Genomic DNA, 115,343 nt, shown 5'->3' with positions numbered 1-115,343 from the left:
AATTATTTTTTAAGCCAGCTAAACTACGCTTTTTTCCAGTTAATGTAACATCTACTTCAATGAGGGAAACGCGTTTTGAAATTTGTGCATTGGCAGGCAATGCTAAAGTTTTACGTGCATAATTGGCCATCAAGGGGGACAGTTCGACTAATAGAATTTGCGCTTCATGCAATCTAGAGGCGATGGCAAGCCCTGCAGCCCCTGCTCCTGCCCCGAGATCTGCCAAATGGAAAAGTCCTTTTGCATCAACTAAGGATGCTAAAATCATTGCATCCATGCCAGCACGATGTCCGCCTGTTAAGGGTTGTGCTAAATAGAAGTGGCCTTGATGAAAAGCATCTATTGTTTCATTTTCTGTAATATTGTTAAACATGATTTTACTAAAAAATTGTTGAAGACAGTATTTGTTTTTTAAAAATATTTGGCGACTTGATACGAATAGTTATGGCATCATATAACTCTATAAGATATTGGTAATATTCATGATTGTAATTATTAATTGTGAGGATTCCTTTTTATAAAAGAAGGAGATAAGTAGTTTTTCATGAAAATGCTAGAAGCCCTTACTGTCAAGGACATGAACAAAGTAAATTTGCTCATTATGGACAGAATTTGTTCAAATGTTACAATAATTCCAGATGTTGTAAAGTATCTTATTTTTTCTGGAGGGAAAAGACTACGTCCTATGTTAACTGTAGCGACGGCTTTGATGCTTGAATATCGTGGAAATAATCATGTTTTATTAGCATGTGCTATTGAATTTATTCATACGGCAACGCTTTTGCATGATGATGTCGTAGATGATAGCGCACTGAGGAGGGGAAAAGCTGCTGCACGTTTGGTATGGGGAAATCAGGCAAGCGTTCTTGTTGGAGATTTTTTGTTAAGTCAAGCTTTTAGTATGGTGATAGAAACAAAATCGCAGGAAGCATTGAAAGTATTATCGTTAGTTGCTTGTACTCTTTCCGAAGGTGAGTTGCGACAATTATCAATATCCAAAAATCTCAATGTCACAGAAGAAGATTATCTTTATGTTATAAAATCTAAAACAGCTGCATTATTTGTTGCTGCATTGGAAGTATCCTCTTTGATTTCAGGAGCACAGGATTCAGTTCGCGATGCTCTTAAATCATATGGAACAAATCTTGGAATTGCCTTTCAACTTGTTGATGATGCTCTAGATTATAGAGGTGAGGTTAATGAAATGGGTAAAAATATTGGGGATGATTTTCGTAATGGTAAGCCGACTTTGCCAGTGATTCTTGCGTTTCAGCGAGCAACAAATCAAGAAAAGAATTTTTGGAGATCCACTATCGGTGATGGGGAAATTAGCGTAGAAAATCTACAGAAAGCTCTTATTATGATACAGGAGTGCAATGCTCTGGTAGATACAAAATCTCAGGCGTATTATTATGGTCAAAAAGCTAAAGATTCTTTACAAGATTTGCCGAACAACCCTTGGAAAGCGTCTTTGATAGAAGTAGTGGATTTTTGTCTTCAACGTCTCGATTAAAAATCACAATCTGAGAAATAATACAATTTCTTGTGTTACTAAAGATTTTATTTAATGTTTTGTGGATTGGTTTTAAATGATTTTTCCATAGAAATATCGGACAATGTTTTTGCATGTCTCTTATAAACATAAAAGATTATTTTATAGGAGAAAGAGCCATGTCTTTTTGATGTTGTTTTCATATTTTCTTGTTTAGATCATTTGTTGGATGCAGATGATTTTTGATTAAGTTATGAGAGATATATTATGCGTAGAAACATACAAAAAATTCATTTTAGGGCATCTAAGTCCGAAAAAGCACAAGAAGCATATAAGGAGTTTATGAAAATCTATGAGAATAGCAGTTATGAAGAATCAGATGCTATCGTCATATTGGGAGGAGATGGTTTTATGCTTCAAAATCTTTCTCGTTTACATGGAAAGCCTCTTTATGGAATTAATTGTGGTTCTGTTGGTTTTCTGATGAATGACTATTGTACAAAGAATATTTTAGAGCGTCTTTCTGATGCCATAGAATATACTTTTCATCCTTTAAAAATGATAGTTTTTGATGATACGGATTCTATATGTGCAGAGTTTTTTGGCGTAAACGAAGTTTCTATTCTTAGAAAACTAGTTTCTGATCAAGTTGTTCAAGCAGCAAAATTAAAAGTGACAATAAATTCTCAAGTTAGGTTGCCTGAACTTGTTTGTGACGGCTTGATTGTTGCCACTCCCCTTGGTTCAACTGCATATAATTTTTCTGCTCTTGGTCCCATTTTACCTTTTGGATCCCCTCATTTGGTGCTTACTCCAGTGAGTCCTTTTAAACCACGTCGTTGGAGTGGAGCTGTCCTTTCAAATGATGTTATTATAGAAATTCAAGTTTTAGAGCATCAACAGCGCCCTGTGATAGCCACTGCCGATCGTTTGGCTATTGAACCGGTTTCACGGCTTCGTATTACTCATTCTCCTGATACAACCATGCGCATTTTATCTGATCCTAATAGACCTTGGTCAGATCGGATACTTGCAGCACAATTTCCTATTTAATGTGCTTTAAGTTGTTTTTTTAAAGCAAGAGCTGCTTTCATAAAATCATCCAAATCACCATTTAAGACATCTAAAGGGGAGCTTTTTTCTATATTTGTTCGTAAATCTTTGACCATTTGATATGGTTGCAAGACATATGAGCGGATTTGTCTTCCCCAGCCAATTTCTGTTTTAGAGGATTCTCCGATGTTTGCTATTTCCTCGCGTTTTTGTAGTTCAAGATCATAAAGTTTAGCTCGCAACATATTCCAAGCTTGAGCTTTATTTTTGTGTTGGGAGCGTTCTTGTTGGCATTGGACTACCACACCAGTTGGGATATGCGTAATACGTACAGCTGAATCTGTCGTGTTGACATGTTGTCCGCCCGCTCCAGAAGCTCTATAGGTATCAATACGGCAATCACTTTCATTGATTTCTATTTCAATTGATTCGTCTACAACTGGATAAACCCAAACTGAAGAAAAAGAAGTATGCCGACGGGAATTGCTATCATACGGTGATATTCGTACGAGTCTATGGACGCCTTGTTCTTCTTTTAACCATCCATAAGCATTAGGGCCTTTGATCAATAATGTAGCTGATTTGATACCAGCTTCTTCTCCATCATGTACTTCAAGGAGATCTATTTTGAATTTTCTTCTTTCGGACCATCGGATATACATACGGACTAACATATTTGCCCAATCTTGGCTTTCTGTTCCTCCTGCTCCTGCATGGACTTCAAGATAAACATCATTAGAATCGGCTTCGCCAGAAAAGAGGCTTTCAAATTGTTTGTATTCTGTATCTAATTTTAGTTGTTTTAGATTATCCAAGGACTCTTGCAATACAGAAGAATTATTTTCTTCTACAGCAAGATCTAGAAGTGCGATATTGTCATCAAGTCGATCCTGGAGTGCCTTTAAGGAAGAAACTGCATTATCTAGATGTTGGCGTTCGCGCATTAATATTTTGGCTTCTTCCACCTTTTCCCATAAATTTGGATTTTCAGCTTTGTCATTCAGAAAATGCAAGCGTTTTAGCGCATTATCCCAGTCAAAGAGACCTCCTAAGCAGTTCAATCGACTGCTTGATTTCATTGATGATGTTTTGGGTGTCGTTGTTTATCGATACCATTTTTTCATTTCTATTTTGAGTGACAAATTACCAAATCATTGTTCGATTTTAGAAAGTATACTAGCATGTGGTTTAGTATAGACCTCCAGAGCTAGAATTAATTGCTTTGTTAGCTTGAGGAGATCTTCGTAAAATTTCTTCTTGAGAAGAAACATTATTATTATCATCAATGACTGTATAAGTTTTTGCTGGTCCTGTCCCAGGCTTAAAAGTTTCGATGATTGTATCAGGATTCCCTTTTTGAGATAACATCCCTGTCCATTTGTTGATAGGGATAAGGCTCATTCCTGTTGGGACAACAAAACGAGCATAGGGGGTTTCTTTAACGGCTTCTCGCATAAAGGCATTAAAAATAGGTGCAGCAAGAGTGCCTCCAGTTGCGTTGTTTTTTAAAGGAGATGGAATATCATACCCAATATAAACGCCAGTTACGAGTGTAGGTGTGTATCCTATAAACCATGCATCTCTATTATTGCTACTTGTACCAGTTTTCCCAGCAACAGGTCTATTTAATCTGACTTGACCTGCAGCAGTCCCGCGTTTAATAGCTCCTTCTAATATAGAAGTAATTTGATATGCGGTCATGGGATCCAACACTTGTTCTCTTTTGTCAATTATTTCGGGTTCATCTTGTCCACTCCAAGTATCATAATTGCAATAATCGCAAATACGTTGTTCTTGATTGAAGATGGTTTTTCCAAATCGATCTTGTATGCGATCAATAAATGATGGGCGAATTTGTTTTCCTCCATTGGCAAAAACTGCATAAGCCGCAACCATGCGAAGAACTGTCGTTTCTCCTGCCCCTAAGGACATTGCTAAAACGGGAAGCATTTTGTCGTAAACACCAAAGTTTTCAGCGTAATCGGCGACAACGCTCATTCCCATATTATGGGCAAGGCGTACCGTCATGCGATTGCGAGATTTCTCGAGTCCAAAGCGTAAAGTATATGCTCCAGAAGATGTTTTGCTAAAATTTTCAGGTCTCCAAATATTTCCTCTGGAAAAAACTTCAATTGGTTCATCCATAATTATTGACGCAGGAGTATAACCGCTATCTAATGCAGCGGCATATACAATTGGCTTAAAACAAGATCCAGGTTGACGCATTGCTTGGGTAGATCGGTTAAATTCTGACTGTGAATAGGAAAATCCTCCTACAGTTGCGAGAATACGACCAGTTCGAGGATCCATTGCGATCAATCCTCCTTGTAGTTTTGGAATTTGACGTAATCGCCATCCTTCGTCAATATGTTCTACATAAATCACATCTCCGGGGGATAGAATGTTCCGAGGATCTTGTTCGGAATTTTGATTTTTGGATAAGGAATTATAAGCCCATCGGATCGAATCTACTTCAATTACCCCTTTTTTCCGTTCGGTTGTAATTTTTCCATTTGATTCGATGGTTGGACGAAGTCCTATGGTAATATGCGAATTGGAAACCTCTAGAACTACAGCAATATTCCATTCGGGAACGTCATACAAACTAGAGATAGATGCCAGTGCATGCCCCCAATCTTTCTTTAAGTCTATCTTCTTTATAGGTCCGCGAAAACCATCACGTTGGTCGTAATTAACCAATCCATCTTGAAGAGCTTTTCGTGCATGAAATTGTAATTGTGGATTAAGAGATGTACGCACAGATAATCCATCTTCATAAAGCGCTTTTTCACCGTAACGATCAATAATTTGGCGTCTTACTTCTTCAGAGAAATACTCAGTTCCAAATAGGTGGGATCTGCGTTGCCTATTTGTGATTTTAAGCGATTTTGATTTTGCAACTACCGCTTGCTCGTGAGATATATAGCTATTTTCTTCCATACGATCAATGACCCAATTTCGGCGAGCAATTGCCGCTTTGTTTTTTCGGAAAGGGTCATAGTTGCTCGGTCCTTTGGGAAGTGCTGCTAGGTAGGCGGCTTCTTCTATAGTTAGCTCGCTTACTGATTTGTCAAAATAGGTCAGAGCTGCACTTGCAATTCCATAAGAATTGAATCCAAAAAAAATTTCATTCAAATAAAACTCTAGTATTTTTTCTTTATTGTAGGCTTTCTCAAGGCGAAAAGAAAGGAGTATTTCCTTGATTTTTCGATCCATGGTTTGATTGGAGCTCAGAAGAAAATTTTTCGCAACTTGTTGTGTTATAGTAGAAGCCCCTTCTGGACGGCGTCCATAACCAATATTTTTTATATTGTGGAGGGAGGCGCGTATAATACCAAAGATATCAACTCCTGAATGATAGTAGAAATTTTTATCTTCAGCAGAAACAAAGGCATATTTAACGTGAGAAGGAATTGTATGGATAGGCAAAAATAATCGATTTTCCTTTGCATACTCTGCTATTAAAGATCCATTTCCCGCATGAATTCTAGTGGTAATAGAAGGTGAATAGGAATTAAGGATGGCGTAATCAGGGAGGTTTTGAGAAATTTTAGCAATATAGATACTAGCCCCTAGTATGGCACCTAGAATAGAATAAGTGGCAAAGCCAAAAAAATATCCAATAAATCTAACTATACGAGAATACAATACAAATTCCCCGACGTTTGGAGCATAAAATTATCAAGCATTTTATTTTATGCCAAAAGCTACTCATGCAATTTTAATTGAAGGCATCCTTTAGTAATTTTTAGAGCCTAAGATAGGTTTGTATGCGTGATTTTCAAGAAAAAAACAAGCTCTTCCTACATATAGAAGGTATAAGATTTTTTGTAAACTAATCATGCTACTTTTTCTCAGATTTTGTTCTGTTGTATAAATATAACTTGTATAGAATAATTATTGCTAAATGAATTAATTAAACTCTAGAAATACAACTAAACGCTTCTTCCCTCTTGCTATATTAAGATATAAAAATTACTAGTAGATGGTTGCCTTTTTATTTTACGAGTAATGTATTAGTAAAATTGTGTGATTATTTTAAGGATTTAGGATACATAATGGTTGGAAACATTGGTTTTTAAGTCGTATTCTTTTTTCGTAATTTCCCCGATGTAGAAATCGGTTTTTCCTACCTTCTATGTTTTGATGGTTGATAGGAATAGTTTTCGTTGGATTTTCCCATTAGGAAGGTCTTTGGATATAGTTATAAGTTAGTTTGACTCATGTCGCATGAAAGTTTTTGAATTGTGTGGTGCAATTAAGAGAGGGACAGCTCGTATTTTATGCTAAGTGCGCATTTGAGATCCAAAATATCTTTGTCACCAAGTGCTATCAATCGTGTTTTCTGGTTTTATATTAATTCAGATTACTGTCGATTGAATTGCCAAGGAGAAAGAAGTTCATGGCTAATAAGATGCTTATTGATGCTTCGCATGTTGAGGAAACACGCGTTGTTGTCTTACGAGATAATCGCGTTGAAGACCTTGATTTTGAATCTGAACATAAAAAGCAAATCAAAGGAAATATTTATCTAGCGAAGGTTACACGGGTGGAACCTTCCTTACAAGCAGCTTTTGTAGATTATGGGGGAAATCGTCATGGTTTCCTTCCTTTTCTCGAAATCCATCCGGATTATTATCAAATACCATTTTCTGATCGTCAGGCATTATTGAAAGTATCCAATGTGCAAACGGATAGCGGTGTTGTAGATAGTGATGTTGTAATAACGGATAGCGGTGTTGTAGATAGTGATATTGTAATAAATGATGATGTTAATTCTGTTGAATTAGATGATGTTGCCTCTACAACGAACCTATCTCATGAAATATGTTCGAGCAACGATGTTGTTTTTGACAATGAAAATGTTGAGGTTGATTCCTCTGAGAATGTTTCTAAAAAGTTGCGAAGACAATATTGTATCCAAGAGGTGATTAAGAACCGCCAGATTTTATTGGTGCAAGTTGTTAAAGAAGAGCGTGGGAACAAGGGGGCAGCGGTTACAACGTATCTTTCTTTGGCAGGAAGATATTCTGTATTAATGCCCAATACTCCTAAAGGAGAGGCTATTTCTCGCAAAGTAACTAATCCTGTTGATCGTAATAACCTCAAGGAGATTGCTCGTACTCTTGAGGTTCCGCCAGGTATGGGAGTCATTCTGCGTACAGCAGGCGCATCTCGCACGAAGATTGAAATAAAACGTGATTTTGAATATCTTATGCGTCTTTGGGATAATGTGCGCGAATTTGCTTTAAATTCAGTTGCGCCTCATTTGGTTTATGAAGAAGGTAGCTTAATTAAGAGAGCAATTCGGGATCTTTATAGTAAGGATATCACTGAGATTATTGTCTCTGGAGAAAAAGGATATCGTGAAGCAAAGGATTTTATGAAACTTTTGATGCCTAGTTATGCTAAAATAGTTCGGCAATATAATGATGTGCATCCTATTTTCTCTCATTCTGGAATTGAAGCTCAGTTGGACTGTCTCCATCATACAGAGGTCACACTACCATCTCGGGGTTATATTATCATTAATCAGACAGAAGCGCTTGTCGCTATAGATGTAAATTCAGGGCGTTCAACACGAGAACATTCTATAGAAAGTACTGCTTTTCAAACTAATTTAGAGGCTTCTGAAGAAATTGCGCGTCAGCTACGTCTTCGTGATTTAGCTGGCTTGATAGTCGTTGATTTTATTGATATGGAAGAAAAGAGAAATAATCGTGCTGTTGAAAAGAAGCTTAAAGATAGCTTAAAAAAGGATAGAGCACGCGTCCAAGTAGGTTCTATATCTCATTTTGGTCTTTTGGAAATGTCTCGACAACGTATTCGGTCTTCTGTTTTGGAAAGCACTACAAAAATTTGTAGTACTTGTAAGGGATCAGGATATGTTCGTTCTCAATCTTCTATAACGCTAAGTATTTTAAGAAGTATAGAAGAGTATTTACTAGAATACACTACACACAACATTATTGTTCATACTCACCCAGACTTCGTTTTATATTTACTGAATCAAAAGCGTGCTACAATTGTTGAATATGAGAGTAGATTTGGTGTTTCAATTAATGTAGTGATTGGTCTCAGTTTAGCAGATAAGCTTTTTAATATTGAAAAGGGATCTCCTGTTCAGTGTCCGGTAAAAATTGAGCATATAGTTGATTTCTCTCATATTCAAATGGAAGATAATAAAAACGTTGAATGTTCGCAAAAAGATCAGAATGTATTATTGCCGATTTCCAATTTAGAAAAATCAGGAAATACCCAAGATAAAATAGATGATTCTATAGAGCAAAGTATTAATTCAAGGGATACTGAGGGTGCATTGGATGAATCTTCTGGTATTGTTGTGCGTAAGAGAAGAAGGAGACGTAGGCGTAGACGCCCGGTGATAGAACATAGTGATGTTGTGGCATCTGATGTTTTAGGTTCTATTACGCATGTTGTCGATGATTCTTTAGCAATTCAAGACATTGAGTCTGCTCATATTCAAAACCAAAATTTAGCATCGGATGATTCTCCTGAGTTGATAGCGGAATCAGGTTTTATTCCGAATCCTCTTCCAATTACCTCTGAGACAGATAATAATACTTCTGAACCAGTCGTCAGAAAAATAGGGTGGTGGAGGCGTCGTAAGTAGTTAAAAGATATAGATATATATATTGATTAAGCGCATGCCGTAATTTACAAAAGGGAAAGGTTTTTAATTAGTCGAAATTCTTCCAGGGGCTAGAAGATGTCTCAATTTTTTTTGTCGGTTGTATGAGAGATCTTTTTAATATCAAAATGGTTGATTTTTTTTATTTACAACTCTATGATATTTATAGTTTAGACAATATCTTTAAATGTGCAGAGTAAAGATTTACTGATGATGCTCTTGATAGATTTGTCAATTATTAGAAAAAATAATACAAGGGATTGTTTGCATTTTCTTACTATTGATGTATTTTTTTTAGATCTAAGCCAAGCTATTTTAAAGTGTTGTCGGAAGATATTTCTAATGCCCACGCTTTTAAAGTGTACAATGTTTCTAATGCTTTTAAAGGAGTCATTTCATTGGGATCAATTTGATTTATTTTTTCCAAAAACAAATCGTTTTTGGAAATACTTTCCTTTGATTCTTCCGGTGGAAGTTTTGATATTTGACCATATTCTCGTACATCTTTTTGATTTTTATCATATAGTTTTGCGAATTTTTTTAACACTTCATATGCACGAGATATGACAGAAGGGGGCAATCCAGCTAATTTCCCTACTTGTATTCCATAGGAATGATCAGCAATTCCAGGAATGACTTTGTGTAAAAAAACGATCCCTTCAGCGCTTTCAGAAACCTGTAAGGTAGCGTTATGAAATCTTGCTAAACTTTTTGATAAATCTGTTAATTCATGGAAGTGGGTTGCTAATAATCCACGACAGAGATTAATTTCGTGTAGATATTCTATAGTTGCCCACGCTATAGAAAGACCGTCTAATGTGGAAGTCCCTCGCCCAATCTCATCCAGAATAACAAATGATTGATTAGTGGCCTGATTTAAAATGGATGCTGTTTCAATCATTTCTACCATGAAAGTAGAGCGTCCACTTGCTAAATTATCTGCAGAACCGACGCGCGAGAATAATTTATCCACGATACCAATATGGACAGAAGAGGCGGGAACATAAGATCCCATTTGTGCCATGATAACAATAAGAGCGTTTTGACGTAGGAATGTGGATTTTCCTCCCATATTAGGGCCTGTAAGGAGCCAAAGCTTTCCATTTTTCTTGTCGTCGGAACAAGATAAATCACAATCATTTGTTATGAAAGGTTTTGATGATTGGTATTTCAATGTTTTTTCAACGACAGGATGGCGCCCATCTTTTACAATAAATTTTGTTGAATCATCAACAATTGGACGACAATAATTTTGTTCTCTAGCTAATGTTGTTAAAGCAATTGATACATCAATGACATCAATTACTTTTGATGCGTCATTCAGTGATTCTGATTGTTCTATTATAGCCTTAGAGAGTGTTTCAAAGGCTTCTAATTCAATTGACAAGGCTCGATTTGTAGCATTAGTAATACGATTCTCTAGATCAATAAGCTCAAGGGTAGTAAAACGAGTTAAATTGGTCATAGTTTGGCGATGTATGAAGCGATCTTTGGATTCAAAATCTTTTGTTAAAATTTTAGCATTACTGGAAATAACTTCAATAAAATATCCTAAATGATTATTATGTTTTATTTTTATATTTTTTATGTTTGTTTCTTCTGCGTATTTTAATTGTAGAGATGCAATAATACGTTTAGATTGATCGCGGAGCAATCGCGCTTCGTCTAGAGATGGATCAGCTCCATCACGTAAGAACCCTCCATCTTTTTTTAGAGTAGGCAAGTCATCGGAAAGCATTGATGATAGTGTTTTTTCAAGAGATTGAGGCAACTTTTGTAATTTTTTAACAGCATCACGTAGTTCTTCTGGTATGTCTTTTTTTGATATGGCATCTAGCATGTCTATGCCAGAGCGTATGCCATTGCGAACAACGGCGATATCTCGTGGTTCTCCTCGTTCAATTTTGAGACGTGAGAGTGCTCGTGGTATATCAGGAGAAGATTTTAATATTGTTTGTATAGACTTGACCAATTCTGGATTTTTAAGGAAAAAATTGATTGAATCAAGGCGGATATTAATTTTTTGAGGATTGGTTAAAGGTGACGCAATTCTTTCGGCAAAAAGCCTTCCTCCGCCTCCCGTTAAGGTATAATCGATATTTTTCAAGAGAGATCCTTCGCGAGAACCTGAGAGGGTATGGAGGATTTCTAAATTGGAACGAGCGGCGGAATCAATAAACAATATGGATTTTATATCTTCTCGCTCAGGATATCCGATAGTTGGCTTGTCTAAGAGCTGTGTTTTTTTGATATAGGAAATCGCAGCAGCAGCAGCAGTTTTTTCAGCTTGAGAAAAGGATCCAAAGGTATCCGTAGTTGTTATTCCATAGTAGTCAACAATACGCTTTTCAGCAACGGCATTGTCAAAAAACACGCAAGGTTGAGGTATGGATATATTCCCCAATGTTTCAAAGAGTGATTTGTATTCAGAATTTAGTAGCTCTTCTTCAGAAAAGATAACTTCGCGTGGATCAATACGCATGATATCTGAAATCAATCTATTACGATTTGATTTGGATATTTTAAAAACACCAGTAGAGATATCGATCCAAGCAATTGCCCATTCTGTTCGAATACGAGCGACTGCCATGAGATAATTAGAATCTGTTGGTGAAAGCAGCTGATCTTCGGTAATGGTTCCAGGTGTTACAAGACGGACTACATTACGACGAACTAATGACTTTTTGTCTCGTTGTTTTGCTTCGAGAGGGGTTTCAATTTGTTCACATAGAGCAATTCGATGTCCTATTTTAATTAGTTTTTGAATATAATGATTGCTAGTATGTACTGGGACCCCGCACATCGGAATATCTTTTCCTAAGTGTTTCCCTCTTTTGGTTAAGGTTATTCCAAGGCAACGGGAGGCTATAATGGCATCTTCAAAAAATAATTCATAAAAATCTCCCATCCTATAGAATAGTAAGCTATCAGGATTGATGGATTTTATTTCGATATATTGACGCATCATGGGAGTCGAAGACTTTAGATCTTTTTCTATATCAATGTTTTCAAGGCATGATTCTTGTTGAGATGAAAACTCTTTCGTCATGTATTATTAATTTCCTTACATATCTGAAATTAGAGTCAATTAAGAAAGACATTGTTCAGGTTATTTTTCCTGATCAGGCATATACTTTTCATTTAGAAGAATAAAAAAATATGTTTTAATATACTTCTAAGGATTGAATGCTATTTTATTTTAGTTTTTATGACTGATTGTATTCTTTTTGTTAGAGTCAAAAGACTCATTGCATATGAGGATACATGCTCCAAGAGATATTAAAAAGTCTGCTAGATTAAAAATCGCAAAAGACCATACTTGAGTACGTAGCATTACATAATCAATAACATAACCATATAGATAATGGTCAATTATATTGCCTACTGCACCTGCTATAATTAGTATATATCCCATATCAAACGCAAAATTCTTTCTTGCGCTCTTCATCCATATGAAAACAATAAAAGAGGTTATCAATATGCGAATGCTTATAATTATTTTTGGTGATATATTTGATAGCATCGAAAAAGATACACCAGTATTATGAGTCAAATACAAGAATAAAAAAGAAAAAATATGTTTGGGCTCGTGTAAGGTTAAAACAGATTCTAGTTTTATTTTAATTAATTGATCTAAGGTCAAGAAAAAAACAATGAGAGAAAAAAATATCATCTGACGACAAGAAATCATCCACGGAGCCTCTCAAGTAATTGCTTAATGACTATCCAACAATACTAAATCGTGTAACATAATATTTGCGATAAATCCAGATTTGAAAAAAATATTATGTACATCAAGGTCTCCTTAAAAGTGAACAAGACTACATTTTAGTAAATATAAAAAATAACGGAATTTAAGTTTTTTTACAGTATAAAATCCATCTTGTGTTAAAGCAGTCAAGAAGCTGATTTTTTTTTGATTTGATTTCATATGTAAAATAGAAACAAAATCTTTTTTATAAGGATTCCTATTTTTCTGCTTTTATCAGGACATTCCTACCTTTTCAGAATCACGCTCAAGATTCCGGGGGTTAAGACACTCTTTTAGATTTTTTCCTGATCTAAAAAAAGGAACCATTTTTTCTTTAACAGATATAACTTTTTGGGCGAGTGGAGCTCTTGCTAATCTTGCTGAGCGTTTTCTAACAGAAAAAGTTCCAAAGCCGCGTATTTCAACACGCCCGCCATTTGCAAGGGCTTTGGTCATTTCTTCTAATAATAAGTTTACCATTTTTTCGACATCTTGATGGTTTATTTGTGGATTTTTTTTTGCAATTGTATATATCAGAGAAGATTTTATCATCGCTAATTTCCTATCTCAAGAATTTCCCAAAAGGTATTTAAGGGCGCCAAACTGCCAATAATCCTTCAAAATTTGCTTGTCTGATAAACGGGACACTATCTTCCAAGGTGGATTTGACATACTTTTTAAAATTAAAATCAAAGAACCAATAATTTTTAGGAGATTTCCAATCTTTGATAATTTTAACGTCTTTATCGACTCCTAGTGAGTATAGGCTTTTCCAAACTTCATCATTTCCCCCTATAGCGTCAATTAATCCAAGTTTCTTGGCTTTAGTTCCAGACCAAACAAGTCCACTAGATAAGGTTAGGGCTTTATCATATGGGATATGGCGCTCTTCAGAAACGAGCTTAACAAACCAATGATACTCATCGTTTACCAGCTCTTTCAAGTTTTGTATTGTCTGTGGATTTGGCTTTGAATAAGGCGAAGGTTCTCCTTTTAATGGAGATGATTTTATGGTTTCTACTGATATGCCTAATTTGTCTAGGAAAGGTTTGAACTGAGGATAAGAAAGGAATACTCCGATAGATCCAATTATAGAGCTCTGGGATGCTATAATAGCATTGCTCGCACAAGAAATTAAATATCCTCCAGACGCTGCGACACCGCCAACAAGAGTAACTACTGGTTTGCGGAGCTTGACTTTTTTTACTGCTTCAAACAAGGATTCTGATCCATAGACCGTCCCCCCTGGAGATGATATCCAAAGGACCAAGGCTTTTGCCGAATCATCCGTGCCAACTCTGTGAATGCGATCTAATAAGTCTTCGTTATCATCACCTATAGATCCACTTATTGTTATTCTTGCCACATGAGGAGTTCTATCTGGGAAAATTGAATCCCAAGCAAAATACGTGATTCCAAGCGCTATTAACAGATATACTATATGTCGTTTTTTTATATTTTTTGATAAGCTTATCATTGTTGAGTCCATGAAAGGGGATTTATATTTTATGTAACGTAAGTTGAATTATGCATCTACTACATACCAAAAGAGAATAAAAATATCTTAACGTGCTATTCTTAATTATTTAGTGTCCTCAATAAATATCTATAATAAAATTTATTTTTTTGCAACCTAAAATTTTTTGATTATTATAAGTATAATGATTTATGTATATGCTTAAGGTAATGGTGATGGCGATAAAGGTATTTCTTCATGGACGATATGAATGAATTGGATAGAAGAGAAAAGCTATTATTGCAAAGAAAAAAATACAATCAGCATTTCAAGCTTATTAGATTTTTGAAATTTTTTTTGCCGACTTTAAGTGTAGTGCTTTTATCGTGGCTTTTTTTTTCTTCTTGGGTTCGAATTAAGCATTTTTCCAAACCTGCAGCGGATTTTTTGAATTTTGAGTTTATGGTGATAAATAAATTTATTTTATCTGATTATAGTAGAGATAAAAAGAGGTATTCACTGTCTGCAAAACGTGCACAAGATAATGAGGGGTCTAAAAATACTATTTTATTACAAGATCTCGAATTAGTAATGCCTATACCTGGATATGATGAGATGCGTTTATTGGCAAATTATGCAAGTTTTGATTTATATCGTAATATGCTTAATATTCAACATCCTTTCAAAATAATATTTAATAATAATGATACTCAGCTATATTTTAAAACTGCTGTTATGGATATAAAGAAAATAGTTCTGAATAGTTCAGATGCTGTGAAGTTTACAAGTTCAACTTTTACGCTTTCTGCGCAGTCTTGTAGTATAGAAAACGATCAAAAAAGAGCTATATTTTCGGGAGACGTGTCAGTAGTAATTCATCCTAAGATATTGCATAAAAAGGTGTAAAAATAATTTTTTTGAGTTTTAAATGAAGATTTCGGATAAAATATATACGCTGCTATTCGTAGTGGTATTTGTATTGTTGAAGACAGATCTGTCTCGGGCGGAGTCGTCTTATTTTTCAAGTTTTAAAATTGGGAGAGATCAAGAAATTTATATTCATAGTGATACCTTGGATGTTCAAGATGATCTTAAAAAGGCATCTTTTAGAGGGGGAGTAACAGTGACCCAAGGAGATACCAACATGCAAGCCGAGGAAATTATTTTACACTATACTGATTCTAGTGATCAACTTAGTCGTATGGATATGAGAAATAATGTTATTATAAATTCAGATAAGAACAAGGCTATGGCTAAAAATGGTTACTGTGATTTCCAAAAAAAAATTTTGGTCTTATATGGAGATAAAGTGATCTTTCAAGAAGGGATGAATACATTTTTGGGATGTAGATTGACTGTAAAACTAGATGTGGGTACCGCTTATTTGCAAGGATGCGGATCTCAACAAGTGAAATCTATCATTAAGTATAATAAAAATCATGGATATTAAGTAGAAATCACTTGGAGGTTTAAGATGTCAGATAATCAGCATAATATAATTCGACGAGAATGTCTTTTATCCGCTCATTCTTTGACGAAGAAATATAATTCTGCATATGTAGTCAAAGATGTGGATTTAGATGTTTATCCTGGTGAGATTGTGGGATTGCTTGGGCCTAATGGAGCGGGGAAGACTACTTTTTTTTATATGATAACCGGTTTGATTCCTGCTGATAGCGGTTCAATTAAAATCGACGGCAGTGATGTGACAAAAATGCCTATGTACAGACGAGCTCGTCTTGGTATTAGTTATTTGCCTCAAGAAGCATCAATTTTCCGTGGATTGACTGTTGAAGAAAATATTCTTGCGGTTTTAGAAGTGCATGAACAAGATAAAAAGAAGCGACGTGAAAGATTGGAATCACTTCTAAGTGAGTTTAAAATTACAAAATTACGCCACGTATTAGCACCACTATTATCCGGAGGGGAGCGAAGACGTTTGGAAATAGCTCGTTCTCTTGTAAGCTCGCCTTCTTATATATTGCTTGATGAACCATTTGCTGGAGTAGATCCTGTTGCCGTCTCAGATATACAGCTTCTTATTCGCGATTTAGCGGCTCGTGGTATTGGTGTGCTGATAACAGATCATAATGTGCATGAAACATTAAATTTGATTGATCGTGCCTATATAATTCATGCAGGAGGGGTTCTGGCGCATGGCACAGTAAAAGAGATTATTGATAATAAAGATGTACGTCGCTTATATTTAGGAAATAAATTTACGTTCTAAGAAAAATTTATAATACTTTATTTTGTATTATTTAGATTTATTACTCAAAAAACAAGGACACCTGTTAGGATGTCCTTGCGTGCAATAAAAAAATATAAAGATTTATTATAAAAATTGTTTATGAAAATGTATAACATTGATTATTATAAATGGATTATCTGGTTTGTAATCCTAGAAAAATTTAAATAATTAACTTTTGTTCCACAGGTCCTTTGCATAAAATTTCCATTTTAATAAACTTTCTTCTCATCTATAACATTCTTGTATTTCAGAATATTATTTTTTAAAGAAACGAGTAATTCAGTTATTAAGTTTTAAAAAGGTATTTAAAAAATTAATCTAGGGTACTCCTAATTTTTATTATTATAAGAAAAAATAAAAAACATATAAATGAAATATGACAAGATTATACATCGAAAATTTTAGAAAAGAAGTGTTATTAATGGATATCAGTAATGCATAAATTGCATTGCCTTATGAAGATACACAACATCTTGTTTACAAAGTATTTTTCAATGCTTTTTTCAGGGTTATCAAAGTATGCCAAGCGGTTTTTTTAATAAGGGGGTATTGCATTAGTTCTTGGGGATGAACCGTAGATAATGTTGGAATAGTACGATTCTGGACCTGAATTTTATGCCATTTTCCAAGATTTTGATAGTTTGCTTTATCATCATTATTGAAAAAAAAATTTATTGTTTTGTTCCCAAGAAAAAAGAGAATTCTAGGTGATACAAGTTCAATTTGTTTCATTATAAGAGGACGACATATTTCCATTTCTATTTTAGAAAGTTGTCTGTTGCCTGGAGGATGCCATGGAGAAATCATAGATGTATGTGTCTGTATTCGCATAACGCCAATAGATTGGAGCATTTTGTCTAAGATATCTCCAGTTTTTCCAGAAAAAGGATTACCGTTTATATTGTCACTATCGCTAGGTGTATAACCTATAATCATAAGGTCTTTTCCTCCTTCTTGAGTGGCGCAAATAGTGGAAGAAGATGTGTTTTGGAGAGCGCAATCGTGAAAAGAGGAAATTAGTGATTTGAGCTCATGTAATGAACGAGCGTTTTGAGCAATAGAATAAGCTTTTTCTACAAGTGGATTATTTGTTTGATCAATTTCTTTTATTGGCTGTGAAGATAGAGGAGGTTTTTCTTCTCCCCATGATTTATGTGTTTTCCCGTTGGAATGATCAAAAACCCAGTAAACGCCAGAATCTGCATAAAAAAGTGCAGTGTTTAAGATTTTCTCTTGTGATAATGTTCTTTTATAAGTCATTTTTTGCTTTTTAATAGTGTTGTGGTGGCAGAAAGTTGCTTTTATAAAAAAGATACAAGTTTAATGGGGGGAAGAATTTTATAAGTATGCCTTGAAGTTTTGTAGAAAATTCTTTTTAAAGGTTCGTATTTTCGATGTTTTCTTTTTGAGCAAACAAACTTTTTGGTTCTTTATCCCTCAAATTGCAATAAATATTCTTTATTATTTTCGCGGAGCAAGGTGGAAAGTCCTATTTTATGAAGGGTGCTAAGAAATGGTTTTGGAGGAAGCTCTTCGATGTTCACCATTTTTCCAACATCCCAAATTCCTTGCGCTATCAAAATAGCGGCTGCTACAGGAGGTGTTCCGGCAGTATAAGAAATTCCTTGGCTTGCTATTTCTTGATATGCGCTTTGATGGTCACAAAGATTGTACAACAATATCTCTCTTTTCTCCCCATGATATATTCCGTTGATAAGACAGCTGATACAAGTTTTTCCTTTATAATTCGGCGCTAATGAAGAAGGGTCAGGTAATACGGCTTTTACTATTTTGAGAGGGGATACTTCTATGTTTTCAGCAGTTTTTATTGGTTTTTCTGACAAGAGACCAAGATTTTTTAGTACTGTGAATACGTTAATATAATGATCGCTGAATCCCATCCAGAATCGTATATCAGCGCCTTCTATATTTTTAAACAAGGAATGAATTTCGTCATGGCCGCTTAAATAAACTTTATGTTGTCCAATAACAGGAAAGTTATATGTTCTACTTATTTCAAACATTTTATTAACACACCATTGACCTTTTTGCCAACTATAGACCACTCCTGTGAATTCGCGGAAATTTATCTCTGCATCAAAATTTGTTGCAAAATATCTATTATGTTTGCCGGCATTGACGTCTATTATATCAATGTCTGTAATTTGATCGAAGTACTCATCTTTTGCTAAGCGCGCAAAAGCGTTAACGACTCCAGGATCAAATCCCGCCCCTAAAATTGCTGTAATAGATTTAGCATAACATTCGTCAAGCATCTTCCATTCGTAATTATTATACCAAGGAGGGGATTCACATATTTTAAGGGGATCTTCATGAATAGCCGTATCAATGTATGCCACATTTGAGTTAATGCAGGCGCGTAATACTGACATATTAAGGAAAGACGATCCGACATTGATAACGATTTGACATTTCGTTTCTTTGATTAATTTTATTAGTGATTCAATATTTAAGGCATCTATTTGGTGGATTTTAATATTATCACTAACTTTCAGTGATTTTTTTTCGTAGATGCTATCTACTATCTTTGAGCATTTTTGAAGTGTGCGTGAAGCGATATGGATCTTGCCAAGAATATTATTATTTTGTGCGCACTTATGCGCTACTACGTGTGCAACGCCTCCAGCCCCAATAATTAAAACATTTTTTTTCATAATTGCAGGATTTCTCTATTTTTTATGCATTTATCTTATAGATTTATTGTGGAACTACTAGCACAGTTCTTTGTTGTTTTTCAGGAAAGATTTTTATAGTAATCATCGTAAGAAAATTCACGTATGATTTTTAGGGTGCCATCTAAATCTTTCGCTACGATCATAGGCATATTTATTCCATTAAACCAATTTTTTCGATTGAGGTTATAGCCTGCGACGTCTTCAAATGATATTCTGTCTCCTATTTGAGGAGGGGTTTCAAAGTGAAAATCGCCAAATATATCTCCTGCAAGGCAAGATCTTCCGCATACCATGGCAGTATAAGGGCCTTTATTAGGAGATATGATCGCTGATTGTTTGTAAAGTAAGCAATCAGGCAAATGGGCTTCTACAGAAGAATCAACAATCACTAGATTTTTAATATTTTGGGCTATATCAAGCACTGTCGTTTCTAAAGTTGTGGTATTAGTTACAATGGCTTCTCCCGGCTCTAAATAAATTTGAATAGAATATTTTTCTGAAAATTCTTTGAGCCGTCGACAAAAATCTTCTATGGGATAAGTATTATCTGTAAAATGAATCCCTCCACCTAGACTAATCCACTCAACTTGGAAAATAAAATTACCAAATTCTTGTTCAATATGGTTTAGCATTGCATCGAAACAAGGGAACGATTTGTTTTCGCAATTATTATGAAACATCAATCCGTTAATGTTTTTGATTTCATCTGCTATTTTGTTTTTGTCCTTTTCTCCGAGGCGACTAAAAGGGCGATTTGGATCGGCAAGAATAAAATTAGAATAAGATATGGATGGGTTAATGCGTAATCCGATATTTTTTTTTGATTTTTGTGCTTTTTCTTTAAATTTATTCAATTGGGATATGTTATTAAAAATTATTGTGTCACAATGGGCGAGAACGACATCAATTTCACAATCTTTGTATGCCACGTTATAGGCATGAGTTTCTCCACCGAATTTTTTACGTCCTAGCATCACTTCATAGAGGGACGAAGAAGTTGTTCCATCCATGTATTGGCTCAATATGTCAAATACTCCCCACGCAGAAAAGCATTTGAGTGCCAGAAGTAATTTGATTCCAGCATTTTTCTGAATGCGTTGAACTATTTCTAAATTATTCAAAATCTTTTGCTTATCGATTAAATAGTAAGGTGTTTTGATCATGGATTTTTTCAAATTCTTTCTTAAAATAAGGTGGTTTTCAATTTTTCTTCTTCGTTGATTAATATAGTAGGAAAATTATTTTGCCAGTACATATCTTAATGTTTTATGACAGCAAATCCATTTCTTATAATTTTTTATTGTTGGTAACTTTGATTGTATTCAAAAAAAATAAGCCCACAATATCTTGATGTTGTATACAACAGCGTTTTTGACTTTTCCAGTCCCTTGTATTTTGATAATAGATATGTCTATCGAGATAGGTTATGCTATATGATAATAGATAGGGATATATAAATAACTATACTTAATCATTGGCAATGATGGCTAAAATCATTTGATATTTTTGCAAGTGTATGTGTGAATTGGTGATATTAATGAAAATTGGTAATGCAATATATAAAAATAATGAAGACCTTCCATGTTTAATGCCTATTTTTCCTCTTTTGGGCATGTTATTGTTGCCAGGAAGTCGCTTTTCTTTTAGCGTTTTTGAACGGCGGTATGTTGCGATGTTTGATTCTGTCCTAGCTAGTGATCGGTTGATAGGTTTGGTGCAGCCAGCGTTGAGTGGGTTTTCTACAAATAGTGATAAATGTTTATCTCAAATTGGTTGTATTGGTCGTATAACCTCTTTTGTGGAAACAGATGATGGTCATTATATTATAACTGTAACGGGAGTTTGCCGATTTCGATTGTTAGAAGAGTCTTATCAATTAAATTCTTGGCGTTGTTTTTATATTGCTCCATTTGTCTCGGATCTTGTTAGTAATGACAATGATGGCATTGATAGGATAGCCTTGTTGGAGGTTTTCCGCAATTATTTGAGAGCTAATAATTTAGATGCCGATTGGGAAAATATTGAGGGGGCAAGTAATGAGGTGTTAGTTAATTCACTAGCGCTACTTTCTCCTTTCAGCGAAGAGGAAAAACAAGCGTTATTAGAAGCTCCTGATTTTAAAGCGCGTACGCAGACTTTGATTGCAATTATGAAAATTGTACTTGCTGCAGATTATTCGCATTATAAAAATCGTCTGCAATAGGGTGGTTGTTAATATGAAAGAAAATGTTCCCAATATAGATCCAAAGCTACTAGAAATTCTGGTTTGCCCTTTAACAAAAGGTAATCTTATTCTTATTTCAGAAGGTAAAGAGCTATTATCAAAAAAAGCATCCCTCGTATATCCTATAAGATCAGGCGTTCCTATCATGCTTGTAGCAGAGGCTCGTAAAATGGATACGAAAGATTAAATCAGTATAATCTCAATTTTTTCTTCAATCAACCTTTTATATCATTTTTTATGATTATCTAAGTGGACATCTCTCTAAAAAGGTTTCTTTTATAGATTCTCACTGTTAGGAAGGCATCTTGGTGTACAGGATAAAAATGATAGTTTTTCAGGAGTATAAACTCGCACTGTATCATGTTCATTCGGGAATGAAAGTATATCTGTTTCAAGAAGAACTTTGTTGCCTGCTCCTAAAACGATGATATTAGTTAATCCGCTTTTTTTGCCAGTTATAACGATGCTTTTTTCTTTCTCTAAGGCTAAAACATCTGTTATTTGATCATTTCCGATGATCACTTCTGAAGGAAGGCTATCAAATTTTAATACGATCGATTGTCCTATTGCTATGCGAATACGTTTTTCATCGTTTGTGGTTGGTTGAGGAGAAGGGGTATTCGTTGTACGAGGTTTAGTTGCATTCTTTTGAATTTCAGTTCTTCTTTTTTCTGGGCGCGCATGTTTCAAAGGTGGGGTAGGCTTTGCCCCTTTTTTTTCATGTTGTAAAGGCTTTAGGATAGGTTTTTTTTCTTCTTTTGCGTGTTTTAAGGGCAATATAGGTCGTTGTCTGTTTGCTGAAGGATCATTTTTATTGGTTTCATCATTTGAGAATGCAGGGTAGCTGTAAGCTATCATGATGGTAGACAAAACTAATGCGATTTGGATACGTGCCATAAAATTCAACCTATAATATTATTTTATAAAAATAAATTTCCATTTTTAGTAAACGAAGCGTAAAGCTTCTTTGTTAAATAGTAGTAAAAATTCTTGACAAAAAAGTTCTGTGGCTTTTCGTCAATATTGTGCATTCATACTTATACATTATATTATTAAATAAGTATTTTTTTTTGATAATATTAAGAAGATTACGGGAGTTTTAAAAAATTGAATGTAAAAGGGCTATTTAAGGGTACTCTCAAGTTCATTTTTTTCTCCTTAGTCATACAATAGATTAAATAAAAAATTGATGTCTTTTGGTGATAAAATATTCATTTACAGTATTCCTTAAAAGTTACGGGAAGAATACTGTGTTTATTTTTACTATAGTTATATTAAGTATATTTTTTAAATTTATATTAAACATAATCTTCTCATAAGACAACTTATACTTACAATACGTATTTAATAAAGTAGTTTTGTTTAATAATTTAACGTATTTTAAATAATTTGTATGCAACATTAATTTAAAATTAGAAATAATTACTTCTGCAAAACAAAACAAGGGATAATCAAAAACAGAAAAATGGGAAATGGAGTTTCTTTGAATTCTTGTTTTGATTATCTATCTATCTTTGTTCATGAAAGCGCTGAAGTATATTTTTATCGTAGTAATATCTTATAGCATCGTCATTAATCGACAGCCTATGCATTTGTCAAGAGCAAGGTTCTAGATTTCTGATTTTTGCGTATCTTTAAGAGGAGTGATTTTTAATGGTCAATTGTTTCAAAAAAATGTTGAAGGATGAATCGGGTACGGCATTTCTTGAATATGGTTTGCTTGCTGCGCTCGTTGCTATAGTAGCCATTGGTGCTATTACAAACCTTGGGACTAAGTTAACGGGAACGTTTACCACTGTTAGCGATAAGCTTAAAGCTTAAAGCTTAAAGCTTCTTGCTGATTAGTTATAACTTAAATTATTGACATCAAATATTCTAAATATCAGATAACCGCCGTGAAATTTATTCATCATGGTGGTTATTTGGTTATTCATAATCGGATTGAGTACAAATTATTTTTATTACAATTTAAGTCAAGCCCTATATAATATATAGCATATATACTATATATTATATATGATTTTCTTTTGCAATACGTTGTTATTCAATCTGTCACATAAGGAGGATTCTTCATGAAAGTTAATATTATAAGAAAATTTTTACAAGATGAATCAGGTGCGACAGCTATTGAATATGGTTTGCTTGCTGCGCTCATTATCTTCTGTATACCCTTAGGATAAAACGATCAAGTTGTTGGAAGCCTTCCTGCAAGCCCTGCTAAGGATTTTATCCCTAACAAAACTTAAGGGCGACATAAATCAATTTCAATATTTATAATTATTCTTTAAGATATATTTTGTTACTACCTCGAATAGCCGTCATGATATTTTATTTTCATGGCGGTTATTTTTATTGCTTTAGCAATATATTTCTGTATAACACTATTGTTATAATACATTGCTATTAAATTTTTAACTTAAGGATTATTTTAATGAAAATTAATATTATAAGAAATTTCTTACAAGATGAATCAGGTGCGACAGCTATTGAATATGGTTTGCTTGCTGCGCTCGTTTCTGTGGTGATTATTGGTGCCGTTACAACTCTTGGAACAAAATTGTCAGCGACTTTCGCTAAAGTTGGTGAATCCTTTCTTCCTGGTCCTACCGCCCCCGGCAGATCCTAAGGGTGCTATGAGTCAATTTCAATATTGATATTTAGATTGTAAATATATTTTTTACTACTTTGAGCGGTCCCAATGATGATTAAGAGTTACTTGGGACCACTCAAAGTATTTTATTAAATACTAAATTAATTCTCAAATTTTTATTTTAAAGAAATTCTACTTTTAACAGATATGGTCTGAGCTATTCTCAATATATTTTTTCATATTGGGAGGAGATATTTTTCATCCATTTTTAATTTAAGGATTATTTTAATGAGAATTAATATTATAAGAAAATTTTTACAAGATGAATCAGGTGCGACAGCTATTGAATATGGTTTGCTTGCTGCGCTCGTTGCTGTGGCGATCATTGCTTCCGTTACAACCCTTGGAACAAAATTGTCAGCGACTTTCAAGAGAGTTGGTGACTCCCTTTCTGATGTCAAACCTGTTTAAGGATGCTAGAAATCAATTCTAATATTGATGTTTAGATTGTAAAATATATTTTTACTATCTCGAGTAGCCGTCATGATATTTAATTTTCATGGCGGTTATGTTGTTTTTTTGCCATATTGGTTCTAATTTTTTTGGAAAAGATTTCATCCAAAGCATATTATTTTTATTTCCTTAAAAGTATATTTATGTATACTCATATTGTTAGAATACCTTTTTATCCAATCTTTTACATAAGAAGTATTCTTCATGAAATTTGATATTATAAGAAATTTTTTGCAAGATAAATCAAGTGCGACAGTTAGATATGGTTTGTTTGTTGCGCTCATTGCTGTAGCATGCCCCTGGGATAAAACAATCAAGTTGCTGGAAGCCTTCCTGTAAGCCCTGTTAACGGTTTTATCCCCAACAAAACTGAAAGACGATATAAATCAATTTCAATATTGATGCTTAGATTGTAAAATATATTTTGTTATTACTTCGAGTAGTCTCAATGACGATTAAGAGTTATTTTTATCAATTTTTAATTTAGGAATCATTTTTAATGAATGATAAATTATAAGAAAATTTTTACAACCTGAATCAGGGGTGACAGCTATTGGATATGGCTTGATTGCTGTTCTCATTTCTGTGGTGGGATTGTTGGAACTAATATTAAGAATGTTTTGCAAAAGTTTCAGATGAATTGGGCAGAGCTGTTTCTTCCTCTTCCCTGTCTCTATCTCGAAGCAACTTCAACAATAATTTTTGATATCTAAAAAAGTCCAATAAAATTTTCTAAGAATGTCCGTAAAAAGCTAGAAATAACCCATTTTCTTTCATTTGATGGATAAGTGAAATTAATAAACAAATAAATATTGTGTAATAATGCTGTTATTAAAACATATAATGTTTACGGGATAAATAGGATATAGTGTTTTTGAATATAGTGAATGTGAATTTTATATCCATAACAATGAAGTATAGTTGTTGCGATTTTGAACAAGATGCGGATAGTTGATAATAGTAATAATAATTAACTATTTTAGGTAATAGTTAGCAGGGTCTTTAGATATTTATTGTTGTCAGAGATTGAGGATTCTACGTTGATAAAAATAATTATATAATTCTTTCTTAGGGATTACGGTGCTTTTTTGTATTTTATTATACATCGTGTCCAAGAGTAGGATATGATTTAGATAGATGTTTTAATCCTATGAAAGAGGATAAAATGGTTTTTTCGGTTATATTTCTTGTTTTACCTTTTTGCTTGATTTCTGCTGGGTTATCCGACCTTTTTTCTACGATGATACCTAACCGAATATCGGTAGTATTGCTTGGTTCGTTCTTATTAATCGCCCCTTTCGTTGGGTTGGGCTATGAGGAAATAGCGCTACACGTACTAGTTGGCTTGTTTGTTTTCATTGCTTGTTTTTTTTTCTTTTCTGTTAATATTATGGGAGGAGGAGACGCAAAGCTTTTAACGACAGCGTCTTTATGGTTTGGTTGGAATATTTCTTTGCTATATTTTTTATTTTATGTTGCTATTTTTGGTGGGATATTAGCATTAGTAGTTTTGCTAATAAGAGAAATTACTCGTTATATCCCTTTGTTAGATAAATTTGTTCCACGTAGTTTCCATATGAAAAATAAAATTCCTTATGGCGTTGCTATCTCTATAGGAGGATTAGTTAGTTATCCAGATTCGCATTTATTTAAAATTGCTTTAGAAGGTATTTCTACATCATTTTAATTATTTTTAACCATATTTATATTATCTTATATAATACTTTTATTAGTATTTAAGTTATTTCTATTACCTTTATTTTTTAGTCTTTATTTTGTAGGAACAAGAATGAAATTCACTCGACTAATGGGACTGGTAGTTTCCGGTCTCTTTGCTCTGTTGGCGGGTATTATTGCTATGCGTCTAGTATCTCACCATCATCTCCAGAAAGAGGAGATTGTAGCTCAACCTTCTATAAGGCTTTCTAATGTTTTGATGGCTAAGAGTAATTTAAAGGTGGGGATGGTTATTACTCCTGATGTCTTAGAATGGGTTGCTTTCCCAGCAGAAAATGTTGTTGTTGGTTTTGTAGATGATGTCAGTCGTCCCAATGCTATAGAAGAATTAAAGGGATCCATAGTACGTATACCTATTTTGAAAGGTGATCCAATTCGTTTTGAAAAATTAGTAGATCATGGACAACATGGTGTTTCTTCTCTTCTTTCAAAAGGAAAGCGCGCTGTTGCTTTGGATATTTCGGTTTCTAATGCTGTTGGAGGGCTGGTTAAACCCAATGATCATGTTGATGTTTTAATGGTTCGTTTGATTGGTGAGAGGAAGACAAAGACGGATGTAGTTCTCAGCAATGTACGTGTTCTTGCAATAGATCAAACTTTAGATGCTGAGGGAGAGCCAAATGGGTTGATTGGGAATACTGCTACGTTGGAGTTAACTCCTATGCAGGCAAAGACGCTACTTGCGGCGCAACAGATAGCATCAAAATTGACTCTCGTTTTGCGATCTATTTCAGATTTTCATTCTACCGATCTAGAAATCGCTGATTTTAATTTGGGGGAAGATGGAGGAAGAGGAATCCAGGTTATTAAATCAGGTATTATTTCGAATAAAGATGGAGAGGAAATGTCAAGATGAAGAATTTTCAAAAAACACTCTTTATGTTATTTGTAATTTTTATTTCTAGTTCGAATTTTTTATTAGCGCAATCAAAATTAGTTGATGCTAAAAACGCTTCTACTATTCATATCGGTGATTCGGCAATAGGTACAAGTAAAAAGATCAACATTGGTTTAGGTAAGGTAGTTATTTTGCATTTACCATCTAGGGTTCAGGATGTTCTTGTTTCTGATCCAACTAAAGCAGATGTTGTGGTACATTCTTCGAAAACTGTATATATTTTTGGAAAAAGTGTAGGTCAGGCGAATGTTATTCTTATCGGACATGACGAAAAGCAACTATTGAACATTGATATTTTTATTGAGCGGGATATTAGAAATCTCGAAATGACTTTCCGACGTTTTCTATCTGGTTCAAATATTCATGTTGAGATGCTATCTGATAATCTTGTATTACATGGAGAGGTACGGACTATTCAGGATTCTCAACATGCTGTTGAACTCTCAAATATGTTTCTCTCAAATGAGAGGAATAATCTGTATAAGACTGCAAGTGGTAGCAAGGTTATTAATCTATTAAATATTGGGGCTGAAGATCAGGTAACCCTTAAAGTGACTATTGCAGAAGTAAGGCGTGATGTATTAAAGCAGATAGGATTTCAGCACACTATCAGTAGTGGTGGCCCTTCAAAGGGAAAGCGAATAGATTTTGACGGTAGTTTGGGCGGTCAGGGTGCTGACTTTGCGATGACAACGATTCTTGATCGATTTACTTTTAAGAGTGTTTTGAATGCACTGGAACGAGCAACCGCTATCCGTACTCTCGCAGAGCCAACTTTAACGGCTATTTCGGGTCAAAACGCTACTTTTAGATCAGGTGGAACGCGTTTATATCGTAGCGTAGGCGCTAATGGTACAAGCACTATCACCCCTCATGATTATGGTGTCGTGCTGACTTTTACTCCAACGGTACTATCTCCAGGCCGTATTGGATTGCGTATTGAGACAGAGGTTTCTGAACCAGTGTTGGGTGTTAGTACAACGGGAGAGCCAGAATATCGTATGCGTAAAGCAGATACTACTGTTGAATTGCCTTCTGGGGGGACAATAGTCTTAGCAGGATTGTTAAAAGATGATATACAGCAAAAGAGAGGGGGAGTTCCTTTATTGTCGAAAATTCCAATTTTAGGGGCTTTGTTTAGGAGTAATAGCTTTAGTAGGGAAGAAACGGAAATTTTTATTTCGGCTACTCCTTTTCTTGTGAAGCCTGTTGCAATGAATGAGTTGAGTCGTCCAGATGATAATTATGATATTGAAAATGATGCAAAGGCGTTTTTGTTTAATCGGGTGAATAAAATTTATGGACCCAAGGAAGCGGCACAAGGAAATGGGCAGAATTATAAAGGCGCAATTGGATTTATTTACAAATGATGAGGGATATAATGATAAAAGAAATATTCGGAGGTATGTGTTTTAAAAGATTGGTAAGTTTTTTTCTAATGCAAATATCTTTTCTCTTATTGTTTTGTGGAAATAATGTGTTGGCTAACCAAAATGACTATCGTGATAGATATCCAATTGTGATGAAAAAGGTAGAGAAAAGCCTAGATATACCATTACTGTCTGGAAGAGGGAAATTACCATCTGATATGTATGATACGATAAAAGGATTTATAGATAGATATAAGCAAAATAGTACAAGTGTTATTTTTATTCTCATTCCAACTCCGACAATTTCTTCTCATGCTATTCAAGATGCTTTAAAAAATATCCGTCGGTTCATCATTTCCAATGGAATTCCATCTTCATCTCTCTCGGAGAGAAGTTATGATGCCGATTATGAATTGGATATTGATACTATTCGACTGAGTTATTTTGCAAGTAGGCCTTCTGCTGGGAAATGTGGTTTTTGGCCGGAAGATATTCTGGGATCTTCCTTAGAAAATAGTAATTGGAGTAATTATGGATGTTCATATCAGAATAATTTGGCAGCACAAATAGTAAATCCTATGGATTTATTCGCTCCACGTTCAATGACTCCTCCCGATGCGGTTCATCGTGATCGATCTATTCATCGGTATCAAGAGGGGGGTAAGAAGTAGGTTAATAAATAAGGCCTAACAGGGGGAAATAATGAGTATTGAGTATAAAGGTAGTGGCTCAGATGTTCTTAATAAGCATGGTGATGGTTCTTTGCCAAGCATATCTGCGCATGCTTTTTGTGTGACTGATTCCCTGTATTCTGTAATAGAAAAATCTAAGATTGATCGTCGGATGAATCGTGTTAATATGCGAATTACTAAAGGATCAATTACAGAGGCTATTGATGTATTTGCTGATTCTGCTACTCCTAACCTTCTTATTATTCAAACTACAGTTGATTCTAGAAAAATCCTTTCTTCTTTAGAGCCTTTGGCTGAAGTTTGTGATTCTACTACAAAGGTTATTGTGATAGGAGAGACCAATGATGTATTGCTTTATCGAGAGTTAATTGCTAGCGGCATATCTGAATACTTGATTGAACCTTTGTCTGTTTCTGATATCATTAAAGCGATTAGTAATATTTTTGTTGAGAAAAACAAAGAGGATTCGTTTGGTAGTTCTATAGCTTTTATAGGATCTAGAGGAGGGGTCGGATCTTCAACTATAGCGCATAATTGTGCGTTTAGCATTGCTTCTGTTTTGGCAACAGATACCATTTTAGCAGATTTAGATCTTCCGTATGGAACAGCTAATATTAATTTTGACCAAGATCCAATATATGGTATTTTAGATCTTATTTCCTCTTCAGGTAAAATTGATGAGGGATTAGTTGATAAGATTATGGTGCGTTATGTCGAGAATCTATCAATTTTGACGGCTCCGGCAATTTTGGATTGTACTTATGATTTTGATGAAAAAGATATTCTTCCAGTAATTGAGTTGTTGAAACGGATAGCTCCCTTAACGATTCTTGATTTACCCCATATTTGGAATAGATGGAATCGTCAGATTCTTACTTTAAGTGATAAAGTTGTCATCACTACTTCTCTTGATCTTGTCAGTTTGCGTAATACTAAAAATTTAATCGATTTTTTAACAAAAAATAGACCAAATGATAAACCTCCTTATTTGGTTATTAATCAGGTTGGAATGCCTAAAAAACCTGAAATTTCTATTGATGATTTTTGTGCTCCATTAGGGATAGATCCTTCTGTTATCATTCCTTTTGATGCTTTTGTTTTTGGTATATCTGCAAATTCTGGTAAGATGATTCGTGAGATGAATCCTCAATCTTCTGTTTCAAATTTATTAGTAGATTTTTCGAATATTCTTCTTGATCGTATAACTATAGTGAAACCTAAAAATGCTATATATGACAAGATCAAGACATTTTTAAAAATAAAGTGATTTAATTATAATTTAGGATGTGCACATGTTTGGAAAACGTGAAAAGGGACCTATAGGATCAGCAAATAGGGAAAACTTTAAGTTGCGGCAAGAGAAAGCCCAACAAGGAAAAGAGATTGAGGATTCCGGGAGTGATGGCACAAACCAATCTTCCTTTTTGGATCAATCTTCTGAATTAGGATTGCCTAATATTTTAAAGCATCGCAGTTCTCATTATTATGATATAAAGGCAACTGTTTTTGGAACTTTGATTGAAATGATTGATATAACAAAGCTTTCTCAATACGATGGGGAATTGGCAAAGAAAGAAATAGCAGAGCTCATGGATGAGATTATTTCTATCAAAGATATAGTCATGCCGTTTGAGGAAAAAGAAGATCTTTTAGAAGATCTTTCTAATGATATTTTGGGGTATGGTCCTCTTCAGCCTCTTATTGCACGAGATGATATTGCAGATATTATGGTGAATGGTCCAGATAAAGTATTCATTGAAGTTAATGGGAAAACCATTGAAACAGGCATTAGCTTTCGCAACAATGAACAGCTTCTTTCGGTATGTCAGCGTATAGTTAATCAAGTCGGTCGTCGTGTAGATGAAGCGAGCCCTATTTGTGATGCACGCTTGTTAGATGGTTCTCGTGTGAACGTGATCATTCCTCCTCTTGCTCTTGATGGAGCTACTTTAACTATTCGTAAATTTAAAAAAGATAAGCTTACTTTAGATCATCTTGTCCGCTTTGGAGCAATAACAGAAGCAGGATCTCAGCTATTGCAAATCATAGGACGTGTTAGATGTAATATCTTGATTTCTGGTGGAACAGGTTCTGGAAAAACAACGTTATTGAATTGTTTGACTCGTTATATAGATAAAGATGAACGTATCGTTACTTGTGAAGATACAGCAGAGCTTCAACTTCAGCAACCTCATGTGGTTCGATTAGAAACTCGTCCTCCAAATATTGAGGGTGAAGGTGAGATTACTATGCGTGATTTGGTGAAGAACTGTTTGCGTATGCGTCCTGAACGTATTATTTTAGGGGAGGTTCGTGGCCCAGAGGTATTAGATCTATTGCAGGCAATGAATACGGGTCATGATGGATCTATGGGAACTATTCACGCCAATAATCCTCGGGAAAGTTTTGGTAGAATGGAAGCAATGATTGCTATGGGAGGATTTACTCTTCCATCTCAAATGGTGAGAGAAATTATTACATCTTCTTTAGATGTAATTGTTCAGACACAACGTTTACGAGATGGCTCTAGGAGGATTACGAATATTTGTGAAGTTGTCGGGATGGAAGGAAATGTTATTATTACGCAAGATCTTATTAAATATGATGTAATAGGACAGGATGAATCAGGAAAATTGATAGGGCATCATGTTGGTTCTGGTGTTTCTCGCCCACGATTTTGGAATAGGGCAGCTCAATATGGTGAAGAAAAGAATTTAGCAGAAGTTCTTGAATCTGTAGAAAAACAACCTCGTATATAGGTGGATCTCATGGACCTTGATATAAATAGCTTTCTTTTGGTGGGATTGATCTCCATTTCAGTTTTTTTTCTTTTGTATTTTCTTTTATTTAAAACTACAGGATTGGAAAGTTCTTCTGAATCCCGTGATCCTAAAAAAGTTATAAAAGATAAGAAAAACGATACTATTCCTTCAGCAGCCGTAAAGCGTCGTAAGGTATTACGAGATGCGATGGATAAAATAGAACTGAGTCACAAGGAAAAATTCGGGAATACGAAAAGTTTATCATCTCTCATATCTTATTCAGGGATTCCTTTTTCAAAAGAGCATTTTTACATTTTCAGTTGTGTTATGGGATTGGTATTTGGTATAATATCTTTAGCTTTATTTTCTAGTTTTTTTGTTTCTTTGTGTGTCTGTTTATCATCTGCCTTGGTTGTTCCGCGTGTATTGTTGCAATATTTGATAAAAAAAAGAACAGCTAAGTTTTTGAATGAATTTCCGAATGCTCTAGATATTATCGTTCGTTCGGTACGTTCTGGATTGCCTGTTTCGGATGCGATTTCTATTATCGTTGGCCAGTCTTCGGATCCTGTTCGATCAGAATTTCGTCGTGTTGTTGAAGCTCAGCATTTAGGTTTAAGTGTTTCAGAGAGTGTTGCTCGTATGGTTCGCTATATGCCGCTACAAGAAGTATCTTTTTTTTCAACGGTTATTAGTATTCAGGCTCAATCAGGCGGGAATCTTTCGGAAGCGTTGTCTAATTTATCGGGAATTTTGCGTGAGAGGAAGAAAATGAAAGGAAAGGTACAAGCCCTTGCTATGGAAGCAAAATCTTCAGCATGGATCATTGGATCCTTGCCTTTTTTCGTTTCTTCGCTCGTCCACTTTACGTCTCCAGGGTATATAGATATTCTTTTCCTAGATTCTAGAGGACACATTATTCTTGGAATTGCGGCTTTTTTGATGGTTCTTGGTGCAGTAATTATGCGGACTATGATTAACTTTGATATGTAATTTGTAGAGTATGAGATTATGTTTGATAGTGTAACTATAGCAGTTGTTGTAGCAACTTCGATTTCAGTTTTCTCCTTGATTTATGCGGTGATTATTCCCTCTTTGGGTAGTGATGAGTTGGAAAAGCGTATTAAGTCTGTTTCTATTGAGAGGGAAGAATTACGCAAACAGCAACTTGCACGTTTAGGTAAACCTTCTTCTGGATTGCGTACTCACGATAATATGTCGTTACGAAAATTTGTTGAAAAGTTTAATTTAAAGGCAATTCTAGTTGATAAACCAATGGTTGATAAATTGCGTGCTGCTGGTTTTCGATCAGAGTATGCATTGAATATATTGTTGATAATCCGTTTGGTTTTACCGATTATTACTCTTGTTATAGGAATAATATGGATATTTGGTTTTGATAAATTAGAGCAGTATTCTTTCTTTAATCGCCTATTTGTTGTGATTTTAATCGGGTATGCTGGATTTTATGCTCCTAGCATGTTTATTTCTAATCTTGTTACAAAAAGACAGGATTCCATAAGGCGTGCTTGGCCTGATGCTCTTGATTTATTATTGATATGCATTGAATCAGGGATTGCAGTAGATCAGGCCTTGCGTCGTGTTGCGGAAGAAGTAGGAGGGCAATCAGTTGCGCTTTCCGAAGAATTATTGTTAACAACTGCTGAGTTGTCATTTTTGCTTAATAGGCAGGTTGCATTTGAAAACTTTTACAATCGTACTCAAATGGATTGTATAAGAAATGTTATGCAGGCTTTTATACAGTCTGATCGTTATGGAACTTCAATAGGTGATTCTTTGCGTGTTTTAGTGGCGGAAACAAGGTCGGAGCGTTTGATGGAGGCAGAAAAAAAGGCTGCTGCATTATCACCTAAACTAACTGTTCCTATGATTCTATTTTTCTTGCCTGTTTTAATGCTTGTTATTATTGGCCCAGCAATATTAAACATTATGGATACTATGAAAGGTTGATGATAATTAGCAAAACAGTTGGATTTAGTCAAAAAATACTTGTAAAACTACTGAGGACTTAAAAAATATTTTTTTTTGACTGAGGGTAATATTTTAAATTTTACATAGCATAAAATGGGATTTTTCCCACAGTTGTTTTTTAGTGGTATAAAATCCCATGTTATTCATTTAAGAGATAAAAATAACTCAACCCTATAGAGGACTTCATCCATCTCATCTATATTAGATAGAATTAACTTTCGCTTGCTATTTTTGCCATTTCTTGGTCAAAAAGATAGAGTGAATGAGGACCAGATCCTATCAGCTTTATTTTGTCTAATATTCGGCGACAAAGAGCCATTTCTTCATCTTGTTCACTTGCAAACCACTGTAAAAAACAGAAGATTTGATTATCTTTCTCTTCTAGTATATTTGCGATAGCTTTATCGTAGGCTTTTGTTACTTCGACTTCATGTTCGTATACCAACGAAAAAATGCCTTCGACATCATTAGCGTTAATATCAGATTTTAGCAAATCAGAGAATGTTGCTTTCTCTCCAAGATCAACTAAATATTGGAAAATTTTCATTACGTGGGAGTATTCTTCTTTTGCATGCTTCAAGAAAAAATTACAACATCCATCAAGATTACGCGATGCTGCCCAAGCAGCTGCTTGTATATAATAATAATGAGCTTGAAATTCGATATTCATAAGCTCATTAAGGATATTATACCTTTTTTTATTAGCCATATATACTTTCCCCTTATAAATAAAAATATCTTTCTTTTTTAAAAATCAAATATTTTTACTTATTATAGTCAATAAGATAATGGAATGCAAATATTTATAAGGGTATAAAAAACTCTTGAATATTCTTGTTATTTTTTAAGAGCTCGGAGAAAGCTCAGTATAAAAAATATTAAAGATGTTATAATGATTGATGGGCCTGAAGGGGTGTCAAAAATCAATGATCCGTAGAGACCAAGTATTACTCCTAAAATGCCAATTACTGTTGTTAAGATGACCATGTTCTCAGGAGATGTTGCAAAACGTCTTGCTGTGACTGTAGGTAATATTAAAAGGGATGTTATAAGTGTGATACCGATGAATTTGATGGAAATAGAAATCATAAGAGCTGTGATCATGGTAAAGATTAATTTTACTTTTTCCGGTTGCATGCCTTCGGCTTTTGCAAGCTCATAGTTTACAGTGGTAGCTAGAAGTGATTTCCATATTTTTATTAATATAACAATATTTAGAATCCCAACACTCCAAATAATTATGATATCGTTCGTATTGATTGCTAAGATATCACCAAATAAAAAACTTGTTAGATCGGTATTTACCCATGTCATAAAAGACAGCATAATAAGACTAATTGATATTGTTGAATGGGTGATAACTCCGAGAATAGCATCAGAAGCTATAAATTCACTTTTTTGAATTTGAAGTAATATAATCGATGTCAGGGCAGCTACCATGAATATACAGAGGGGTAGTGGTAAGTTTAACATGAGTGAGAAAGCTACCCCTAAAAGCGCTGAATGCGCTATAGTATCTCCAAAATAAGTCATGCGTTGCCAAACAATAAAGCATCCAAGCGGCCCAGTAGAGAGAATTATGCCAATCCCAGCAAACAAGGCACGAATAAAAAATTCGTTATAAATCATCTTGTTCCATCTATTTATTGATACTTAATCCTAAGAAACGATTGACGATATAAACAATTACAGTTTAGTGAACGTGTTTATGGTTATGAATAGCCAATATTTCTGTTGCGCGTGATCCAAAAAGATGAATATATTCTGGGTTATCTTTGATGGTTTGAGGGGGGCCTTGATAACAAATATGATTATTCAAACATATCACTGTATCCGTAGACGCCATAACCATATGTAAATTGTGAGATATCAATAATATGCCACAACCAGTAGATTGACGCACCGATGAGATTAGCTCATATAAAGTTAATTCTCCTGGAAAATCAATGCCTTGTAGTGGTTCGTCTAAAACCAACAAATTGGGCTTGCGTAACAAAGCTTTCGCAAGAAGGGCGCGTTGGAATTCACCTCCTGAAAGATCTCTTATATTCCTATTTTGTTTCCCGTTCAAATTAACTTTTTTTAGTATTTCTATAATATCCTCCTGTGAAGAGGACGTCGTTAGAGTTATAAATCGCATTAAACTAAGAGGCAGTGTATTTTCTATGATGACTTTTTGAGGTACGTATCCTATAATCAATTTAGGATTGTGAATTATATTGCCTGTGCTAGGCTTGATTATACCTGTAATCAATTTGGCAATTGTTGATTTTCCAGATCCATTAGGACCTATCAATGTAACTATTTCCCCTGATTTTATGGTAAAATTAATATCATGCAAAATCTGGATCCCATTTTTATGAACGCTAGTATTAGCCAAGCTGATTAAGGGAAGAGATGGGCAGATACGCATAATTATTTATAGTCCATTTGATATCATTTTTATGAACGCTAGTATTAGCCAAGCTGATTAAAGGAAGAGATGGGCAGATACGCATAATTATTTATAGTCCATCATATTTTTTTTGTATAGGGGGGTCTATCTGTAGACATAATAATAAACTTGTTAAACAGGATTGCGCATTATGAAAAACACCTTGATATCATTTATATTTTTTTTCCCTCTTTTGTGTGCTACATCTAGAGCTAGTTCCTTGCAAGTTGTTGCTTCTATAAAGCCTATTCATTCAATAGTAGCGTCTATAATGAACGGAGTAGGAAAGCCCAGCTTGCTTGTTAAGGGTAATAGTTCGCCCCATGAATATAGTTTGCGCCCGTCAGATACGATGATGTTAAAAAATGCTGATATTATTTTTTGGCTTGGTTCAGAAATGGAATTTTTCCTAGTTAAGCCATTGGGTTATGTAGATAAACAATCCAATATAATTACTCTTTCAAATTCCCCGAATTTGCATAAAATTACATTGCCTCAAAAACAACAAGATCACCATCATGGAGGGGCTGTTGTATATGACATGCATTTATGGTTAGCCCCTATCAATGCTAAACATATGGCTCATGTTATTGCTCAGGAGCTTATTAAGAATGATCCAAAGAATAAGGAAATTTATACAAAAAACGAAGAAGATTTTGGGACTAAGTTAGACAAATTGGATAAAGAATTGCATGATATTTTACTGCCAGTTCAAGGGAAAAAGATCATTGTCTCTCATGGAGCATATCGCTATTTTGAGAAACATTATAATCTTCAAATCATTGATTCGATTATGCCCAATACAATTCTTCTGGGAGCAAAATCTTTGCAGAAAATTAAGGATAGAATTGTTTCAGAAAAGGTTTCTTGTCTATTCTATGAGCCAGAATTCGATTCTAAAATAATACAATCCATTGCCAATAATACTGGGATTATAGTAGGAATGCTTGATCCAGAAGGGTTGTTACTTCCAGAAGGTCCTGATCTTTATTTCCAACTATTGAGAAATCTTTCTAAATCCATAGCCCAAAACTGCATATCTTAGGATATTATCTAATATTGTTTTGCCAAGGACCGTGGTTTTTTAGGATTCCATCTTTTCTATCAAAGCCATGAGATCCAAAAAAATCACGCTGTGCTTGAATTAAATGAGCGGTTCCATTGCCGTGTGTATAAGCATCAAAATAAGAAAGAGCCGCTGATAATGCGGGCACGGGATAGCCCTGTTTTGTGCAGTCTATTACGACACGTCTTAACGAGGATATTGTGCTTTTTACTTTTTGGGAAATACTGGGAATCATAAGAAGATTAGCATCATTGGGATTTTCTATTAAAGATTCTACGATGTCATTAAGTAGTTGTGAGCGTATTATACATCCTGCACGCCAGATACGTGCTATTTTTGACAGTTGTAAATTCCAATTATATTTTTTTGATGATTTGTGTATTAGTAAAAATCCTTGTGTAAAAGAGAGGATTTTAGATACATAGAGAGCGTTTTCTAAGTCTTTGATTAAGGTGTCAGAATATTTTAAACAAAAGCTGGAAGGATTTTTAAAAACTAACTGCATTTTCTTGCATTCATCGTTATGTAAAGAAAGATTACGAGCGAAAATTGCAATTTCAGTAATTGTCAAGGATGAAAATAATTTATGTCCTTCGATAATAGATCTTATTCCTGTTCCTTTTTGAGAGGCTGTATCACATATGACATCGATCATAGAGAGTCCAGTAATAGGGTCAATGGAAGATAGTATTTCAGCAGTAATTTTTGTTAAATATGAATTCAGTTTTCCTGTATTCCATTTTGAGAAAAGGTGACTTGTTTCTACAGATGTTTTATTGAGTCCATCCCGTAAAATTCCGTAAATATCTGCAATTAATTGCATGTTTGCATATTCAATTCCGTTATGGATTGTTTTCACAAAATGCCCTGTACCGTCGGGTCCAAGTAGGGCACAGCAAGGATTATTTTGATAATTTGCAGATATAGATAAGAGAATATGTTCAATGCTGTGATACGCTTTTTCATTTCCTCCCACCATAAGCGATGGTCCGTATCTTGCTCCGTTTGTGCCGCCTGATACTCCTATGCCAATAAAATAGATTCCTTTTTGATTAAGTCCTAAAGAACGTGTCTGTGTGTCAGCAAAATGAGAATTTCCTCCATCTAATAGAATATCTTCAGAAGACAATAATGGTTTCAATTTTTCTATTAATTGGTCAACAGGATTCCCGTCTGTTATCATCATTAGTATTTTGCGAGGTTGGCTAATTGCTTCTACCATCTGCTGCAGATTTTTGGTTGCGATAAATTTTTGAGATAATCCGTGTGCTTTTTTGACAAAAACTTCGGTTAATTCAATCTCTTGATTATAAACTGCTAATCGAAAGCCTTTTTCGAGCATATTTAGAGCAAGATTTGATCCCATAGCGCCGAGACCAATTATTCCAATTTCTGCTTTTTGCATGTAGATCCTTTGTTTTTTTCTGAAAGGCGTGTTGCGATTAAAAAGCTTGTTATTCGTTTTTCTGGCGCTGAATAAATTAAATTTTACTGCAAAAAAACAATCATAAGAAATATCTTAAAATCTGAAATTTTGGGGAAAATTTTTGAAATGTAAAATTAATATTTATCAGATCTGGAAAATATTCCATATATGAAATATGAATATCAGAACTCAAATACAACTCTATACCTATACAAAAAATACTCCATAGAGATAATCTAGAATATAATTAGATATTTATCTTTTGGGAGCCATAGATTTACGCGCTTTTTCATTGAGAGCTTTTGCGCGTTTTCCAGTATTTTCTGTAATACGTGCTGCTTTTCCACGAAGATCTTGTAAATAATATAACTTAGAACGACGAACTTTTCCGCGCCGTATTACCGTAATATCTTGTATCATCGGCGAATAAAGAGGGAATAAACGATTGATACCCTCACCATAACTAATTTTTCTAACAGTAAAGTTCTTATTAATTCCACGCCCTGAACGTGCTATGCATATTCCTTCATAAGATTGAATTCGGCTTTTTTCGCCTTCTGTAATAATTGTTTTGACCGCTATTGTGTCCCCAGGAGAGAATTCCGGCAACATCCTCATGGATTCAATTCTGGCCATTTCTTCATGGTCTAGTTCATCAATTATATTCATCAATTTCCTCCATTATTATGAACTGTATTTATTATAAAGATTAATTTAGTTAAGATATTTGATATCTACAAATATATTTTCTCATATGAAGAGCGGTATCTGTATTTGGATAACGATTTAGTTCTCAACGTCATGAATTTAGTTATAATGACGATGATAGAAAAAAATAGGTCTAATTATTGCGCATTGGACACACCTTTTTTGAAAGAAGATCGGGCCTGTGTTTTTTTGTTAATGCCAAGGATTGTTCTTCACGCCACTGCCTTATTTTTTCATGATTACCAGAATTAAGCACAGAAGGTATTCTCAATCCTTCCCATATTTGTGGTTTAGTATATTGAGGGAATTCCAACAACCCATTTTCAAAGCTTTCGTGTATTGTGGATTGTTTGTTTCCTAAAACTCCTGGGAGAAGGCGTACTATAGCATCAAGCAAGACAAGAGCAGCTGGTTCTCCGCCTGATAGGATATAATCTCCCACGGAAATTTCTTCAAGATCGCGTGCCTTAACAATACGTTCATCAACACCTTCAAAATGCCCACATATGATAATAGCGCCAGATTTATTTGAAATTTGGCGCACTCGCTCTTGTTTTAAAGGTTGACCGCGAGGACTCATGAGTATCCGAGGGATGTCTTTTTGTGTATACTTAGATATAGCATGATCAATTGCTTTACCCAAGACATCTGCTTTAAGTATCATACCTGCTCCACCACCTGCAGGAGTATCATCTACACTATTATTTCGATCTGTGGCAAAATGACGTATTTGTACAGTATCGATTGACCATACATTGCATGCAAGCGCTTTCCCTGCCATGGACTTTCCTAGATGTCCAGGGAATATTTCTGGATATAGTGTAAGGACAGTAGCGTGAAAAGTCATGGTATATCCCCAGGAGAACTAGATTGGCATTCATGATTTTTATCTTTTTTTGTCATACAATCTAATCCTGCAGAAACAGAATCAATCAATATCTTGTTTTCCTTTAGATTGACACTTAATACCGTGGACTTGGTAAAGGGTATCAAAAATTTTTTCTCCTTAGAATCTTTAAATTCTAGCACAGCTCCTGCTCCAAAATCATAAATCCCACATATTTTTCCCCAGTATTTCCCCTGAAGGTCAAATGTTTCTAACTCTTCTAAGTCAGCATTAAAGAATTCGTCTTCTTCAAGTTCTTCATCTTTGAAATCTTGACGTCTGGCATATAATTTCAAATGACGGAGTTTCTCTGCGGAATGGATGTCATAAATTCCATCAAATGTAGCGATTAATCTTTTGTTATTTTGATATATATCAAGTATCTTGAATTCTTTAGCATCATCTGAATACAAAATATAACGGCTTAGATCCATGGGATTACTTGCATACGAATTGACATATACCTCTCCCTTCAACCCATGGGTTGTACCAATGGTAGCGATAAGAACAAGCTTTTCAGATTTGACCATGATACATACCTCAAACGTGTATCAAGTTAAATCGTAGGCTTAAATATTTTAAAAATTTAAGCATTTGTCTGCATTACAACGTTAGAATACTGTGCATACTTTTGCAGCGTTTCCCTCTTAATTATTTTTGGACTCAAGACGTTTAAGTGCTTTATCCTTAGGCATGGCTTTCTTAGGATTATTGCGCGATGGACGCTTGATTAACCCAGCTTTATCCATGAAGAAAAGAATACGATCCGTTGGTTGCGCCCCCTTGCTGATCCAATGTTGGATACGTTCAAAATCCATCGTAAATCTCATAGGACTTTCTTTGGGCAGAGTAGGATTCCAAGTTCCTATTTTTTCGATGAATCTTCCATCACGCGGGCTACGAGAATTGGCAACCACAATACGATAATGATGGCGCTTTTTAGATCCTCCACAGGCAAGACGAATTTTCAATGTCATTAATAATTCTCCTTATAAAAATGAATCTTAAGTTGATGATAGGCTTGATTACCTTAATTTTATACATCGCTTCCCTAAATTTACAATTATCTCGAAATTATAAAGATAACAATACATTATAGAGCGCTCTATATGGGAAGGATAGGCTATAACTATATATATAAGATATAAACTTATATCTTATATATTTTCATGAAAACAATAAATTTCTTTTTTTTTGTTAAAAGTAGTCCTTTCTTCGCAAATGTTTGATGAGATCTATGTTTCATTTCCTTTGTTAAATTCCTTCGGATATTTTTTGATAAGTATTATATACATATCGTTTTATTATCTATCAGGAGTAATTTCTCGAATCTGGAAAACGGGTTTGATGGTCAATAGCTTAGATTCCTGGAAATCCTCCATTTTTACCAAATCCTATCTTATTTTTAAGTGTTTGCATCATTTGTTGAGTTGATGTATCTCCACCATGGCCTTTAGTAGAATTCATCATATCTGCTATTTGGCGATATAATTTTAAGAGCTTATTTATCCTTACAGCATCAGTACCCGATCCTGCTGCTATACGCTTTTTGCGAGAATGTTTTATAATACTTGGATTGGCGCGCTCTTCCTTAGTCATGGAAGAGATGATGGCAATATGATGATTAATAGTTTTATCATTAAAGTTTGAGGGCATAATATTTGGTTTAAAAGAACCCATTCCAGGCAACATGCTTAAAAGGGAACTAATTCCCCCTATTTTTTGTGTTTGACGAAATTGTTCTTCTAAGTCTTCGAGGTCAAACTTTCCTTTGGCAATTTTTTTGGCTGTTGCTGTTGCTTTTTCTTCATCTAGGTTTCGGGCGGCTTTTTCAACTAAAGATACGATATCTCCCATGCCAAGGATTCTATTAACAACTCTATCAGGGAAAAAGTTTTCTAAATCATCTATTTTTTCTCCTGTGCCGATAGCTTTAATGGGTTTCCCCGTGACGAAACGCATTGACAAGGCTGCTCCGCCACGACCATCACCATCCATGCGGGTGAGAATGATACCTGTAAGCCCGATTTTTTCGTCAAAATTGCGAGCGAGATGAACGGCGTCTTGTCCCGTTAAAGCATCTGCTACAAGTAAAATCTCGTGAGGATTGGTTAGAGATTTAACTTCGCTTATTTCTTGCATAAGAGATTCGTTGATATGGTTACGTCCTGCCGTATCTAAGATTACAACATCATAGCCACGATCACGTGCATTCTGTATGGCACGTGTAGCTATTTCTGCGGGCAATTGTTTGGGGACAACCTCTAGGGTATCAACTTGGATTTTTTCTCCAAGATATCGTAATTGTTCCTGTGCTGCTGGGCGATGTATATCAAGGGACGCCATCAACATTTTTTTCTTTTTTAAGGTTTTTAGATGATAGGCAATTTTGGCTGTTGTGGTTGTTTTCCCAGAGCCTTGAAGACCAACTAGCATGATCACTAGAGGGGATGGAGCGTTAAGGTCCAATCCTACGTTTTCTGTTCCTAGTACCTCAATCAATTCGTCATGGACAATTTTAACGACCATTTGTCCAGGTTGAATGCTTTTGAGAATCTTTGCCCCTTTGGCTTTCTCCTGGATTCGCTCATTTAAAGCCTGAACCACTTCAAGCGATACATCTGCTTCTAAAAAAGTACGGCGTATTTCTCGCAGAGTTTTGGAGATATCTGTTTCTGATAAATTGCCCCTTCCGGTAATTTTTTGAAAAACAGATCCAAGGCGCTCTTGTAAATTTTCAAACACTATTTTTTTACCTTCTGAGTATAATTTACCTAGATCGAATCATGATAACTTGATAAATTTAACATCCAAAACAACAATTTAAGACCATAGATTTTATTGAGAATGAAACATTCGGTTGTTTTAAATTGATTTTATGCGCATAATTCGTACATAATTCGATATCGTTAAGGAGGAACTAAACCATTGAAAATTTTTTGAGTCAAGTTCTGAATGTATGTTCTTTAATGCTCATATTCACGTTTGTAACAGTATAGTTTAAATATGACCAAGAGGATAAAATGCAGGAATCTATGGTAGGCTTTGCAAAGATGGAGGGCATAGGTAATAAAATCCTTGTCGTTGATATGCGGGATCGTAGCGATAATATAACGTTGGAAGCAATCAATTTTTTGTCCACGAATGACAACTTTCCCTTTGACCAAATTATGGCTATTCATAACTCCCAGAATAAGCTTGCAGATGCTTTTATTCGCATCATAAACCGCGATGGATCCGAGGCGCAATCTTGTGGAAATGGAATGCGTTGTGTTGTAAGGTTTCTTTCTTCGAAGACAAAGAAAAAAACTTTTATTTTTGAGACTATACGGGGAATTCTTCAGGCCAAGGAAAATGATGACGGCTCTATCTCTGTTGATATGGGTGAACCGATCTTGGATTGGCAACATATTCCTTTGGCAAAACCATTTGATGATACTGATAGCGCTCAATTCTACATAGGTCCCATCAATAATAGTTTTTTGCGTTCTCCCTCTATTGTTTCTATGGGAAACCCGCATGCGATTTTTTTTGTTGAAGATGACATATATCGTTATGATTTAAGTGGTTTTGGAAAGCTTTTGGAAAATAATTTTATGTTTCCAGAGGGGGTTAATCTTTCAATAGCGCGGGTTACTTCTATTTCATCTCTTGATTTGCGCACTTGGGAGCGTGGTGCAGGATTGACGGCCGCTTGCGGCTCGGCTGCTTGTGCTTCTGTGGTTGCGTCAGCGCGTTCTGGAAATACAGATCGTATAGTATCAGTTAATATGCTTGGGGGCGAACTTTTGATTGAATGGCATCATAATAACCATGTTTTTATGAGCGGAGGAGCGGATAAGCAATGGGATGGAAATCTTGATATTAAAACGGGAAAATGGACGAAAGTATAACGATAGAAGAATTATAACTATATTGGCAATATGAAAACAATTATTTTTTAGATTTCTGCTTTGTCCCTTATCTTTCACAAGGGTCATTTGTTGTGTTAGATGCGGGATTGTGCTTTTGATATGAAATATTTCTGTTTAATAATAGTTTTGTTGTTTATTTTTAGGATAGAGATGGTGGATAATCTTGCTCGGAGGAGGAATTGGGTAATAAACAAGTAGTGTCAAAATCTTTTTCTTGGATACAAAAAAAAGCTAAAGGATTTGCATCTACTTCTTTGAAATTAAAAGAAGGGATTGCAGCTGTTATATCAAGCAAAAGACTTGATGATAGTGTTCGAGATGAATTAGAAGACCTTTTAATTCGTGCCGATATAGGGTTAGAAGCTGCGCAGGAAATAGTAGGAGATTTGGTTGCAAAACGTTATAATAAAGATGTTTCCATTCAGTGTGTATTGCAGGATGTATCCGAGAAAATTTATAAGATATTAATGCCAATATCCAAATCTTTCGATTTAGACTTTTCTCATAGACCGCATGTTATCCTAGTTGTTGGAGTAAATGGTGCGGGGAAGACAACCGCTATTGGAAAGTTGTCAAAAAAAATGTCAGATTCTGGCTTAAAAATAATGCTTGCAGCGGGGGATACTTTTCGTTCTGCAGCTGTTGATCAGCTGAAGATTTGGGCAGATCGTACTTCTTCTGATTTCGTGGGATCTGAAATTGGATCTGATGCTGCAGCGCTTGCATATGAAGCTTTTAGACAGGCGCAAGCGAAGAATGTAGATGTCCTTATCATTGATACAGCGGGTCGTCTTCATAATAATTCGGCATTGATGGCAGGAATTGGTAAGATGATACGTGTGTTAAAACGTTTGGATCCTGATGCTCCGCATAGTGTATTACAGGTTTTGGATGCTACGGTCGGGCAAAATGCTTTGCGTCAAGTAGAACTGTTTCAGTCTGTTGCAGGGACGACAGGGCTTATTATGACAAAGCTAGATGGTACAGCGCGGGGAGGAATTCTTGTTTCTATCGCTATAAAACATAAAATTCCTGTTTATTTTCTAGGGACTGGAGAGGGGATAAATGATCTTGAGCCTTTTGTGGCAAAAGATTTTTCTACGGCTATTACTGGGTATTTTGATTATAATGAGAAAAAGATATGAGCGCATCGCAGTCACAACATAAACTCATTCGCTTTTTATTAGAGTTTGCTCCTGGGATTATTTTTTGGTTGTGTAACCTTTATGGAAACCAATTGATTCTTCGTTATCCTGTATTGTCGCAGTTCGGGGGAGTTATTTTTTTCTCAACTGTGTTATTGATGGTGTTGACAGGCATATCATTAGGAGTTTTTTGGGTTTTATTTCATGAAATTAGGATCATGCCAATCGTTTCTGGGGTATTTGTATTGGTGCTAGGGGGGCTGACTGTTTGGTTTCGTGATGAAGCGTTTATAAAAATGAAGCCAACATTATTTTATTTTATTTTTTCTATTACCCTGTTTATTGGCTATTTATTTAAAAAAAGTTTTGTCAAGCTTTTGCTTTCTCAAGTTATGTCTTTAGACTCGATTGGTTGGCGCAAGTTAACCCTTCGATGGGCGTTTTTTTCTTTATTTTTATCATTCTTAAATGAAATTGTATGGCGTAATTTTTCCACAGAAACATGGGTGTTTTTTAAAACGGTAGGCACCTTTCCTATTCTGTTGATATTTAGTATAGCTCAAATAAACATTATCAATAAACATTCTATATCTTGTGAAGAAGAGCGTGAATAGGATTTTTTGGCTTGGATTTTTTTGATTGGTGCCACTTACGCGAATCGAACACGTGACCTCATCATTACGAATGATGCGCTCTACCCAACTGAGCTAAAGTGGCCTAATTATTTACTTATAAGCACAAGGGATAAATCAATAATTTCATCAATTGTCTAGATATGTTATTCTAAAATTATAGAAAAATCTATGATTTATGAGTTATTTTTAGGCTATTTTTTAAAAATTAATGATTAGTAATAGTAGGATTTATCTTATAAAGAATAATGATGTTTAATATACCGTTGCTATTGAGGACTCTATCCTTACAATAGAGTATATAAAACATTGTTCTTTTTTTTATAAACTTCAAGTTTTGCAAAGATTTGATATAATATTTTTTATTATTAAAAAATATGTTTTTTGAGGATAACAAAGTATGTTGTATCAACATATGTATAAGCCTTTTCCCCAGCAATCTTGCTGGTATATAGAGGAATCGTAGCATGGGTTAATTTTATTTTTTGCCATTAATGTAAGGATAAATTCGTAAATTAAGATGCGTATATAAACTGAAGTATGGTGGGTTTAAGGGTGGTGTTGTACGTGAAGCATTATCGTCAAGAGCTAAGTGATAGATATGTCATCGGTAAGTTTTTATAGTGGTGCGTAGTAGCGTAGGGCTTTGATCTGTAGGGATTGCTATGAGATTTTTCTTTGTAGTCATTACGTGTTTTGTTTTTTGGACAACATATTGTGGTACGGAAATTTTTGCGCGTAATCGTATTAGAATAGCCGGATCTTCAACATTTTTCCCTTATTCAAAGATTATTGCTGAAAATTTTAGTGAATATTTCCCTGAATTCAAAACGCCTTTTGTAGAATCAGGCGGTTCTAGTGCTGGCTTGAAGGAATTTTGCAAAGGTATCGGTGAGGATACTATTGATATTGTCAATTCTTCTCGCAAGATTACTCAATCTGAATTAGATGAATGTAAGAAGAAAGGTGTGTCCGAAATTCAAGAAGTGACGATTGGATATGACGGTATAGTGCTAGTAAGTGATAAAAACATGGTGAATGTTTCTTTAACTATTGAAGATCTTTACAAGGCATTAGCTTCTAAGTTAATTGTCAATGGTCTTCTTGTGTCGAATCCTTTTAAAAAATGGTCAGATATAAGGTCTGATTTGCCTAAAATTCGTATTTCCATCTATGTCCCTAGTGAAAAACATGGGACTCGAGAGATTATCGAACAAAAAGTCTTACGAGAAGGATGTGTGAGGTCTGGAAATTTTTCGAAAATGCGTGATATTTTCAAACATAATGCTTCTCAGGTGGATATGGCGTGTACATTCGTTCGAAAAGATGGTGTTGCTATTGAAGTGGATGGGGATTATACGGAAACTTTGGCACGTATAGAGGTGAATAAGGATATTTTTGGTTTCTTAGGGTTATCCTTCTATAAAAATAATGCTGATATTCTAAATCTTGTTTCAATTGATGGAGTTATTCCATCTGTGGATACAATTTTGTCAGGAGTATATCCAATTTCTCGTCCGCTTTTATTTTATGTAAAAAAGAGTCATTTTATAAATGTTTTAGGGCTAAGGGAATACGTTTCCTTTAGCCTTTCAGATGAAATGATGGATTCAGGTTCTCAACTTATTCAATATGGTTTAATTCCTATTCCTAACAAAGATCGAAAGATTGTGCAGGATTCTATTGCAATTGAGAAAAATGATTATAAAAATTGTTTTAAAAAACTTATTTAGTGGTGATCTGAGTGATTTTCCTCCAAAAAAAGGATGACTTCCCTTGTTATTTGGTTTGTATATGATCTTTTTAGGTCTTGTTTCTTACTTTTTCGGCTGTATGCGTGCGAGATTTTTATCCAATAGGGATAAAGCACGTCTTTATTCTAAAGAAAGTTATTATGGCATTTATGTGGCGTTTTATGCGGTTATTCCATGTGCGTTTGTTTTTTTAATTTGGTTTTTATTTTCCTCATATTTTATTGATCTCCAAGTTCGTGAAACTTTTTCTCCTCAAATAAACAGTTTAGTAGAGGGTGATAGAGATTTTTCTTACAATATGGTGCAGAAAATCGCAGAGTCTTTGCCTTCACTTGATCTTGATATGAGAGAAAAAATACAAAGGGGTGAAGGGAATATTTTAGATTTGTTGAGATCGCAGGGTATAATTTTAGCACGTTCCCCTAGTCCTTGGATTATTAAGGCGGCATTTTATCGGCTAAGCCTCTCCTTTAAAAGTCGTATCATAATGAACTTATGCATGTTATTGTTGGCTGTTTTGGGGTTTTCTTATGCTTTTTTTCGTATTAAACCGCATCTTTGTGCGCGGAGTAAAGTTGAGCAGTATTTGGTTTTTTTATTGAAGGTATGTTCTCTTCTTTCTATTATCATCTCACTTGGTATAATAATTTCCCTTTTTTCTAGTTCGCTTAAGTTTTTTTACATCATTTCGCCCAAAGACTTTTTCTTTGGTACTGTTTGGGACCCTCGCTTTCCACCGCCTGGCTCTAGTAACGTTGTGGGTCAATTTGGTATTATCCCTTTGTTAGTAGGAACATTTTACATTGGGTTGGTAGCGATGCTGTTTTCTGTGCCGATTGGTTTATTAATTGCTATGTATATGGCAGAATATGCCTCTAAAAGGTTGCGTTCTATTATTAAGCCTATTACTGAGATATTGGTGGGGATTCCAACAATTGTTTATGGTTTTTTTGCTTTATCTTTGATAGGTCCGTTTTTGCGAGATATTTCAGTATATATGAATGGTTTAATTACAGGTCATTATAAAAGTTTTATTGAAGCCCAGAGTGTTCTCACGGCTGGTTTGGTAATGGGCATTATGCTTATCCCATACGTTTCCTCTTTATCGGAAGATGTTATTTCAGCAGTTCCTCGTGCTTTAAGAGATGGTTCTCTTGGATTGGGAGCTACTCGTTCAGAAACTATGAAATATGTTGTTTTCCCAGCTGCATTTCCTGGCATTGTTGGTGCTATTTTGATGACTGCATCACGTACTATTGGGGAAACGATGATTGTAGTATTAGCGGCAGGTGTTGCTGCTCGTCTTCAATTTAGTCCTTTTGAATCTATGACAACTATAACTGTTAAAATCATGAACCAATTAACGGGTGATCTTGATTTTTCTTCCCCACAGATGCTAGTAGCTTTTGCATTGGGGTTGACTTTGTTTTGTATCACATTTTTTCTTAATATCTGTGCCATGTATATCATGAAAAAATATCAGAGAAAGTACGAATGAAATCGTTTTCTGTTAATAAAAAGAAATTAAAATCTCGTTATATTTCTGAATTTTTATTCCGTTTTTCTTGCGTAATAGCTGTTTTGATTGTTTTGGCTTTTTTAATTATCTTTTTATATTCAATTGTTTCAAAGGGCATTGGTACGTTATGGCAAACGCATATTTCTTTGCCAATAGAATTTTCGGAAACAATTATTGATCCAAATAAAAATCGTTTTAAGGATCCTTCTATATTGCAAAAGGCTAATTACAACCTATTGGTTCAAATGGCTTTAGCACGAAAACTAGGTATTTCTGATTCAGAGCATTCAATGCTGGCGCAAGTATCTGAAATGATTTCCAGTACGGTTCGTTACCGGCTTCGCAATACTTTACTTGCGGATCCATCTTTAATAGGGAAGACAGTGGAGATGCCATTATTAGCAAGTGCTAATATTGATTCTGCTTTGAAAGGGTATATAGATTTTTCCCTACCTGCGACTGTTCGTAAGATATCTGATGATCAATTGAAGTGGTTTAGACAATTAGTTGCAGATGGATCTATATCCTTTCATTTTAATTATGGTTTTTTTGTAAATGGTGCTTCTAGTCGACCAGAATCAGCGGGGATTGGCGTGGCGATCGTCGGTTCTTTGTATATGATATTGATCGTGATAGCATTGTCTTTCCCTGTAGGTATTGCCTCTGCTATATACTTGGAAGAATTTGCTCCAAAAAATTTTTTTTCTAGTTTTATCCAGGCTAATATCAACAATTTGGCTTCTGTCCCTTCTGTTGTATATGGGATTCTTGGCTCAGCAATGCTTGTTAATTTTTTCCAGATGCCGCGCTCAACATCACTTGTAGGTGGTTTAATTTTAGCTATTATGACATTGCCTAGTATTATTATTGCTGCAGGTGTGGCTTTGAGGACAGTTCCATCTTCTATTCGCTCTGCTGCGTTGGGTTTAGGAGCCTCAAAAGTTCAGACTGTTTTTCATCATGTTTTGCCACTAGCTGTACCTGCTATTTTGACAGGATCTACTGTTAGTTTAGCGCGTGCATTAGGCGAAACGGCGCCGCTTTTATTTGTGGGAATGGTTGCTTTTGTAACAGATTATCCGGAGGGAATCACAGATATCGCCACAGCCTTTCCAGTGCAAGTTTATTTATGGACGTCTGATGCAGAAAGATTGTTTGTTGAAAAAACATTTGGTTCTATATTACTCCTTTTGGTTTTTCTGGCAGTTATTAATACAGTTATGTTATGGTTGAGAAATAGATTTAGAAAACATTGGTAGTGGAGATCTTTGATATATTGTAATGAGTCAGATTTATAAAATGATAAGTAAAAAGGTTTCTGTATACTACGGTGAAAAACGTGCCTTATTTGATATAGACCTAAAAATTCCTAAGAATTCAGTTATGGCATTAATAGGCCCTTCAGGGTGTGGAAAATCAACTTTTTTGCGCTGTTTGAATCGGATGAATGAAACGATTGATAATTGTTTTTTCACGGGTGAGATTATGCTAGATGGAGAGAATATTTATGCATCATCTATTGATTCGGTAAGATTGCGTGCTCAAGTTGGAATGGTCTTTCAGAGAGCTAATCCATTTCCAAAGTCTATATATGATAATGTCGCGTATGGGCCACGTATACATGGATTGGGCAATAATAAATCAGATATAGATCAAATTGTAGAAATGAGTTTGAAAAAAGCTGGTTTGTTTAATGAGGTTAAGGATAGACTTTTTCACAATGCACTTCTTCTTTCTGGAGGACAACAGCAGCGTGTTTGTATTGCGCGTGCTCTAGCGGTTAATCCTGAGGTTATTTTAATGGATGAGCCTTGTTCTGCTCTTGATCCGATTGCCACAGCCTCTATAGAGGAATTAATTCATGAATTGCGTGAAAGTATAACTATTGTTATTGTGACGCATTCCATGCAACAAGCTGCTCGCGTATCGCAACGTGCCGCTATGTTTCATATGGGACATTTAGTAGAAGAAGATAATACTGACAAGATGTTCACAGCTCCGACTGATCAGCGAACTCAGGATTATATCATGGGGCGCTTTGGTTGAAGGTTAAAGCGGGAATAAATTATTTAGTATCTTTTTGAAATTGGAGTAGAGTTATGTCGTGTCATATACTTTCGGCGTATGATGAAGAATTAGATTTCCTTTCTCATCGTATTGTTGAAATGGGAGTTATTTCTAGGAGGATGGTGGATTCTTCGGTTCGAGCTTTTATAGAAGGAGATGCTGTTCTTGCGCATAAAGTCATTGATAATGACATTGTTTTAGATCAGCTAAAGAGGGATATAGGGGATAAAGCTATTATAACAATAGCTAAACGCCAGCCTATGGCATCTGATTTGCGTGAAATTGTAGGTTCAATTAGAATTGCTGCTGATTTAGAACGCATTGGAGACTTGGCTAAGAATACTGCAAAACGCGTCTTGGCTTTGCAGATGTTTGGGGTTCCTAGAAAGTTAGTTTTGGCTATTGAGCCTTTAGCGGATTTGTCATTAGAACAGATCTCTGAGATCCTAGAGGTTTATGGCAATAGATCAATAGAAAAAACGCAATTGATTTGTAGTCGTGACGGTGAATTAGATGCTATGCATACTTCCTTGTTTCGAAAATTATTAACATACATGATGGAAGATCCACGTAATATTATACTATGTACGCATCTTCTTTTCTGTTCTAAAAATATTGAACGTATTGGAGATCATGTTACTAATATTGCAGAAACTATACACTATATGACTACGGGCATACAGCCACATATAGAGGGTTTACGGAAAGAGGATTGTGAATAGATTCTTACAAAAATTCAGGAAACAATTTTTCTGTTATTGTGGAGTATTTTTTAAAATTTCATCTTAATGTCCATTCCTTTCCTCATTATGAGGGAAGAAATGGACACCGTTAGAAGCAATATAAAGATAAAAAATATTTATAAGAATTAGCCTTTTGTTTGTGTCTCGTTGTTTTCTTCTTTGTTTATAGTAGAAGATTTTTCTTTATTTTCGTTTTCTTGAGAAGGGATTTGTTCTACTGGATTCTTATTTTTTCCTTTAGAAATACCAACTAAAGCGGGGCGAAGGATGCGTTCGCCTATGGCATATCCATCTTGCACTACTTTTATTACAGTATTAGAAGGAATCGTTTCATTTGATTCTTCGAACATGGCTTGATGAATATTGGGATTAAACTTTTGATTTTTAGCGTCAATTTTTTTAACGCCGTATTTTTCTAACGTTGACATCATCTCACGTCTGGTCATTTCGATGCCATCAATAAGGGATTTGATTTCACTGTCACTATTTTGCGTTTTATCTATGGGAACAGAATTGAGTGCGCGAGAAAGATTATCAGATACGGATAACATATCGCGAGCGAATGCTGCTATTGAATAAGATTGAGCATCTTGTATTTCTCTATCAGTTCGACGGCGTATATTTTCCATATCTGCGAGAACGCGTAGATATTTTTCTCTAAATTCTTCAGCTTTAGCCTGTGCTTCTTCAAGGGGATTATTGTTAATTTTTTCCTCTACAGAATCTTCATTTGTATTGGAATGGTTATTTTCTTTTTCACTCATGAAAGTCTCCATTATTTGTTTTCTTGATCTTGTTATGGGAAATATATCTTTGAGAAAAGAATATCCCATTATGATTTAAAGAGGTTTCACTCAAAAACATTGTAGAACTATACTCGGGAAGTCATCGTCTATCAATGGTTAAAATAATTGTATAGGATTCACGTGTTCCTAAATGAATTTTAATTTTTCTTGCGATAGGTAGAATAAAATAGAAATAATCAAGATGTTTTATGCGAATCAGTAGTTTTGAAATGTGGCGAGATAGAAAATCCTACGCAATTTCCAGTTCTTTCATAAAAAGATTATCGAGTGTTCGTTGAAAAATACAAAAGCTTCAATAGTTTGATTGGAATGATAAGTTCTTACATTAATTCTATTTTAAAACATCTATATATATAGTTGGGCTATTCCAATAATTTTTATGTAACATAAATACCCTGCAATAGTTTATGTCCAAGAGCAATAGAATATAGTGCGTATATCAAATAAATTCCAGCAAAAGACTACTTGTCGCCTTATATCTTCTATTGGAGATAACATGAGTATCGATCGTCCTCCTAAAACTGGCTTTGATAGAGAAATTATAAATTTACATGTCGAGTCATTATTTCGTGTTTCTCCAATTCTACCACTTTTCATATTGCTCGTAGCTAATATAGGGACTTGGTTTACTCAGAACCCTATGCTTCCTATATGGTCTCTCATAACATTGGCAGTATATGCTGCCAATCTTTCATTGGGGCAAAAGGTTATAAATAGCGATATTAAGACGGAGAGAGTATATATATGGCGTGTATGGCTTCTTATAGGTCAGATTGCTATTGGATTGTGTTGGACGCTTTTGACATTAGTTGAACCAGGAACATGGACACCAGAATATTTGACAATTTATAAAAGTGCGACTCTTCTCATCGCTTTGTCAATTAGTGCATTGTCCAATTTTATGCTTCCATATGCTGTTTTCCTATCATTTTTTCCGGTTTTAGTAGCGCTTAGTACACAAGCGATTATTAGTATGCATGTTTTGGATGTTAGTCTTGCTGGAATGCTTGCGACGGCGTTGTCTTTTTTCACCTATATTACGTATCATTTGTTTAAATCGAATGTCAAAATCCTTTCTTTCCAATCGGAGAAAGATGATCTTATTGCCGAATTAGAGGTGGCAAAATCCCTTTCAGATAAGACAAGGCAACGTGCAGAAGAAGCGAATCTCGCTAAATCTCGTTTCCTTGCTTCAATGTCGCATGAACTGAGAACTCCGCTTAATGCTATTTTAGGATTTTCGGAAGTGATAGGATTAGAGACAATGGGTCCTTTGAACAATGAAACTTATAAAGAATATATTGGTGATATCCATCGTTCAGGTCAGCATCTTTTAAATCTTATCAATGAAATATTAGATCTCTCTCGAATTGAGGCGGGACGATATGAGCTGAGCGAATCTGCTATCTCTCTTATTGATATTATGCATGAGTGTATGATTATGTTGCAATTGAGAGCTCAAGAAAAATATATAGAAATATTCCAACAAATTGATCCGACTCTTTCTTCCGTATGGGCTGATGAAAAAGGTATGCGACAAGTGATTCTTAATCTTCTTTCTAATGCTGTGAAGTTTACCTCTATTGGCGGGAAAGTGCGTGTAAAAGTTGGTTGGACTGCTGGAGGAGGGCAATATATTTCGATAAAAGATAATGGCCCTGGAATTTCTGAAGGAGAAATGCCGACTGTATTATCTTCCTTTGGGCAGGGATCTATAGCAATTAAAAGTGCTGAGCAAGGAGTTGGACTTGGTCTCCCTATAGTGCAGTCTATTATGGCTAACCATGGCGGTCAATTTCGCATTAAGTCAAAATTACAAGAAGGAGTAGAAGTAATAGCGATATTGCCAAGTACGCGAGTTCTAAATAATGTATCTGAAGATGCGAGCAATAAACAAAATCCATCTCAATATAAACGTTATGCGTAATAGATATGATTTTTTTTAAATTATTTTTTTAGTTGATTGATAATCACTATGTAACTTTAATGATTATTGATTTTTCATTGTGCTTTATTTCTTCGTTTCTTTTGGTATCTGAATTTGACAAAGACAATTATTGTAGATAAATTTTGACCAAATATTATTTTTTGTATAAATACTTTACAGCGATTGAGTAGAGTGTTTTTTTATTAAGAAAAAATTTTTAAGATCGTGATGTTAGAGGTAAATTATCTTATTCATATCGGTTCCTTCTTCTACGAGTTAAGTGTATTGATAATATGGTTTTTAGGGCAATTTATAATGGTATTATTATTACAGTTTAAAACCGTATTTTTGATTTGATTTACGTCATCTGTGATAATGTGGATATTATTTTTTATAATTTTTTGGCAATCTAGGAGTAGAGTTTTTCAATATGTTTAAATCGCATATTTTATCCATTAGGAATATTTCCATAACAGTGCTGATGTATATCTTTTTTGCTAGTACTTGTTTTGTTGCAGAAGCCAGAATCCCGCCATCTACAGATCTTGTTCCTATTGTTGAACGTGTTTCTCGTTCTGTGGTGTCAATTCTTGTAGAGCCAAAGAAGGAGGTTTTGGAAAAAGAGTTTTTAAAATTATATGGTTTTGATACTCTTCCTGATTCTAATCCTTTAAAAAATTATTTACACAACTTCTTCTCTAATGAAGGGAATGAGAGCGCCGGAATAACAGAAAAATTAGCTTCTGGATCCGGTTTTTTTGTTACTGAGAACGGCTATGTTCTTACGAGCAACCATGTTGTTGAGCGTGGGGTTAGTTTTAGTGTTGTTCTATCGGATAATACAGAGTTTCCAGCAAAGGTTATTGGAACAGATCCGATGTCTGATTTGGCTGTTTTAAAGGTTCAAAGCAATCAGAAATTTGTCCCTGTAAAGCTTGAGGATAGTGGTAATGTCCATGTCGGAGAAACGGTATTTACCATCGGTGATCCTTTAGGGTTCCGTGGTAGTGTCAATGCTGGAATTGTATCGGCACGTGATCGTGTTTTAGCTGATAAATCAGGATCTTATATACAGATTGATGCTCCTATAAATCAGGGGAATTCTGGTGGTCCTTGCTTTAATACTTCGGGGAATGTGATAGGGGTGAGTGATATCATTATTACAAATAATGAATCTGCTTCGAATGTAGGCATTGGATTAATAGTCCCAGTATCTGTTATTAAAAAGGTTTTACCTTCTTTAATTGAAAAAGGATTTGTAGATCGTGGATGGATGGGAGTCGTTGTTCAGAATTTAACACAGGAACTGGCTCGTCCTCTTGGTTTAAAAGGGGGAAATGGTTTGCTAGTTAGTTCTACTGTAAAAGATTCTCCATCAGATAGGGCAGGGATTAAACCTGGTGACGTTATTTGTGCAATTGATGGACAAATTATAAAAAACACACACGATTTTGTAGGCCGTATCTTATCTCATTCCTCTAAAGACAAGGTAGAGATTCGTCTATGTAAAGAAGGGGGAGATCGTTCTGTCCCTGTATACTTAGAATCTTATCCTCTTGTTAAAGAAGGGGATGCAAAACAATTGCTAGCAACTAAAAAAATATTGGGACTAAGGTTACAAGATTTTAATTATGGCACAAAAAAGATTGTGCGTATTGTTGATATGGATCTAGGTGCAGAAGCAGTTCGTAAAGGAATTCAAAAGGGAATGAATATTGTTTCTGTTAATACTAATCAGGTTTCTTGTATAAAGGATATTGAATCTCTTATAGAACAAGCAAGAGAAAAAAATCGAGATACTATTCTTTTACAGCTTAGTGTCGATAATGATGCGAAATTCAATAGCAATTTTTATAAGAACAATGTTTTTTTTGTTTCTTTGAAAATTAAAAATATAAGTTGACCTTGCTATAATTTTTGATGATCAACTACTATTTACGGTACGAAAGTATACCATCTTTGCTTTTATAGAGATGGTTATTTGGTTTTTTATATTACTTCAGATTTTGCCTTATATTTTTCTCTATATTCCCGAGAGAGATATATATAGGAACTTTTTTCCCCCGTGAAGAAATATGAATATTTAAATATGCTCTTGCTTGACTTGATCTCCAAGCACGTGAGTTATAGGTCATCCAGTATTCTATAAATTCTTTTGTTATTGATTTTATGTTTTTTGTTCGATTCGCTAATATAGCGTGGAGTGCTATACCTTGGAGAGCCTGAGAAAGTGATTTATTGAGGTTCTCTTTTCTGCTTTTCTTTAGAATATTCTCTAAAAATTGGTTATCGAATGCCATTGATAGCCTTGTATACTTTATAAAATCGGGATAATTTTCTCTAAGATATACAAAGACTGTGAATATAGAGTAAAAAATTATTGAATATTAAAACTGTAATTTTACTAAATTATAGGTTATCGGATACATTTTTTAAATGTAAACGCATATTTTATATGTCATAAAATATAAGCATGGTATTTATTAGACGACGTTTTTTTTAAATTCAATTGTTCAAGGGTATTCTATCTATTATTGGTTTTGGAATTGATGATCATCTGGTTTTTGAAATAACATTACTGTTCTTAATAGGATACGATTTTGTGTTGAGTTGAGTTCTTTTTTGAACAGGATATTTCTTTGGAAGTTGTTGGTTAGAATCTTTTATTTTTTCTGTGATCAAAGCTTTCATGGTAGGTGAAAACGTGAGATTACCACTTTTCCATATTGGTTTATGTTTTGTTTTTTTTGTATTCAAAAATGAATTAATGAGTTCTAAGGCTTTTTGATCTCGTTTTTGACAAGTTGGCATCCCCATTACGACAGCAATTATTGAGTTGTTTTCATTTTGTAAAGAGGCAACGATGTTGAATCCTGAATCTCGAGTATATCCGGTTTTAATGCCGTCGATTCCATGAATTTTATTTATTAATTTATTGTGATTTAGAATAATTTTATTTCTATATTGGAATTTGCGGATTGAAAAATATTTATAGTATTGTGGAAAATTCTTCCGAATTGTAATTCCAAGAATTGCTTGGTCGCGTGCCGTTGTCTTTTGGTTTTTGTCATGTAGTCCACTAGCATTTTTATAAGTAGTATGATTCATGCCAAGGGATTTAGCTTTATTAGACATGAGAATTGCAAATTTTTTTTCTGAACCGCTAATAAATTCTCCAAAAGCTGTAGAAACATCATTAGCAGAACGCGTAATAAGCGCTAGAATTCCTTGTTCTACAGTAAAAAAAGTATTTTCCTTTAAATAGAGTTTAGAAGGAGGTTGTATGGTGGCTGTTTTAGAGACTGGAATTTTTGTATTCAAATGCATTTTTTTTGATTGTAGATGTTCGAAAATAATATAAAGAGTCATCATTTTCGTAAGAGATGCTGGATATCGTAGTTTGTCTTGTTTGAATCCATTCGTGCGCTTGTCGTTTAGAAGATCAATGACGATACTAGAATATTCTAGTTTTGCATGTGATTTTAATGCCATGCTAGTTAGTATTATACAGAGCAAAAGTATTTTCCATAATGATCTAAGGCTTTCTTGTATTATGAAAGACCTATATACGGAAACGTATTCTAAAAATTGTTTTTTCTCTAAATATTTTGTGTTTTGCTGCAACATGTAAAAATTCTGTTTTTAAAAATAACACGTATAATTCATGTGTAATCCAAGTTCAGGAATTAATCCTATCAATTATGCTACGAGATTATTATCACAAATATCGATTTTTTTTTATTTTTTACTAAAATAACACAGTATTATTATCAAATATAATGATATTTTATAAAAAATTAAGAATAACTAGTATTTTTTTCTCTACTACTATTTTAAAATAGTATTTATTTTAAACATGATAATTGATATATTCCTTTTTTCTAGAGCATTATTAGATGTACAGTGGATATTATTTGCGATAAATCACTGTACATTATTTTATGTATTAAAAGTAACTGATATTTTTTTTTAAATGATATAATACGTATGGAGTTTTTTTTGGAAGAGTTTTATAATGAATGAAATTTTAATATTTCAGATACATAATTATAGTAATTTTTCATAGCAATGGGAAGCATGTTGAGGATTGTATTTAATTGAATATTAAGTGCAATTCTGCATTCGAATTAATGAGGATGAGCAATGTTCAAAAATATTCTTATGGTCAGTGAATTTAAAAAATTTATTGCTCGAGGCAATGTTATAGACCTTTCGGTAGGGGTTATCATTGGAGGATCTTTTAATCGTGTAGTTCAGTCTCTTGTTGAAGATATTATGATGCCATTGGTAGGTTGTATTATGGGAGGAGGCACTGATTTTTCGCATTATTTTTTCCCTCTGAGTTCGGCTATTAAATCTCCTCTTATAGCGGAAGCGCGTAAGCAAGGAGCTGTATTTGCTTATGGAAGTTTTATCAGTGTAGTTGTCAATTTTCTTATTTTAGCAGTAGTAGTTTTTGTTCTCATACAGTTTTTTAATAAGTTAGTTAGGCAAGAAGGAAGCACTAAATCTCTTACTGAAGTAAAACTTTTGACTGAAATCCGTGATTTATTGAAAAAGACTTAAAATTATTTAACAAAATGAGACAAGTATTATCATTCTATTGAAAAAGAACTTTTCGTATTAGAGAGTGTATTAGGTTTAAGGAAGGCGCATCATTATTTTACGTCCATATGTTATTTTCAATTGTATTTTATGTGATATTGTGCTGAGTAAAATGCTATTTATTGAGCCATTGTACTTTTTCTTCAACAGCATCCCAGAAGAGTGAGGCTATGTTATTACCTCCATGCTTGTATATTTCACGTATGCAAGTTGGTGATGTAACGTTAATTTCGGTTATATAATTGCCAATGACATCAATTCCAGTAAAAAAAAGACCTCTTTCCTGCAAGCTTGGTCCAATACGGTGGCATATATCTTTTTCTCTATTGGTTAGCTCTGTCAGTTCGGCTTTTCCTCCAGCATGAATATTAGAGCGGTTATCTTTTTCAGAAGGTATTCGATTAATAGCGCCTACGGGCTTGCCATCTAACAAGAGAATACGCTTGTCTCCATTTCTTACTTGAGGCAAATAAGACTGTATAATAAGGGGTTCTGGATATTTGTCGAATAGTATTTCAATTAAAGAAGAGAAATTGCGATCTTCCGGAGTAATGCGAAATACACCATTTCCTCCATTGCCGTATAAAGGTTTGATAATGATATCCTTCATTTCTAAGTAAAATTTAGTAATTTGAGGAATATCTCGAGAAATTAGAGTAGGGGGCATTAATTCAGAGAATTCGGTGACAAAAATTTTTTCAGGAGAATTGCGTATCCAGAAAGGATTATTCAGTATCAATGTTTTAGAATTTATTTTTTCTAGAAGATAGGTATTGGTAATATAATGCATATTAAATGGCGGATTTTGACGTATGAGAATAACATCCATTTGGGAAAGATTAACAAGTTGTTTTTCCCTGAGAGAATAATAGTTCTCTTGATTGTCATATAAGAAAAGTGGCTCTACGTACGCGTAAATCTTATTTTCACGTATAAAAAGTTGATCTGGTGTATAGTGAAATATTTGAGATCCGCGTATTTGCGCTTCTAGTGCTATTGCAAAGGTTGAATCTTCCTTTGGGTTGATGGTTGAGATATGATCCATCTGAATTGCAATATTACTAATTTTTATCATGTGTAAAACTTACAATTGATTTGTTTAAACGAATAACACGGAAGAAAAACTATCTAAGAAGTGTTCATTATAGTGATTAATTCGTATTATGACAATAATATATTTGAAGGATTCCATTGGCATAACGCTTAATATGGATTCATGTATAAAGTTTTCATACTTTTATAGCTATCTAAAATGGATGCTTTGTTTTTTGATATCATATTTTTATTTATATGGAAAAATATATTGATATTCCCCTGAAGATATAAAGGGAATTTTATATCCAGTTATGAGATGAAAAAGCTTTGTCTTTTAAGTATGGTTGTACTTTGCTAAGGAAAGCGGGTATTCTTTAAGATAAAACTTCTCACATAAAGTATAACTTTCGCACAAGCTTATATTAGTAGACCATCACTGTAAGTGTTTACCATTGTATCCAGTGGAAAAAAAAGTGGCTATTATAGATCAATTATTACAGTTTTTTAAAAGTGCGATGTCTTTAGGGCGGATGCGTCTTTTCATTGTTGGTGCGGTAATGTTTGCCTCCATCGCATTACTTTTGGCAGCAAGTTTTTTTATGAGCAGCCCAATATATGATAGTCTTTATGTAAAATTAGAGGCCTCAGATGTCAATAAGATATCTGTGGCTTTATCAGAAGCTAGTATAGATTTTCGCATTGCTGGCAATGGATCTAGTATTTTAGTGCCATCTCATTTGCTTAGTAAAGCGCGCCTTCGTCTTGCTGAGCAAGGATTGCCTAATAGCTCTAATAATTCTGGTTATGAACTGTTTGATAAAGTAAATTCTTTTGGTCTTACTTCATTTATGCAAGAGATAACACGAGTGCGTGCTCTTGAGGGGGAAATTTCTCGTACTATTCAAGATATTTCTGGGATTGTTGCTGCGCGAGTACATATTGTGATGCCTGATATGGGAAGTTTTCGACGAATTGGTGCCAAACCGACGGCTTCAGTGATGGTTCGAGTTGTTAATCCTTCTGTTTATAAATCAGCTGAAGCGATTAGGCATCTTGTTGCTGCTGCAGTTCCAGGGCTTGATATTAGTGATGTAACTGTTCTTGATTCTACAGGAAAATTATTAGTGGCGAATGAAATAGAAAGAAATATATTCGGAAAATCTCTAGGGATAGTACAGGCTGTTCAGCATGAAATTGAAATGAATATCAATAAAGCTCTAGCGCCTTTTTTAGGAATAGATAATTTTCGATCTGCGGTGATTGCTGAGTTGAATACAGATATACAACAAATAAAAGAAATAGTTTATGATCCTGATTCTAGGGTAGAACGCTCTGTTCGTCTCTCCAAAGATGTTCAAAGATCAGAAAGTCATCAACAAGAGTCTGCCGTCACCGTTGAACAGAATATGCCACATGTTTCTGAAAAGAACGCTACATCACCTCGTGCTTTAGAGAATACTGATAAAAAAGAAGAGCAAAGTAATTATGAAATTAACACCAAGAGTATTTCGACAACTCACAATAATTATAAGTTGGAACGTTTGTCTATTGCAGTTGTAGTTAATAAAGGTCGTCTGATGGAAATGTTGGGACCCTCAATGGAACAAAGTAAGGTTGATTCTTATTTAGCTGAAATCAATAGAATAGTTTCTGCTGCAACTGGCATTAATTCTATACGTGGTGATAATATTACAATTACATCTATGGATTTTTTGGACGATCAATTGTTAAATTCCAGTACTGTACAGGTGAGTTTTATGGACATTTTATCGCGTAATTTTTCAATTATTATCAACGCACTATTTTTTCTAACATTAGTATTACTAATGGCTTTATTTGGAGTGCATGTATTACGTGGATTCAATAATATTGATTTGATTAAAAGAAAAGAAATGGAGGCAAAGTCCGCTTTGAGCACACCATCAATTGCCTCTACTGCTGAAACGACTTTAATGTCAAGTGATGATATGGCTTCAGATTCTTTTAGACAGGATATTTTATCGCGTAATAATAATTTTCAATCCGATATTAATAATTACGTTGCTGAACAGTCTGACCGTCGTCTTTTGCGTATGATTGAGATCAATGAAGAGCGTTTTTCTAAAATTATTCGCAAATGGGTTAGATCTGAAATAGAAAGTCGATATACGCAATAGCATCGTTATACTTTATTGATTTATAGTATTAATATATATGGTAAAAATTTAGTATTTATTGTATCATTTTGTAACAAAGTTATTTTTCTACTCTTTAATATCTCTCTGAGAAAACTTATTATGTTGATCAGGTAATTTTTTTTGATTTGTTTGTTTATTTTTTGGATAGGTTATACAGGTTATTTTTTATATTTGAAAAAATTCTATTTTTATGTGATTTAATTTATTCCTAATTTTTAGGCTTTTTTTATTAGAGCAATACGTTAAAAATTTTTCATATAAGATAGAAAAATATTCATTTTAGTCATGTGAAACATGTCGTCAAAAAACGTGATTTTGATTGATACTAAAAGGCATACTTTGAAGGTGATTTTCATCATGAATTTCGAAATGCAGCAAGTGAATATTGTTTTAAACAGAGAAGATGAACAACGAACATCTATTGTATCGCATCTTCCAACACGTAGTGATTTGTTAGCGCGTATGATTCCTTTGGATCGGACAGTGTCTTCGAAAATGAGAATGTATGCGCTTACTGAATATGTCGGGGCAAGTCATTTTTTATTAGTTCGATGGGATCTTTTCCAAGAACAAAAATTAGATTCTGTGGTGAGTTCTGATTGGCCATTTGATTTAGTCCGATGTATGACATTGAGTGAAAAAGATAAGTACTATAATGTTCTACAGCGACCAGCGGAACTATTTTGTCCTGTTTTTCATATCCTTCCAGAAAACATAGATCTTCCTTCTGGTATGGATAATCGTTATTGCGCTCTTACATTTGATGTAGGTCGTATACGTATTGGATTGATGTTATTGTTTCCCAAAGGACGCATTGTTTCGCAAGATCGCTTATGGGAAATTGGTTTGTTAGCGGCTTATCAGGCGAATATGTTCAAGAATTATAATGTACATTTGGGCAAAGATTTTGAATTAACAGGACGCGAAATTGAATGTTTAACTTGGATTTCAGAGGGAAAGACTAGTGACGAGATAGCGGTTATACTTGGTATATCTAGGAATACGATTAATAATTATATTGCGAGCATCATGCGTAAAACAGCTACCAAAACACGATCTGGAGCAATAGCTTATGCTGTACGCAATAATATAGTTTAAGTGAAATTATGCGAAACAATCAAATCATTTTAAGGTAATAAATTTGTCTGAAAATACACTTTTGGAAAAAAAATCGTTTAGTCTGCTAGAACTTTCTTCTAAATTAAAGATCATACAGAAAAGAATAAAAGCAAGAAATTTTGCTTTATATACGATTAATTGCGCGCTGGATTCTCCAAGGCGACAACAGCTTGTTTGTGAATTGAATAATTATGACCCAGAGAGTGGTGAAATTCCAAATATCTTGATTAAAACATATGGTGATGAGTTTTTATTTCACTTTAACTCAGGGCTTTTGCCTATAATTTGGAATAATATGCAAGAAGAAACTATTATTGAATCATCGGGGCAATTTTTTATAAGATTAGATAAGGGGATTTTGCCATTTGCTGGGATTGCTTTTCCCCTCCGCCTTGGCTTTCATAAGAATGGATATGTTGTGTTTACTGCAGAATGTCTTATGCTTGCTAATGAAGTTATTATTGAGGCACATGGAGCGTGCTATCAAGTTATCATGGGTTTTTTAGCTCTTTTTAAAAAACGTTCTTCTGCTGCTAGAAATTTAACAGAACGAGAGACTTCATGTCTACAGCTAGCAGGAGATGGTTATACTAGTGAAGAAATTGCTAAAAAATTAGGTTTATCAGTTCATACTGTTAATGCATATCTTGGATCGGCAACAGTTAAATTAGATGCAGTAAATCGCATTCAAGCAATCGCAAAAGCAATTCGTTTTGGATATATTTGTTGATATATTATTATAATCTTAGGAAAATATTTTTTAGCCATTTTTAGAGTATATTTTATGTATTAGTTGTGCAATTGCCTTATAAAAAACTGGTGGTATGCTACTGTTGATAGGCACTTGTCTGAATAAAGATCGTGCTAGTAAAGGATCTTCAAAAATAGGAATATTTTTTTCAGAGGCGATTTTTCGAATTTTGCTGGCAATTAAATTTTGGCCTTTAGCTATCATGATTGGAACATCATTTTCTGTTGGTACGTATCGTAATGCTAAGGCATAATGTGTTGGATTGGTTATAACGAGTGTTGCACGTGAGGTGGCTTCTATCATTTTATGTCTTATTCTAGAGCGTGCAATAGATTTTTGGCGACTTTTAATCATAGGATTGCCATATGATTGTTTTATCTCATCTTTGACTTCCTGTTTAGACATTTTTAGTTTTGAATACCATTGATAGTAAGTCCATCCTATGTCTATGATTGTTAATATAGCTATGAATAGCAGTATGATAATTAGTATCTTGCGTATTGTAAAAAAAATGTGATGTAAAATTATTTGAGGATTTGAGGTTATAGATTCCAGCATTGTGAGATGATTATCTTTTAAAGAGATTGCAATGAGAGTTCCTACAATCACTATTTTAAAGGATGATTTTGTAAAGTTGACCAAATTGTTGGTACTGTAAATTCTTTTGATCCCTTCACGTAAAGATATCCGTTTTAAAGATGGTCTTATATTGTTGAGATTAAAGGAGGGGATTCTTTGTATGAGATATGATCCAACACCGAATATCATAAAGAGCAATAATCCGGGTATTAATAACTTACTAGTACTAAACCCTAGGGTAACTAAAAGAAATACTAGATGAGATACAGAGTCTAATTTCCATTGTGTAACGCTTGCAAGAAACATACGAAAATCATATGTCAAATCATGGATTCCTGGGGAAACAAAAAATAATAAATAAATTAGGCAGGCTAGTGTTGACGAGAATAAATATACTTCGCGTGAAACAGGTGCATTGCCTTTGCTGAGTGCGTCCTCAATTTTTTTCGACGAAGGACTTTCTGTTTTATTTTCAGGATTATCGTTTTCAGACACATCAGTTCCTTATAAGATCTGATTTTATTTTTTCAGCCAGTTATAACAATTTATTTTTTATTACTCGTAATCGGTTCTTCCAGTTCTATTTTATTTGTTTTTAAAAGGGAAATCGCTTCTTGTACTATGGAGCGACGAGCAAAAGCAACTTCTCGTGGAGCAAGAGGAGAATCGTTAAGAGAAATATTTTCCTCTATTATTTTTCGTTGTCGTACACTAAGGCAATTAAGTATTTGATTTCGAATTTCCATAGAAGTGCCGTAGAGAGCTTTTCCTAGTATTTCCAGTGATATGGTATTGAAAATAATAGATAAATCACGAGAGGATAAAGTAATCAGATCTTCAAAGAGGAATACTTTAGGGCGTACTTTATCAAATGCTTCTTTGCTTATTTCTTCTAAAGAAGTGAGAAGTTTATCAACTTGAGGTTTTTCAAGTTCATTAATCAGATTAGCTACTTTTTCAGGTCCAGATGTACTAGTCGTTAATTTTAGTTGAGAAAGCATTTCTACAATGCATTTTTCGATAGTTTCTTGCATGTAAGGGTTTATTTTTTGCAGATTTACGGTACGTTTCATAATATCAGCATGTATTTTATTAGGGAATCGTAATAGAACACTTGCTCCAATTGATGGTGGAATCATAGATAATATATAGGCTGTGGTTTGAGGGTGTTCTTTCAACAAAAAATCTGCAATAGCCGTAGGATCGACTTCTTTGAAATTTTCCCATACAGAATTATCATATTCTTGCAGAGCATTTGATCTATTGAGTAATTGATCTAGCGTATTTTGCCCCAAACCTTCTTCTAAAAGACTTTCTATATTTTTAGAATTTTCAGTAAGTCCAATTCCTGCAATGAATTGAGATTCAAATTCATCGATGATATCTTCTAGTTCTTCCGGCGATATTTCTGGCAATAACTGTGCTGAAGAGACGATTTCCCTCAATTCAGCATGTGTAAAATATTTCAAAAGTTTTCCAGAAACTTTTTTTTCCATTGCTAAAAGGATAGCAGTTGCTTTGTCTTTTTGTGTTAGAGGCATGTGTGAAATTTCTTTGTAGAAATTTCCAAAAGACACTGTATCTTCTTTTTTGCTCAAGGCTAATACACCTCTCTTATTATGTAATGATTATATTCTATATGCTTGACTATGAATTGTGAAAAACATTGTGCTGGAAGAAAACTTCTTTATTTTGAGTTTAGGAGTTCTATTACTCGCACTCCAAAGTGCGTATCATCATCTTCCATAATTGTTATTTCTCCCTTTGCGATTTTCTGATTATTTATGGTAATATCAACGGCTTCTCCTACTCGCTTATCGAGGGTGATAACGTCTCCCTTAGATAAATTCACGAGATTAGAAATCTGCATGCAACAAGATCCCAGTATAATTTGAATGTTTACAGGGATATTCATGATTAAATCGATATTATCACTTGATTTTTCAAATATATTATTTGAATTGGACGATATTTTTTCAGATGAATCATCAAGATCATTTTGAGGATTTTCAGTGGTATTTTGAAATATATGGGAATTGTTTTTTAGAGTGCATTCTTCACTTTGATCATGATCTTGTAAAGGACTATCGATGTGCATTGATTTACCTTCTGATTTAAATTTATGAAAATTAAGTTTTATTCTTTATGTAAAAAATTTCTGAGACTCTCTTGATCAAAATTTATTCTATCTTGTATGCGGACTGTGTAATTTTTCCCAATACGGCCTAATTCACAGGAATAAATTTCTTTGCCATTTGCATTTAAAATGGCGTAAACCTTTTCTTTATCTAAAAAAGGCATAACCTGTCCTATTTTTAAGTTTAAAACATCTTTCAGTGTTATTTTTTGGAGATTGATACGGGATTCAATCTTTACATGTATTTTATATGTATTGCCATTTAATTGATCCGGACAATCTTCTAATGGAATTGCTGATTTACCTTGTTCTGATAGAGAAATTAATGTGATTTTGAGTAATGTTTCTTGAGGGATAATAAGGGTAAAAAGTGATGCGATATTGTCTATTGTCACTACCATAGTGATTGCTGTAACAAATTCATTGGATAATAAATTTGTATTTTGTTTTAAAAAATCAAGTTCATAATTTTCATCTAGAGTAACACGATTATTTTGAGCAGTTGATATACATTGATCAAGGACAGTGGCTATTTTAGTGACAATTAAATGTGCCAGTTTTTTTTCAATGGTTGACAAAGAGCGATTATGAGATTTTTGTGTTGTTTCGCAACTTGCTCTGAGTAGGGTTTCAAGTAATACAATAACAAGATTATTGCTACAGCCAATGAATAAATTAGATGACCGTCCATTTAAAGAGGTTTTGTAAAAAACAAAGCGTTCTTTAAAGGAGTGAAGAATATGAGAAAATTTTCCTGACTGATAGTTACCATAGGAGACATTGAGATCTACATCTAGTTCTTCTTTGAATGATTTCGGTAGAAGTTTAGTATATAATTGTCCTAAATTATAGGATATTCTTTCAATAGTTTTTTTATCCCCTAATTTGCCTGTTAAACGGGCAAGTAAGACAGGATGTAATGGAGATATATCTTTGCTTGTACGTTTTTCACGCATGTCTTAAGATTCTTTCTTATGATTGCTGTATCGTAGTACTTCTTGCTCAACAATTTCTATGGAAGGTCTTTCAAAAAGCGGTAAAACTTTGCGTCCATATTCAATAGCGACTTGGGGAATAGCGCCGTTCATATAAGCAATGAGTGTCTTTTTTACTATAATGTACAAGCGATGTTGTCTTAATCTTATGGAGTGTATTTGTGAAGTAAGAGGATTGCATATGCAATATGATAGTAAAATCCCAAGCATAGTCCCAGTTAACGATGCTCCAATGGCTACTCCTAATATTTTAGGTGACTGTGATAGATTCCCCATAGCTTTGATAATGCCTAATATAGCGCCGACTATTCCAATGGCAGGAAAGGATTCTCCCATGTTAGAAATTGCATGATAAGGTTTTAATTTTTCATACAATATTATCTCAATTTCCTCATCCATTAGGGTTTCAATTTCGTGGCTTTGAGCATTCCCGATGATTACCATTCTGAAGTAATCACAAATGAAAGTTGTTAATTCATTATTTGATAGAATCGTCGGTATGGAAGTGAATATCGATGAATTATGTGGATCGTCTATATGATTTTCCAGTTCAGTTCTAGAAATTTTTTTTAAACTGTACATCAGGACATACATTATTTTGAGGATATCGCAGTAGATTTCTTTCTCAATAGACTTATATCCAAATATTTCTAATATAGCTACTCCGGAATCCTTAATTACTTTTAGGGAATTAGCCATGATAAATCCCCCAAGTCCAGCACCACTAACAATGATTATTTCAAATGGTTGGATGAGAATAGATAGATTTCCTCCCATGGCATAAAATCCACCTATAATACACAAAAATGTTATCAATAATCCTATAATTGTATTCATGTAATTATAACTCAGATGTTTTTATATTTTTCATATAATAGTGAAAAGTATGGAATGAGACTTGTGTGAAGCTATTATAGATAAATGTATTTTCCCTGCGATTACAGGTTTACGCAAGTTGTTTAAGTATATTGTTTATCGTAGGATTATAGTGATCAGGAGTAGAAAATGCAGTCATCTTTTAATATTGGACTTTCTGCACAAATAGCATTGGAAAAGAGGCTTTCTACTGTAGCTGATAATATTTCTAACAGTAATACTTCGGGTTTTCGTGCGATTAAGGTCAAATTTTCCGAGGTTATAAATTCTATTAAAAATGATATTGATCAAAAAATTTCTTTTGTCGCTCAAGGAAATGAATATCTTTCTAAACAAAATGGATCTTTGACAAATACTGGAGGAGAACTAGATTTTGCTTTAGAGGGAGATGCTTGGTTTTCTTTGCAAACCCCTAGAGGGATTATCTTAACTCGAGATGGTCGTTTTAAGATTAGAGAGGATGGAACATTGATTTCATCAAGTGGAAGATATCCTGTTCTTGATATGGAGGGTGCGCCAATTCACATACCTCATAAAGATGAAGCATTTGAGGTGGGAGAGGAAGGAGAAATTTCCCAAAAAGGCAAAAAGATTGCGGCAATGGGTTTTTATTCTGCTGATTTATCTAAGGGTTTTGTTCGGCGTGAAAATAGTGGAATATTTCCTAATATTCCTCCTGTCCCTGTATTAGATCCTTCTGATATCACGGTTAAACGAGGTTATATAGAAGATTCTAACGCTAACTCCATGTATGAAATGGGGCAAATGATTCATTTAACACAAAAATTTAATTCCATTACTGAACTTATTGATGATAGTGATAAATCCTTTCTAGAGGCGATAAAGAATCTCGTATCATAATGATAATGTTTCTATTTCATCAGCTCAATAACAGATAATAAAAATATGCAGAACAAGCTGGCAAGGTTAGCGCAACTAGCTGAGAATTATTCTAAAAGTATTGTGGTTCAAGGTGGTTATATAAATAGCATCATGCCTGTATATTATACTGTTACAGGTTTGTCTAAATATGTTTGTTTAGGGGATTTCGTTGTTCATCGAGGCAAATACTCTGATAATTTAGGTCAGGTAATACGTATTGATCATGATGTTTTATATGTTTGTCCCGTAGGAATAGATAAAACAATAACTTTAGGAGATTTGGTCTTTCGTCAGGGCCCTTTTCGTATTTCGCCCAGTGAATGTTGGTGCGGACGTGTTTTAAACGCACTAGGAAAGCCTATTGATGGAGATTTTTCGTTAAAAACAGGTCATTTTTCTATGGATATTATAGGAAAAATTCCGTCTGTTATGAATCGTCAACGAGTTGAAAAAGGATTTAAAACAGGAATACGTGTTATTGACATATTTACTCCTCTTTGTTACGGGCAGCGTATAGGGATTTTTGCTGGTTCTGGAATAGGCAAATCAACATTATTGTCAATGTTTGCAAAATCTGATTGTTTTGATAAAGTCGTGATATCTTTGGTAGGGGAACGTGGTCGTGAAGTACGTGAGTTTATAGAAGATTATCTTGGAGATAATTTAAAAAAATCAGTTGTAGTAGTGGCAACAAGTGATGAAAGCCCCATTCTTCGTAAAATGGCGCCGCTAACAGCTTTTACTATTGCAGAGTATTTTTGTTCCAAAGGAGACAATGTACTATTAATCTTAGATAGTATTACAAGATTTGCGCATGCTATCCGTGAGATTTCGATGAATTCAGGGGAATTGCCTGTTACACGAGGGTATCCTGCTTCAGTATTTTCTGAGCTACCGCGTCTTTTAGAACGTGCTGGTCCCAGAGAAAAAGAAAAAGGTAGTATTACCGCAATAATTTCAGTCCTCGTTGATGGGGATAATCATAATGATCCGATAGCAGATTCGGTGCGTAGCATTCTAGATGGACATGTTGTGTTGAAGCGTTCTTTAGCTGAAGAAGGGAGATATCCCCCTGTAGATCCTCTAGCATCGGTTTCTCGACTTGCTTATAAAGCGTGGAGTTCTGATGAGGAAAAATTAGTAGCTTCTTTAAAAAATCTTATCCATCAATTTGAGGAAACACGAGATATTCGACTTATAGGTGGATATCGTCCTGGCGTTGACATCAATCTTGATAAGGCTGTTCGTCAAGTTCCTATTATTTATGATTTTTTAAAACAATCACCTTCTGATCTTCTATTGAAAGATGTTTTCTTGGAAATAACAAAAAAATTACAGTTACAGCAGGATTGTCCAAGCGAAGAAAATAAGTAATATAGAAACATATGTCTAATTCTATTTAAAATTATTGATATATCCATGTATATATACACGTTGGATTTTTTTATTGTTTAGAATTAGTGTTTTGTCTCTCTATTATTATTATTTTGATGTGCTACGTGATAAAGCATAGATTACTTTTATTTCTATTAGCACAACGTAATTATACTGTTTGTCACATGAAAGAAAAAACGGACTGCAAACGCTAGTGAAATTATTTTGTGAGTAAGGATTTCTTTTTCTATTTTATAGTTATTTCCGACACTTCTAATCCCACCAAGGCGTGAAATAAGCCAAATCCATTTTTTCTAAATCTTTTAGCAACAGTCTATTCATGTTGCTAACCAGTAATTCATCCAGATCCGACGGACGGTGCTTGACTTTATTTTCCTCTCTGCTGCATATCGCGCACACTCAAACAATAAGAAGCTTTGTAATTTATGAAAGGAATCTTGATATTTTTAGAATCATTTTTGCAAATTTTTAGAACAGTTTTTTTTTATTATCTTCTTTTATGGCTTAATCAAGATATTTTTTTGTCAGTTCCACACAAGATTATTGGCATAGAATCACTGGAAGAAGTATGGAGAATTATAGTCATGCAGCCGATTACATTTTTTGAAATTGCATCACAACATGCAAATTGGTTATCTGAACGTCAAAAAGTCGTATCCGAGAACATTGCTAATGCGAGTACCCCAGGTTATCGCTCTAAAGATATCAGTGCTTTTGAAACGGTTCTTAATGACAATATTGCTATGGCTCGAACTCATGAAGCGCATTTAAAGGCGATGGATTTTGATGGTTTTTATCGGCATGTGCGTACTATTCAAGCTCCATTATATCAGCCAATAGGGGTTCAAGTATCAGGTAATACGGTAGGAATAACGAATGAATTATACAAAGCTGGAAATATTAAGCATTTATACGAACTAAATACTAGATTGGTGAAAAAGTTGAATTACATGATGATGCATGTGGTTAAAGGATAAAATTATGGATTACTTAGTTGCATCATCTCAAATTGCAAATTCAGGATTAACGGTTCAGTCATCACGAATGCACGTTATATCTGAAAACATTGCTAATGCTCGTACTACTGGCAATACTGCGGGTTCTGATCCATATCGGCGTAAGACTATTTCTTTTGAAGAAGTTATGCACGAAGGTGGTGGTGTGCGTGTTAAGAAGGTGAGTGTAGATAAATCTCCTTTTGTTGAGGAATTTGATCCAAGTCATCCTGTCGCAAATGCGAGTGGCATTGTGAAATATCCTAATGTCAATGTGCTCGTTGAGACCGCAGATATGCGAGAAACAAATCGATTATATATGGCTAACCTTCAGATAATAAAGCAATCACGTGATATGATTGCTACGACATTAGATCTTTTGAGAGATTAATCATGATTGAACAAATTCAAAGAACAGAAGGCTTTATTCCTCACACTTCGACTGTTGAGATGCAGGCTGATTCGGTACAAAGCGCAAAAGAAGTAAGTGATGCTTCTTCAGTCGATTTTTCTTCTTTGTTACAAGATATGGTTCAAGAAGCGATTGGAAAAATAAAGAAAGCAGAGGATTTTTCTCTTACAGCTCTGCAAGGTAAAACGTCTATGAGAGAAGCGATTGATTGTATTATGCAAGCTGAACGAACTTTACAGGTATCTATTGCTTTGCGGGATAAAATCGTTTCATCGGCTTTGGAAATTTCTAAAATGCAAATATAGCTAACAAGGGATTATAAGAATGAAAGCATTTACAATAGCTGCAGCGGGTATGTCTGCGCAGCAGACTAATCTTGAAATAATTGCAAACAATATCGCTAATATTAATACTACGGGCTATAAAAGAGCGCGTGCAGAGTTTGCTGATTTTCTTTATCAAGCAGAAAAAGCAGCCGGTTCTCCTAGTCAATCTGCAGATCAATCAGTGGTGCCAGAGGGCATTAATATAGGCAGTGGTGTACAGATTTCATCTGTACGTAATGTCTATACTCAAGGAGAGTTGGTGCATACTGGAAATAGTTTAGATTTAGCATTGGTTGGGCGTGGTTGGTTTCAAGTTGAAACTCCAGATAAGACTGTGATGTATACGCGAGCTGGTTCTTTTAATATAGATTCAAAAGGACAATTGGTCACCTCTGATGGCAATACTTTACTGCCTGGGATCACAATACCTGAAGAAGCTAGAGAATTAACAGTTTCTAGATCTGGTCAAATTATGGCTGTAACAGGAAAAAATTCTGACTTTCAACCTTTGGGGCAGTTACTTATTGCTAATTTTGTTAACGAGGCAGGACTTCGTAATATTGGTGATAATCTTGTTACCAGAACGTCTGTATCAGGAGAAGCAATTATATCCTCGCCTGATGATGCTGGTTTTGCACATATCAAGCAGGGTTATTTAGAAGCATCTAATGTTGATGCTGTTAAGGAAATTTCTGAGATGATATCTGCCCAACGTGCTTATGAGATGAATTCCAAAGTTATTCAGGCGGCTGATGAAATGTCTTCTTTGGTTAGTAAAATGAGATAATCAGTTGGAGGTTGGTTATTAAATGAGATTATTTCAGGTTTGTCTTTTCTATGTTTTTTGTTTGAATGCTGTACTAGCAAATGGATTAGGTCGTGCTGTTGTCCCTTCTGTGGTCATTAATGCAGGAGAAGTATTAAGTGAATTGAAACTCAAGGAACTAGATGTTACAAATTCAAATCTTCGAGGGAATTATGCGCGTTATATTAAGGATGTTAAGGGACTTGTCACACGACGTACTTTATTGCCAGATCGTATAATATTACTTTCAGCATTGCATCGTCCCTATGTTATTTCTCGTGGGGATAAAGTTCGGATCATTCTTAATCAAGGGAATATGACAATATCTGCTGCTGGTGTTGCCCTTTCTGATGCAAGTGTTGGAGATGCGATTTCTGTAAAAAACATTGATACAGGCGTGATAGTTTCTGGAAGTGCGCTAGATGCTGGCACAGTGCGTATTATAATAAAATGATTTTTCGTATCGCTCTTTTTGTTTTTTCTTGCATTATATTGAATAGTACATTGGCACAGGTTGTATCTCGTATAAAGGATGTAGTTTCCTTGCAATCAGGTAGAGACAATCAACTCATTGGATATGGTTTAGTTGTTGGTCTTCAGGGGACAGGTGATAGTTTGCGTTCATCGCCTTTTACAGAGCAGTCAATGCGTTCTTTGTTACAAAATCTTGGTATATCGACGCAAGGCGGTAAGTTAGGATCTAAAAATATAGCTGCGGTTATGGTCACTGCTAATTTACCTCCTTTTGCTAGTCCTGGAAGTCGTATTGACGTATCAATTAATTCATTAGGAGATGCTTCTTCTTTACGTGGTGGAATATTAGTAATGACGTCTCTTGTGGGAGCTGATGGCAATATTTATGCAGTAGCGCAGGGATCAGTGGTCGTTTCGGGATTTTTTATTAAAGGAGAATTATCTTCCATTATGGAAGGCATAGCTACGGGTGGTAAAATTGTTAACGGAGCAATTGTTGAGAGAGAATTACCTAAAAAGTTCAGGGATGCTATAGATCTTATTCTGCAGTTACGAAATCCAGATTTTTCTACTTCAATACGGATAGCTGATCAAATTAATACGTATTCTTTAGGTCGTTTTGGGAAACCAATTGCAGAAGCTCATGATTCACGAACGGTAAAAGTTTCAAAACCTACGAATATTGATCTGACTAGGTTAATGTCTGAGATTGAAATGCTGACGGTGGAAACAGATACGCCAGCTAGGATCATTATCAATGAACGTACTGGTACGATTGTTATAGGAGATAATGTCAGAATTTCTAAAGTTGTCGTGAGTTATGGAAGTTTAACGGTGCAGATTACTGAAAATAGGCAAGTTGTTCAGCCAAATGTGCTATCATCAGGTGGAAAAACTCTAGTTCAGCAGAGCACAGATCTGCAAACATTCAATAATAAAAGCCCTTTTTCTTTGATTGATGCTCCTGATTTGAATAGTCTCATATCAGGTATGAATAGCATGGGACTGAAGACAGATGGAATTATTTCTATTCTTCAAGGTATTAAAGCGGCAGGAGCTCTTCAGTCAGAGATTATAATTCAATGATATCTTTATTTATTGTTTATTGTTACAAAAAACGAAATATACTTTCGAAATATTTGTTTTTACTATTCGTTTTCTTACAAGGATTTATTCATCAGAGCCGTGGAGATTCTCCTCTTTTAGATAAAGAGATTCAAAAATACTGTACTAATGTCATTGATTTAGTCAGAGAACGCGATTATTTATTGCAAAAAAAAGTATTAGAAGATCTGCAGAAAGATATAGAGAAACGTATAATAGTATTAGAAAACTATAAAAATGAATATGATTTATGGTTTAAGAAGTATGAGCAATTTATTTCTTCATACAACAAGAATATCTTAGATATTTATAAAAAAATGGATGCTGATTCTGCTGCTCTTCAGTTAGAGAAAATAGATCCGAGCATATCTTCTCATATTCTTATGCGTCTTTCTCCGCGTCAATCCAGTTTAATTATGTCTAAAATGAATCCTCAGTCAGCAACTGTGATTACTAATATTGTCGCCAATATGTTCAAATTCAAAAAATAAAAAAGATCTCTATGATGTATCGTTATTCTGTTATTATTTTATGCAATATTTTGTTATTAGCTGGTTGTCATCTAGGGCGATTTTCTGAAATTACTGGATCTCCTCAGATGAGTCCGATAGGTTCATCATTAAATCAACATCGCCGAATTCTTCTTTCTGGAATTGATTTTAAAAATCCTCGAGCAACAAAAAAAAGTTATTCCTTATGGAGAGATTCTAATTCTACTCTTTTTAAAGATTCTCGCGCTCTCAATGTAGGTGATATTTTAACAGTTGATATAAAGATCGATGATCAAGCTGTTTTTGATAATAAAACGGGGCGTAGTCGGGATAATTCTTTGCATAAAAAATTATCGGGTGGCTTTTCTATTTTCGGGAAAAATTCGCCTGGCATGAGTGCTGATGCTAATTATGATGGCAAAAGTACTTCTGTAGGAAAGGGATCTATTAGTCGAGCAGAAAAATTAAATATTTTAATAGCGGCTATTGTCACAGAAATATTAGAAAATGGAAATCTTATTATTAGTGGTTCACAGGAAGTATGTGTCAATGATGAAATGCGTAGTCTCAATGTGGCTGGAATAGTACGCCCTCAAGATGTGGATGCTAATAATATTGTGTCTTATGACAAGATTGCCGAAGCAAGGATTTCTTATGGAGGGAAAGGAACTACGACAGAATTGTTAAAAACTCCTATTGGACAGCGGTTAATTGATTCATTTTCGCCGCTTTAAATCTGAGAAATAGTAGGATTATGAACATGTCATATAATGATAAAAATATTCGTGGCAATCAATCTTATGAGCGTTTTATTATGCAGTTTATAGTTTGTACTGCTATTGGAATATTTTGTGGTTGGCTAGGTGGAATTGTAATTTCGTCTTTTGTTCTTGCAGAGAAAAAAGAGAACTCTATAGAATCAATTTTTAAAAATGTTTATAATAACAGAACACGTTCTATCTATGCAAATGACGCAGTTTATCCAAAGGATCCTCAGATATTTGCTCTTCACCCGATTATCACAAATTTCGATTCTTCTCCGGAAAATTGGTTAAGATTGGATGTCGCATTGATTTGTGACAAAACTCCAAACAAAGTTTTTCTAGAAATTCTGCATCAAGATATCATGGCTTACGTACGCACTGTTTCTATGAAACACATAACAGGTTCTCAAGGTTTTCGATATTTTAAAGAGGATGTTGAAGAGCGTGTGAAATTACGTGCACAAGGTTCTGTGTCAAATGTTATATTCAGGACATTTATAATTGCATGATTAGATACTTGTTTTTTGGATTTTTTTTTGTAGTGCCAGAATCAGTTTTTGCACAATCTTCTTTGCATGATATTATGGAAATCCCTCCAAATTTATCGGTTTCTACCTGGATTGTGAGAACTTTTGGGCTTTTTACTATTTTATCAATAGTTCCGATTCTTCTCATTATGGTTACTTGTTTTCCAAGATTTATCATTGTTTTTTCAATACTGCGAACAGGAATGGGAATGGGATCTATTCCGCCTAATCTTGTTATAATAAGTCTTGCTCTGTTTATGACATTTTATGTAATGTCTCCCACTCTAGATCGTTCGATAGAAATGGGTGTACAGCCTTTAATCAGTAATAAAATTACTGAAACGGTAGCTATTAAACGTATTGCTGAACCATTTTGGATATTTATGAAAAATAATACTCGAGAAAAAGATTTGTTCCTTTTTATGGAAATGGCTAAGAGCACTCATAAAAACACAGATATTAAAAAAGATGATCATATTGAATATAGAATCTTGATTCCATCTTTTATGATTTCAGAACTTCGGCGTAGTTTTGAAATTGGTTTTCTTATTATTTTGCCATTTTTGATTATTGATATGATTGTAGCTACTATCGTTATGGCCATGGGAATGATGATGTTGCCTCCAACTTCGATATCATTGCCATTTAAAATTATTTTCTTTGTTTTAATTGATGGTTGGGGTCTTTTAGTAGAAAATTTGGTGCGATCTTTTGTTTGATTGAGATAATCCAAGTTGAGTACTTTCTCATCTCACGGGCTACGATGGAGTTTAAAGAATAAATTGCTAACGTTAGGAAAAGCTTAAGCGGATCGCTAACTCTAGAACAGAACTTAAAGATGCAATTAACGCTCAAATCCAATGGTTTTTAGATTTATAATAACAATCATAACCAGCGTCTATAATAGGAAAACTCTTTAAGTTTCTTAATCATTAGGGATACAAGGCATTTTTTATCTCTGGTAGAGTGTGGATCCAGCTTAAATATCATGAATTTATCACCAAAATATCGGTATTATCAAAGCCTTAAAATTTCAACTTCAATTCGATGAGATTGCAGAGGGATCTAGTAATGTTGTGGATTGTAAGGAGTAGGGTGAATAGTGCTATAGAATCAATACCGATAAAAAATATTAGGAGAATGGAGATGGGTAATACGATACTAAAATGGTTAAAAACCCTTCAGCTTGAACTTCTATCCCCCAATGTCTTAATGTAAAATCAAGAGTAAATAAGGTAAAGTCCCACATAATTTCATAGAATATTTTTCCCTATTTTTATGGGACTAACTAGGTTTTTTCTCAGCAAAGAAAATACCAATAAATATGAAATGCATGAGCATTTCTTCAATATTTATAGGAATTATTTAGAAAATTATTTTGGTTTTAAAAGGTTATTGCATCGGCTATTTTAGCCATTCTGGGGTAGAATCCATCTCTATTAATTTCTGAAAACTCATACGAGGGCGAATGATATGGAATTGAGAATCTTTTACCATTACTTCAGGAATCAATCGTCTTGAATTATAGGTTCCAGATTGAACTGCCCCATAGGCACCAGCTTTTTCGATGTACAGGATATCCCCAGCCTGAGGAAGAGGGATTGTGCGATTCAAAGCTATAAAATCACCTGTTTCGCATATAGGCCCTACTATATCAGCTTGGACATGTAAGCGACCTTCTTCTGGAGAAGAAATATATTTGATTTCATGATAAGCATCATAAAGAGTAGGGCGCATAAAGTCATTCATAGCAACATCTAGGATGATAAAAATTTTATCTGTACTTTTTTTTACAGAGATTACCTTGGATACTAATATCCCTGCATCAGCGACTAAAAATCTTCCTGGCTCTAGAATAATTTTGCATTGTAAATCTCCAAAATATTTGTGGATAAGGGATGCATAATCAGAGGGAGAAGGAGGGGGAGGATTACTATGACAGTAAGTGATACCTAGCCCACCTCCAACATCTATATGTTGGATATTATGCCCATCGGAGCGGAGTTTTAGGGTGGTTTCTCGTAATAGTTTAAACGCTTGGCAAAAAGATTCTATTTGGTTTATTTGGCTTCCTATATGCATATCAATACCAGATATTTTTATCCCTGGTAGGTCCTTTGCATAATCATAAAGGGAATGTATTTGGTGGATAGGAATGCCAAATTTATCTTCCTTTTTCCCAGTGGATATTTTTTTATGAGTATTCGCATTTACATCAGGATTTACACGAAAAGAAATAGGAGCTATTTTTCCTAGAGATATGGCACGTTGATTCAGAGTAATTAATTCAGATTCTGATTCAATATTAAAACAATATATTCCGGTTTGAAGTGCTAAATCCATTTCAGAAATTGTTTTTCCAACTCCTGAAAAAACAATTTTCTCTGCTGGGACTTGAGCAGATAAAGCACGATGTAATTCGCCTTCAGATACTATATCTAATCCAGATCCTAAGCGCGCAAGTGTTTGGATGACCGCTTGATTAGAATTTGCTTTTACAGCATAACAAATCATTGTATTCATGCCATCAAGAGCACGGGAGAATGTGAGATAGTTTTGTTCTATAGCAGCCGTAGCATAACAATAAAAAGGTGTTTGAACAGTTTGAGAAATTTTTTCAAGAGAGACATCCTCTGCATGTAAAGATCCTCTATAGTATTTGAAAGCATTCATGTGTGCATAGTCTCAGAAGAATAATTTTGTACTTTAGGGACAATGGGATCATTTTTTCGTCCACAGCTGCTATATGTGCTGCTTAAAAGGATATAAGTAAAAAAGATACTTACCCGTAAGATTGAGTTCATTATAGGCCATCCGTAATAATAAGGTAGGATACGTGGATTGTATGTTTCAAGTCTTTATATGCAGGTTTTTAATTCGATTTCTCCAATAAACAACTTGTTTTAGGACTTCTTCAGGAGAGGTTCCTCCAAAGCTTTTGCGACTTAATATAGATGATTTTACTTTAAGGATATCATAAACAGAAGATGTAATAATAGGACTTATTTTTGTTAGCATTTCTAGGGGAAGTTCTGCAAGTTCACAATTGTTTTTTTCCGCCAAAGAGACGGCACGTCCTGTTATGTAATGGGCTTCCCGAAAAGGGAGGCCTGCGCATCTTACTAGCCAATCTGCTAGATCTGTAGCAGTAGAATTGCTTGAAGAAGCCGCTTCCTGCAAGCGATCTTTGTGTACTGTAAGATCTTTGATCATTGCGCTCATGGCTAAAATCATTACTTGCAAGGTTTCTAGAGCGTCAAAGACGGGCTCTTTATCTTCTTGCATATCCTTAGAATAAGCTAAGGGCAAGCCTTTCATAATAGTTAATAAAGAGAGGAGAGATCCGTTAATGCGTCCTGTTTTAGCGCGAACTAATTCTGCCCCATCAGGATTTCTTTTTTGTGGCATAATTGATGAACCAGTCGAAAAAGCATCTGATAATCTAACAAAATTGAATTGTGGTGTTGACCAAAGTATTATTTCTTCAGCTAACCGTGACATGTGCATAGCACAGATGGCTGCATGTGAAAGACATTCTATTATAAAATCACGATCTGAGACACTATCAATAGAGTTTCTCGTGGGTTCTCTAAAACCAAGTTCTTGTGCCGTAAAGTGACGATCTATGGGAAAGCTAGTACCGGCTAGAGCCGCTACGCCCAAAGGACATTCGTCTAGGCGTTGAATAGAATCACAAAATCTTGTAATATCACGTCCAAACATTTCCACGTATGCCATACAATGATGCCCAAAAGTAACTGGTTGTGCTGTTTGCAAATGAGTGAATCCAGGCATAATAGTATCGTGATGCTCTTTTGCTTTGTTCAAAAGAATAGTGAGAAACGCTACTAAATCGTTTGTGATTTCTATAGTTTTTTCTTTAATCCATAATCTTAAATCTAAAGCTACTTGATCATTTCGTGATCGTGCAGTATGCATCTTTCCCGCAACAGGTCCAATTAATGCGGTTAGTCTTGCCTCAATATTCATATGAATATCTTCAAGATCGCGTGAAAAAACAAATGAACCATCCGTAATTTCAGAACGAATTATTTTTAGTCCGTCTATAATTTTCTGACAGTCATTTGGAGTGATTATTCCTTGTTTTGCCAGCATATTTGTATGCACTTCAGAGCCACGGATATCTTGGTCGAATAGTTTCTTGTCGAAATCAATGGAAACATTTATTTTTTCCATGATCCAGCTAGGGCTAGAAGAAAATCGACCTCCCCACATTTTATTGACTTCAGTAGATTTTGTTTTTTTCCTCAATGATTATCTCTCCAGACTTTCTTAAAAAGTGTAGCACATTTTTTTTTGCACATATAGTAGTAGTTGGTCAATAATTCTTATTAATTTGTATGTTGTTGGAAGAGATTAAGTCCCCGGATAATATCAAATTCAAGTTTGTGTTATTTGCACATAATTTATGAGAAAAGAAAGTGTTTTTGTGGGGAATATATGAAATTTTATTTATGAGGATATGAGATGATTACGCAAAGAAGATATCAAATCTATTGAAGATATTCTGAGGATAATTAGCAATTTATTTGTAGCGTAAGGGGGAGATCTTTGCTCTTATTTTAAAATTTTAATTTTTTGAATATTGTAATTCAATGTGTTCTACGAATCTTTTAAAAGAACAAACTACAGATTTTTTTTTATTTCTGGTAAAATTTCAAAAATATCTCCAACAATAAAATAATCGGAAATTTTGAGGATAGGAGCATTTTCATCTTTGTTTATCGATACAATCACCTTAGATTTATTCATTCCAGAGATATGTTGGATAGCGCCTGATATTCCCGCGGCGATATAAAGATCTGGAGATACCGTGACTCCTGTTTGTCCAACCTGCCAATCATTAGGTGCAAAGCCAGCATCTACTGCATCGCGAGTAGCGCCAACAGCTGCGCCAAGTTTCTGTGCCAAAGGAAGGATGAGTTTGTGGAAATTTTCCATAGACCCTAAGGCTTTTCCACCTGACACAACAATTTTGGCAGAAGATAGGTCTATTTGCCCAGGTATGGTTGTCCCTTTTTTTATAAAACGTGAGGTAGGAATAATTTTTTCTAGATCTTCTGAAGCAACTTTTTGGATATAGGCAGTTGTTTTTCCTAATGGAGCAGGAGGAAAAGCCGCGGTACGGATTGTTATAACTTGATAAGGATCGGTTGTTTCAATGGTTTGTATAATGTTTCCTGCATGCATTGGTCTTTTAAAGGTTTTAGGGGAGAGAATTTCAATAACTTCAGAAACTTGCATGACATCTAATATTGCGGCAACGCGTGGTAATACATCTTTGCCGATTGCATTGGTTGCAGCCATTATTGTCCCGTAATCTTTTGCAATAGACACAATAAAATCGCTTAAAGGGCTGGTAAGTTGATGGCAAAAAACAGCACTTTGTGCAACGATAACCTTGGTAACACCGTGGATTTTAGCTGCTTGTCGCGCAACATTTTCAATGTTATCTCCTATGACCAAAACATGAATATCACGACCAATCTTTTGTGCGGCCGTTATAATTCTTGGAGTTTGTGGAGATAAAGTTTCTTGATTATAGTCTGCCAAGACAAGGACTGGCATGTTACAATAAGCCATGTTTACTCTTTAACGTTTCAATGAGTTCTGTTGCAGAATACAGTCTTGAACTTGTTCTTTCTGCCCGATTTTCTTCGAATTTAAGCACTTTTAGACGAGGTGTCAAATTAATCGCAAAATCAGAAGCCATTTTCTTTTCAAGTTGTTTTTTACGTGCTTTCAGGATGTTTGGGAGAGAGATATAACGAGGTTCGTTGAGGTTTAGGTCAACTGTGATAACGGCCGGTAGAGGAATTTCTATTGTCATAGTACCATGGCCCATTTCACGGACGGTGATAGCATGATCGCCAGACATTTCTATTTTAGAGACGAATGTTGCTTGAGGCCATCCTAGCAATGCAGCTAGCATTTGCCCTGTTTGATTTGATTCATTATCAGTGGTTTGTTTTCCAGCAATGACGGCTATTGGTTTTTCTTGTTTTACTATTTCGCAGAGAATTTTTGCTATTGATAATGATTCAAGTATTTCGTTGCTTTCAATAAAAATACCTCTATCGGCTCCCATGGCCAAAGCATTTTTGAGTACTGCTTCAACTTTATAAGTCCCTATCGAAACGACTATAACCTCAGTTGCTATTCCTTTTTCTTTTAATCGCAATGATTCTTCAAGTGCAATCTCATCAAAAGGATTGATAGACATTTTCATATTATCTTGCTCAATGCCAGAGCCATCAATTTTTATACGTACCTTTGCGTTGTAATCTATAACCCCTTTGATGGGGACGAGTATCTTCATGTGCAAGGTTCCACGGTGATTAATTGGCAAGACTTTTTAAAAGATATGCCATCCCTCTATAAAATTATACATCTTGAAAGCGAAATATCGATCGTCATGATAAGTAAGATGTACGCAATATATCTACATCTACTTTTTTAGTCTAGTTAAAATATACGTTTAGGTAAAGGGAGGGAGAGGAGATAAGTTGTTTTAGCGGGATTATAGAATATTTCTTTTATTTTAGGCATGGTATTTAAAAACACATGTTATAGTATAGAGGCGTGCATTAGGAAATATTATACCTCGTTTTTTAACTTTAGATCATTCTGTAATGCGAAGATTAGATTTGGTAAGATAAATTTTTCTTGGTAGGCTTTATGTAATGATCAATTATTACGTAGGAAAAGTTCGTTTTATTTCCGTTTTGATGAATTTTTGGCAGGTTGATATTATCAATTAAGGTCGTGATTATAACTAAAGTTTAGAAATTCATAAGCTGAATTGAGTATATGGCAAGGATGTTCTTTTTGGGAAACGAAGAGGATACAATTTTGTTGTAGGTATTTTATGATTTCATGCCAATTAATGGGGTTGTTGGATGCAAAAATACTTTGGTATCATTTTTAATATTGTTTATGATGCTGTAGAGCATTTTGTAGAAGAGGATGGCTGGGCTATGGCTAGCCATATTTCGCTTGCGGCATTGTTGTCTGTATTCCCATTTATAGTTTTCTGTGCTAACTTAGCTGGTTTTTTAGGAGCGCATGAATTTGTTCCAACAGTTATTAGTGTTTTTTTTGGCGCTTGGCCTGATGTGATTGCAAAACCTATTACAGATGAGATTTTTCAAGTATTGGCAGTTCCTAGAAAAGGATTGTTTACAATTTCGGCACTAGCAGCAGTATATTTTTCTTCTAATGGTATTGAAGCATTGCGCGTTTCTCTTAATCGAGCATATCGTGTTGTTGAAATGAGATCTTGGTATATAACGCGTTTGATAAGCCTAGGATATGTTTTGCTTGCTTCTATTACATTGGTGATAATGAGTTTTATTTTTGTGGTTGTCCCGTTGGCATTGGCATATGTAAAAACCCTTTTCCCTTCTTTAGGAAATATGGTAGAAATAGTTTGGAATGGTAGGCTATATGGTGCGGTTTTAGCTCTGTTTATTGGGTTGATTTTTGTTCATCTTTTTTTACCTGCAGGAAAGCGTAAGGTCTGGATTGTTTTGCCTGGAATCATTTTTACATCGATCAGTTGGTTGATAGGTGCAGTGTTATTTACACACTATATTGTGACTTTTTCGACGTATTCTGCAATGTATGCAGGGCTAGCGTCGATCACGATATGTCTAGTATTTCTTTATATGTTGGGAGTAATTTTTATTATTGGTGCTGAAATAAATGCTTCCACGATCATACATTATTGGGAAAAAAGAAGTGATTCACTATAATTATGATATACTTATATTGTCTGTTCTTTATTGCAATTAAGCTATTCTAGCTCCATGAGAAAAACTTTTAGGACTCGCTCATAAGAGGGATTGTTAAAACCATAAATCTTGCATGAAATCTAGAATGAATATTTATTTTCATTAAATGTGACGTTTCAGCCTGCAGAAGAAAAATCCATCTGTATTTGTTAAAAAAGGCGTTAGAATACAGCATCCATTCTCAATAAAAAGTGATGGGGGGTTTTTGAGATCATATAATTCGTTCCAATTATCAACTATAGAGTCGATTCTGAAGTGGGGGTGATTGTCTAAAAAATTATTGATTTGTTGAATATTTTCTTCGGGAAGAATGGAGCATGTAATATAGACAAGATAACCACCAAGTCGTACGAATTTTGCCGCTTCCTGCATGATTTTTTTCTGTTCTTCAATTCTTTCCATGAGGTTTTTGGGCGATAACCGCCATTTTATGTCAGGGCGCCTTCTCCATGTTCCTGTTCCAGAACAAGGTGCGTCAACCAATACTGTCGTAAAGTGTTCCTGTAGATTGCGCAAAGATTCTAGATTACTGTGTAATTGTACGTTGTGGATACCAGCGCGTTTAATACGGGCTACAATAGGAGCGATTCGACTTTTGTTTTTATCCCACGCATGAATTTGACCTTTATTATTTAATAGCATAGATAATGCTAGCGTTTTTCCTCCTCCTCCAGCACAAAAATCCAGGATTTGTGAACTTTGCTTAGTTGCCGTTAGATCTGAAACAATTTGTGATCCTTCATCTTGCACTTCAAACCATCCGCGTTGAAAGGAAATTTCATTTGTGACATTAGGCAAACGTGATTGTGCTTTTGTGGCGGCTATGCGAAGTCCAAATCGAGATATGGAAGAGTAACGTACGCCATGATGTTGAAGATTCTTGAATAATTTTTGACGATTAACTTTCAGTGTATTGGTGCGTAAATCTAATGGAGGGCGTGTAGACAACGACTTTGTTTCTTCTAGCCAGTTATCTTTAAAATATGATTGGATGGATGATTGTAACCATTGCGGAATATTTCCTTGAATATGTAAAGGGGCGTTTTCTAATTGACGAGAATGAAGAGATTTAATAATTGATTCTTTTGGAAAAAGAGGGGCAAAACGATCTTCTCTCAGTATGGTAGAAATATCTTCAAGGGAGATATTCCACTCTTTAATTATCACTGCGTATACTAAATAATCTGGATTATCATCATCCATAATATAGGCGTTTGAGAGATATTTTCTCAAGACATCGTAAACGATATTGCTAATGGAAACACGATCGCTAGATCCAGCAAAACGATGAGAGGCGCCCCAATCTTTTAATGCATTTGTTGCTGGCTTTTTGTAAAAGATGATATCTTTGAGAATTTCGATAGCGGCTGCCATTTGTCCACCTAAACGCATATAAGATATCCTTTTTATAGATTAAATTTGAATTATAGATCATATAAAATGCAATTTTTCACAATATTAGATATAAAGATTATTGAAAAATACATCTTATACGCAATAGTGCGATAGCAGAAATATAAAATTTTAAAAAATATTTTTGGTTGGTAGCAGATGTTTTAAATGAGGAGCTATTATTCAGGTGGTGAATCCTTTGGTTAGATTTGCAGATAATTTCCCATCTTTAGATGTTGGTGATCATAAAGATTGGATAGTGGTATTACCATTAGGGGCATATGAGCAACATGGTCCCCATTTGCCAATGGATACTGATACTATTATTGCAAAGGGATTGGTGGAGCGTGTGATTGGTATTCTTCCTTCTACACTTCCTGTTACATTCATGCCAGTAGAATCTATTGGTTATTCGATTGAACACATGTATGCCCATGGGACGAAGACTCTATCTTATGCCGAAGCTATAGAACGTTGGTTATCTATTATAAATGAAATACAAAAGCTTGGAATACGCAAGGTTGTAATTTTGAATGCACATGGTGGTAATTCACCGCTTGTATCCATTGTCTCTACAGAAGCGCGGGTGCGTTTTTCTGTATTGGCAGTATCTACTAGTTGGTCTAGATTTGGTTTCCCTCATGATATCGTTCTGTCTTCGGAAAGAGGAATTGATATACACGGAGGAGAAATAGAAACGAGTATGATGTTAGTGCTTGCCCCTCATTTAGTAAAAATGGATTTATCGAAGAACTTTTCCTCGCGGCAGTCGGAATTCCTACAAAATTTTACATATCTACGTGCATATGGACCGCATAGTTTTGGTTGGACTATGGAGGATTTAAATCCTGAAGGAGTTGTGGGAAATGCCATGATCGCTACTTTTGAAAAAGGAGAGAGTTTGTTGTCTCATTATGCGAATTGCTTTGTTCAACTTTTAGAGGATATAAATGTTTTTGATGTGAGCTTATTCGATAAAAATTCCATAGAATAGTTCCGATAGGCGCTGTTTTTTTTAAAATATTTAGAACACAGGAGAGATTTTTTGTACCGAAAAAAAGCAAGATTACGTCTATTTCATCACGAAATAGGGGGATAGGAACAGTGCGAAAGATTACTAAAGTTTTTTATAGTGGTTTTTAATTCTTTCCTGAGAAATATGTTAAAAAAAAATGAGGATATTAAGGATAATGGTTATGCGCTTATTGGGTCGGAAAGAAAATCAAATGCGGGAGATATCATTTACAAGGGGGATTTCTAAGCATGCTGAAGGATCTTGTTTGGTAAAGTTTGGTGAAACGCATTTGCTAACAACTGCTACTCTTGAAGAAAAAGTGCCAATTTGGCTTCGCAATACAAAGAACGGATGGATAACAGCAGAATATGGAATGTTACCACGTTCGACAGGAAGTCGCATTAAACGCGAAGCCGTTAGTGGAAGGCAAGGAGGGCGCACGCAAGAGATACAGCGTCTTATAGGGCGTTCACTGCGTTCAATCGTCGATCTTTCGGCTTTAGGCCCCCGGCAGATTATTATAGACTGTGATGTTATTCAAGCTGATGGAGGAACACGTACTGCTGCCATCACTGGGGCATGGATTGCTTTACATGATTGCTTGCAACATATGGAAGATCGTAATAGTAAATTTCAATTATCACAAGTTCTTAAAGGTCATGTAGCGGCGATATCTTGTGGGATTTTATCTGGGAATCCTATCGTAGATCTTAATTATGAGGAAGATTCTAGCATCGATGCTGATGCCAATTTTGTAATGACCGATGCTGGTAATATAGTGGAAATACAAGTTTCTGCAGAAAAGGCAACTTTTTCTCAGGATCAGTTTTTCTCCATGCTTAATTTAGCAAAAGATAGAATTTCTGATCTGATAAGGTTGCAGAAAGATGTAATATCTGGTGGAGATCACATTAGATGCGTAAGCTAGTTGAGAAAAGCATTGTCATTGCAAGTCACAATTATGACAAAATACATGAGATACGTAATCTTGTTGCGCCATTAGGTATTGTGACAAAGTCTGCTCTTGAATTAGATTTGGTCGTGCCGGAAGAAACAGGAGATACTTTTGAAGAGAATGCTATCATTAAAGCATTAAGTGCTGCTCAATGTGCGGGTATACCAGCCCTTGCTGATGATTCTGGTCTTGTAGTCGATGCGCTTGATGGGAAACCAGGGATTTATAGTGCTAGATGGGCTGAGACTAGTACTGGTGAGCGTGACTTTTATATGGCAATGCAAAAAATTGAAGAACATCTTATTTCGCAAGGTGCCAATGCTCCTTCTTTGCGTTTTGCGCATTTTATTTCGGCTTTATGTCTTGCTTGGCCAGATGGTCATGTGGAGAAATTTTGCGGAAGAGTAGATGGAATAATTGTATGGCCTCCACGAGGTCAATTAGGTTTTGGATATGATCCTATTTTTCAGCCAAATGGCTATGATCGTACTTTTGGTGAGATGACAGAAAAAGAAAAAAATGGAGAGATAACAAGAGAAATTCTTTCTCGATCAAGGGATGATTTGGTTTCTCATAGAGCGCGTGCATTCAAGTGTTTGTTTGATAGTTGTTTGTGTGTAGATGAGAAATGAAATACTCTCAATCATATGGAGATGATGTAGTTCATCCGGATTCTAATACGTTAGGAATTTATGTACATTGGCCTTTCTGTACTAAAAAATGTCCTTATTGTGATTTTAACAGTCATGTGCGGCGTCGTGCTATTGATCAGGGACACTTTATTCGATCTCTTCTGGTGGAAATGGAGTGGATGAGGCAATTGAGTGGGCCTAGATTGATTTCCAGTGTTTTTTTTGGAGGGGGCACGCCTTCTCTAATAGATCCACAAAACATTTCTATTCTCCTTGACAATATTGCAAAGAATTGGACTTTGCCATCAAATGTTGAAATTACTATTGAAGCTAATCCATCTAGTACAGAAGCAGGTCATTTTTTAGGGTATAGGAAGGCTGGTGTTAATCGTGTTTCTCTAGGCGTCCAGTCGTTAGAAGAGAGAGCATTAAGGTTTTTAGGTCGTAATCATAATGTTTCCGAAGCTGTAACAGCTATACATTTGGCACGTGATATTTTCCCACGCATGTCTTTTGATTTGATATATGCCCTTCCTGGGCAAAGTATAAAACAATGGGAAATGGAATTACAGAAAGCTTTGTCTTATGCGGTGGATCATCTTTCTCTTTATCAGCTAACAATTGAAAAAGGGACATTGTTCTATAAACTGCATAAAGATGGAGATCTTGTTCTTCCTGATGAAAGTCTTTCAGCAGATCTTTATAATTTGACTCAAATTATAACAAGGGAATATGGGCTTTATTCATATGAAATATCGAATCATGCCCGCTTGGGATCCGAAAGTTTGCATAATCTTACTTACTGGCGATATGGTGATTATGTTGGGATCGGTCCAGGGGCACATAGTCGTGTTAAGGTCGATTCTCAGAGAATAGCCATGTCTATAGAAAAGCATCCTGAAAATTGGGTAAAAATGGTAGAAAAAAATGGACATGCTATTGTTGAGAAAGAATTTCTGAGTTCTGAACAACAAGCCGATGAATTTTTAATGATGGGTATGAGGTTAAGAGAAGGAATAGAGGTTAAGGACTGGGAAAGGTTAGCAGGGCGCAGTCTCGATATCGAATGTGAACGAAGACTTCAAGAACAAGGATTTATTGAGCGCATCAACTCTTCAAGATTAAGATGCACTCAATTGGGAATGGTGATGCTTGATGCAATAGTTGCTGATCTTTCTGCATAATATTATATAAGAAAACATTTCTGCTATAGATAGGATAGTTAGTACAATCTTTATAATATGACCAATATAGCCATTTCAATGTGAATATTCCGTCATTTTTAGCAATAATTTCTATAGATATACAATGAAAGAGAATATCTTCGCTTACAGTGTATGTAAACGAAAGATCTTCTCGTATTATGTATTATCAAGTAATAGCTTTCCTTTTGAGTATTCTTCTCTTGTTTTGATCAGAAGATAAAATTCAAGTGTATAATAGTACTATAATGTCAATAATTTTCGCTCAATTAGATGCGTTAAACAAAACACATTACCATTGGGTAATTTTTGTTGATATAACAGCAAGATACAGAATATATTTTATACAATAATGCTTATTCTGAGATTAGTCTTTTGAGTAATTCTACTTCTTTTTTGAGGGTAATATCGGTTTCCAACAATTTACCTACTTTTCGAACAGCATGGAGAACAGTTGTATGATCTCTATCTCCAAAACGACGACCAATTTCTGGGAAGGAACGCGGCGTCATAATTTTTGAAAGATACATTGCAATTTGACGAGGTCGTACAACAGTGCGTATGCGACGGTTAGATAAGAGATCATTACGTGATATATTGTAATGTTTCGCTACCATACGCTGGATGTCTTCAATCCTCATTTTTTTAGTTTCACCGGTACTAACGAGATGCGACAACAATTCTTCGACGATCTCCACCGTTAAAATAGGTTCAAAGGAATGCCGGAAAACAAGTTGGTTAAATGCTCCATCTAATTCGCGCCCACTTGTTGTGATGGTGCGTGCAACATGTGTGAGGACTTCCTCATTTATATTAAGTGTGGGATTCTCTTTTTGGGATATTGCAAGACGATTTTTGAGAATAGAAAGACGCATATCATAATCATGTGATCCTAATGGTACCGCAACACCTCCTTGGAGACGAGAGCGTATGCGTGGATCAAGAGATTCTAACTCAGAAGGAGGACGATCGGCTGCCGCAACAACTTGTTTAGCGCTATCCAAAAGAGAGTTTAATAAGTGGCAAAATTCATGTTGAATGAGTTTTCCTTGTAAAAACTGCATATCGTCAATCAAAAGCAAATCTATATTACGCAGACTATCCTTAAGATTGAGAGCGTGGTTGTCACGTATAGCACTAGCAAACCTCCACATGAAATACTCGGCTGTCAAATAGACTACTCGAAGATTAGGTTGTCTCTTGATGGCGGCATTAGCAATAGATTGTAAAAGGTGTGTCTTTCCAAGGCCGACAGAAGCATGAATAAAGAGAGGATTTAATCTAACTGTAGTACAGCCATGGGAATCGACTTCAGCAATATTCTGAGCGGCTGTAAGTGCCACACGATTAGAAGGTCCGTCTATAAATGTAGAGAATACAAATCGACTGTCAAGAGGTGATCCCAACACTGGATTAATAGTCTGTTTCCCTGTGATAGCAATGGTTTTCCCCGTATTTGTACTTATTGTAGATGATTTTGTTGTAGAAGAAGTAGCGGGAAATATAGATTTTTCAGAAGGAACGGGGACTAAGGCAGCGGATCTGACAAGAATCTCTACACCTTGAACGCGACTGCTTTCTTCCTGAAATAGTTTAGTGATTGTTTCAAGGTAACGATTTTTAATCCAAGCCTTTAAAAAATTAGTTGGAACAGATAAGTGTACCACATTATGAGAAACGGAATGAAATTTGAGTCTTTGAAACCAACTAGCATATACATCAGGTCCAACGTTAGCTTTCAGACGTGATGATACGATTTTAAAAATAGATTCACATTTTATTTCTAAACACCCTGCTGTGTCGGCACTCATATTCGAGGTTTTTACGGGCACTTCATCGTCATTTTTTTGAATACAAACAGATATCCCTCTTGGCTGCATTTTTTATGCCTTCCATCACAATTCATTCAAACAAAAAAATTAAAATTTGTTTTTTACAGATACAAGATCTTAACTTTCGATTTTTATCGTAACCCTATTTAGCCAGGAACGATCGATAAGATCAATGACGATATTTGCAGGCAATAAGATTTTCGGGGATTGACTTTTAAGGAGACATTTTGCGGGTTTGGATATGAAAGAAAGAATCTCTTTTGAATCAATGAGATTCGAAAATTTGATTCTTTAGAGTTTTATAAAATAAAATTTATATTTATTGAAAGAAAAACTTTAGCATTTAATGTGCGCAAACTGTTTTCATGTTTTTTTTAAATAATCTGATTGTCAAGTAATATATTCGAAAAAATTATGCGAATCAGTTATAAAGATGATAAATGTATTTGTCTTTATCCTCTTGTGAAAACTAGAGAATGGTATTCTTAAAAATGAAATGAATGAATTTTTTTGTTATAATGAAGAGAGGAGATCAACAATCAGTTTATTGATGATCTCTGCTGATAATTGATGATTTGGAAGAGAATCAAGAGCGATATATCAGGTGGGTATATCCATATTCTTCAAGCGTTTTGATAAGCGAAAAACTATGGGAGAAGGCGATCATCAATAAGTTTGTTGATGATCCCTTCTGATAATTTATGATTTGGAAGAGGATTAAGAGCGATATATCAGGTGGGTATATCCATATTCTTCAAGCGTTTTGATAAGCGAGAAACTGTGCGAGAAGCGGTATTTCTATGAAAAACTCCCTTGCTTTTAGCCTTTTGCACAAGAGACTCTGCTTTCTTGCAGGCTTCTGTTGCTTCTTCAACCTTTCCAACAGCAATTGCCTCATTTGCACGACGTATAAAAGTACGCACAAAAGAGCGTCGACTTTTATTAAGCAGCGTGCGACGAGCAATTTTGCGAACCATTTTTTTTGCAGATTGCGTATTAGCCATTAAGCACCTTTCGTCCAAAACACTATACCCAAGGGAAAATAGATAGGAAAATACAATCCTGTCTTTAACTTCACTTGAGAGTATTGCGAGTAATGATAAATCAAAACAAGTAAAATATTTTCCTCACAATAACCATAGAATACACTATCGTCAATATTAAAACCTCGTGATTGCAAGGATATGCTCGATTTCATTCTTGGCAATAGGTACAGTAGAAGGTGGACCTTCCCGATTGGACGATGCGACGGATCATTTGTCCGCAATTTGATGGACAGGATTTTCCTGTTTTTCCGTAAACAGCGAATGAATTTTGGAAAGAACCTATTGAGCCATCAGTGTGCACATAATCACGCAATGAGGATCCGCCCGCATTGATAGCGTCAGTAATAACTTTTTGAATTTCTTGGATTAGTCTAGAGATCTTTTCATTAGGTGTTTTGTTATCTTGTACGAGACTTTTTGCTGTTCGTACGGGTGAGATTCTAGCGCGCCATAATGCTTCACACACATAAATATTTCCAAGTCCAGCTACTATTCTTTGATTCAAGAGAGCGTTTTTTAGATTGCTATTCCTCTTATAAAATTGATGGGTTAAATAGGTTGCATTAAATGCACTATCTGTTGGTTCTGGACCTATTTTTATTAAAGAGGGATATTGATCTCGTAAACTAGTTTTTACTAAGTCCATGAATCCAAAACGACGAGGATCATTATAGATAACGCGATATTTTTGTGTTTTATCCTCATTTGAAAGAGAAATGGTGACATGATTATGGCGAGGGTCTTTGATTTTTTTTTGAGAATTTGTCGATGAAGTATCCTCAATAATGAAGGATCCGGACATTCCTAGGTGCGCAATAATTGATAGATTATCTTCAAGTTCAATGAGTAAATATTTAGCGCGTCGGACAACGTTAGTGATTTTTTTACCTCGAACGTTCAAGGCAAAATTAGGGGGAAAATCAAAACGTAAATTTTTGCGATGCAACCATATATCTGTTAAAATCATATTTTTCATAACCGGTATAAGGTTGCGTCGAATTATTTCTACTTCTGGCAATTCGGGCATTGGGCACATCTTGATATGTTGATCTATATAGGGATCGAGTATAGCTTTTTCTTAAATAAAATAAAATACTTGGGGTTCATCATAGTGGTCATTTGTGATAATTGGTATGATTGCAAGTACAGTGTTGTTGTGATTCCTTTTTTTTGGATAGTGTTTAGTAGGATTCAATAGATATGACAAAAGACCGTTTTGATTCTGATGAAAAGATGAAAACTTCTTATGGATTCCGTGAGGTGTTAGAAGAAGAAAAACAGAATATGGTCAATCATGTTTTTTCAAGAGTCTCGCATCGCTATGATATCATGAATGATCTCATGTCTCTTGGATTGCATAGGTTTTGGAAGGAAGCAATGGTAACAGCTCTTAATCCTCAGAAATCTGTTCATTATCGTGTTTTAGATATCGCAGGTGGTACAGGTGATGTTGCTTTTCGTATTGCAGAGGCTTCAGATAAAAAATCTCAGATTGTGGTAGCGGACATTAATAGTGCAATGTTATCTGTTGGAAGAGATCGTTCTTTTAAAGAGAATCTACAGGATAACATCACTTTTGTTGAGGCGGATGCTGAACGCCTTCCCTTTAAATCGAATAGTTTTGATTCATGTACATTGGCTTTTGGTATTCGTAATATGCCACATATAAAATTAGTTCTTCAGGAGATTTATCGTATCCTTAAATATGGAGGTCGATTGCTTATATTGGAATTCTCTGAGGTGCAAGAGCCACTTTTGAGAAAGATTTATAATCTTTGGTCTTTTAGTGTTATTCCGCAAATAGGCAAATTAGTAGCAGGAGATGACGAACCGTACCAATATTTAGTTGAGTCTATTCGGAGATTTCCGAATCAACAGGATTTTGCGGAAATCATTTCTTCTGCTAATTTTTCCAGTGTCTCATTTACAAACTATACTAATGGTATTGTGGCACTTCACTCCGGATGGAAATTTTGAGGATACGAGGGCTTTTTGAGAAAATATTATGAACTTTTCCGTATAGGTTGGATATTAATGCGAGAGGGGGTTACTGCATATTTCCCTTCCGATCAATTGCCTCCTATTGTTTCTTTGTGCAACAGAGTAGTATCTTTTGTTTTGCGTCGCAGAATCATAAAATATCATCGGAGTGATCGTTTGGCACGTGCTATGGCTCGCCTTGGTCCTTCGTACGTTAAAATGGGACAATTTTTAGCTACACGCCCTGATATCGTCGGGAAAAAATTGTCTGAAGATCTTGCTCTCTTACAAGATAAGATGGATTTTTTCCCGACAAGGACGGCAAAATTTTTTGTATCTGCTGCTTTAAAAAGTCCAATTGAGGAATTATACCATGAATTTAATGATCCTATCGCAGCCGCCTCTATTGCGCAGGTTCATCCAGCAATTGTTGATGATATAAATGGATGTCGAAAGGTGGCTGTAAAGATTATACGTCCTGGTATACGACAACGTTTTTTTCGCGACATTCAAACTATGTATTTGGTCGCGCGTATACAGGAAAGATTAATTCCTTCCATGAAAAGATTGCGACTTTCGGCAATAGTAGCTACTTTAGAACAAGTGACAAAAATGGAGATGGATTTGCGACTTGAAGCTGCAGCCTTCTCAGAAATGGCTGAAAATATTGCTCAAGATCATGGATTTCGTGTTCCAAAAGTTGATTGGAATCGGACAGGGCGTGATGTTATTACGATGGAGTGGATTGATGGAATAAAAATATCAGATACGGAAAAGTTGCGTGCTGCTGGGCATGATTTAGAACGCTTATCCGTTACGCTTATGCAATCTTTTTTATTGCATACATTGCGAGATGGTTTTTTCCATGCTGACTTGCATCCTGGGAATTTATTCGTTGATTCGAAGGGATGTATTGTGGCGGTGGACATGGGGCTTACAGGAAGGCTAGGGAAAAGAGAGCGGCGTTTTCTTGCTGAGATATTATATGGTTTTATCTCCCGAGATTATCAGCGTGTTGCAGATGTTCATTTTGAAGCAGGTTATGTCCCGTCTCATCATAATCCAGCTTCTTTTGCACAGGCAATACGGGCTATAGGCGAGCCAATTCATGGGCAATCATCTGATATTATTTCCATGGGAAAATTATTGACTATGCTTTTTGAGATAACCGAACTATTCGATATGATGACGCGTTCGGAATTGTTAATGCTTCAAAAAACCATGGTTGTTGTAGAAGGTGTGGCGCGTATGTTAAATCCCGAATTTAACATGTGGGTATCATCTGAGCCTATTGTTAAAGAGTGGATTCGGGATCATATTGGTCCAAAGAGCCATATAGTTGATTTTCAAGATGGAATCAAGAATGCTGTCCGGCTTGTTCAGGGTGTTCCGCATCTTTCTGCTCCGATAGAAAAAATTTTTAAAGCACTGATAGAGGCTTCAGAAAAAGATAATTTTCTTAATTTTTCGAAAACAGAATCACCACGTAGTATATACGAATATGTGGGGAAATTGGCTTTATTGAGTGTTATTATAATTTTATTTTATATTATTTCTGTCATGCAATAGGCTTGATTATGGATATTTTGGGAAAACGCATACTTTTGATCATGTGTGGGAGTGTAGCTGTCTACAAAAGCTTGGATCTTATTCGTCGGATGCGGGAAAGAGGAGCTGTTGTTATTCCTGTTATTACGGATTCAGCACAAAAGTTTGTAACTCCATTGCTCGTAGGGGCTATATCTAATAGCCAGGTATATACTAGTTTATTTCCGCATGAAGAGAGACATGATAGCAATCATATTCAATTGGCAAGTGATTGTGATCTATTTTTAGTAGCGCCTGCAACTGCTCATTTTATTGCTTGTATAGCGCATGGGATGGCAGATGATTTAGCATCTGCTGTTTTGTTGGCAAAAAGAGATCAGCCTGTTCTTCTGGCTCCTGCTATGAATTTTATGATGTGGTCTAATTCAGCTACGCAACGTAATGTCGAAATTTTACAGAAAGATGGATATTATTTTGTTGGTCCTGAAAATGGTGCAATGGCTGAAAATAATGGTTGCGGCGTGGGGCGGATGTCTGAGTCTTGTGACATTATAAAACATGTGGCAGGGTTGTTGTGCAGAGAAAAAAAATTACCTTTAAAGGGAAGGCGTGCCGTGGTCACTTCAGGGCCAACATATGAGCCGTTAGATCCTATGCGGTATATTGCCAATCGTTCTTCAGGGCGACAGGGACATGCAATTGCCGAATGTCTAGCGTGTTTGGGAGCAGAGGTGACGTTGATATCAGGCCCTGTCTCACTTGCTGATCCACCAAATGTTACGACTATTCACGTTGAGAGAGCAGAGGAAATGTTGCAAGAGGTTTTAAAATCCTTGCCAGCGGATATAGCAGTGATGGTATCTGCGGTTTCGGATTGGAAATTTTCTGAGATAGCAAAGACAAAAATAAAACGGAAAGATATAGGTAATTTTATGCGAGTAGATCTCGCAGAGAATCCTGATATTCTTAGAATTATAGGGCATCATCAATATCGTCCGTCTGTTGTAGTAGGATTTGCTGCTGAGACGCAGTGTATTGAGCAGAATGCTCGGGAAAAATTATTATATAAAGGTGCGGATTTTATTGTATCCAATTGTGTCTTGCCAGAAGTAGGATTCGTAGGGAAAGAGAGTAATAAAGTGAGTATTGTCTTTCCAGGGGATATAATAGAAGAGTGGCCTGAATTATTGAAGACAGAAGTGGCGAATAGATTGTGCGTTTTGATTGTGAAATATCTCAATAAATAGGTAAAACTACTATATAAGCTAATGATCAAAATTTTTTTTTTATAGGGCAAGACATTTTTTTAGACGTTTTTTACTGTATGATCATGCGATTTGATGGCTTTTACTGTTTTATGGTTTATTAGATTGAGGTGATATCTTTCGGGTATGCGGGTTTATTTTATTCCGTTCAATTGATTTGATATCTTGAAAATTTTGAATCTACTACTATATTAGTGTTGTAGGGCGCCTTGTAGGGCCTGAATATTTTACCCTTGGGAATTAAGATGGGTAAATTTATTTTTAATAAGATAGTCGCTTCATAAGGAGGACGTTATGCGTATAGATGTTTCTCGTATTTATAATTCTGCCGTTGGATATGACACGGTTCTTTCGATGCTAGATGGTTTAGGGGCTCCTAGCCAGTCTTCTGCTTATCCTCCCTACGATATAGAGCGTACAGGTGAGAATGCATATAAAATAACAGTGGCTGTTGCTGGTTTTTCTTCTTCTGAACTCGCTATAGAGGTTGATTCTGGAATTTTAATAGTTAGAGGAGAGAAGAAATCAGAGGAACAAGAGACAGTAGAGTACTTACATCGTGGTATAGCAAAACGTGCTTTTGAACGTCGTTTTCAGCTTGCAGATTTCGTAGAGGTTGTATCTGCATCGTTGGAAAATGGACTTCTATATCTAGAACTATTCCGTGCTGTTCCAGAAAAGATGAAGCCACGTCGTATTGAGATTTCAAACTCACCAAAAGAATCTGCAAAGATGATTGAGTCAAAAGAACGCGCTGTTGCCGCATAATTATCTCGGGATAAGCATACGACGGATATCATATAACGAAGAAAGGATGAGTAAAATCATTCTTTCTTCGTATTCGTTTGCACAAATGTATAATTTTTGTCACTTTCAGAAGACAGTAATAACTCTGGATTGAGTTTTTTGCTTGATTGTGAGCTTGTATTAATAGGAGTGGAAGAAATGCATCTGACAAAGCGCACTGATTATGGTATACGTGTTTTAATGTATTGTGCTCTCAATCAGGACTGTCCTAATCGCATTGCGCAGATTGCTGAAGCTTGTTGTATATCAGAGTTTTTTTTATTTAAAATTTTACAGCCTCTTGGAAAGGCTGGTATCATCGAAACTGTGCGAGGAAGGAATGGAGGAGTTCGTCTTTGTCGTCCAGCTGATCAAATCACCGTTTTAGATGTGGTAAAAGCGACAGAAGAATCTTTTTATATGGCGGAGTGTTTTGGGAAGCATAAAATTAGTTGTCCATTGGTAGGAAATTGTAATTTGAGTTCCGTATTTCAGAAGGCTCTTAATGCTTTTTTTGATGTGTTGAAGCGTTATTCTATTGAGTGTTTAGTGCAAGATCGTTCTCTTTATAAAAAACTTCTTAAGGCGAGTTGAGAATATTGCTTGCGGCAATAGATTCTTGTTTTTTTTTGAATTTACTTCTGATAGTTTGCTATGATTATAAGCTATCTTCCAATGATTTGTAATTTTATAGAATCGTAATCTGTTATCCAAAAGCTATTTTAGTTTTATTGAATTTGTATGCCTCAAATCTTACAATCCTATTGTAATATTATTATTGAAAAATTGGTTTGAGAGTTTTTTTCTATTTGGATAATCAATTTTATTTTCCATATGTAAGGCCATTTGATTCAAATATTAAATTATCATTTTAATGTTTTGTTGAAAAGCAAGCTAAGATATGTTGGTGGGAGATAACTGTGGTTTCATCAGTAACCTCTTCAGAGGCAGAGGTTTGTTCTAGTGTTGTTGTATTGCTTTTACAAGCAGTTTCTTCTCCATATACTTATTCGGTTCCTTCCGACATGAGGGTAGGATTAGGGTCTATTGTACGTGTCCCCCTAAGATCACGTACTGTTCTTGGAGTAGTTTGGTATGACTCAGTATATACAGGGGATAATTTGAAATTACGCCCTATTGAATATGTTTTTGATTGCCCTCCATTGTCGCAGGAGATGTGTGAATTTATAAAATGGGTTGCGAATTACACATTTTCTTCTATGGGATTAGTTGCGCGTATGGTTGTTTCTGCTCTTTCAGAAACAGAAAAAATGGAAGAAAAAATTCAATTTACTGGAATTCTTCCTCGGATTAATACGGCGGCGCGTCTTCGTGTGCTGAATGAAATTAAAGATGGCAAAATATGGGGAAAAAGAAATCTGATGCTTGCTTCTCAGGTATCTTCTCATGTGATTGATGGATTGAAAGAACAGGGAGTTGTCAAGAAAATTTTTGAAGTGGCGAGTCCTGTTGTAGAATCACCTAACCCAAATTTTTTTTTACCGACATTGGATCAAAATCAAAAAGATGTTGTTGAACAGATTATGCCTTTATGTTCCACGGGATTTTCTGTTTCTCTTATAAGTGGTGTAACGGGCTCTGGAAAAACCGAGGTTTATTTAGAGATTATTTCTTCTGTTTTACGTTTGGGAAAACAGGTATTGATTTTGTTGCCAGAGATTTCTTTGGCATCGGCTATTTTAGATCGTTTTCAAAAGCGTTTTGGCGTAAAACCTGCCGAATGGCATTCTTCTCTTTCTGCAGGTATGCGTGAAAAAATTTGGAGACAGATAGCACAGGGGACTATATCTGTAGTTGTTGGGGTGAGATCTGCTCTATTCCTTCCTTTTAAAAAATTAGGTATCATTGTCATAGATGAAGAACATGATATTTCGTATAAGCAGGAAGATGGAATTTTATATAATGCTCGCGATATGTCGATTGTGCGTGGGAAAATTGAATCTTTCCCTGTGATTCTTGTTTCGGCTACTCCATCCATAGAGAGTCGAGTAAATGGGTTATCAGGGCGGTATCATTTTTTTCATTTATCTACAAGATATCATAACAGTGCTTTGCCTCATTTACGGGTAATTGATATGAGGGACCAAGCGGTAGAGCGTGGGAAATTTCTTTCATTAGAAATGCTTAATAGTATAAGAAATACTTTGGAAAGAGATGAGCAAGCGCTACTTTTCTTGAATCGGAGAGGATATGCGCCATTGACTTTATGCCAAGTATGTGGTCATAGGATTAAATGTCCTTATTGTTCCTGCTGGTTGGTAGAGCATCGTTTTAGAAAAAAATTACACTGTCATCAATGTGGTTATGTTGAAGCATATCCGCAATCTTGTGCTGCGTGTGGCACATCTGGGAAAATGATTGCTTGCGGTCCTGGAGTAGAGCGTATTGCTGAGGAAGTTCGTGATTATTTTCCATTGGCGAGAATTTCTATTTTATCTTCGGATTTAGATGGGGGTATTAAAAAGTTGCGATTGCAATTAGAAGCGATTGCTAAGGGAGAATTTGATATTGTTATTGGTACGCAATTAGTTGCAAAAGGGCACAATTTTCCTCGTATGTCTTTGGTTGGGGTTATTGACGGTGATCTCGGTCTTGCTAATGCAGATTTACGATCTTCCGAAAGAACTTTTCAGTTATTATCACAAGTAACAGGTCGCGCAGGACGATTTGGTCTCAAAAGTATTGGTTTGATTCAAGCTTATCAACCAATTCATCCGGTGATGCAAGCGTTGATTTCAGGAGACGCTGATTCTTTCTACGAATCTGAAATTCGTGCAAGAAAAGAAGTTGGATTACCTCCGTTTGGGCGTTTAGCCGCAGTAATTGTTTCAGGGAAAAAATGTCAAGAAGTTAAAAAATATGCATGTAATTTAAAAGAAAAGGCTCCTATGTCGTCTGATATTGTGGTTTTTGGGCCAGCAGAAGCACCTTTGTTTATGGTGCGTGGATTTTATCGTTTTCGCCTTTTAATCCATGGAAAGCGTAATTCTAATTTGCAAAAATTTTTTGCTTATATGTATGATAATACTCCCAAAAAATCAAATTCGTTGCGTGTGCAATTTGATATGGATCCGCAAAGTTTTCTATAAAGATATCGAATTACGTGTAAGCATATGATTTATCTGTACTATTATATTATTTCCCCTTACCTAATTTATTAGGTTTGGGATTAGTAAGGGAATCCGCCATACGCCTAGATGTCTTGATACCTAGTTGTATTCGGTCTGCTCCTTTAGTATATGTCTCTGCCTGTGTTATACTCTTCCAGCCATATGTAGCCATTAAGTCATGTGAGGTCGCTCCCGATTCAAAAGATATCGTAATGCTATCAATGATTGATTGCAAAAAATGAGGATTTGGTTTTAATCTGACGGTTGTATAAAGCATCATCCCCGGTATTGTTTGGTGCCCTAAAAAATAAATTTTTTTAGTGTAGCTTTATATCTTTTATGTGCTATAGATTATTTTCTGGAATGTATTTTATGTGCTATAGATTATTTTCTGGAATGTCTTTAACAATTGTCGTAAGATTTTGGTCCACGTGCGACAATAGTTTGAGGGTTATGTTTGAATATTTAGTATAATGATGGTTTAGAATTGTATATTTATAATATTTTTCCTACTTTATAGTAGGGTAATATATAGTTTGTATTTATTTTGTGATATACGTGTAAATATTGGTAAGCGTGTTTTATTGTTTATTAAAAATCGTTAGTTTTTGTCGGAAATAAGTTCTTTATTTTAAAGGTATTTTATTAATTTATCAATTATTTATTCCTGTTTTTGTTGATTAAAGGATTAGTGTTGGTGTCTCATTCAATTGATCTTTTTGCTGATGTTTTTGGTCGATATTCCCATTCCTTATTTAGTGTGTCTAATGCAGAAGGTGTTTTAGACATTGTATCAGATGATATATCTCGTTTAGAAGCCTTACTCGTGGAATCTTTGGATTTAAGGTCTTTTGTTCAAAATCCTATTTTTTCTATGGAAGAGCGACGGTTAGTCGTAGATGATTTGATCAATAAGGCTAATTTTTGTGTTATAATGGGGAATTTTCTACAACTTTTGGTGGCTAATAAAAGATTGTCAATTTTACCTGCAATAATTAAATCGTTTCGTATGGTTTGCTTGTTCTATCGTAATGAAGTTATTGCTCATGTTAGAACATTTAGCAATTTATCGTTGAATCAGCAAAATAAGCTTAGAGATTGTTTAGAAAAGATGGTTTGTAAGCGTGTTATACTGGATATAGTGGAAGATTCAGCGCTTATCGGTGGTTTTGTTGTGGAGATTGATTCTTATCAGATTGACGCATCTCTGCGTACGAAGTTGTTTAAGCTTGGTTTTATATTGAAAGAGGTTGATTAATGGATATCCATGCTGCAGAAGTTTCTGATATTCTCAGAAAAAGAATTAAGAATTTTAGTAATGATTCTGATTTTTCTGAGATAGGGTATGTCCTGTCTGTTGGGGACGGTATTGCGCGTGTTTATGGTCTGAATAAGATTAAAGCGGAAGAAATGGTACTGTTTGCCTGTGGAGTTTATGGGATGGCTTTTAGTTTAGAAGCCGACAATGTTGGTGTGATTATTTTGGGTTCTGACAAAGATATTTCTGAGGGAGATATTGTAAAACGTACAGGTCGTATTGTTGATGTGCCAGTTGGACCAGAATTGCTAGGCCGTGTCGTGGATGCGCTTGGTAATCCTATTGATGGTAAAGGTCCCATTGAATGTAAGAAAAAGTCTTGTATCGAAGCGAATGCGCCTGGTATTATACAACGTCAGTCTGTATGTGAACCGCTATCAACTGGTATTAAAGCTATAGATGCCCTTATTCCTATTGGACTTGGTCAGCGTGAACTCATAATTGGCGATAGGAAAACAGGAAAAACGTCAATAATTTTAGATGCTTTCTTGAATCAAAAAACTTCTCATGAAAAAAATGTGGAGCGGGATAAAGTTTATTGTATTTATGTTGCGATTGGTCAGAAGCGTTCTTCAGTAGCTCGTTTTGTTAAGGCTTTGGAAGATCGAGGTGCGCTCAGTTACTCCATTGTAGTTGCGGCAACGGCCTCAGATCCTGTTTCAATGCAAGTTTTAGCGCCTTTTACAGGTTGTTCTATAGGGGAGTATTTTCGCGATAATGGATATCATGCTTTAATTGCATATGATGACTTGTATAAACATGCGGTAGCGTATCGTCAGATATCCCTTCTCTTACGTCGGTCACCTGGTAGAGAAGCTTATCCGGGAGATATATTTTATCTGCATTCGCGTTTATTGGAAAGGGCAGCAAAGATGTCGGATGCATTGGGTGGGGGCTCTTTGACAGCGTTGCCTGTGATAGAAACGCAGGTTAATGATGTTTCTGCTTATATCCCGACCAATGTTATATCTATTACAGATGGGCAAATTTTCTTGGAAACAGAATTGTTCTATCAAGGTATTCGTCCAGCTGTGAATATTGGGTTATCAGTTTCGCGTGTTGGTTCTGCCGCTCAAGTTAAGGCTATGAAACAAGTTTCAGGAGCTGTAAAAGGAGATTTAGCTCAATATCGTGAAATGCTTTCTTTTGCGAAGTTTGGTTCTGACCTTGATGTTTCTACTCAGAGCTTTTTGAGTAGAGGAGAGAGGCTTACTGAACTTTTAAAACAGCCTCAATTTTCTCCATTAAAGATGGAAGAACAGGTAGTTATGATATTTTCTGGAGTAAATGGATATCTTGATAAAATTGAAGTTTCTCAGATAGGGAGATTCGAGTCGGGTCTTTTGTCTTATATGCGATCTTCATCCAAAGGTGTTTTAGAGGATATCAGAGAACAAAAAGTTTTAACTGATGATATTAAAAATAAATTGAAGGGTGAAATCGAAGTTTTTTTAAAAGATTTTAATTGAGATTCGGAAGATTATTAGATAATGGCTTCGTTAAAAGAATTAAAAAATCGCATACACTCTGTAAAGGAAACTCAGAAAATAACTGAGGCTATGCAATTGGTTTCAGTAACCAAGTTACGTAGAGCGAAAGAAGCTATTCAAAATGCTTCTTTGTACCAGTCTCATATAAGAGATTTTTTTATCAAATGTGCGGTTGATGAATTTTCTCTAGAAGATCTCTCTCCTCTTATAAGGGGGACAGGTAGAAGTGAAGTGTATCTTTTTATTGTTTGCACGGCAGAAAAAGGATTGTGCGGTGGCTTTAATTCCCAAATAATTCGTTTTGCTCGAGAGCGCATTAGGCAGGTTATTGCGGATAATAAGCAGGTTAAGATTTTGATCATAGGAAGAAAAGGTCATGAGGGATTGTATAAAGAATTTTCTTCTATGATTATTGATAGTGTAGAATTACCTTCTAAAAAAGAAATAGACTTTGCTCAAGCGCATAATATTGCTCAAAAGGTAGTATCTCTTTTTACAAGTAATGTATTTGATGTTTGTTTTTGTATACATTCAGAATTTAAATCAATTATACAACAGATTCCTATTATATCAAAGATAATTCCAGTAGATTTTGTCCGGAATTATAAGGACAAAAAAGAAGAGAATTTATCGATTTATCACTATGAACCCACGGTATATTCAGTATTAGAAAAGATTTTATTTCAGAGTATTTCGGCTCAGATATTTTGGGCTCTTTTGGAAAATAAGGCAAGTGAAATAGGGGCAAGGATTACGGCTATGGATAATGCTACCCGTAATGCAGGTCGGATGGTTGAGCATTTGATTTTATCATATAATCGTCAGCGTCAAATGCGGATTACTACTGATCTTATTGAAATAATTGCAGGTGCAGAGGCAGTATAAGAAATAGATAAAAGGAGAGAGGGTGTCTTATTATGACTAAATCAGAAGCCCAAAATATTGGAAAAATACAACAGATTGTGGGGGCTGTTGTTGATGTTGTTTTTACAGATTCCTTGCCACCAATTTTAGGATCTCTTGAAACAGATAATAAAGATTCTCGTATTGTGCTTGAAGTTGTTCAGCATTTAGGAGAAAAAACAGTGCGATGTATTGCTATGGGTAAAACCGATGGTTTGAGCAGGGGTGATTCTATCATTGATACTGGAAAGCAGATCACTGTTCCTGTAGGAGAAGCTACTTTGGGACGTATCATGAATGTCATTGGAGAGCCTGTGGACGATCATGGGGCTATTCTAACCTCGGAAAGGCGTGCAATTCATCAATTAGCTCCTTCTTATACAGAGCAATCTACAGGATCTAGTATTCTTACAACGGGGATTAAAGTTATAGATCTTATTTCGCCTTACCAAAAAGGAGGGAAAATAGGGCTTTTTGGTGGTGCGGGAGTTGGGAAAACAGTATTAATCATGGAGTTAATCAATAATGTTGCGAAAGCACATGGTGGTTATTCAGTTTTTGCCGGTGTGGGTGAACGTACTCGCGAAGGTAATGATTTATATCGTGAGATGATTGGGTCAAAGGTTAATGTTGATCCAAGCACCAATAATGGTTCTGCGGTGGGTTCGAAGTGTTCTTTAGTTTATGGACAAATGAACGAGTCTCCAGGTGCTCGCGCTCGAGTTGCTTTGACGGGTTTGACGGTTGCGGAGCATTTTCGAGATCAAGGGCAAGACGTTTTATTTTTTATAGATAATATTTTTCGATTCACTCAAGCAAATTCGGAAATTTCGGCTTTGTTAGGGCGTATACCATCCGCTGTGGGCTATCAATCCACTCTTGCTTCAGAAATGGGAGAATTGCAGGAGCGTATCACGACGACTTTAAAAGGTTCAATTACTTCTGTTCAGGCTATTTATGTCCCCGCAGATGATTTGACAGACCCTGCTCCTGCTACGTCTTTTACGCATCTTGATGCTACTACTGTTTTATCGCGTAAAATATCAGAAAAAGGAATTTATCCAGCCGTTGATCCACTTGATTCGAATTCGAATATTTTAGAGGTAGATACCGTCGGGAAGGAGCATTATGATGTTGCACGCAGGGTGCAAGAAATTTTGCAACGGTATAAATCTCTACAAGATATTATTGCAATTCTTGGAATGGATGAGCTTTCAGAGGAAGATAAATTAGTTGTTGCGCGTGCACGTAAGATAGAGCGCTTTATGTCACAGCCGTTTCATGTTGCTGAATCTTTCACAGGGTCGCCAGGTAAATTTGTTTCTTTAGAAGAGACAATCAAAGGATTTAAAGGATTAGTACAAGGTGATTATGATCATTTGCCAGAACTTGCATTTTATATGGTAGGGTCAATAGATGAGGCTGTACAAAAGGCTACAAGATTATCTTCCGATTAATGTGATTGGTTTTTTAGATTTAGAAATTATGGGATATTATGTCTTTAATAAACAGTTTTCATTTTGAATTAGTTTCCCCTAAAAGATGTATTTTTTCTGGAGAGGTTAAGTCTGTTATACTGCCTTCTGAATCTGGTGATATGACAGCTCTCGTTGGGCACTCTGCTGTTTTAGCTACAATGAAACCAGGGATTATTACGGTTTCTCTTTCTTGTGGAGATGCTCATCGTTATGTGGTTATTGGGGGTGTTTGTGATATTATGCCCTCGCGTTGTACGGTTTTGACTGAGACTGTTTTCTCAATAGATCAGGTATGTCTTAAAACATTAGAGAATCGTATGGATGAAACTCGCGATGTTCTTGGTAGTATTTATGATTCTGATCAAAGATCTCAATTGGAACAGTTTTTGGTAGATTTATCTTATTTGTATAGTAGAGTCCGAGACAAAAGTTCTTTGTGATAGCTTGAGATTAAGTTCTATCTTTATTCGATAATGCTCTTATACTCATTTTACTCCTTCAAATTTCGGGATTGACTACAGAGCAAACGTTGGGAAATCAGGAATAAATATATAGGGATGATCGTTTTAAGACATTGATTCTTTTGTATTTTAAGTAATCTACTCAATATTGTGATAGCACAAAATACATCGGGATGCACAGATTTTTAAGTATATAATTTTTTATTTTTGGCAACTCTATTGAGTGTAAAAAGAAAGTTTGAGGATGATAACCGTATCTCATGCTTTGGATGATGGTGGTGCTGACTAAAATCTTGGTGTCTAAATTTAATATGCACTTTATCCCAGATACCCATAATTCTAATTTTATAATAACTAAAAATTGAATTTATTTTACATTCTAATGGTACGGATGGTCGGAATCGAACCGACACTTTGTTACCAAAAACGGATTTTGAATCCGTCGCGTCTACCAGTTCCGCCACACCCGCATATAATTGTTTTACGCACTCATTATATATCAAAAAAACCTTTTTAAGATAGCATTAATGTCATATATTTATTTGTCTAGCAATACTTTTTTATTGTAGATAATTTTTGCAATATTTACAATCGTTTGTATATTTTGATTAAATTCATTGTATCTGGAGTTTGGGATTAGTATTCTCTCAGGATAATGAATGGATGTTTTAAGGGATATGCATTTTGATAAGATCGTATCTTGCGTATGCGTTTTATCATAATTTCTACCTGATTAAAGAGATGGTGTCATAGAAATTATCCATTGGGACTTGTTTTTTGGATCAGATAATAGAGGAAAGAGATTCTTAATGACAAATGTAGTTGTGGTCGGCTTACAATGGGGCGATGAGGGAAAAGGAAAGATCGTTGATTGGCTTTCAGAAAATTCTGATGTGATTGTAAGATTCCAAGGGGGAAATAATGCCGGTCATACTTTAAAAATTAATGATGTTGTTTATAAATTATCTCTTCTTCCTTCTGGTGTAGTTCGTCCTGATAAGATGTCTGTTATAGGAAGCGGTGTAGTAATAGATCCTCATTCTCTTGTTTCTGAACTCGAAAATTTGAAAAGCCAAGGAATTAGTGTTACGCCTGATAATTTGCGTATTGCTAATAATGCATCGTTGATATTATCTATTCATCGAGATCTTGATATGTTGCGAGAAGGCGCTCTTTCCTCTTCTGGTGTCCCGATTGGAACGACGCAAAGGGGTATTGGCCCAGCTTATGAAGATAAAGTTGGCCGACGTGCTATTCGCGTGATAGATTTAACTGATATGGAGCATATTCCAGAAAAGATTGAACAATTATTATTGCACCATAATGCATTGAGATGTTCTTTTGGGAAGAAAGAAGTTTTATGTACAACGATATTAGAAGAATTGATGTACGCAAGAGAAAAAATTCTTCCTTTTATGGATGTTGTATGGTCTCTTCTTGAGCGTGAAACTCGCAAAGGAGCGCGTATTCTTTTTGAAGGAGCTCAAGGTTTTTTATTGGATAACGATCATGGAACCTATCCTTTTGTGACATCTTCAAATACAATATCTGCACAAGCAGCTATTGGATCTGGGGTTAGCCCTAGTTCGTTAGGATATGTTCTTGGGGTGGTGAAAGCTTATACAACGCGTGTCGGAGAGGGGCCTTTCCCTACTGAATTAAAAAATGAAATTGGTGATTTTTTAAAAGAAGTTGGAAAAGAATTTGGTACGGTTACTAATCGACAACGTCGTTGTGGTTGGTTGGATTTAGTATCAATACGTCGTTCTATTATTATTAACGGAGTTAAAGGGATAGCTTTAACAAAACTGGATGTGCTTGATGGGCTTGATGAATTAAAAATTTGTATAGGATATCGGATTGATGGTCGTGAAGTAGATTTTTTACCTGATGATTCTATATATCATACTCGTTTTGAGCCTGTTTATATGGTATTAGAAGGATGGAGTCAGTCTACCTATGGTATACGTAGATGGTCTGATCTCCCTGAAAAAGCTGTTAATTACATCCGAAAAATAGAAGAAATACTGGGCATTCCAGTAGCCTTGCTATCCATTGGTCCGGAAAGACACAATACCCTTATTATGTCTAACCCATTTGAAAATTAGAGTTTTTTTTTCGTATCAATTTTTTCAATTGATATATTGAAAATAGTAGAAATGTGATAAATGGTGGATTTTGTATTAGTAATTCAACGTGCTGTGGATAATTTGTCTGAGAATACTCCTGAAATGCGTTCTCATATATATGAACGTGCTCGGGTTGCTGTTTCTCGTCAATTAGAATCTATGAATCCACGTACTCCCAGAGATATTTTAGAGCGTCAATTGAGTAAACTGGAGAAGGCTATTCTGCAGGTAGAGAGAAAGAATAAAAAATTTCCGCGCGCCTTAGATAAAGATAGAGTATTACTCGCTCCTAAGAGTCATGTTAATTCTAAGAAAAATGTTTTTCTTACATCTCGTTTAACATCTATTTCGTCTATTTTGCGTAATCGTAAGCGTAAAAGGACAGTAGATATCGTTTCTACTAAAGGAAACAAAAAAACAACAACTCATCGTCCCTATCAATTGAGGGATATTTTGCATTTGTCAAGTAACGTGCAGCAGGGATCTAATGCACAGATTCTCTCAATGGAATCTATCGAATATAATAAAAATCGTTTGAGAAGGGATAAGTTGTTAAGGAAATTTTCTGTTTCATCTAGTCGTTCAATATTTTTTTTACTACAGAGCTATTTTTCCAATAAAATACGTGTATTTATATCTTTTTACACGGCATTATTGGAATATCATTTTTTCAAACAGTCTGTTTTTTTGGTTGTTTTCTTAGGAATGATGATGGGATTATCTTATTCGTTTTGGCAAAATAAAGTAAGTTTCTCGCATATTTTAGAGAACAAAATATTAAATAGAGATAGTGACAATAAGAAAGTATTGCATGCCTTAGGCAGTCGTCCAAAAATAACTCGTAGATTGTTAGCAAATGGATCTGAAGTTGATATGGGAACAGCGATTTCTTCGCCTATTAATTCGTCGAATACTAGTAATGTTTTCTTTAAAAACCATATAGATAGTAACGATCAAGCTGTTTCTCATATCTTAGAAAGAAAAAAATCAGGGACAGAAAATCCTATTGATGAGGATGGTAGGGTTTTTATTAATCAAGGTTCTGGAAGATCTTCTATCTTCGCGGGAAATATATTTTGGTCACTACAAAAAGAAAAGACTCAAGGATTAAAGGGTTTAGTGATCAAGGGGGATATCCCAACTATCAATAATGCATTTTCAGCATCGATTACCTTAAAATGTAATGCTGATATAGCTTTATCAGTGACGCACTTGATGGAAATAACCTTTTCTTTCCCTAAAGAAAGTCAGAATAGTATTGTAGATCTACGACAAATATCTATGAGAAAAACGGAGAATAGTCCAAGTATTTTAATTGATTCTAATATTTTTAGAATTTCTAAGAATTCTTATTTAATTTCTTTGAAGGGGGATGCAGAAGATTTCTTAAGAAATTCGAAGATTTTAGAAGAATATCGGTGGATAGATATTCCGATTACATATCATAGTGGTCAAAAGATAACTTTGACTATAGATAAAGGAAAAGTAGGTTCAGATGTTTTTAAATCTGCTGTCATGGACTGGAAAGATCATTCTAAATAATAAACTACTCTTTGATAGGGATTGTCATCTTCATAATTTTTTTATGTATTAGCTTCTAATTTTTGCAATGTGTTTATTGGGAATTAGGGGAGAGGGCGGAAGAAGATGACTCTGTTTGTTTTTGTACTGATGCTTGTACCTTTTCAAAGGCACGTGCTTCTATTTGTCGTATGCGTTCACGACTGACTGCGAATTCAGAAGATAAGTTCTCAAGTGTCGAAGGATTTTCATTCAGGCGTCGCGCCTCAAAGATTCTTCTTTCACGGGGATTTAATGTAGACATGGAACGTGTTAACATGTTGCGACGATTTTTTCGTTCTTCTTTGTCGATAAGAGTTTGTTCTTGGCTATCGTGATTATATACAAGTAAATCTTGCCATTGGCTAGAATCTTTGTCTGAAGAATTCATCAACACATTGAGAGACTCATCTCCAGATAAACGACAATTCATGGAGATTACTTCTGCTTCTGAAACATTGAGTTTAGTGGCGATTTCGACAACTTGTTCGGGCTTTAAATTGGTGTCGTTTACGGCTTGAAGACGTCCTTTTAGACGACGCAAATTAAAGAAAAGACGTTTTTGATTAGCTGTCGTACCTATTTTAACTAATGACCATGAACGCAGAATATATTCTTGTATTGCCGCTTTAATCCACCAGATTCCATATGTAGCAAGACGAAAACCACGTTCCGGATCAAATTTTTTAACAGCTTGCATCAATCCTATATTCCCTTCAGATATGACTTCGCTGATAGGTAATCCATAACCACGATAACCCATTGCAATTTTCACAACAAGCCTTAGGTGGCTTGTCACTAATTTGTGAACAGCGTTTAAATCATGGTGTTCATGGTATCTTTTTGCCAGCATATATTCCTCTTGCTTTTCTAGCATAGGAATTTTTTTTATTTCGTGAATATAGCGCCTTAGCCCAATTTCACCATCTATCATTATTGACATGTTTCTGCGGCTCATGAGACTATTTTATTCCTTATTGCATCCAAGTGGTTTTTTTTACTATCATGGTTTACATATGCATTATATTTTATTGGGGAAATATTAAACATTAATTTTATAATCAAAACTTAACAAGTTTTATAAATGGTTCAATTTTCTTTTAGTTCTTTTATTACGTTTGACATATCTTCAGGAATAGGTGTTTTAAAGTTCATATCTTTGTTTTTACAGGGATGAGTAAAAGACAAAGAATACGCGTGTAATGCCTGTCGTGCAAGAGATAAAATGGCACTTTTTGTACTATGATTAACGATATTTTCTTTAGTTTTAAAACCTTTGCCATACAGAGGATCGCCAATGATCGGATATCCCTTATGCGCCATATGCACGCGAATTTGATGAGTTCTGCCCGTTTCTAAATCACATCTCAATAAGGATGCTGCGAAATTAGAGTTTTTATTATATATTTCTACTGTTTGATAACGAGTTACTGCTCTATCTCCTGTTTTATCTTCTATTCTTTTTACAGCTCGTCGTAGTCGATTCGATTTGCATCGTCCTAATGGAGCATTAATTGTGCCGGAATCTGGAGATGGTACTCCCCATACCATTGCATAATAAGAACGTTTTAGTCCCATATGAAGCCCGTGATCAGCAAATTGTTCAGATAATCTTTGATGCGCGATATCATTCTTTGCTACTACCATCGTTCCTGTTGTGTCTTTATCTAACCTGTGTACGATTCCAGGGCGCTTGATGCCATTGATGCCAGAGAGATTATTATTGCAGTGATGTAGAAGTGCATTGACGAGGGTTCCTGTCCAATTTCCGGGAGCAGGATGTACTACAAGTCCCGCTTGTTTATTGATAACGATTATATCGTCATCTTCATATAGGATATCAAGAGGGATGTTTTCTGCGGCAATATTTAATTGTTGTAATTGAGGAACATCAATAAAAAAACTCTCTCCAGGGACAACCTTTCGGCTTGGATTTATTGAAACTACGCCATTGATGCTGATAGCACCGTTGAGGATGAGTGTTTTAACATATGATCGCGAAAATTTTTCTTTTAAATTAATAGCTAACCATCTATCTATTCTTCCCTCTGCCTCATTATTGGCTAATAATGAAATTTTCATAGGAAGACAATTGTCTGATGCTGTTTGCATGATTTTCCGTTTAGCTTAATGTACTACAAAATCAGTTAATGGGTATTTTAAGAGTCTGATAAAATGGTATTACGTAAATTCATATGGTTCTAATTTATCAAGAAAATCCAGTTGATTCAATGACTTTAAAATCCTTTATAACAATAGGTTGATCAATTAATAAATTTCTGTATTGACATATATTGCTATCAGTTTTCTTAAGTTTGAAATATCCAATACATATTTCATACTTTCACATTTTTTGAACCACCTGAGAAACACATCGTCATAAGGAAAGAGTCTCATTAAAAATATTAGAACAGTTTTTTTGAACACCATTAGAATCAGAAAGAGTATATCTTTTGCCTCTTAGTGTCCAACAATCATGTTTCTTTTCGATATAAAAAAGGTTATAAGACGCATTTTTTTTGTGACAAGCTGCTGCGATTCCTACGACAGGTATCAATTTTTTCGCACCGTCTATCCAATGGAGACTATTACGATGTGTATGCCCGTGCAGCATTAATTCTGCCCCTTCACGCAAAATCATATCTTTAAATCTTTTTATTCCAAACATACGATTGTATATAGTACTTGTATCTAAAAAAGGTGGATGATGCATCATAACCACACGGAAAAGCCCCTCTTTTTTTGCTTTTCGTAACAATTTAGAGGTGTCATGATCTTGTTCTTGCCCGAAATATCCATTAGCGCTAAAGGGTGGAGTCGCTATTGCAGTTGAACATCCAATTAAAGCAATATTGTTACGTACACGTAAGTAAGGAAACTGTTTTTTTTCTATAGGTGGAGTGTCTCCAGCAATATAGTCGCTCCATGCGCGTAAGGATTTTTTCTTTGAGCTATTCGTATAGGCGTCATGATTCCCTAGAACAATTGATATATCGTGAGGATTTACGATATTTTTAAGCCAATGTATAGCTTCGGATATTTCCTGATTAGTTGTCATATTGACAATATCGCCTGTAATAGCAAGATGGTTAATATTATGTGACAAAATATCATTGACTAATAAATCAACCATTGTATGAGAAAAATATTTTTTTCGACCGAAATGCCAGTTTGCTAATCCGATAATCCTTTTCAAAGATAATTCAGAAAAAGATAGGGGACAGCTAATATGAATATCCGATATATGTGCCAATACAAACATACCGACAGTATACCTTTTTGTGATCTTTGGTAAACAATTATAATGAAAAATTTATAGCATTAAATTATTAGTGGTTTATGAGATGTTTTTTATTCTTCTTTCCCACCATTCAAAATGAGATAATAGGTGGCTATGTATATGAAAAATAGTATGCATAAGCAATATTGACTCTGAGTGAACAGACATATGTAAAATAAATCTAATTGACTAAACCTATCATGTTCTAATTACAATTGATTTTAATATGTATGATAAGTTTAATTTTTTTAATTGAAATAAATAGAATGGTTTAGTCCATTGGAATTAGGTAATGCTTTTTATGACATGTGTTAAGCATATAATAATTGAAAATGATGTGGAAAATATGCGGTTTGATCGTTGGTTTAAGCTTCATTATCCGCATATTAATTTTGGAAATCTTCAAAAACTTTTACGATCTGGTCAAATAAGGTTAGATAAAAGGCGTGTTAAATCTAATGATCGGGTACAATCTGGGCAAGTAGTACGAATTCCACCTATTATTGATGTTTTAGATCATG

Annotated in this window: 106 protein-coding genes, 2 tRNA genes and 2 pseudogenes (2 of these 110 cut by a window edge); 67 read left to right on the top strand and 43 right to left on the bottom strand. The window is 35.1% G+C overall.

Annotation, left to right across the window (positions count from 1 at the left end):
- Nucleotides 1–373, bottom strand: partial view of a tRNA1(Val) (adenine(37)-N6)-methyltransferase gene (locus CKC_RS00815; protein ID WP_013461576.1) — the 5' portion only. The gene continues 416 nt to the left of window position 1, outside the view; 373 of the gene's 789 nt are visible here — the first part of the coding sequence; the start codon lies at nt 371–373; its stop codon lies beyond the left edge, outside the window.
- 171 nt (nt 374–544) lie between these two features.
- Between CKC_RS00815 and CKC_RS00810 the strand changes: the two genes are divergently transcribed.
- A complete protein-coding gene (locus CKC_RS00810; RefSeq protein WP_013461575.1) occupies nt 545–1,513 on the top strand; it encodes a polyprenyl synthetase family protein in 969 nt (322 codons plus the stop codon).
- 246 nt (nt 1,514–1,759) lie between these two features.
- Nucleotides 1,760–2,545 (top strand): NAD kinase, encoded by a 786-nt coding sequence (locus tag CKC_RS00805; RefSeq protein ID WP_013461574.1) that lies wholly within the window; start codon nt 1,760–1,762, stop codon nt 2,543–2,545.
- Here CKC_RS00805 and prfB read toward each other — a convergent pair.
- Nucleotides 2,542–3,652 (bottom strand): peptide chain release factor 2 gene (gene prfB / locus CKC_RS00800; protein ID WP_143827792.1). Its coding sequence is split into 2 segments (ribosomal slippage): nt 2,542–3,582 and nt 3,584–3,652, totalling 1,110 coding nucleotides; the frame shifts between segments, so codons are not numbered across the junction. The two genes, CKC_RS00805 and prfB, sit on opposite strands and share 4 nt — an antisense overlap.
- Nucleotides 3,653–3,733: 81 nt before the next feature.
- A complete protein-coding gene (locus tag CKC_RS00795) occupies nt 3,734–6,181 on the bottom strand; it encodes a penicillin-binding protein 1A (RefSeq protein ID WP_044054195.1) in 2,448 nt (815 codons plus the stop codon).
- Between the two features lie 766 nt (nt 6,182–6,947).
- Here CKC_RS00795 and CKC_RS00790 point away from each other — a divergent pair.
- Nucleotides 6,948–9,179 (top strand): Rne/Rng family ribonuclease, encoded by a 2,232-nt coding sequence (locus CKC_RS00790; protein ID WP_013461571.1) that lies wholly within the window; start codon nt 6,948–6,950, stop codon nt 9,177–9,179.
- 328 nt (nt 9,180–9,507) lie between these two features.
- Here CKC_RS00790 and mutS read toward each other — a convergent pair whose 3' ends face one another.
- From mutS to sppA, 4 genes are all read right to left on the bottom strand, one after another.
- Complete coding sequence (mutS, locus tag CKC_RS00785; RefSeq protein ID WP_013461570.1) at nt 9,508–12,246, bottom strand: DNA mismatch repair protein MutS; 2,739 nt, start codon at nt 12,244–12,246, stop codon at nt 9,508–9,510.
- Between the two features lie 150 nt (nt 12,247–12,396).
- Complete coding sequence (gene lspA, locus CKC_RS00780; protein ID WP_244392023.1) at nt 12,397–12,870, bottom strand: signal peptidase II; 474 nt, start codon at nt 12,868–12,870, stop codon at nt 12,397–12,399.
- Between the two features lie 312 nt (nt 12,871–13,182).
- Nucleotides 13,183–13,500, bottom strand: coding sequence for an HU family DNA-binding protein (locus tag CKC_RS00775; protein WP_013461568.1), 318 nt, complete (start codon nt 13,498–13,500; stop codon nt 13,183–13,185).
- 37 nt (nt 13,501–13,537) lie between these two features.
- Entirely contained in the window at nt 13,538–14,425 is an 888-nt protein-coding gene (gene sppA / locus CKC_RS00770; RefSeq protein WP_013461567.1) for a signal peptide peptidase SppA, read from the bottom strand.
- 237 nt (nt 14,426–14,662) lie between these two features.
- Here sppA and lptC point away from each other — a divergent pair, with 237 nt between their 5' ends.
- From lptC to lptB, 3 genes are all read left to right on the top strand, one after another.
- Entirely contained in the window at nt 14,663–15,310 is a 648-nt protein-coding gene (gene lptC, locus CKC_RS00765) for an LPS export ABC transporter periplasmic protein LptC (protein WP_013461566.1), read from the top strand.
- A 76-nt stretch (nt 15,311–15,386) separates the two neighbouring features.
- A complete protein-coding gene (locus tag CKC_RS00760; RefSeq protein WP_013461565.1) occupies nt 15,387–15,854 on the top strand; it encodes an LptA/OstA family protein in 468 nt (155 codons plus the stop codon).
- Between the two features lie 24 nt (nt 15,855–15,878).
- Entirely contained in the window at nt 15,879–16,634 is a 756-nt protein-coding gene (gene lptB, locus CKC_RS00755; protein WP_013461564.1) for an LPS export ABC transporter ATP-binding protein, read from the top strand.
- A gap of 498 nt (nt 16,635–17,132) precedes the next feature.
- On the opposite strand, the gene CKC_RS00750 is transcribed toward lptB, so the two are convergent.
- From CKC_RS00750 to CKC_RS00740, 3 genes are all read right to left on the bottom strand, one after another.
- Nucleotides 17,133–17,915, bottom strand: coding sequence for a uracil-DNA glycosylase (locus CKC_RS00750; protein WP_013461563.1), 783 nt, complete (start codon nt 17,913–17,915; stop codon nt 17,133–17,135).
- A gap of 170 nt (nt 17,916–18,085) precedes the next feature.
- A complete protein-coding gene (locus CKC_RS00745; RefSeq protein ID WP_013461562.1) occupies nt 18,086–19,330 on the bottom strand; it encodes a saccharopine dehydrogenase family protein in 1,245 nt (414 codons plus the stop codon).
- Between the two features lie 80 nt (nt 19,331–19,410).
- Nucleotides 19,411–20,514 (bottom strand): carboxynorspermidine decarboxylase, encoded by a 1,104-nt coding sequence (locus CKC_RS00740; protein WP_013461561.1) that lies wholly within the window; start codon nt 20,512–20,514, stop codon nt 19,411–19,413.
- Between the two features lie 374 nt (nt 20,515–20,888).
- Between CKC_RS00740 and CKC_RS00735 the strand changes: the two genes are divergently transcribed.
- Both CKC_RS00735 and CKC_RS00730 read left to right on the top strand, forming a co-directional pair.
- Nucleotides 20,889–21,554 (top strand): LON peptidase substrate-binding domain-containing protein, encoded by a 666-nt coding sequence (locus CKC_RS00735; protein ID WP_013461560.1) that lies wholly within the window; start codon nt 20,889–20,891, stop codon nt 21,552–21,554.
- A gap of 13 nt (nt 21,555–21,567) precedes the next feature.
- Nucleotides 21,568–21,762 (top strand): Trm112 family protein, encoded by a 195-nt coding sequence (locus CKC_RS00730; protein WP_013461559.1) that lies wholly within the window; start codon nt 21,568–21,570, stop codon nt 21,760–21,762.
- A gap of 89 nt (nt 21,763–21,851) precedes the next feature.
- On the opposite strand, the gene CKC_RS00725 is transcribed toward CKC_RS00730, so the two are convergent.
- Nucleotides 21,852–22,472, bottom strand: a complete 621-nt coding sequence (locus tag CKC_RS00725; protein WP_013461558.1) for a pilus assembly protein N-terminal domain-containing protein — start codon at nt 22,470–22,472, stop codon at nt 21,852–21,854.
- Nucleotides 22,473–23,228: 756 nt separating this feature from the next.
- On the opposite strand from CKC_RS00725, the gene CKC_RS00720 reads away from it, so the two are divergent.
- From CKC_RS00720 to CKC_RS00665, 13 genes and pseudogenes are all read left to right on the top strand, one after another.
- Nucleotides 23,229–23,396: a Flp family type IVb pilin gene (locus tag CKC_RS00720; protein ID WP_013461556.1), complete on the top strand. Its 168-nt coding sequence runs from the start codon at nt 23,229–23,231 to the stop codon at nt 23,394–23,396.
- Nucleotides 23,397–23,647: 251 nt separating this feature from the next.
- Nucleotides 23,648–23,743 (top strand): annotated as a pseudogene (locus tag CKC_RS00715) (Flp family type IVb pilin); the annotation flags it as partial.
- A 263-nt stretch (nt 23,744–24,006) separates the two neighbouring features.
- On the top strand, nt 24,007–24,201 hold the full coding sequence (locus tag CKC_RS00710) for a Flp family type IVb pilin (RefSeq protein ID WP_013461554.1): 195 nt from the start codon (nt 24,007–24,009) through the stop codon (nt 24,199–24,201).
- Nucleotides 24,202–24,453: 252 nt separating this feature from the next.
- Nucleotides 24,454–24,636 carry a Flp family type IVb pilin gene (locus CKC_RS00705; RefSeq protein ID WP_013461553.1) on the top strand — a complete coding sequence of 61 codons (183 nt, stop codon included), beginning with the start codon at nt 24,454–24,456 and terminating at the stop codon, nt 24,634–24,636.
- Nucleotides 24,637–25,221: 585 nt separating this feature from the next.
- Nucleotides 25,222–25,317 (top strand): hypothetical protein, encoded by a 96-nt coding sequence (locus tag CKC_RS06440; protein WP_407059603.1) that lies wholly within the window; start codon nt 25,222–25,224, stop codon nt 25,315–25,317.
- 526 nt (nt 25,318–25,843) lie between these two features.
- Nucleotides 25,844–26,365 (top strand): A24 family peptidase, encoded by a 522-nt coding sequence (locus CKC_RS00700; protein WP_044054190.1) that lies wholly within the window; start codon nt 25,844–25,846, stop codon nt 26,363–26,365.
- A 102-nt stretch (nt 26,366–26,467) separates the two neighbouring features.
- Nucleotides 26,468–27,271, top strand: coding sequence for a Flp pilus assembly protein CpaB (gene cpaB / locus CKC_RS00695; RefSeq protein WP_013461549.1), 804 nt, complete (start codon nt 26,468–26,470; stop codon nt 27,269–27,271).
- Complete coding sequence (locus tag CKC_RS00690; RefSeq protein ID WP_013461548.1) at nt 27,268–28,683, top strand: type II and III secretion system protein family protein; 1,416 nt, start codon at nt 27,268–27,270, stop codon at nt 28,681–28,683. The genes cpaB and CKC_RS00690 overlap by 4 nt, the downstream gene beginning before the upstream one ends.
- Before the next feature lie 107 nt (nt 28,684–28,790).
- Nucleotides 28,791–29,354: a CpaD family pilus assembly protein gene (locus tag CKC_RS00685; RefSeq protein ID WP_244392021.1), complete on the top strand. Its 564-nt coding sequence runs from the start codon at nt 28,791–28,793 to the stop codon at nt 29,352–29,354.
- A gap of 31 nt (nt 29,355–29,385) precedes the next feature.
- A complete protein-coding gene (locus tag CKC_RS00680; RefSeq protein ID WP_013461546.1) occupies nt 29,386–30,642 on the top strand; it encodes an AAA family ATPase in 1,257 nt (418 codons plus the stop codon).
- A 25-nt stretch (nt 30,643–30,667) separates the two neighbouring features.
- A complete protein-coding gene (locus CKC_RS00675) occupies nt 30,668–32,134 on the top strand; it encodes a CpaF family protein (RefSeq protein WP_013461545.1) in 1,467 nt (488 codons plus the stop codon).
- A gap of 9 nt (nt 32,135–32,143) precedes the next feature.
- The gene (locus CKC_RS00670) at nt 32,144–33,130 is read left to right on the top strand and encodes a type II secretion system F family protein (RefSeq protein WP_013461544.1); all 987 of its coding nucleotides are present in this window, start codon (nt 32,144–32,146) and stop codon (nt 33,128–33,130) included.
- Between the two features lie 18 nt (nt 33,131–33,148).
- Nucleotides 33,149–34,108 (top strand): type II secretion system F family protein, encoded by a 960-nt coding sequence (locus CKC_RS00665; protein ID WP_013461543.1) that lies wholly within the window; start codon nt 33,149–33,151, stop codon nt 34,106–34,108.
- Between the two features lie 232 nt (nt 34,109–34,340).
- Here the strand turns inward: CKC_RS00665 and CKC_RS00660 are convergent, their stop codons facing one another.
- The 3 genes from CKC_RS00660 to CKC_RS00650 all read right to left on the bottom strand — a co-directional run bounded on the left by CKC_RS00660 (nt 34,341) and on the right by CKC_RS00650 (nt 36,542).
- Nucleotides 34,341–34,838, bottom strand: coding sequence for a ferritin (locus CKC_RS00660; protein ID WP_013461542.1), 498 nt, complete (start codon nt 34,836–34,838; stop codon nt 34,341–34,343).
- 128 nt (nt 34,839–34,966) lie between these two features.
- Nucleotides 34,967–35,755, bottom strand: a complete 789-nt coding sequence (locus CKC_RS00655) for an iron chelate uptake ABC transporter family permease subunit (RefSeq protein WP_044054188.1) — start codon at nt 35,753–35,755, stop codon at nt 34,967–34,969.
- Between the two features lie 67 nt (nt 35,756–35,822).
- Entirely contained in the window at nt 35,823–36,542 is a 720-nt protein-coding gene (locus CKC_RS00650) for an ATP-binding cassette domain-containing protein (protein WP_013461540.1), read from the bottom strand.
- A gap of 172 nt (nt 36,543–36,714) precedes the next feature.
- Between CKC_RS00650 and CKC_RS00645 the strand changes: the two genes are divergently transcribed.
- Nucleotides 36,715–37,608, top strand: coding sequence for a zinc ABC transporter substrate-binding protein (locus CKC_RS00645; RefSeq protein WP_013461539.1), 894 nt, complete (start codon nt 36,715–36,717; stop codon nt 37,606–37,608).
- Nucleotides 37,609–37,612: 4 nt separating this feature from the next.
- Here the strand turns inward: CKC_RS00645 and gndA are convergent, their stop codons facing one another.
- The 6 genes from gndA to ffh form a co-directional block, all read right to left on the bottom strand.
- Nucleotides 37,613–39,034 (bottom strand): NADP-dependent phosphogluconate dehydrogenase, encoded by a 1,422-nt coding sequence (gene gndA, locus CKC_RS00640; RefSeq protein WP_013461538.1) that lies wholly within the window; start codon nt 39,032–39,034, stop codon nt 37,613–37,615.
- Nucleotides 39,035–39,310: 276 nt separating this feature from the next.
- Nucleotides 39,311–39,724: a 50S ribosomal protein L19 gene (rplS, locus tag CKC_RS00635; protein WP_013461537.1), complete on the bottom strand. Its 414-nt coding sequence runs from the start codon at nt 39,722–39,724 to the stop codon at nt 39,311–39,313.
- A 172-nt stretch (nt 39,725–39,896) separates the two neighbouring features.
- Entirely contained in the window at nt 39,897–40,610 is a 714-nt protein-coding gene (gene trmD, locus CKC_RS00630; RefSeq protein WP_013461536.1) for a tRNA (guanosine(37)-N1)-methyltransferase TrmD, read from the bottom strand.
- The gene (gene rimM / locus CKC_RS00625; protein ID WP_013461535.1) at nt 40,607–41,179 is read right to left on the bottom strand and encodes a ribosome maturation factor RimM; all 573 of its coding nucleotides are present in this window, start codon (nt 41,177–41,179) and stop codon (nt 40,607–40,609) included. The genes trmD and rimM overlap by 4 nt, the downstream gene beginning before the upstream one ends.
- 117 nt (nt 41,180–41,296) lie before the next feature.
- Nucleotides 41,297–41,626 carry a 30S ribosomal protein S16 gene (gene rpsP, locus CKC_RS00620; RefSeq protein WP_013461534.1) on the bottom strand — a complete coding sequence of 110 codons (330 nt, stop codon included), beginning with the start codon at nt 41,624–41,626 and terminating at the stop codon, nt 41,297–41,299.
- A 382-nt stretch (nt 41,627–42,008) separates the two neighbouring features.
- On the bottom strand, nt 42,009–43,394 hold the full coding sequence (gene ffh, locus CKC_RS00615; RefSeq protein WP_013461533.1) for a signal recognition particle protein: 1,386 nt from the start codon (nt 43,392–43,394) through the stop codon (nt 42,009–42,011).
- Between the two features lie 278 nt (nt 43,395–43,672).
- Here ffh and dapF point away from each other — a divergent pair, with 278 nt between their 5' ends.
- The 3 genes from dapF to CKC_RS00600 all read left to right on the top strand — a co-directional run bounded on the left by dapF (nt 43,673) and on the right by CKC_RS00600 (nt 46,322).
- Nucleotides 43,673–44,542 (top strand): diaminopimelate epimerase, encoded by an 870-nt coding sequence (dapF, locus tag CKC_RS00610; protein ID WP_013461532.1) that lies wholly within the window; start codon nt 43,673–43,675, stop codon nt 44,540–44,542.
- 200 nt (nt 44,543–44,742) lie between these two features.
- Nucleotides 44,743–45,708: a signal recognition particle-docking protein FtsY gene (gene ftsY, locus CKC_RS00605; protein WP_143827756.1), complete on the top strand. Its 966-nt coding sequence runs from the start codon at nt 44,743–44,745 to the stop codon at nt 45,706–45,708.
- Complete coding sequence (locus CKC_RS00600; protein ID WP_013461530.1) at nt 45,705–46,322, top strand: septation protein A; 618 nt, start codon at nt 45,705–45,707, stop codon at nt 46,320–46,322. Before ftsY ends, CKC_RS00600 begins: the two co-directional genes overlap by 4 nt.
- A gap of 26 nt (nt 46,323–46,348) precedes the next feature.
- Here the strand turns inward: CKC_RS00600 and CKC_RS00595 are convergent.
- Nucleotides 46,349–46,425, bottom strand: a tRNA-Thr gene (locus tag CKC_RS00595).
- Nucleotides 46,426–47,005: 580 nt separating this feature from the next.
- On the opposite strand from CKC_RS00595, the gene CKC_RS00590 reads away from it, so the two are divergent.
- From CKC_RS00590 to phoU, 5 genes are read left to right on the top strand one after another with little or no spacing between them, the layout of a single operon-like run.
- Nucleotides 47,006–48,073, top strand: a complete 1,068-nt coding sequence (locus CKC_RS00590) for a PstS family phosphate ABC transporter substrate-binding protein (RefSeq protein ID WP_013461529.1) — start codon at nt 47,006–47,008, stop codon at nt 48,071–48,073.
- A gap of 43 nt (nt 48,074–48,116) precedes the next feature.
- Nucleotides 48,117–49,592, top strand: coding sequence for a phosphate ABC transporter permease subunit PstC (gene pstC / locus CKC_RS00585; RefSeq protein WP_013461528.1), 1,476 nt, complete (start codon nt 48,117–48,119; stop codon nt 49,590–49,592).
- A complete protein-coding gene (gene pstA / locus CKC_RS00580; RefSeq protein WP_013461527.1) occupies nt 49,589–50,872 on the top strand; it encodes a phosphate ABC transporter permease PstA in 1,284 nt (427 codons plus the stop codon). The genes pstC and pstA overlap by 4 nt, the downstream gene beginning before the upstream one ends.
- Nucleotides 50,873–50,894: 22 nt before the next feature.
- Nucleotides 50,895–51,659, top strand: a complete 765-nt coding sequence (gene pstB / locus CKC_RS00575; RefSeq protein WP_013461526.1) for a phosphate ABC transporter ATP-binding protein PstB — start codon at nt 50,895–50,897, stop codon at nt 51,657–51,659.
- Between the two features lie 53 nt (nt 51,660–51,712).
- Nucleotides 51,713–52,402: a phosphate signaling complex protein PhoU gene (phoU, locus tag CKC_RS00570; RefSeq protein ID WP_013461525.1), complete on the top strand. Its 690-nt coding sequence runs from the start codon at nt 51,713–51,715 to the stop codon at nt 52,400–52,402.
- A gap of 146 nt (nt 52,403–52,548) precedes the next feature.
- On the opposite strand, the gene grpE is transcribed toward phoU, so the two are convergent.
- Nucleotides 52,549–53,187 carry a nucleotide exchange factor GrpE gene (gene grpE, locus CKC_RS00565; RefSeq protein WP_013461524.1) on the bottom strand — a complete coding sequence of 213 codons (639 nt, stop codon included), beginning with the start codon at nt 53,185–53,187 and terminating at the stop codon, nt 52,549–52,551.
- A gap of 538 nt (nt 53,188–53,725) precedes the next feature.
- Here grpE and CKC_RS00560 point away from each other — a divergent pair.
- Entirely contained in the window at nt 53,726–55,156 is a 1,431-nt protein-coding gene (locus CKC_RS00560; RefSeq protein ID WP_080551002.1) for a sensor histidine kinase, read from the top strand.
- Nucleotides 55,157–55,586: 430 nt separating this feature from the next.
- Nucleotides 55,587–57,059, top strand: a complete 1,473-nt coding sequence (locus tag CKC_RS00555; protein WP_013461522.1) for a trypsin-like peptidase domain-containing protein — start codon at nt 55,587–55,589, stop codon at nt 57,057–57,059.
- A gap of 91 nt (nt 57,060–57,150) precedes the next feature.
- Here CKC_RS00555 and CKC_RS00550 read toward each other — a convergent pair whose 3' ends face one another.
- Together CKC_RS00550 and CKC_RS00545 are read right to left on the bottom strand one after the other, a co-directional pair.
- Entirely contained in the window at nt 57,151–57,456 is a 306-nt protein-coding gene (locus CKC_RS00550) for a hypothetical protein (protein ID WP_013461521.1), read from the bottom strand.
- A 253-nt stretch (nt 57,457–57,709) separates the two neighbouring features.
- Nucleotides 57,710–58,672, bottom strand: coding sequence for a D-alanyl-D-alanine carboxypeptidase family protein (locus tag CKC_RS00545; protein WP_244391965.1), 963 nt, complete (start codon nt 58,670–58,672; stop codon nt 57,710–57,712).
- Between the two features lie 645 nt (nt 58,673–59,317).
- Between CKC_RS00545 and mscL the strand changes: the two genes are divergently transcribed.
- On the top strand, nt 59,318–59,722 hold the full coding sequence (gene mscL / locus CKC_RS00540; RefSeq protein ID WP_044054183.1) for a large conductance mechanosensitive channel protein MscL: 405 nt from the start codon (nt 59,318–59,320) through the stop codon (nt 59,720–59,722).
- A gap of 154 nt (nt 59,723–59,876) precedes the next feature.
- On the opposite strand, the gene gshB is transcribed toward mscL, so the two are convergent.
- Entirely contained in the window at nt 59,877–60,836 is a 960-nt protein-coding gene (gene gshB / locus CKC_RS00535) for a glutathione synthase (RefSeq protein WP_013461518.1), read from the bottom strand.
- A gap of 433 nt (nt 60,837–61,269) precedes the next feature.
- On the opposite strand from gshB, the gene fliF reads away from it, so the two are divergent.
- The 3 genes from fliF to CKC_RS00520 all read left to right on the top strand — a co-directional run bounded on the left by fliF (nt 61,270) and on the right by CKC_RS00520 (nt 64,822).
- Complete coding sequence (fliF, locus tag CKC_RS00530; RefSeq protein WP_013461517.1) at nt 61,270–62,952, top strand: flagellar basal-body MS-ring/collar protein FliF; 1,683 nt, start codon at nt 61,270–61,272, stop codon at nt 62,950–62,952.
- Between the two features lie 378 nt (nt 62,953–63,330).
- Nucleotides 63,331–64,071: a transcriptional regulator VisN gene (gene visN, locus CKC_RS00525; protein ID WP_013461516.1), complete on the top strand. Its 741-nt coding sequence runs from the start codon at nt 63,331–63,333 to the stop codon at nt 64,069–64,071.
- A 43-nt stretch (nt 64,072–64,114) separates the two neighbouring features.
- Nucleotides 64,115–64,822, top strand: a complete 708-nt coding sequence (locus CKC_RS00520) for a response regulator transcription factor (protein WP_013461515.1) — start codon at nt 64,115–64,117, stop codon at nt 64,820–64,822.
- Nucleotides 64,823–64,852: 30 nt separating this feature from the next.
- Here the strand turns inward: CKC_RS00520 and CKC_RS00515 are convergent, their stop codons facing one another.
- The 5 genes from CKC_RS00515 to motA all read right to left on the bottom strand — a co-directional run bounded on the left by CKC_RS00515 (nt 64,853) and on the right by motA (nt 69,391).
- Nucleotides 64,853–65,917 (bottom strand): EscU/YscU/HrcU family type III secretion system export apparatus switch protein, encoded by a 1,065-nt coding sequence (locus CKC_RS00515; protein ID WP_013461514.1) that lies wholly within the window; start codon nt 65,915–65,917, stop codon nt 64,853–64,855.
- 50 nt (nt 65,918–65,967) lie between these two features.
- The gene (locus tag CKC_RS00510) at nt 65,968–67,020 is read right to left on the bottom strand and encodes a flagellar motor switch protein FliG (RefSeq protein ID WP_013461513.1); all 1,053 of its coding nucleotides are present in this window, start codon (nt 67,018–67,020) and stop codon (nt 65,968–65,970) included.
- An 89-nt stretch (nt 67,021–67,109) separates the two neighbouring features.
- Nucleotides 67,110–67,520: a flagellar motor switch protein FliN gene (gene fliN / locus CKC_RS05780; protein ID WP_013461512.1), complete on the bottom strand. Its 411-nt coding sequence runs from the start codon at nt 67,518–67,520 to the stop codon at nt 67,110–67,112.
- 38 nt (nt 67,521–67,558) lie between these two features.
- Nucleotides 67,559–68,515 carry a FliM/FliN family flagellar motor switch protein gene (locus CKC_RS00500; RefSeq protein WP_013461511.1) on the bottom strand — a complete coding sequence of 319 codons (957 nt, stop codon included), beginning with the start codon at nt 68,513–68,515 and terminating at the stop codon, nt 67,559–67,561.
- Between the two features lie 3 nt (nt 68,516–68,518).
- On the bottom strand, nt 68,519–69,391 hold the full coding sequence (gene motA, locus CKC_RS00495) for a flagellar motor stator protein MotA (RefSeq protein ID WP_044054041.1): 873 nt from the start codon (nt 69,389–69,391) through the stop codon (nt 68,519–68,521).
- A 168-nt stretch (nt 69,392–69,559) separates the two neighbouring features.
- Here motA and flgF point away from each other — a divergent pair, with 168 nt between their 5' ends.
- The 12 genes from flgF (at nt 69,560) to fliP (ending at nt 78,324) form a co-directional block, all read left to right on the top strand.
- Entirely contained in the window at nt 69,560–70,291 is a 732-nt protein-coding gene (gene flgF, locus CKC_RS00490) for a flagellar basal-body rod protein FlgF (protein ID WP_013461509.1), read from the top strand.
- 45 nt (nt 70,292–70,336) lie between these two features.
- A complete protein-coding gene (locus CKC_RS00485) occupies nt 70,337–71,686 on the top strand; it encodes a flagellar protein export ATPase FliI (RefSeq protein ID WP_013461508.1) in 1,350 nt (449 codons plus the stop codon).
- 542 nt (nt 71,687–72,228) lie between these two features.
- A complete protein-coding gene (gene flgB, locus CKC_RS00480; RefSeq protein WP_407059602.1) occupies nt 72,229–72,684 on the top strand; it encodes a flagellar basal body rod protein FlgB in 456 nt (151 codons plus the stop codon).
- A gap of 4 nt (nt 72,685–72,688) precedes the next feature.
- Nucleotides 72,689–73,093 carry a flagellar basal body rod protein FlgC gene (gene flgC / locus CKC_RS00475; protein WP_013461506.1) on the top strand — a complete coding sequence of 135 codons (405 nt, stop codon included), beginning with the start codon at nt 72,689–72,691 and terminating at the stop codon, nt 73,091–73,093.
- A gap of 2 nt (nt 73,094–73,095) precedes the next feature.
- Nucleotides 73,096–73,419 carry a flagellar hook-basal body complex protein FliE gene (locus tag CKC_RS00470; RefSeq protein ID WP_013461505.1) on the top strand — a complete coding sequence of 108 codons (324 nt, stop codon included), beginning with the start codon at nt 73,096–73,098 and terminating at the stop codon, nt 73,417–73,419.
- A gap of 19 nt (nt 73,420–73,438) precedes the next feature.
- Nucleotides 73,439–74,227 (top strand): flagellar basal-body rod protein FlgG, encoded by a 789-nt coding sequence (gene flgG, locus CKC_RS00465; RefSeq protein WP_013461504.1) that lies wholly within the window; start codon nt 73,439–73,441, stop codon nt 74,225–74,227.
- Between the two features lie 22 nt (nt 74,228–74,249).
- A complete protein-coding gene (flgA, locus tag CKC_RS00460) occupies nt 74,250–74,699 on the top strand; it encodes a flagellar basal body P-ring formation chaperone FlgA (RefSeq protein WP_013461503.1) in 450 nt (149 codons plus the stop codon).
- Nucleotides 74,696–75,805: a flagellar basal body P-ring protein FlgI gene (locus CKC_RS00455; protein WP_013461502.1), complete on the top strand. Its 1,110-nt coding sequence runs from the start codon at nt 74,696–74,698 to the stop codon at nt 75,803–75,805. The genes flgA and CKC_RS00455 overlap by 4 nt, the downstream gene beginning before the upstream one ends.
- Nucleotides 75,802–76,314, top strand: a complete 513-nt coding sequence (locus CKC_RS00450; RefSeq protein WP_013461501.1) for a MotE family protein — start codon at nt 75,802–75,804, stop codon at nt 76,312–76,314. The genes CKC_RS00455 and CKC_RS00450 overlap by 4 nt, the downstream gene beginning before the upstream one ends.
- Nucleotides 76,315–76,328: 14 nt before the next feature.
- Entirely contained in the window at nt 76,329–77,048 is a 720-nt protein-coding gene (flgH, locus tag CKC_RS00445) for a flagellar basal body L-ring protein FlgH (protein ID WP_013461500.1), read from the top strand.
- A gap of 26 nt (nt 77,049–77,074) precedes the next feature.
- Nucleotides 77,075–77,587 (top strand): flagellar basal body-associated FliL family protein, encoded by a 513-nt coding sequence (locus CKC_RS00440; RefSeq protein WP_013461499.1) that lies wholly within the window; start codon nt 77,075–77,077, stop codon nt 77,585–77,587.
- A complete protein-coding gene (gene fliP / locus CKC_RS00435) occupies nt 77,584–78,324 on the top strand; it encodes a flagellar type III secretion system pore protein FliP (protein ID WP_013461498.1) in 741 nt (246 codons plus the stop codon). The genes CKC_RS00440 and fliP overlap by 4 nt, the downstream gene beginning before the upstream one ends.
- 685 nt (nt 78,325–79,009) lie before the next feature.
- Here fliP and lysA read toward each other — a convergent pair.
- The 4 genes from lysA to CKC_RS00415 all read right to left on the bottom strand — a co-directional run bounded on the left by lysA (nt 79,010) and on the right by CKC_RS00415 (nt 83,945).
- Nucleotides 79,010–80,278: a diaminopimelate decarboxylase gene (gene lysA, locus CKC_RS00430; RefSeq protein WP_013461496.1), complete on the bottom strand. Its 1,269-nt coding sequence runs from the start codon at nt 80,276–80,278 to the stop codon at nt 79,010–79,012.
- Nucleotides 80,279–80,455: 177 nt separating this feature from the next.
- A complete protein-coding gene (argH, locus tag CKC_RS00425; protein WP_050780903.1) occupies nt 80,456–81,841 on the bottom strand; it encodes an argininosuccinate lyase in 1,386 nt (461 codons plus the stop codon).
- A gap of 411 nt (nt 81,842–82,252) precedes the next feature.
- Nucleotides 82,253–83,194 (bottom strand): electron transfer flavoprotein subunit alpha/FixB family protein, encoded by a 942-nt coding sequence (locus CKC_RS00420; RefSeq protein WP_044054177.1) that lies wholly within the window; start codon nt 83,192–83,194, stop codon nt 82,253–82,255.
- A 1-nt stretch (nt 83,195) separates the two neighbouring features.
- Nucleotides 83,196–83,945, bottom strand: coding sequence for an electron transfer flavoprotein subunit beta/FixA family protein (locus CKC_RS00415; protein ID WP_013461493.1), 750 nt, complete (start codon nt 83,943–83,945; stop codon nt 83,196–83,198).
- 580 nt (nt 83,946–84,525) lie between these two features.
- Between CKC_RS00415 and CKC_RS00410 the strand changes: the two genes are divergently transcribed.
- Entirely contained in the window at nt 84,526–85,380 is an 855-nt protein-coding gene (locus CKC_RS00410) for a YihY/virulence factor BrkB family protein (protein ID WP_013461491.1), read from the top strand.
- 141 nt (nt 85,381–85,521) lie between these two features.
- Here CKC_RS00410 and CKC_RS00405 read toward each other — a convergent pair whose 3' ends face one another.
- Nucleotides 85,522–86,811, bottom strand: a complete 1,290-nt coding sequence (locus CKC_RS00405; protein ID WP_013461490.1) for an RsmB/NOP family class I SAM-dependent RNA methyltransferase — start codon at nt 86,809–86,811, stop codon at nt 85,522–85,524.
- Between the two features lie 187 nt (nt 86,812–86,998).
- On the opposite strand from CKC_RS00405, the gene CKC_RS00400 reads away from it, so the two are divergent.
- From CKC_RS00400 to hemW, 4 genes are all read left to right on the top strand, one after another.
- Nucleotides 86,999–87,805, top strand: a complete 807-nt coding sequence (locus tag CKC_RS00400) for a creatininase family protein (protein ID WP_013461489.1) — start codon at nt 86,999–87,001, stop codon at nt 87,803–87,805.
- A gap of 202 nt (nt 87,806–88,007) precedes the next feature.
- Entirely contained in the window at nt 88,008–88,754 is a 747-nt protein-coding gene (rph, locus tag CKC_RS00395; RefSeq protein WP_044054174.1) for a ribonuclease PH, read from the top strand.
- Nucleotides 88,742–89,413 (top strand): non-canonical purine NTP pyrophosphatase, encoded by a 672-nt coding sequence (locus CKC_RS00390; RefSeq protein ID WP_013461487.1) that lies wholly within the window; start codon nt 88,742–88,744, stop codon nt 89,411–89,413. The genes rph and CKC_RS00390 overlap by 13 nt, the downstream gene beginning before the upstream one ends.
- Entirely contained in the window at nt 89,410–90,597 is a 1,188-nt protein-coding gene (gene hemW / locus CKC_RS00385) for a radical SAM family heme chaperone HemW (protein ID WP_013461486.1), read from the top strand. The genes CKC_RS00390 and hemW overlap by 4 nt, the downstream gene beginning before the upstream one ends.
- 374 nt (nt 90,598–90,971) lie before the next feature.
- On the opposite strand, the gene dnaA is transcribed toward hemW, so the two are convergent.
- The 3 genes from dnaA to mutM all read right to left on the bottom strand — a co-directional run bounded on the left by dnaA (nt 90,972) and on the right by mutM (nt 94,520).
- The gene (gene dnaA / locus CKC_RS00380; RefSeq protein WP_013461485.1) at nt 90,972–92,495 is read right to left on the bottom strand and encodes a chromosomal replication initiator protein DnaA; all 1,524 of its coding nucleotides are present in this window, start codon (nt 92,493–92,495) and stop codon (nt 90,972–90,974) included.
- A gap of 683 nt (nt 92,496–93,178) precedes the next feature.
- Nucleotides 93,179–93,451 (bottom strand): 30S ribosomal protein S20, encoded by a 273-nt coding sequence (rpsT, locus tag CKC_RS00375; protein WP_013461484.1) that lies wholly within the window; start codon nt 93,449–93,451, stop codon nt 93,179–93,181.
- A 190-nt stretch (nt 93,452–93,641) separates the two neighbouring features.
- Entirely contained in the window at nt 93,642–94,520 is an 879-nt protein-coding gene (gene mutM / locus CKC_RS00370; RefSeq protein ID WP_044054036.1) for a bifunctional DNA-formamidopyrimidine glycosylase/DNA-(apurinic or apyrimidinic site) lyase, read from the bottom strand.
- Nucleotides 94,521–94,693: 173 nt separating this feature from the next.
- On the opposite strand from mutM, the gene ubiE reads away from it, so the two are divergent.
- The 6 genes from ubiE to CKC_RS00340 all read left to right on the top strand — a co-directional run bounded on the left by ubiE (nt 94,694) and on the right by CKC_RS00340 (nt 102,182).
- Entirely contained in the window at nt 94,694–95,470 is a 777-nt protein-coding gene (ubiE, locus tag CKC_RS00365) for a bifunctional demethylmenaquinone methyltransferase/2-methoxy-6-polyprenyl-1,4-benzoquinol methylase UbiE (RefSeq protein WP_013461482.1), read from the top strand.
- 57 nt (nt 95,471–95,527) lie between these two features.
- Entirely contained in the window at nt 95,528–97,042 is a 1,515-nt protein-coding gene (gene ubiB, locus CKC_RS00360) for a 2-polyprenylphenol 6-hydroxylase (RefSeq protein ID WP_013461481.1), read from the top strand.
- A gap of 8 nt (nt 97,043–97,050) precedes the next feature.
- Nucleotides 97,051–98,268 (top strand): bifunctional phosphopantothenoylcysteine decarboxylase/phosphopantothenate--cysteine ligase CoaBC, encoded by a 1,218-nt coding sequence (gene coaBC, locus CKC_RS00355; protein WP_013461480.1) that lies wholly within the window; start codon nt 97,051–97,053, stop codon nt 98,266–98,268.
- A gap of 312 nt (nt 98,269–98,580) precedes the next feature.
- On the top strand, nt 98,581–99,054 hold the full coding sequence (locus CKC_RS00350; protein ID WP_013461479.1) for an Hsp20 family protein: 474 nt from the start codon (nt 98,581–98,583) through the stop codon (nt 99,052–99,054).
- A 177-nt stretch (nt 99,055–99,231) separates the two neighbouring features.
- Nucleotides 99,232–99,666 carry an iron-responsive transcriptional regulator RirA gene (gene rirA, locus CKC_RS00345; RefSeq protein ID WP_013461478.1) on the top strand — a complete coding sequence of 145 codons (435 nt, stop codon included), beginning with the start codon at nt 99,232–99,234 and terminating at the stop codon, nt 99,664–99,666.
- Between the two features lie 326 nt (nt 99,667–99,992).
- Nucleotides 99,993–102,182, top strand: coding sequence for a primosomal protein N' (locus CKC_RS00340; protein ID WP_013461477.1), 2,190 nt, complete (start codon nt 99,993–99,995; stop codon nt 102,180–102,182).
- A 46-nt stretch (nt 102,183–102,228) separates the two neighbouring features.
- On the opposite strand, the gene CKC_RS00335 is transcribed toward CKC_RS00340, so the two are convergent.
- Nucleotides 102,229–102,483, bottom strand: a complete 255-nt coding sequence (locus CKC_RS00335) for a hypothetical protein (protein WP_244391963.1) — start codon at nt 102,481–102,483, stop codon at nt 102,229–102,231.
- 417 nt (nt 102,484–102,900) lie between these two features.
- Between CKC_RS00335 and atpH the strand changes: the two genes are divergently transcribed.
- Genes atpH through CKC_RS00310 form a run of 5 tightly spaced genes read left to right on the top strand, consistent with a single transcriptional unit; the run spans nt 102,901 to nt 107,832 of the window.
- Nucleotides 102,901–103,461, top strand: coding sequence for an ATP synthase F1 subunit delta (atpH, locus tag CKC_RS00330; RefSeq protein WP_013461475.1), 561 nt, complete (start codon nt 102,901–102,903; stop codon nt 103,459–103,461).
- Entirely contained in the window at nt 103,461–104,990 is a 1,530-nt protein-coding gene (gene atpA, locus CKC_RS00325; RefSeq protein WP_013461474.1) for a F0F1 ATP synthase subunit alpha, read from the top strand. The genes atpH and atpA overlap by 1 nt, the downstream gene beginning before the upstream one ends.
- Before the next feature lie 21 nt (nt 104,991–105,011).
- On the top strand, nt 105,012–105,896 hold the full coding sequence (locus CKC_RS00320) for a F0F1 ATP synthase subunit gamma (protein WP_013461473.1): 885 nt from the start codon (nt 105,012–105,014) through the stop codon (nt 105,894–105,896).
- Nucleotides 105,897–105,928: 32 nt separating this feature from the next.
- Nucleotides 105,929–107,371, top strand: a complete 1,443-nt coding sequence (gene atpD / locus CKC_RS00315) for a F0F1 ATP synthase subunit beta (RefSeq protein ID WP_013461472.1) — start codon at nt 105,929–105,931, stop codon at nt 107,369–107,371.
- Nucleotides 107,372–107,409: 38 nt separating this feature from the next.
- Nucleotides 107,410–107,832 carry a F0F1 ATP synthase subunit epsilon gene (locus CKC_RS00310; RefSeq protein WP_013461471.1) on the top strand — a complete coding sequence of 141 codons (423 nt, stop codon included), beginning with the start codon at nt 107,410–107,412 and terminating at the stop codon, nt 107,830–107,832.
- A 404-nt stretch (nt 107,833–108,236) separates the two neighbouring features.
- Here CKC_RS00310 and CKC_RS00305 read toward each other — a convergent pair.
- Nucleotides 108,237–108,323: transfer RNA gene (locus CKC_RS00305), tRNA-Leu, on the bottom strand.
- 339 nt (nt 108,324–108,662) lie between these two features.
- Between CKC_RS00305 and CKC_RS00300 the strand changes: the two genes are divergently transcribed.
- Together CKC_RS00300 and CKC_RS06230 are read left to right on the top strand one after the other, a co-directional pair.
- Nucleotides 108,663–109,961 (top strand): adenylosuccinate synthase, encoded by a 1,299-nt coding sequence (locus CKC_RS00300; protein WP_013461470.1) that lies wholly within the window; start codon nt 108,663–108,665, stop codon nt 109,959–109,961.
- 60 nt (nt 109,962–110,021) lie between these two features.
- A pseudogene (locus CKC_RS06230) lies at nt 110,022–110,231 on the top strand (hypothetical protein); the annotation flags it as partial.
- Nucleotides 110,232–111,597: 1,366 nt separating this feature from the next.
- Here CKC_RS06230 and rpoH read toward each other — a convergent pair.
- From rpoH to CKC_RS00280, 3 genes are all read right to left on the bottom strand, one after another.
- Entirely contained in the window at nt 111,598–112,500 is a 903-nt protein-coding gene (gene rpoH / locus CKC_RS00290; protein ID WP_013461468.1) for an RNA polymerase sigma factor RpoH, read from the bottom strand.
- A 131-nt stretch (nt 112,501–112,631) separates the two neighbouring features.
- The gene (locus CKC_RS00285) at nt 112,632–113,654 is read right to left on the bottom strand and encodes an RluA family pseudouridine synthase (protein ID WP_013461467.1); all 1,023 of its coding nucleotides are present in this window, start codon (nt 113,652–113,654) and stop codon (nt 112,632–112,634) included.
- 265 nt (nt 113,655–113,919) lie between these two features.
- On the bottom strand, nt 113,920–114,804 hold the full coding sequence (locus CKC_RS00280; RefSeq protein WP_013461466.1) for a metallophosphoesterase family protein: 885 nt from the start codon (nt 114,802–114,804) through the stop codon (nt 113,920–113,922).
- Between the two features lie 319 nt (nt 114,805–115,123).
- On the opposite strand from CKC_RS00280, the gene CKC_RS00275 reads away from it, so the two are divergent.
- Nucleotides 115,124–115,343, top strand: the beginning of a protein-coding gene (locus tag CKC_RS00275) for an RluA family pseudouridine synthase (RefSeq protein WP_044054173.1). 782 nt of this gene lie beyond the right edge of the window; the window shows 220 of its 1,002 coding nt (coding positions 1–220); its start codon is at nt 115,124–115,126; the stop codon falls past the right edge of the window.

It is taken from the genome of Candidatus Liberibacter solanacearum CLso-ZC1, assembly GCF_000183665.1.
GTDB lineage: Bacteria > Pseudomonadota > Alphaproteobacteria > Rhizobiales > Rhizobiaceae > Liberibacter > Liberibacter solanacearum.
The sequence above is the reverse complement of the archived record's forward strand: the minus strand, read 5'-3'. Positions and strand labels throughout refer to the sequence as shown.

Excerpts from the sequence above, each read along its gene's own strand:
- CKC_RS00670 (WP_013461544.1), top strand. The coding sequence starts at position 32,144 with ATGGACCTTGATATAAATAGCTTTCTTTTGGTGGGATTGATCTCCATT.
- CKC_RS00450 (WP_013461501.1), top strand. The coding sequence starts at position 75,802 with ATGATATCTTTATTTATTGTTTATTGTTACAAAAAACGAAATATACTT.
- CKC_RS00730 (WP_013461559.1), top strand. The coding sequence starts at position 21,568 with ATGAAAGAAAATGTTCCCAATATAGATCCAAAGCTACTAGAAATTCTG.
- CKC_RS00285 (WP_013461467.1), bottom strand. The coding sequence starts at position 113,654 with ATGCAAACAGCATCAGACAATTGTCTTCCTATGAAAATTTCATTATTA.
- CKC_RS00560 (WP_080551002.1), top strand. The coding sequence starts at position 53,726 with ATGAGTATCGATCGTCCTCCTAAAACTGGCTTTGATAGAGAAATTATA.
- grpE (WP_013461524.1), bottom strand. The coding sequence starts at position 53,187 with ATGAGTGAAAAAGAAAATAACCATTCCAATACAAATGAAGATTCTGTA.
- CKC_RS00790 (WP_013461571.1), top strand. The coding sequence starts at position 6,948 with ATGGCTAATAAGATGCTTATTGATGCTTCGCATGTTGAGGAAACACGC.
- dapF (WP_013461532.1), top strand. The coding sequence starts at position 43,673 with ATGCAGGAATCTATGGTAGGCTTTGCAAAGATGGAGGGCATAGGTAAT.
- CKC_RS00555 (WP_013461522.1), top strand. The coding sequence starts at position 55,587 with ATGTTTAAATCGCATATTTTATCCATTAGGAATATTTCCATAACAGTG.
- rph (WP_044054174.1), top strand. The coding sequence starts at position 88,008 with ATGCGCTTATTGGGTCGGAAAGAAAATCAAATGCGGGAGATATCATTT.
- CKC_RS00705 (WP_013461553.1), top strand. The coding sequence starts at position 24,454 with ATGAGAATTAATATTATAAGAAAATTTTTACAAGATGAATCAGGTGCG.
- flgH (WP_013461500.1), top strand. The coding sequence starts at position 76,329 with ATGTATCGTTATTCTGTTATTATTTTATGCAATATTTTGTTATTAGCT.
- CKC_RS00320 (WP_013461473.1), top strand. The coding sequence starts at position 105,012 with ATGGCTTCGTTAAAAGAATTAAAAAATCGCATACACTCTGTAAAGGAA.
- mutS (WP_013461570.1), bottom strand. The coding sequence starts at position 12,246 with ATGACGAAAGAGTTTTCATCTCAACAAGAATCATGCCTTGAAAACATT.
- CKC_RS00500 (WP_013461511.1), bottom strand. The coding sequence starts at position 68,515 with ATGCGTGAAAAACGTACAAGCAAAGATATATCTCCATTACATCCTGTC.
- CKC_RS00550 (WP_013461521.1), bottom strand. The coding sequence starts at position 57,456 with ATGGCATTCGATAACCAATTTTTAGAGAATATTCTAAAGAAAAGCAGA.
- fliN (WP_013461512.1), bottom strand. The coding sequence starts at position 67,520 with ATGCACATCGATAGTCCTTTACAAGATCATGATCAAAGTGAAGAATGC.
- lspA (WP_244392023.1), bottom strand. The coding sequence starts at position 12,870 with ATGATATTTTTTTCTCTCATTGTTTTTTTCTTGACCTTAGATCAATTA.
- fliP (WP_013461498.1), top strand. The coding sequence starts at position 77,584 with ATGATTAGATACTTGTTTTTTGGATTTTTTTTTGTAGTGCCAGAATCA.
- CKC_RS00645 (WP_013461539.1), top strand. The coding sequence starts at position 36,715 with ATGAAAAACACCTTGATATCATTTATATTTTTTTTCCCTCTTTTGTGT.
- flgG (WP_013461504.1), top strand. The coding sequence starts at position 73,439 with ATGAAAGCATTTACAATAGCTGCAGCGGGTATGTCTGCGCAGCAGACT.
- rpsP (WP_013461534.1), bottom strand. The coding sequence starts at position 41,626 with ATGACATTGAAAATTCGTCTTGCCTGTGGAGGATCTAAAAAGCGCCAT.
- dnaA (WP_013461485.1), bottom strand. The coding sequence starts at position 92,495 with ATGCAGCCAAGAGGGATATCTGTTTGTATTCAAAAAAATGACGATGAA.
- motA (WP_044054041.1), bottom strand. The coding sequence starts at position 69,391 with ATGAATACAATTATAGGATTATTGATAACATTTTTGTGTATTATAGGT.
- CKC_RS00310 (WP_013461471.1), top strand. The coding sequence starts at position 107,410 with ATGTCTTTAATAAACAGTTTTCATTTTGAATTAGTTTCCCCTAAAAGA.
- CKC_RS00700 (WP_044054190.1), top strand. The coding sequence starts at position 25,844 with ATGGTTTTTTCGGTTATATTTCTTGTTTTACCTTTTTGCTTGATTTCT.
- rplS (WP_013461537.1), bottom strand. The coding sequence starts at position 39,724 with ATGAATATAATTGATGAACTAGACCATGAAGAAATGGCCAGAATTGAA.
- pstA (WP_013461527.1), top strand. The coding sequence starts at position 49,589 with ATGAAATCGTTTTCTGTTAATAAAAAGAAATTAAAATCTCGTTATATT.
- gndA (WP_013461538.1), bottom strand. The coding sequence starts at position 39,034 with ATGCAAAAAGCAGAAATTGGAATAATTGGTCTCGGCGCTATGGGATCA.
- CKC_RS00440 (WP_013461499.1), top strand. The coding sequence starts at position 77,075 with ATGTCATATAATGATAAAAATATTCGTGGCAATCAATCTTATGAGCGT.
- lysA (WP_013461496.1), bottom strand. The coding sequence starts at position 80,278 with ATGAATGCTTTCAAATACTATAGAGGATCTTTACATGCAGAGGATGTC.
- hemW (WP_013461486.1), top strand. The coding sequence starts at position 89,410 with ATGAAATACTCTCAATCATATGGAGATGATGTAGTTCATCCGGATTCT.
- rpsT (WP_013461484.1), bottom strand. The coding sequence starts at position 93,451 with ATGGCTAATACGCAATCTGCAAAAAAAATGGTTCGCAAAATTGCTCGT.
- CKC_RS00740 (WP_013461561.1), bottom strand. The coding sequence starts at position 20,514 with ATGATCAAAACACCTTACTATTTAATCGATAAGCAAAAGATTTTGAAT.
- mscL (WP_044054183.1), top strand. The coding sequence starts at position 59,318 with ATGGTCAGTGAATTTAAAAAATTTATTGCTCGAGGCAATGTTATAGAC.
- CKC_RS00415 (WP_013461493.1), bottom strand. The coding sequence starts at position 83,945 with ATGAAGATACTCGTCCCCATCAAAGGGGTTATAGATTACAACGCAAAG.
- rimM (WP_013461535.1), bottom strand. The coding sequence starts at position 41,179 with ATGGTCAAATCTGAAAAGCTTGTTCTTATCGCTACCATTGGTACAACC.
- coaBC (WP_013461480.1), top strand. The coding sequence starts at position 97,051 with ATGGATATTTTGGGAAAACGCATACTTTTGATCATGTGTGGGAGTGTA.
- CKC_RS00650 (WP_013461540.1), bottom strand. The coding sequence starts at position 36,542 with ATGCGTATCTGCCCATCTCTTCCCTTAATCAGCTTGGCTAATACTAGC.
- phoU (WP_013461525.1), top strand. The coding sequence starts at position 51,713 with ATGTCGTGTCATATACTTTCGGCGTATGATGAAGAATTAGATTTCCTT.
- gshB (WP_013461518.1), bottom strand. The coding sequence starts at position 60,836 with ATGATAAAAATTAGTAATATTGCAATTCAGATGGATCATATCTCAACC.
- CKC_RS00810 (WP_013461575.1), top strand. The coding sequence starts at position 545 with ATGAAAATGCTAGAAGCCCTTACTGTCAAGGACATGAACAAAGTAAAT.
- rirA (WP_013461478.1), top strand. The coding sequence starts at position 99,232 with ATGCATCTGACAAAGCGCACTGATTATGGTATACGTGTTTTAATGTAT.
- CKC_RS00485 (WP_013461508.1), top strand. The coding sequence starts at position 70,337 with ATGCAGAACAAGCTGGCAAGGTTAGCGCAACTAGCTGAGAATTATTCT.
- CKC_RS00805 (WP_013461574.1), top strand. The coding sequence starts at position 1,760 with ATGCGTAGAAACATACAAAAAATTCATTTTAGGGCATCTAAGTCCGAA.
- mutM (WP_044054036.1), bottom strand. The coding sequence starts at position 94,520 with ATGCCCGAATTGCCAGAAGTAGAAATAATTCGACGCAACCTTATACCG.
- CKC_RS00690 (WP_013461548.1), top strand. The coding sequence starts at position 27,268 with ATGAAGAATTTTCAAAAAACACTCTTTATGTTATTTGTAATTTTTATT.
- CKC_RS00710 (WP_013461554.1), top strand. The coding sequence starts at position 24,007 with ATGAAAATTAATATTATAAGAAATTTCTTACAAGATGAATCAGGTGCG.
- atpD (WP_013461472.1), top strand. The coding sequence starts at position 105,929 with ATGACTAAATCAGAAGCCCAAAATATTGGAAAAATACAACAGATTGTG.
- CKC_RS00680 (WP_013461546.1), top strand. The coding sequence starts at position 29,386 with ATGAGTATTGAGTATAAAGGTAGTGGCTCAGATGTTCTTAATAAGCAT.
- CKC_RS00660 (WP_013461542.1), bottom strand. The coding sequence starts at position 34,838 with ATGGCTAATAAAAAAAGGTATAATATCCTTAATGAGCTTATGAATATC.
- atpA (WP_013461474.1), top strand. The coding sequence starts at position 103,461 with ATGGATATCCATGCTGCAGAAGTTTCTGATATTCTCAGAAAAAGAATT.
- ubiE (WP_013461482.1), top strand. The coding sequence starts at position 94,694 with ATGACAAAAGACCGTTTTGATTCTGATGAAAAGATGAAAACTTCTTAT.
- flgA (WP_013461503.1), top strand. The coding sequence starts at position 74,250 with ATGAGATTATTTCAGGTTTGTCTTTTCTATGTTTTTTGTTTGAATGCT.
- CKC_RS00420 (WP_044054177.1), bottom strand. The coding sequence starts at position 83,194 with ATGCCAGTCCTTGTCTTGGCAGACTATAATCAAGAAACTTTATCTCCA.
- cpaB (WP_013461549.1), top strand. The coding sequence starts at position 26,468 with ATGAAATTCACTCGACTAATGGGACTGGTAGTTTCCGGTCTCTTTGCT.
- CKC_RS00280 (WP_013461466.1), bottom strand. The coding sequence starts at position 114,804 with ATGTTTGTATTGGCACATATATCGGATATTCATATTAGCTGTCCCCTA.
- CKC_RS00720 (WP_013461556.1), top strand. The coding sequence starts at position 23,229 with ATGGTCAATTGTTTCAAAAAAATGTTGAAGGATGAATCGGGTACGGCA.
- CKC_RS00300 (WP_013461470.1), top strand. The coding sequence starts at position 108,663 with ATGACAAATGTAGTTGTGGTCGGCTTACAATGGGGCGATGAGGGAAAA.
- CKC_RS00735 (WP_013461560.1), top strand. The coding sequence starts at position 20,889 with ATGAAAATTGGTAATGCAATATATAAAAATAATGAAGACCTTCCATGT.
- rpoH (WP_013461468.1), bottom strand. The coding sequence starts at position 112,500 with ATGAGCCGCAGAAACATGTCAATAATGATAGATGGTGAAATTGGGCTA.
- CKC_RS00405 (WP_013461490.1), bottom strand. The coding sequence starts at position 86,811 with ATGCGTTTAGGTGGACAAATGGCAGCCGCTATCGAAATTCTCAAAGAT.
- pstB (WP_013461526.1), top strand. The coding sequence starts at position 50,895 with ATGAGTCAGATTTATAAAATGATAAGTAAAAAGGTTTCTGTATACTAC.
- CKC_RS00665 (WP_013461543.1), top strand. The coding sequence starts at position 33,149 with ATGTTTGATAGTGTAACTATAGCAGTTGTTGTAGCAACTTCGATTTCA.
- CKC_RS00410 (WP_013461491.1), top strand. The coding sequence starts at position 84,526 with ATGCAAAAATACTTTGGTATCATTTTTAATATTGTTTATGATGCTGTA.
- sppA (WP_013461567.1), bottom strand. The coding sequence starts at position 14,425 with ATGATAAGCTTATCAAAAAATATAAAAAAACGACATATAGTATATCTG.
- lptB (WP_013461564.1), top strand. The coding sequence starts at position 15,879 with ATGTCAGATAATCAGCATAATATAATTCGACGAGAATGTCTTTTATCC.
- CKC_RS00390 (WP_013461487.1), top strand. The coding sequence starts at position 88,742 with ATGCGTAAGCTAGTTGAGAAAAGCATTGTCATTGCAAGTCACAATTAT.
- visN (WP_013461516.1), top strand. The coding sequence starts at position 63,331 with ATGAATTTCGAAATGCAGCAAGTGAATATTGTTTTAAACAGAGAAGAT.
- flgF (WP_013461509.1), top strand. The coding sequence starts at position 69,560 with ATGCAGTCATCTTTTAATATTGGACTTTCTGCACAAATAGCATTGGAA.
- CKC_RS00775 (WP_013461568.1), bottom strand. The coding sequence starts at position 13,500 with ATGATAAAATCTTCTCTGATATATACAATTGCAAAAAAAAATCCACAA.
- CKC_RS00455 (WP_013461502.1), top strand. The coding sequence starts at position 74,696 with ATGATTTTTCGTATCGCTCTTTTTGTTTTTTCTTGCATTATATTGAAT.
- CKC_RS00600 (WP_013461530.1), top strand. The coding sequence starts at position 45,705 with ATGAGCGCATCGCAGTCACAACATAAACTCATTCGCTTTTTATTAGAG.
- CKC_RS00675 (WP_013461545.1), top strand. The coding sequence starts at position 30,668 with ATGTTTGGAAAACGTGAAAAGGGACCTATAGGATCAGCAAATAGGGAA.
- CKC_RS00745 (WP_013461562.1), bottom strand. The coding sequence starts at position 19,330 with ATGAAAAAAAATGTTTTAATTATTGGGGCTGGAGGCGTTGCACACGTA.
- flgC (WP_013461506.1), top strand. The coding sequence starts at position 72,689 with ATGGATTACTTAGTTGCATCATCTCAAATTGCAAATTCAGGATTAACG.
- CKC_RS00725 (WP_013461558.1), bottom strand. The coding sequence starts at position 22,472 with ATGGCACGTATCCAAATCGCATTAGTTTTGTCTACCATCATGATAGCT.
- CKC_RS00350 (WP_013461479.1), top strand. The coding sequence starts at position 98,581 with ATGCGTATAGATGTTTCTCGTATTTATAATTCTGCCGTTGGATATGAC.
- argH (WP_050780903.1), bottom strand. The coding sequence starts at position 81,841 with ATGTGGGGAGGTCGATTTTCTTCTAGCCCTAGCTGGATCATGGAAAAA.
- lptC (WP_013461566.1), top strand. The coding sequence starts at position 14,663 with ATGGACGATATGAATGAATTGGATAGAAGAGAAAAGCTATTATTGCAA.
- trmD (WP_013461536.1), bottom strand. The coding sequence starts at position 40,610 with ATGACTTTTCACGCTACTGTCCTTACACTATATCCAGAAATATTCCCT.
- CKC_RS00750 (WP_013461563.1), bottom strand. The coding sequence starts at position 17,915 with ATGACTTATAAAAGAACATTATCACAAGAGAAAATCTTAAACACTGCA.
- CKC_RS00590 (WP_013461529.1), top strand. The coding sequence starts at position 47,006 with ATGAGATTTTTCTTTGTAGTCATTACGTGTTTTGTTTTTTGGACAACA.
- CKC_RS00470 (WP_013461505.1), top strand. The coding sequence starts at position 73,096 with ATGATTGAACAAATTCAAAGAACAGAAGGCTTTATTCCTCACACTTCG.
- CKC_RS00335 (WP_244391963.1), bottom strand. The coding sequence starts at position 102,483 with ATGATGCTTTATACAACCGTCAGATTAAAACCAAATCCTCATTTTTTG.
- ubiB (WP_013461481.1), top strand. The coding sequence starts at position 95,528 with ATGCGAGAGGGGGTTACTGCATATTTCCCTTCCGATCAATTGCCTCCT.